110 protein-coding genes and 1 tRNA gene (2 of these 111 cut by a window edge) are annotated in these 110714 nt (G+C 65.0%); 57 read left to right on the forward strand and 54 right to left on the reverse strand.

Annotation, left to right across the window (positions count from 1 at the left end; translation table 11 throughout):
• From ruvX to IC762_RS20860, 4 genes are all read left to right on the forward strand, one after another.
• Positions 1-358: the 3' portion of a Holliday junction resolvase RuvX gene (gene ruvX, locus IC762_RS20845; protein ID WP_195784121.1), read on the forward strand. 125 nt of this gene lie to the left of the window's left edge; 358 of the gene's 483 nt are visible here — the last part of the coding sequence; its start codon lies off the left edge, out of view; its stop codon occupies positions 356-358.
• Between the two features lie 2 nt (positions 359-360).
• A complete protein-coding gene (locus IC762_RS20850) occupies positions 361-1290 on the forward strand; it encodes an AEC family transporter (RefSeq protein ID WP_195784122.1) in 930 nt (309 codons plus the stop codon).
• 226 nt (positions 1291-1516) lie between these two features.
• The gene (locus tag IC762_RS20855) at positions 1517-1735 is read left to right on the forward strand and encodes a hypothetical protein (RefSeq protein WP_195784123.1); all 219 of its coding nucleotides are present in this window, start codon (positions 1517-1519) and stop codon (positions 1733-1735) included.
• An 8-nt stretch (positions 1736-1743) separates the two neighbouring features.
• The gene (locus tag IC762_RS20860) at positions 1744-2034 is read left to right on the forward strand and encodes a hypothetical protein (RefSeq protein ID WP_195784124.1); all 291 of its coding nucleotides are present in this window, start codon (positions 1744-1746) and stop codon (positions 2032-2034) included.
• Between the two features lie 115 nt (positions 2035-2149).
• On the opposite strand, the gene IC762_RS20865 is transcribed toward IC762_RS20860, so the two are convergent.
• From IC762_RS20865 to IC762_RS20880, 4 genes are all read right to left on the reverse strand, one after another.
• Positions 2150-2923 (reverse strand): CPBP family intramembrane glutamic endopeptidase, encoded by a 774-nt coding sequence (locus tag IC762_RS20865; protein WP_195784125.1) that lies wholly within the window; start codon positions 2921-2923, stop codon positions 2150-2152.
• A 93-nt stretch (positions 2924-3016) separates the two neighbouring features.
• Positions 3017-3478, reverse strand: coding sequence for a hypothetical protein (locus IC762_RS20870; RefSeq protein WP_195784126.1), 462 nt, complete (start codon positions 3476-3478; stop codon positions 3017-3019).
• 27 nt (positions 3479-3505) lie between these two features.
• Positions 3506-3919, reverse strand: a complete 414-nt coding sequence (locus IC762_RS20875; protein WP_195784127.1) for a hypothetical protein — start codon at positions 3917-3919, stop codon at positions 3506-3508.
• 129 nt (positions 3920-4048) lie between these two features.
• Positions 4049-4795 (reverse strand): M15 family metallopeptidase, encoded by a 747-nt coding sequence (locus tag IC762_RS20880; protein ID WP_195784128.1) that lies wholly within the window; start codon positions 4793-4795, stop codon positions 4049-4051.
• A 141-nt stretch (positions 4796-4936) separates the two neighbouring features.
• On the opposite strand from IC762_RS20880, the gene IC762_RS20885 reads away from it, so the two are divergent.
• The 3 genes from IC762_RS20885 (at position 4937) to plsY (ending at position 8016) form a co-directional block, all read left to right on the forward strand.
• Entirely contained in the window at positions 4937-5890 is a 954-nt protein-coding gene (locus IC762_RS20885; protein ID WP_195784129.1) for an aspartate carbamoyltransferase catalytic subunit, read from the forward strand.
• A gap of 4 nt (positions 5891-5894) precedes the next feature.
• Positions 5895-7196: a dihydroorotase gene (locus IC762_RS20890; RefSeq protein ID WP_195784130.1), complete on the forward strand. Its 1302-nt coding sequence runs from the start codon at positions 5895-5897 to the stop codon at positions 7194-7196.
• A 223-nt stretch (positions 7197-7419) separates the two neighbouring features.
• On the forward strand, positions 7420-8016 hold the full coding sequence (gene plsY / locus IC762_RS20895) for a glycerol-3-phosphate 1-O-acyltransferase PlsY (protein ID WP_195784131.1): 597 nt from the start codon (positions 7420-7422) through the stop codon (positions 8014-8016).
• A 117-nt stretch (positions 8017-8133) separates the two neighbouring features.
• On the opposite strand, the gene IC762_RS20900 is transcribed toward plsY, so the two are convergent.
• A complete protein-coding gene (locus IC762_RS20900; protein ID WP_195784132.1) occupies positions 8134-9372 on the reverse strand; it encodes an amidase in 1239 nt (412 codons plus the stop codon).
• A gap of 102 nt (positions 9373-9474) precedes the next feature.
• On the opposite strand from IC762_RS20900, the gene dprA reads away from it, so the two are divergent.
• Entirely contained in the window at positions 9475-10590 is a 1116-nt protein-coding gene (gene dprA / locus IC762_RS20905) for a DNA-processing protein DprA (protein ID WP_195784133.1), read from the forward strand.
• Positions 10591-10761: 171 nt separating this feature from the next.
• On the opposite strand, the gene IC762_RS20910 is transcribed toward dprA, so the two are convergent.
• The gene (locus tag IC762_RS20910) at positions 10762-11166 is read right to left on the reverse strand and encodes a winged helix-turn-helix transcriptional regulator (protein ID WP_195784134.1); all 405 of its coding nucleotides are present in this window, start codon (positions 11164-11166) and stop codon (positions 10762-10764) included.
• A 99-nt stretch (positions 11167-11265) separates the two neighbouring features.
• Between IC762_RS20910 and IC762_RS20915 the strand changes: the two genes are divergently transcribed.
• A complete protein-coding gene (locus IC762_RS20915; protein ID WP_195784135.1) occupies positions 11266-11874 on the forward strand; it encodes an FMN-dependent NADH-azoreductase in 609 nt (202 codons plus the stop codon).
• A gap of 63 nt (positions 11875-11937) precedes the next feature.
• Here the strand turns inward: IC762_RS20915 and IC762_RS20920 are convergent, their stop codons facing one another.
• Positions 11938-12111: a hypothetical protein gene (locus IC762_RS20920; RefSeq protein ID WP_195784136.1), complete on the reverse strand. Its 174-nt coding sequence runs from the start codon at positions 12109-12111 to the stop codon at positions 11938-11940.
• A 183-nt stretch (positions 12112-12294) separates the two neighbouring features.
• Positions 12295-13068, reverse strand: coding sequence for an SDR family NAD(P)-dependent oxidoreductase (locus tag IC762_RS20925; protein WP_195784137.1), 774 nt, complete (start codon positions 13066-13068; stop codon positions 12295-12297).
• A 109-nt stretch (positions 13069-13177) separates the two neighbouring features.
• On the opposite strand from IC762_RS20925, the gene IC762_RS20930 reads away from it, so the two are divergent.
• The gene (locus IC762_RS20930) at positions 13178-13648 is read left to right on the forward strand and encodes a winged helix-turn-helix transcriptional regulator (RefSeq protein ID WP_195784138.1); all 471 of its coding nucleotides are present in this window, start codon (positions 13178-13180) and stop codon (positions 13646-13648) included.
• Between the two features lie 109 nt (positions 13649-13757).
• On the opposite strand, the gene IC762_RS20935 is transcribed toward IC762_RS20930, so the two are convergent.
• Positions 13758-13934: a hypothetical protein gene (locus IC762_RS20935; protein ID WP_195790435.1), complete on the reverse strand. Its 177-nt coding sequence runs from the start codon at positions 13932-13934 to the stop codon at positions 13758-13760.
• 289 nt (positions 13935-14223) lie between these two features.
• On the opposite strand from IC762_RS20935, the gene topA reads away from it, so the two are divergent.
• The 7 genes from topA (at position 14224) to IC762_RS20970 (ending at position 22986) form a co-directional block, all read left to right on the forward strand.
• Positions 14224-16980: a type I DNA topoisomerase gene (gene topA / locus IC762_RS20940; RefSeq protein WP_195784139.1), complete on the forward strand. Its 2757-nt coding sequence runs from the start codon at positions 14224-14226 to the stop codon at positions 16978-16980.
• Complete coding sequence (rnr, locus tag IC762_RS20945) at positions 16981-19302, forward strand: ribonuclease R (protein ID WP_195784140.1); 2322 nt, start codon at positions 16981-16983, stop codon at positions 19300-19302.
• Positions 19290-19730: a DUF983 domain-containing protein gene (locus IC762_RS20950; RefSeq protein WP_195784141.1), complete on the forward strand. Its 441-nt coding sequence runs from the start codon at positions 19290-19292 to the stop codon at positions 19728-19730. Before rnr ends, IC762_RS20950 begins: the two co-directional genes overlap by 13 nt.
• 36 nt (positions 19731-19766) lie before the next feature.
• On the forward strand, positions 19767-20507 hold the full coding sequence (locus tag IC762_RS20955) for an NUDIX hydrolase (protein ID WP_195784142.1): 741 nt from the start codon (positions 19767-19769) through the stop codon (positions 20505-20507).
• Between the two features lie 219 nt (positions 20508-20726).
• Positions 20727-22052: an LLM class flavin-dependent oxidoreductase gene (locus IC762_RS20960; protein WP_195784143.1), complete on the forward strand. Its 1326-nt coding sequence runs from the start codon at positions 20727-20729 to the stop codon at positions 22050-22052.
• 127 nt (positions 22053-22179) lie between these two features.
• Positions 22180-22347 (forward strand): 50S ribosomal protein L33, encoded by a 168-nt coding sequence (rpmG, locus tag IC762_RS20965; RefSeq protein WP_018271988.1) that lies wholly within the window; start codon positions 22180-22182, stop codon positions 22345-22347.
• A 108-nt stretch (positions 22348-22455) separates the two neighbouring features.
• Positions 22456-22986: a hypothetical protein gene (locus tag IC762_RS20970; protein ID WP_195784144.1), complete on the forward strand. Its 531-nt coding sequence runs from the start codon at positions 22456-22458 to the stop codon at positions 22984-22986.
• Here IC762_RS20970 and IC762_RS35315 read toward each other — a convergent pair.
• The 3 genes from IC762_RS35315 to IC762_RS20985 form a co-directional block, all read right to left on the reverse strand.
• Positions 22983-23228 (reverse strand): hypothetical protein, encoded by a 246-nt coding sequence (locus IC762_RS35315; protein WP_246801765.1) that lies wholly within the window; start codon positions 23226-23228, stop codon positions 22983-22985. The two genes, IC762_RS20970 and IC762_RS35315, sit on opposite strands and share 4 nt — an antisense overlap.
• An 81-nt stretch (positions 23229-23309) precedes the next feature.
• A complete protein-coding gene (locus tag IC762_RS20980) occupies positions 23310-24707 on the reverse strand; it encodes an ammonium transporter (RefSeq protein ID WP_195784145.1) in 1398 nt (465 codons plus the stop codon).
• Between the two features lie 474 nt (positions 24708-25181).
• Positions 25182-26414 (reverse strand): MFS transporter, encoded by a 1233-nt coding sequence (locus IC762_RS20985; RefSeq protein ID WP_195784146.1) that lies wholly within the window; start codon positions 26412-26414, stop codon positions 25182-25184.
• A gap of 133 nt (positions 26415-26547) precedes the next feature.
• Between IC762_RS20985 and IC762_RS20990 the strand changes: the two genes are divergently transcribed.
• Positions 26548-27150 carry a TetR/AcrR family transcriptional regulator gene (locus IC762_RS20990; protein WP_195784147.1) on the forward strand — a complete coding sequence of 201 codons (603 nt, stop codon included), beginning with the start codon at positions 26548-26550 and terminating at the stop codon, positions 27148-27150.
• 133 nt (positions 27151-27283) lie between these two features.
• A complete protein-coding gene (locus tag IC762_RS20995; RefSeq protein ID WP_246801127.1) occupies positions 27284-28492 on the forward strand; it encodes a serine hydrolase domain-containing protein in 1209 nt (402 codons plus the stop codon).
• 143 nt (positions 28493-28635) lie between these two features.
• Here IC762_RS20995 and IC762_RS21000 read toward each other — a convergent pair whose 3' ends face one another.
• Both IC762_RS21000 and IC762_RS21005 read right to left on the reverse strand, forming a co-directional pair.
• A complete protein-coding gene (locus IC762_RS21000; RefSeq protein ID WP_195784148.1) occupies positions 28636-30009 on the reverse strand; it encodes a PleD family two-component system response regulator in 1374 nt (457 codons plus the stop codon).
• Positions 30010-30024: 15 nt separating this feature from the next.
• On the reverse strand, positions 30025-30390 hold the full coding sequence (locus IC762_RS21005) for a response regulator (RefSeq protein ID WP_195790219.1): 366 nt from the start codon (positions 30388-30390) through the stop codon (positions 30025-30027).
• A 230-nt stretch (positions 30391-30620) separates the two neighbouring features.
• On the opposite strand from IC762_RS21005, the gene IC762_RS21010 reads away from it, so the two are divergent.
• Both IC762_RS21010 and IC762_RS21015 read left to right on the forward strand, forming a co-directional pair.
• Entirely contained in the window at positions 30621-30920 is a 300-nt protein-coding gene (locus tag IC762_RS21010) for a DUF3572 domain-containing protein (RefSeq protein WP_195784149.1), read from the forward strand.
• Positions 30899-32230, forward strand: coding sequence for a DNA polymerase IV (locus IC762_RS21015; protein ID WP_195784150.1), 1332 nt, complete (start codon positions 30899-30901; stop codon positions 32228-32230). The genes IC762_RS21010 and IC762_RS21015 overlap by 22 nt, the downstream gene beginning before the upstream one ends.
• 97 nt (positions 32231-32327) lie before the next feature.
• Here IC762_RS21015 and IC762_RS21020 read toward each other — a convergent pair whose 3' ends face one another.
• Both IC762_RS21020 and IC762_RS21025 read right to left on the reverse strand, forming a co-directional pair.
• Positions 32328-32729, reverse strand: a complete 402-nt coding sequence (locus IC762_RS21020; protein ID WP_195784151.1) for a RidA family protein — start codon at positions 32727-32729, stop codon at positions 32328-32330.
• A gap of 160 nt (positions 32730-32889) precedes the next feature.
• A complete protein-coding gene (locus IC762_RS21025) occupies positions 32890-33756 on the reverse strand; it encodes a cell envelope integrity EipB family protein (protein ID WP_195784152.1) in 867 nt (288 codons plus the stop codon).
• A 243-nt stretch (positions 33757-33999) separates the two neighbouring features.
• On the opposite strand from IC762_RS21025, the gene IC762_RS21030 reads away from it, so the two are divergent.
• From IC762_RS21030 to IC762_RS21045, 4 genes are all read left to right on the forward strand, one after another.
• A complete protein-coding gene (locus IC762_RS21030; protein WP_195784153.1) occupies positions 34000-34467 on the forward strand; it encodes a RidA family protein in 468 nt (155 codons plus the stop codon).
• 3 nt (positions 34468-34470) lie between these two features.
• A complete protein-coding gene (locus IC762_RS21035; RefSeq protein ID WP_195784154.1) occupies positions 34471-35223 on the forward strand; it encodes a glycerophosphodiester phosphodiesterase family protein in 753 nt (250 codons plus the stop codon).
• 130 nt (positions 35224-35353) lie between these two features.
• The gene (locus IC762_RS21040) at positions 35354-36589 is read left to right on the forward strand and encodes a GNAT family N-acetyltransferase (protein WP_195784155.1); all 1236 of its coding nucleotides are present in this window, start codon (positions 35354-35356) and stop codon (positions 36587-36589) included.
• A gap of 53 nt (positions 36590-36642) precedes the next feature.
• Positions 36643-37065, forward strand: a complete 423-nt coding sequence (locus IC762_RS21045) for an HIT domain-containing protein (protein ID WP_195784156.1) — start codon at positions 36643-36645, stop codon at positions 37063-37065.
• A 122-nt stretch (positions 37066-37187) separates the two neighbouring features.
• On the opposite strand, the gene tsaA is transcribed toward IC762_RS21045, so the two are convergent.
• The 5 genes from tsaA to IC762_RS21070 form a co-directional block, all read right to left on the reverse strand.
• Complete coding sequence (gene tsaA, locus IC762_RS21050) at positions 37188-37679, reverse strand: tRNA (N6-threonylcarbamoyladenosine(37)-N6)-methyltransferase TrmO (protein WP_195784157.1); 492 nt, start codon at positions 37677-37679, stop codon at positions 37188-37190.
• 3 nt (positions 37680-37682) lie between these two features.
• On the reverse strand, positions 37683-38657 hold the full coding sequence (locus IC762_RS21055; protein WP_195784158.1) for a Bug family tripartite tricarboxylate transporter substrate binding protein: 975 nt from the start codon (positions 38655-38657) through the stop codon (positions 37683-37685).
• A 60-nt stretch (positions 38658-38717) separates the two neighbouring features.
• Positions 38718-39062, reverse strand: a complete 345-nt coding sequence (locus IC762_RS21060; protein WP_195784159.1) for an AzlD domain-containing protein — start codon at positions 39060-39062, stop codon at positions 38718-38720.
• Positions 39059-39811, reverse strand: a complete 753-nt coding sequence (locus IC762_RS21065) for an AzlC family ABC transporter permease (RefSeq protein WP_195784160.1) — start codon at positions 39809-39811, stop codon at positions 39059-39061. Before IC762_RS21065 ends, IC762_RS21060 begins: the two co-directional genes overlap by 4 nt.
• Positions 39812-40007: 196 nt before the next feature.
• Positions 40008-41066: a transglycosylase SLT domain-containing protein gene (locus IC762_RS21070; RefSeq protein ID WP_433995842.1), complete on the reverse strand. Its 1059-nt coding sequence runs from the start codon at positions 41064-41066 to the stop codon at positions 40008-40010.
• A 91-nt stretch (positions 41067-41157) separates the two neighbouring features.
• On the opposite strand from IC762_RS21070, the gene IC762_RS21075 reads away from it, so the two are divergent.
• The gene (locus tag IC762_RS21075; RefSeq protein WP_195784161.1) at positions 41158-42087 is read left to right on the forward strand and encodes a glycine/sarcosine/betaine reductase selenoprotein B family protein; all 930 of its coding nucleotides are present in this window, start codon (positions 41158-41160) and stop codon (positions 42085-42087) included.
• A gap of 164 nt (positions 42088-42251) precedes the next feature.
• On the opposite strand, the gene IC762_RS21080 is transcribed toward IC762_RS21075, so the two are convergent.
• Positions 42252-43250 carry a bile acid:sodium symporter family protein gene (locus IC762_RS21080; RefSeq protein ID WP_210338468.1) on the reverse strand — a complete coding sequence of 333 codons (999 nt, stop codon included), beginning with the start codon at positions 43248-43250 and terminating at the stop codon, positions 42252-42254.
• Positions 43251-43368: 118 nt separating this feature from the next.
• Between IC762_RS21080 and IC762_RS21085 the strand changes: the two genes are divergently transcribed.
• Positions 43369-44220: a LysR family transcriptional regulator gene (locus tag IC762_RS21085; protein WP_195784163.1), complete on the forward strand. Its 852-nt coding sequence runs from the start codon at positions 43369-43371 to the stop codon at positions 44218-44220.
• Positions 44221-44375: 155 nt separating this feature from the next.
• On the opposite strand, the gene IC762_RS21090 is transcribed toward IC762_RS21085, so the two are convergent.
• The gene (locus IC762_RS21090) at positions 44376-45428 is read right to left on the reverse strand and encodes a phenylacetaldoxime dehydratase family protein (protein WP_195784164.1); all 1053 of its coding nucleotides are present in this window, start codon (positions 45426-45428) and stop codon (positions 44376-44378) included.
• Positions 45429-45452: 24 nt separating this feature from the next.
• Entirely contained in the window at positions 45453-46463 is a 1011-nt protein-coding gene (locus IC762_RS21095; protein ID WP_195784165.1) for a carbon-nitrogen hydrolase family protein, read from the reverse strand.
• Positions 46464-46668: 205 nt separating this feature from the next.
• On the opposite strand from IC762_RS21095, the gene IC762_RS21100 reads away from it, so the two are divergent.
• From IC762_RS21100 to IC762_RS21110, 3 genes are all read left to right on the forward strand, one after another.
• Positions 46669-47625 carry a helix-turn-helix domain-containing protein gene (locus IC762_RS21100; protein WP_195784166.1) on the forward strand — a complete coding sequence of 319 codons (957 nt, stop codon included), beginning with the start codon at positions 46669-46671 and terminating at the stop codon, positions 47623-47625.
• A gap of 141 nt (positions 47626-47766) precedes the next feature.
• Positions 47767-48120, forward strand: coding sequence for a PilZ domain-containing protein (locus IC762_RS21105; RefSeq protein WP_195784167.1), 354 nt, complete (start codon positions 47767-47769; stop codon positions 48118-48120).
• A gap of 124 nt (positions 48121-48244) precedes the next feature.
• Positions 48245-49666, forward strand: coding sequence for an MFS transporter (locus tag IC762_RS21110; RefSeq protein ID WP_195784168.1), 1422 nt, complete (start codon positions 48245-48247; stop codon positions 49664-49666).
• Positions 49667-50098: 432 nt separating this feature from the next.
• Here the strand turns inward: IC762_RS21110 and IC762_RS21115 are convergent, their stop codons facing one another.
• Positions 50099-51154, reverse strand: coding sequence for a serine protease (locus tag IC762_RS21115; protein ID WP_195784169.1), 1056 nt, complete (start codon positions 51152-51154; stop codon positions 50099-50101).
• Between the two features lie 113 nt (positions 51155-51267).
• Between IC762_RS21115 and IC762_RS21120 the strand changes: the two genes are divergently transcribed.
• Genes IC762_RS21120 through IC762_RS21130 form a run of 3 tightly spaced genes read left to right on the forward strand, consistent with a single transcriptional unit; the run spans position 51268 to position 54199 of the window.
• Positions 51268-51984, forward strand: coding sequence for a hypothetical protein (locus IC762_RS21120; RefSeq protein WP_195784170.1), 717 nt, complete (start codon positions 51268-51270; stop codon positions 51982-51984).
• 24 nt (positions 51985-52008) lie between these two features.
• The gene (locus tag IC762_RS21125; RefSeq protein WP_195784171.1) at positions 52009-52962 is read left to right on the forward strand and encodes a hypothetical protein; all 954 of its coding nucleotides are present in this window, start codon (positions 52009-52011) and stop codon (positions 52960-52962) included.
• Positions 52963-52993: 31 nt separating this feature from the next.
• Positions 52994-54199, forward strand: a complete 1206-nt coding sequence (locus tag IC762_RS21130; protein ID WP_195784172.1) for a peptidoglycan-binding domain-containing protein — start codon at positions 52994-52996, stop codon at positions 54197-54199.
• 180 nt (positions 54200-54379) lie between these two features.
• On the opposite strand, the gene clpA is transcribed toward IC762_RS21130, so the two are convergent.
• Positions 54380-56782, reverse strand: a complete 2403-nt coding sequence (clpA, locus tag IC762_RS21135; RefSeq protein ID WP_195784173.1) for an ATP-dependent Clp protease ATP-binding subunit ClpA — start codon at positions 56780-56782, stop codon at positions 54380-54382.
• A 282-nt stretch (positions 56783-57064) separates the two neighbouring features.
• The gene (gene clpS, locus IC762_RS21140) at positions 57065-57397 is read right to left on the reverse strand and encodes an ATP-dependent Clp protease adapter ClpS (RefSeq protein WP_195790221.1); all 333 of its coding nucleotides are present in this window, start codon (positions 57395-57397) and stop codon (positions 57065-57067) included.
• Positions 57398-57876: 479 nt separating this feature from the next.
• Between clpS and IC762_RS21145 the strand changes: the two genes are divergently transcribed.
• Positions 57877-59304: a TadE/TadG family type IV pilus assembly protein gene (locus IC762_RS21145; RefSeq protein ID WP_195784174.1), complete on the forward strand. Its 1428-nt coding sequence runs from the start codon at positions 57877-57879 to the stop codon at positions 59302-59304.
• A gap of 90 nt (positions 59305-59394) precedes the next feature.
• Here the strand turns inward: IC762_RS21145 and IC762_RS21150 are convergent, their stop codons facing one another.
• A complete protein-coding gene (locus IC762_RS21150) occupies positions 59395-59739 on the reverse strand; it encodes a phasin family protein (protein ID WP_195784175.1) in 345 nt (114 codons plus the stop codon).
• 421 nt (positions 59740-60160) lie between these two features.
• On the opposite strand from IC762_RS21150, the gene IC762_RS21155 reads away from it, so the two are divergent.
• Complete coding sequence (locus IC762_RS21155) at positions 60161-61924, forward strand: serine hydrolase (RefSeq protein ID WP_195784176.1); 1764 nt, start codon at positions 60161-60163, stop codon at positions 61922-61924.
• A gap of 260 nt (positions 61925-62184) precedes the next feature.
• Here the strand turns inward: IC762_RS21155 and IC762_RS21160 are convergent, their stop codons facing one another.
• The 4 genes from IC762_RS21160 to IC762_RS21175 form a co-directional block, all read right to left on the reverse strand.
• On the reverse strand, positions 62185-62910 hold the full coding sequence (locus IC762_RS21160; RefSeq protein WP_195784177.1) for a DnaJ domain-containing protein: 726 nt from the start codon (positions 62908-62910) through the stop codon (positions 62185-62187).
• A 43-nt stretch (positions 62911-62953) separates the two neighbouring features.
• Positions 62954-63697, reverse strand: a complete 744-nt coding sequence (locus tag IC762_RS21165) for a VWA domain-containing protein (RefSeq protein ID WP_195784178.1) — start codon at positions 63695-63697, stop codon at positions 62954-62956.
• 91 nt (positions 63698-63788) lie between these two features.
• A complete protein-coding gene (locus IC762_RS21170; RefSeq protein WP_246801129.1) occupies positions 63789-64739 on the reverse strand; it encodes an alpha/beta hydrolase family protein in 951 nt (316 codons plus the stop codon).
• Positions 64740-65056: 317 nt separating this feature from the next.
• On the reverse strand, positions 65057-65833 hold the full coding sequence (locus tag IC762_RS21175; RefSeq protein WP_195790223.1) for a helix-turn-helix transcriptional regulator: 777 nt from the start codon (positions 65831-65833) through the stop codon (positions 65057-65059).
• Between the two features lie 109 nt (positions 65834-65942).
• Here IC762_RS21175 and IC762_RS21180 point away from each other — a divergent pair, with 109 nt between their 5' ends.
• Entirely contained in the window at positions 65943-67022 is a 1080-nt protein-coding gene (locus tag IC762_RS21180) for a zinc-binding dehydrogenase (protein ID WP_195784179.1), read from the forward strand.
• Positions 67023-67061: 39 nt separating this feature from the next.
• Here the strand turns inward: IC762_RS21180 and IC762_RS21185 are convergent, their stop codons facing one another.
• Positions 67062-67235: a DUF3606 domain-containing protein gene (locus IC762_RS21185; protein ID WP_195784180.1), complete on the reverse strand. Its 174-nt coding sequence runs from the start codon at positions 67233-67235 to the stop codon at positions 67062-67064.
• A gap of 363 nt (positions 67236-67598) precedes the next feature.
• Between IC762_RS21185 and IC762_RS21190 the strand changes: the two genes are divergently transcribed.
• Positions 67599-68387: an alpha/beta fold hydrolase gene (locus IC762_RS21190; protein ID WP_195784181.1), complete on the forward strand. Its 789-nt coding sequence runs from the start codon at positions 67599-67601 to the stop codon at positions 68385-68387.
• Between the two features lie 40 nt (positions 68388-68427).
• Positions 68428-69498 carry a PAS domain-containing sensor histidine kinase gene (locus tag IC762_RS21195; RefSeq protein WP_195790224.1) on the forward strand — a complete coding sequence of 357 codons (1071 nt, stop codon included), beginning with the start codon at positions 68428-68430 and terminating at the stop codon, positions 69496-69498.
• A 63-nt stretch (positions 69499-69561) separates the two neighbouring features.
• Here the strand turns inward: IC762_RS21195 and IC762_RS21200 are convergent, their stop codons facing one another.
• The gene (locus IC762_RS21200; RefSeq protein WP_246801132.1) at positions 69562-70680 is read right to left on the reverse strand and encodes an AraC family transcriptional regulator; all 1119 of its coding nucleotides are present in this window, start codon (positions 70678-70680) and stop codon (positions 69562-69564) included.
• Positions 70681-70979: 299 nt separating this feature from the next.
• Between IC762_RS21200 and IC762_RS21205 the strand changes: the two genes are divergently transcribed.
• The 4 genes from IC762_RS21205 (at position 70980) to IC762_RS21220 (ending at position 72635) form a co-directional block, all read left to right on the forward strand.
• On the forward strand, positions 70980-71297 hold the full coding sequence (locus tag IC762_RS21205; RefSeq protein WP_195784182.1) for an ArsR/SmtB family transcription factor: 318 nt from the start codon (positions 70980-70982) through the stop codon (positions 71295-71297).
• Positions 71294-71779 (forward strand): SRPBCC family protein, encoded by a 486-nt coding sequence (locus tag IC762_RS21210; RefSeq protein WP_195784183.1) that lies wholly within the window; start codon positions 71294-71296, stop codon positions 71777-71779. The genes IC762_RS21205 and IC762_RS21210 overlap by 4 nt, the downstream gene beginning before the upstream one ends.
• A 46-nt stretch (positions 71780-71825) precedes the next feature.
• Entirely contained in the window at positions 71826-72239 is a 414-nt protein-coding gene (locus IC762_RS21215; RefSeq protein ID WP_195784184.1) for an MAPEG family protein, read from the forward strand.
• Between the two features lie 258 nt (positions 72240-72497).
• Positions 72498-72635 carry a hypothetical protein gene (locus IC762_RS21220; protein WP_195784185.1) on the forward strand — a complete coding sequence of 46 codons (138 nt, stop codon included), beginning with the start codon at positions 72498-72500 and terminating at the stop codon, positions 72633-72635.
• A gap of 131 nt (positions 72636-72766) precedes the next feature.
• Here IC762_RS21220 and IC762_RS21225 read toward each other — a convergent pair whose 3' ends face one another.
• Entirely contained in the window at positions 72767-73198 is a 432-nt protein-coding gene (locus IC762_RS21225) for a hypothetical protein (RefSeq protein WP_195784186.1), read from the reverse strand.
• Positions 73199-73218: 20 nt separating this feature from the next.
• On the reverse strand, positions 73219-74136 hold the full coding sequence (locus tag IC762_RS21230) for a division plane positioning ATPase MipZ (RefSeq protein WP_195784187.1): 918 nt from the start codon (positions 74134-74136) through the stop codon (positions 73219-73221).
• Positions 74137-74401: 265 nt separating this feature from the next.
• Here IC762_RS21230 and panC point away from each other — a divergent pair, with 265 nt between their 5' ends.
• On the forward strand, positions 74402-75253 hold the full coding sequence (panC, locus tag IC762_RS21235; RefSeq protein WP_195784188.1) for a pantoate--beta-alanine ligase: 852 nt from the start codon (positions 74402-74404) through the stop codon (positions 75251-75253).
• Positions 75254-75311: 58 nt separating this feature from the next.
• A complete protein-coding gene (locus IC762_RS21240) occupies positions 75312-76067 on the forward strand; it encodes a hypothetical protein (RefSeq protein WP_195784189.1) in 756 nt (251 codons plus the stop codon).
• Position 76068: 1 nt separating this feature from the next.
• On the opposite strand, the gene IC762_RS21245 is transcribed toward IC762_RS21240, so the two are convergent.
• The 5 genes from IC762_RS21245 to IC762_RS21265 all read right to left on the reverse strand — a co-directional run bounded on the left by IC762_RS21245 (position 76069) and on the right by IC762_RS21265 (position 79328).
• Complete coding sequence (locus tag IC762_RS21245; RefSeq protein ID WP_195784190.1) at positions 76069-76509, reverse strand: DUF1489 family protein; 441 nt, start codon at positions 76507-76509, stop codon at positions 76069-76071.
• Positions 76510-76618: 109 nt separating this feature from the next.
• Positions 76619-77566 carry a hypothetical protein gene (locus IC762_RS21250; protein ID WP_195784191.1) on the reverse strand — a complete coding sequence of 316 codons (948 nt, stop codon included), beginning with the start codon at positions 77564-77566 and terminating at the stop codon, positions 76619-76621.
• A gap of 200 nt (positions 77567-77766) precedes the next feature.
• Positions 77767-77970 carry a hypothetical protein gene (locus IC762_RS21255; protein ID WP_195784192.1) on the reverse strand — a complete coding sequence of 68 codons (204 nt, stop codon included), beginning with the start codon at positions 77968-77970 and terminating at the stop codon, positions 77767-77769.
• Positions 77971-78193: 223 nt separating this feature from the next.
• Positions 78194-78562 (reverse strand): YidB family protein, encoded by a 369-nt coding sequence (locus IC762_RS21260; protein WP_210338385.1) that lies wholly within the window; start codon positions 78560-78562, stop codon positions 78194-78196.
• 112 nt (positions 78563-78674) lie between these two features.
• Positions 78675-79328 (reverse strand): glutathione S-transferase family protein, encoded by a 654-nt coding sequence (locus tag IC762_RS21265; protein ID WP_195784193.1) that lies wholly within the window; start codon positions 79326-79328, stop codon positions 78675-78677.
• 120 nt (positions 79329-79448) lie between these two features.
• On the opposite strand from IC762_RS21265, the gene IC762_RS21270 reads away from it, so the two are divergent.
• Positions 79449-80126, forward strand: coding sequence for a DUF599 domain-containing protein (locus IC762_RS21270; RefSeq protein WP_195784194.1), 678 nt, complete (start codon positions 79449-79451; stop codon positions 80124-80126).
• Positions 80127-80150: 24 nt separating this feature from the next.
• Here the strand turns inward: IC762_RS21270 and IC762_RS21275 are convergent, their stop codons facing one another.
• From IC762_RS21275 to IC762_RS21285, 3 genes are all read right to left on the reverse strand, one after another.
• Complete coding sequence (locus tag IC762_RS21275) at positions 80151-81083, reverse strand: hypothetical protein (protein WP_195784195.1); 933 nt, start codon at positions 81081-81083, stop codon at positions 80151-80153.
• A 62-nt stretch (positions 81084-81145) separates the two neighbouring features.
• A complete protein-coding gene (locus IC762_RS21280; RefSeq protein WP_195784196.1) occupies positions 81146-81964 on the reverse strand; it encodes an aldo/keto reductase in 819 nt (272 codons plus the stop codon).
• Positions 81965-82023: 59 nt separating this feature from the next.
• Complete coding sequence (locus IC762_RS21285) at positions 82024-82929, reverse strand: AraC family transcriptional regulator (RefSeq protein ID WP_195784197.1); 906 nt, start codon at positions 82927-82929, stop codon at positions 82024-82026.
• A gap of 98 nt (positions 82930-83027) precedes the next feature.
• On the opposite strand from IC762_RS21285, the gene IC762_RS21290 reads away from it, so the two are divergent.
• Both IC762_RS21290 and IC762_RS21295 read left to right on the forward strand, forming a co-directional pair.
• Positions 83028-83783: an SDR family oxidoreductase gene (locus IC762_RS21290; protein ID WP_195784198.1), complete on the forward strand. Its 756-nt coding sequence runs from the start codon at positions 83028-83030 to the stop codon at positions 83781-83783.
• Positions 83784-83797: 14 nt separating this feature from the next.
• Positions 83798-84556: an SDR family NAD(P)-dependent oxidoreductase gene (locus IC762_RS21295; protein WP_195784199.1), complete on the forward strand. Its 759-nt coding sequence runs from the start codon at positions 83798-83800 to the stop codon at positions 84554-84556.
• A gap of 7 nt (positions 84557-84563) precedes the next feature.
• Here the strand turns inward: IC762_RS21295 and IC762_RS21300 are convergent, their stop codons facing one another.
• The 4 genes from IC762_RS21300 to mgtE all read right to left on the reverse strand — a co-directional run bounded on the left by IC762_RS21300 (position 84564) and on the right by mgtE (position 90192).
• Positions 84564-85895, reverse strand: coding sequence for a cytochrome-c peroxidase (locus IC762_RS21300; protein WP_195784200.1), 1332 nt, complete (start codon positions 85893-85895; stop codon positions 84564-84566).
• Between the two features lie 15 nt (positions 85896-85910).
• Positions 85911-87614, reverse strand: a complete 1704-nt coding sequence (locus IC762_RS21305) for a phospholipase C (RefSeq protein WP_195784201.1) — start codon at positions 87612-87614, stop codon at positions 85911-85913.
• 711 nt (positions 87615-88325) lie between these two features.
• A complete protein-coding gene (locus tag IC762_RS21310; protein WP_195784202.1) occupies positions 88326-88631 on the reverse strand; it encodes a helix-turn-helix domain-containing protein in 306 nt (101 codons plus the stop codon).
• Between the two features lie 139 nt (positions 88632-88770).
• Positions 88771-90192 (reverse strand): magnesium transporter, encoded by a 1422-nt coding sequence (gene mgtE, locus IC762_RS21315; protein WP_195784203.1) that lies wholly within the window; start codon positions 90190-90192, stop codon positions 88771-88773.
• 84 nt (positions 90193-90276) lie between these two features.
• Between mgtE and IC762_RS21320 the strand changes: the two genes are divergently transcribed.
• From IC762_RS21320 to IC762_RS21355, 8 genes are all read left to right on the forward strand, one after another.
• A complete protein-coding gene (locus IC762_RS21320) occupies positions 90277-91092 on the forward strand; it encodes a polysaccharide deacetylase family protein (RefSeq protein WP_195784204.1) in 816 nt (271 codons plus the stop codon).
• 171 nt (positions 91093-91263) lie between these two features.
• On the forward strand, positions 91264-92544 hold the full coding sequence (locus IC762_RS21325; RefSeq protein ID WP_246801134.1) for a polysaccharide deacetylase family protein: 1281 nt from the start codon (positions 91264-91266) through the stop codon (positions 92542-92544).
• A gap of 163 nt (positions 92545-92707) precedes the next feature.
• Positions 92708-96499: a DUF4132 domain-containing protein gene (locus IC762_RS21330; protein WP_195784206.1), complete on the forward strand. Its 3792-nt coding sequence runs from the start codon at positions 92708-92710 to the stop codon at positions 96497-96499.
• Positions 96499-97602: an ATP-binding protein gene (locus tag IC762_RS21335; RefSeq protein WP_195784207.1), complete on the forward strand. Its 1104-nt coding sequence runs from the start codon at positions 96499-96501 to the stop codon at positions 97600-97602. Before IC762_RS21330 ends, IC762_RS21335 begins: the two co-directional genes overlap by 1 nt.
• A 10-nt stretch (positions 97603-97612) precedes the next feature.
• Positions 97613-100030 carry a DUF5682 family protein gene (locus IC762_RS21340; protein ID WP_195784208.1) on the forward strand — a complete coding sequence of 806 codons (2418 nt, stop codon included), beginning with the start codon at positions 97613-97615 and terminating at the stop codon, positions 100028-100030.
• Positions 100027-101184, forward strand: coding sequence for a VWA domain-containing protein (locus IC762_RS21345; protein WP_195784209.1), 1158 nt, complete (start codon positions 100027-100029; stop codon positions 101182-101184). Before IC762_RS21340 ends, IC762_RS21345 begins: the two co-directional genes overlap by 4 nt.
• Before the next feature lie 11 nt (positions 101185-101195).
• Positions 101196-103268, forward strand: a complete 2073-nt coding sequence (locus IC762_RS21350; protein ID WP_195784210.1) for an SWIM zinc finger family protein — start codon at positions 101196-101198, stop codon at positions 103266-103268.
• Between the two features lie 390 nt (positions 103269-103658).
• Positions 103659-104672, forward strand: coding sequence for a hypothetical protein (locus tag IC762_RS21355; protein WP_195784211.1), 1014 nt, complete (start codon positions 103659-103661; stop codon positions 104670-104672).
• Positions 104673-104735: 63 nt separating this feature from the next.
• On the opposite strand, the gene IC762_RS21360 is transcribed toward IC762_RS21355, so the two are convergent.
• From IC762_RS21360 to IC762_RS21370, 3 genes are all read right to left on the reverse strand, one after another.
• Positions 104736-106172 carry a hypothetical protein gene (locus tag IC762_RS21360; protein WP_195784212.1) on the reverse strand — a complete coding sequence of 479 codons (1437 nt, stop codon included), beginning with the start codon at positions 106170-106172 and terminating at the stop codon, positions 104736-104738.
• A 170-nt stretch (positions 106173-106342) separates the two neighbouring features.
• A tRNA-Leu gene (locus IC762_RS21365) sits at positions 106343-106427 on the reverse strand.
• 96 nt (positions 106428-106523) lie between these two features.
• Positions 106524-106766: a FliM/FliN family flagellar motor switch protein gene (locus IC762_RS21370; RefSeq protein ID WP_066505938.1), complete on the reverse strand. Its 243-nt coding sequence runs from the start codon at positions 106764-106766 to the stop codon at positions 106524-106526.
• A 60-nt stretch (positions 106767-106826) separates the two neighbouring features.
• On the opposite strand from IC762_RS21370, the gene lipB reads away from it, so the two are divergent.
• Complete coding sequence (lipB, locus tag IC762_RS21375; protein ID WP_195784213.1) at positions 106827-107555, forward strand: lipoyl(octanoyl) transferase LipB; 729 nt, start codon at positions 106827-106829, stop codon at positions 107553-107555.
• Positions 107556-107622: 67 nt separating this feature from the next.
• Here the strand turns inward: lipB and IC762_RS21380 are convergent, their stop codons facing one another.
• The gene (locus tag IC762_RS21380) at positions 107623-108048 is read right to left on the reverse strand and encodes a tautomerase family protein (protein ID WP_195784214.1); all 426 of its coding nucleotides are present in this window, start codon (positions 108046-108048) and stop codon (positions 107623-107625) included.
• A gap of 116 nt (positions 108049-108164) precedes the next feature.
• Between IC762_RS21380 and IC762_RS21385 the strand changes: the two genes are divergently transcribed.
• Positions 108165-109019: a LysR family transcriptional regulator gene (locus IC762_RS21385; protein ID WP_195784215.1), complete on the forward strand. Its 855-nt coding sequence runs from the start codon at positions 108165-108167 to the stop codon at positions 109017-109019.
• A gap of 7 nt (positions 109020-109026) precedes the next feature.
• Here IC762_RS21385 and IC762_RS21390 read toward each other — a convergent pair whose 3' ends face one another.
• A complete protein-coding gene (locus IC762_RS21390) occupies positions 109027-109452 on the reverse strand; it encodes a hypothetical protein (protein WP_195784216.1) in 426 nt (141 codons plus the stop codon).
• 10 nt (positions 109453-109462) lie between these two features.
• Positions 109463-110714: the 3' portion of a TIGR01777 family oxidoreductase gene (locus tag IC762_RS21395; RefSeq protein ID WP_195784217.1), read on the reverse strand. The gene runs 185 nt beyond the window's last position; 1252 of the gene's 1437 nt are visible here — the last part of the coding sequence; its start codon lies off the right edge, out of view — the gene reads right to left on this strand; its stop codon occupies positions 109463-109465.

Below are 110714 nucleotides of genomic sequence, written 5' to 3' on the forward strand. Positions count from 1 at the left end.
CGCGACCGGCGTCGAGACCGTCAAGCGCAAGGCCTTCAAGGCCGATGCGGCGCGGCTGCTTGCGATCGGCGCCGAGCGCAACGCCGTGGGCTTCGTGCTCGGCCTTCCCATCAACATGGACGGCAGCGAAGGGCCCCGCGCGCAATCGACCCGCGCCTTCGCCCGCAATCTCGCCGGCCTCACCGCGCTTGCGATTGCGCTGTGGGACGAGCGGCTCTCGACCGCGGCGGTGGAGCGCGAGCTGATCGGGATGGATGTCAGCCGCGCCAGGCGCGCCGAGGTGATCGACGAGCACGCCGCGATCTTCATCCTGCAGGGCGCGCTGGACCGGCTGGCCAAGCTCTCCGGAGACCGCTGAGCATGGCCGTGGTGATCGCGGCGCTGCTGCCGGTGTTTCTGTTGATCGTGCTCGGCGTCATCCTGCGGCGCACGCTGATGCGGCTCGACACCCAATGGCACGGGCTCGAGCAGCTCACCTACTATGTGCTGTTCCCCGTCCTCCTGGTGCAGACGCTGGTGAAGGCGGACCTGACCAGCGTGCCGATCGCGGGCGTCGGCGGCGCGCTGCTGCTCGCGGCGCTGGCGATGTCCCTGCTCTGCCTCGCGCTCCGCCCGACGCTCGCACGCGCCGGCGTCGACGGCCCGGCCTTCACCTCGATCTTCCAGGGCGCGACCCGCTGGCAGACCTATGTCGCGCTGTCGGTGTCGGGCAATCTCTATGGCAAGGCCGGGCTCGCGCTCGCCTCGGTGGCGATGGTCGCGATCATCCCGATGGTCAACGTGTTCAGCGTCGCCGTGCTGGCGCATTACGCGTCGAAAGAGAAGCGGTCGCCGGGCGCGATCGCGATGACGGTGGTGAAGAACCCGTTGATCTGGGCCTGTGGCATCGGCCTCGCCATCAACCTCGCCCACCTGCCGCTGCCAAAACTCTGGCACGACGTCGCCGATGCGCTCGGCGGCTCGTCACTGGCGATCGGCCTGCTGGTAACCGGCGCCGGCCTGCGTCTGAAGGGCATGTTCCGCCCGAGCCTCGCCGCCAGCGTCGCGCTGGTCCTGAAGCTGGTCGTGATGCCGGTGCTCACGGTTGCGCTCGCGGTGTGGTTCGGCGTCACCGGCGCCAATCTCGCGATCGTCACCGCCTGCGCGGCGGTGCCGACCTCCCCGTCGGCCTATGTGCTGGCCCGCCAAATGGGCGGCGACGCCCCGCTGCTCGCCCAGATCATCACGCTGCAGACGATCCTGGCCGCGATCACGATGCCGATCGCGATTGCGGCGGCCGCAAGCTACTGATTTTTCAGACGAAAAATAATTTTAACTTCCCGTTAAGCGCCTTTTTATTTGCCGCGGCTAGGCTACGGGCCTCGGTTGACCGTACCCCGATCGAACTAACCTCGGTGCGTTGCGACGGTTGACGGCGCCTCCTAGGAACTAGGTTGGTGCGTTGCTGGAATTTGGAAACCCGCTCACTTTGCGCGGGCGGATGCAGGGTTGATGCCGGCGAAGACAGGAGGTCGAGGTGTCGGGCCAGGATGCGAAATACTCGGATCTAGTGGAAATCGCCAAACGCAACGGCGACTTCAGCAAGCATTACGGAAAGTTCTGGGGCGGCTTGCTCCTCCTGTCAGTGGTCAACGCGGCAGCAGGTCGTCGACCCTTTCTGTGGGGCGGGCTGATTAGCCTCGGGACGGTGGCCGGCAGTATCCTTCTAAAATATGGTGGTCCTCTCATGAAATGAGCAGGCTGATGAAAACATTGAAGGTTGTTCTTGGGGCAATAGCTATTGTAGGCGCCTTACTATCGAGTTGGTGGTGGGTGCGGGCTGCTAGTGCTAAGGTGCTTGGCAAAGGCCAAGCTGGCGTGGGCTGGGGCGGAACGCCGGTAAACGTCGAGAACGAGAAGGGCGAGATCCTGGATTTCCTAGAGACGTTTAAACACCAATCCAGATACAACTCTCGGGCGGCTCTTGCGGCAGCAGTCAGCGCGCTAGCCGCAGGCGTCTTATTTCTTCTGAATATGCCCCGTCTTCCTAGCTGACTAGGATCACTAACCCCGTCATTGCGAGCGAAGCGAAGCAATCCGAGCATCCGTATGTGCGGAACGATGGATTGCTTCGTCGCTTCGCTTCTCGCAATGCCGGCTGAATAACTCGTTACGAACTCGTCAACCACCACGTCTGCACCGTCGCCGCCAGATTGTTCATCCCGTGCAGCAGGATGGTGAGCCAGGTCGAGCCGGTGCGGTAGCGCAGATAGCCGAACAGCAATCCGATCGACAGCACCTCGCCAAGGAAGAACCAGTCGTATTGCAGATGCATCATGGTCCAGACCACCGACGACAGCACGATCGCGCCGTAGGGACCGAGGAACGACTCCGACCATCCGCGATACAGCCAGCCGCGCGCGAACAGCTCCTCCCACAGCGGCGCCGCGCCGGCAAACGCGATCACCAGCAGCCACAGTGCGCCGTCGGCCTGCGCCGATTTCAGCACGTCGCCCATGAAGCCGGGCACCACCTCGCGACCGACTGCGCGCGAGATCGCGTCCCAGACCACGACCAGCACGGCGAGCGCGACGACGCCGATGACGACGTTTTTCCACGATGTGCCGTGCAGCCCGAGATAGTCGGCGAACAGCGTTCGGGTCGGGCGGATCGCGACCCACAGCGCCAGCAGCACCATCGGCAGGCCGGCCAGCACCGAGAGCGAGATGGTGAGGCCGTCGCCGACCACATGGACGATGCCGTCCACCGACAGCGGCCCGCCCTGCAGCAGCACGCAATAGATGATGGCCGCGAGCTGGCCGAGGAACATCGCGCCGAAAATCACGAGGCCCCACAGCGCGGTGCCCCAGAATTTCCAGACCCGCGGCGGACGCGGCGGCGGTTCGAGGGCGGTCGGCGGCAGGTCGGAATTGAGAGCGTCCATCAGGGGGCCTTCATGGCAGCGCCCGCGCAAGCCGCGCGCGCCGGAATCGGGAGATCATAAGCCTCTCGACCTGCGGCGGGCAGCGAAAAATTGCTAGATGCTTCCATGCTTTGGCGCATGACGGCCAAGCCGGATGTCGACCCAGTCATTGGCGCGCGTCCGGTTCGCATCCTTGCGCGAGGCCTGGACCGGAAAAATGTCGCCCGCATGCAGCTGTCGGCCATCGGGGTAAGCCGCCATCTGAAGGCTCGACTCGTGCGTCGCCCCATCCACTGGCGAGATGTAGGCGAAGCGGACCTCGATCTTGTGCTTGACGTCGGCGCTCTGCCACTTCGGATGCATGCGCGAAGCAAGCACGGCGAACTCGCAAGACATGAGATCGGAGCTCCAGGTTTTGCCCGATTCAGCACCGTCGGGCTTTTCCAGGTAGCACTGCTCCTTGACCTGGCTGATGCGCGCGTCGATCGGCCGGAAATTCACCCGCTTGTCGAACTCGTTGTAGATATGGATGCCGGCAAGGCCGGCGCAAATCACTCCGAAGAAGACGAGGCGCATGCGTGCTGCTCCCGATGCGCGCCCAGATCAGGTCCAGCGCGTCTTGTCCGGCTTGGTCTTGGAGGCGAGGATCGCCAGCACGTCGCCGGGGTGCAGCGGCTTGCCGTTCGGGAAGGCTGCCGCCTGCAGGCTCGACGCATGCGAAACCCCATCCACCGGAGAGACGTAGGCAACCTGCACTTCGATCTTGTGCCTGACGTCATAGCCCTGCCACTTCGGATGCTCGCGGCTCAGTCGCTGGGCGACGTCGCAAGGCAACAGGTCGGAGGTGTAGGTGGTCTTGGTGATGGCCCCGCGCTCGACCTTCTCCAGGAAGCATCGCTCGCTGACGGCACTGACGCGCGCATCGACGCGCTGATAGTTCACCTTCTTGTCGTACTGGTCGTATGCGACCATGCCGGCAATGCCGACCGCGACGATTACGAGGGCTCCAAGACGCATCCGCGTTCTCCCGTGCTGCCTGCATATCAAGCGGCCGGCAATTAAGGAGTGTTGAACGCGCCCTCGCCCGCTTGCGCGACGGCAAGCTTTGTCTTGCGAAAATGCCTCGGATTTGAGGGAAATCCCGCGCTATCGCCGCCGCGTGATTGGAACGTCGTAGGCCGCACCGCCCGCGCCCGGCAGCGAGAAGTGCCACCATTCCTTGGCGTAGTTGACAAAACCCTGCCCGGCCATCGCGGCAACCAGCCTGCTCCGCCAGCGCCGCTGCGCCGGCGTGGTCGAAGGGGCCGCCGTGTGGGCTTTCACGTCGGAGCAATCATAACCGGTACCCATGTCGACGCTGCCCTCGGGCGCACGCGCGGCCGCCGGCGCAGTGCAGTCGGCGTAATCCTTCGCAGGATCGAATGTGCCGGCGTTGTCGGCAGTCTGATCGACCAGCGTCAGGTCAACGGCCGCGCCGGTGGAATGGCCGGAATGGGTCGCGATATAGCCGAGGCGGAACAAATCGGCCTTGGCGAAAGCGGGATTGTAGCGATGTTCGGCCGCGGTTTCCTTGCCGTTCTGCGACCATGCCACCATGTCGGCGACCGCGCGCGCCGGCCGGTAGCAATCGAACATCTTCAGCGACAGCTTTTGCCGCGCCAGCTCCCGCTGCACCGCCTTCAGCCGCAGCCCGACCTCCCGCTTGACCACGCATTCCGCGGCGCCATAGCCCGCGATCGGCCGGCCCATGAAATTGTTCGAACTGGCGTAGCGGATGTCCTGGATGATGGTCGGGTCGATGTCGCGGAGCAGCACGAAACCGTCCGGCAGGGCCTGCGCAAGGACCGGCGAAACCCACGCCGCGACGGCGGCTACGCGTATGACAGTCTTCACGGGTTGCCCCTGGTTTATCGTGATGTCCGGTTGTACCGGCCATGTGGTGGAACGGTCGATCACATCTTACTCGGGGAAAACTCCGACAACCCCTCTTCGCGCTTGCCCCTTCGGCCATCCGCGCCTATAGCCATGGCTTTAATGACCCCATCATTGAAATCGACTTTCGTCCTTGGTCACCGGCATCTGCTGGGCATCGAGGGCCTTTCCGCTGACGACATCACGGGCCTGCTCGACCTCTCCGAGGAGTATGTCGAGCTCAACCGCCAGGTCGACAAGAAACGCGCCTCGTTGCGCGGCCGCACCCAGGTCAATTTGTTCTTCGAGGCCTCGACGCGGACCCAGTCCTCGTTCGAGATCGCCGGAAAACGGCTCGGCGCCGACGTCATGAACATGTCGGTGTCATCGATGTCGACCCGCAAGGGCGAGACGCTGATGGACACCGCGGTGACATTGAACGCCATGCACCCGGATATCCTGGTGGTGCGCCATCACGCCTCCGGCGCGGTGGAACTGCTGGCGCGCAAGGTTGACGGTTCCGTGATCAATGCCGGCGACGGCGCCCACGAGCATCCGACCCAGGCGCTGCTCGACGCGTTGACCATCCGCCGCAACAAGGGCCGCATCGAGGGCCTGGTGATCGCGATCTGCGGCGACGTGCTGCATTCGCGCGTGGCACGCTCCAACATCCTCCTGCTCAACACCATGGGCGCCCGCGTCCGCGTGGTGGCGCCCTCCACGCTGTTGCCGGCAGGCATCGAGCGGATGGGCGTCGAGGTCGCGCGCGACATGCGCGAGGGATTGAATGGCGCCGACATCGTGATGATGCTGCGCCTGCAGCGCGAGCGCATGAACGGCTCGTTCGTGCCGTCGTCGGCCGAATATTTCCACTATTTCGGGCTCGACAAGAAGAAGCTCGGCTACGCCAAGCCGGACGCGCTGGTGATGCATCCGGGACCGATGAATCGCGGCGTCGAGATCGACACCTTTGTGGCTGACGGCGCGCAGTCGCTGATCCGTGAACAGGTTGAAATGGGAGTGGCGGTACGCATGGCGGTGCTCGAAGCGCTCGCCCGCAACCTGCCGAACGCGTGACGCCATGCTGACTGACCGCAGACCCATCCTGCTCGCCAACGCCCGTGTCATCGATCCCTCGCGCGATTTCGACGGTCCCGGTGATGTTCTCATTGCCGATGGCGTGATCCGCGACGCCAAGCGCGGCATCGGCGCCGCCGGCGTCCCCGAAGGCACCGACGTCGTCAATTGCGCCGGCAAGATCGTCGCCCCCGGCCTGATCGACATGCGCGCCTTTGTCGGCGAGCCCGGCGCCAGCCACCGCGAGACCTTCGCCTCCGCGAGCCAGGCCGCGGCCGCCGGCGGCATCACCACCATCATCTGCCAACCCGACACCTCGCCGGTCATCGACAACTCGGCGACCGTCGACTTCGTGCTGCGCCGCGCCCGCGACACCGCGATCGTCAACATCCATCCGATGGCCGCGCTGACCAAGGGCATGCAGGGTCACGAGATGACCGAGCTCGGCCTGCTCAAGGCCGCAGGTGCCGTCGCCTTCACCGACGGCGACAAGAGCGTCACCAACGCGCAGGTGATGCGCCGCGCGCTGACCTACGCCCGCGATTTCGACGCGCTGATCGTGCATCACACCGAGGACCCGAATCTGGTCGGCGAAGGCGTGATGAACGACGGCGAGTTCGCGACCCGGCTCGGCCTGATGGGGATTCCGACCGCGGCCGAGTCGATCATGCTCGAGCGCGACCTGCGGCTCGCGGCGCTGACTGGCGGCCGCTACCACGCGGCCTCGCTGACCTCGATCGAGTCGCTCGAGATCCTCAAGCGCGCCCGCGATGGCGGCCTCGACGTTTCGGCCTCGGTCTCGATCAACCATGTCACCCTGAACGAGAACGACATCGGCCCCTACCGCACCTTCCTGAAGCTGGCGCCGCCGCTGCGCACCGAGGACGACCGCAAGGCGCTGGTCGCTGCCCTCGCCTCGGGCCTGATCGACGTTGTGATGAGCGATCACAATCCGCAGGACGTCGAGGTCAAGCGGCTGCCGTTCGCGGAAGCCGCGAGCGGCGCGGTCGGCCTGCAGACCATGCTGCCGGCGGCGCTGCGGCTGATCCACAATGCCGAGCTGGATTTCAAGACGCTGATCCGGGCGATGTCGACCCGGCCGGCGGAGCTCCTGGGGCTACCGGGCGGCACGCTGCGCGCAGGCTCCCCGGCCGACGTGGTCGTGATCGACGCCGACACGCCCTGGGTGCTCGATCGCGACGAGCTGAAATCGTTGTGCAAGAACACCCCGTTCGACGACGCCCGATTCTCCGGCCGCGTGGTCCGGACCATCGTCGGCGGACGAACGGTGTATGAGCACGTTTAAAACGGACCGGAACCCTAGCGCCCGGAAAGCTGAGAAATCGCTTCCATCATCGTGCCGACGACGCCGGCCACGAGATAAAGGCCAAGGAAAATCCGCTCCAGCCGCTTGCGCACCGAAGGCATGATAAGTTCTCCTCTTTACCTGGCCCCATGGTGCCGATTTATGGTTAATGTTCAGTTGACGGAAGTGCCCGGAAAGGGCGAGCCAGGGAGGAGTGACCGCGATGTCCGGTGACGCATTGCTGCCCACCGCCTTTCTTATCGGCTATCTCTGCGGCTCGATCCCGTTCGGCATGATCCTGACCCGGCTTGCCGGCACCCAGGACCTGCGCACGATCGGCTCCGGCAATATCGGCGCCACCAACGTGCTACGGACCGGTCGCAAGGGCCTCGCCGCGGCGACGCTGCTCGGCGACATGCTGAAGGGCACGGTTGCCGTCATCATCGCGGGCACGCTCGGCGGCCCAAACGCCGCGATGCTCGCAGCGCTCGGCGCCTTCCTCGGCCACCTCTTCCCGGTCTGGCTGAAATTTCGCGGCGGCAAGGGCGTTGCGACCTATATCGGCGTGCTGCTCGGCCTGTTCTGGCCGGCCGCGCTGATCTTCGCGGTGATCTGGCTCGGCACCGCCTACACCACCCGCTACTCGTCGCTGTCGGCGCTGATCGCCGCCTTCGTGACGCCACTGTTCCTGTGGTTCTTCGGCCACAACGCGCTGGCATCCTTGTTCGCCGTGCTGACCATCCTGCTGTTCTACATGCACCGCGAGAACATCAAGCGCCTGCAGGCCGGCACCGAAGGCAAGATCGGCGAGAAGAAGTAACTCCTCTCGTCATTCCGGGGCGCGACGAAGTCGCGAGCCCGGAATCCATTGAGCAGCATCACGCGTGGCAAAATGGATTCCGGGCTCTCGCTTCGCGAGCCCCGGAATGACGGTGGATCACTTTGCCAGCGCCGCCTCGACAAAGCTCGCCGCCGCCAATGCCCGCGCATCGGCGCCGAACGGTGCGACCACGGTCACGCCGACCGGCAATCCGCCGTCCGCGACCAGCGTCGGCACGTTGACGCAGGGCACGCCCATCAGCGTCCACAGCCGGTTGTAGCGGGGATCGCCGGTCGACGCCAAGCCCTTGGGCGCGGCGCCGGGTGCCGACAGCGTCAGCAGCACATCGACCTCGTCGAACACAGCAGCGAGCGCCAGCCGCGCGCGGGCGGCGACGTCGTTGGCCGCATCGTAATCGGCCGGTGTCATACCCCTGCTCTCGTCGAGCCTGCCGCGCAACAGCGGCGGCATCGCCTCGTAATTCTCGCGGTACTCCCAGGCGAACGACCGATGCGCGTCGAAATCCTGGATCACGGGATGGATCCGCCAGGCCTCTGCGACGATCTCGGGCATCGCAAGCTCGCGCACCGAAGCACCCGCCTGTCCCGCCGCACGTGCCGCCTTTTGCAAGGCTCCCGCGCCCGCCGGCTCCGGCGCGCCGGCAAAATCCTGCGTCACCACGCCGATGCGCGGCGCGGCGACATTGGCGGGCAACAGCAGCTCCGGCCGGTTGGTCATCGCCGCCAGCCCGGCGGCGACATCGCGCACGCCGGCCGCGAACAGCCCGACGGTATCGAGCGACCAGGAAAAGCATTTCACGCCGACGGTCGGCAGCAGCCGATAGCTCGGCTTGATCGCGGCAACGCCGCAGAACGAGGCCGGCCGGATCACCGAGCCGCCGGTCTGCGTGCCCAGCGCCAGCGGGATCATCCCGGCCCCGACCGCCGCCGCCGAGCCCGAGGACGAGCCGCCGGGCGTATGCGCAGAATTGTGCGGATTGAGGGTCGCGGTCGGATCGTTCGCGGCAAAGGCCGTCGTCGTGGTCTTGCCGACAATGGTGGCACCGGCCAGCTTCAACGCCATCACGACCGGCGCGTCGGCGCGCGGGCGATGGCCGCGGTAGATCTGCGAGCCCATCTCGGTCGGGAAGTCGGCGGTGTCGATGATGTCCTTGATGCCGACGGTGATGCCGCGCAATGGCCCGTCCGTCTGCGCGCGGGCACGCGCGTCGCGGCAGACGAAGGCGCCGACCCGCGGTTCATGCGCCGCGATCGCCTCCTGCGACTGCGCGATCGCGGCATCCGGCGAAAGTGAACCCTTTGCGATGCGCTGTTGAAGGTCGACCAGAGAGATCATTGGCGGCATCCTGTTCTTGTTGGCCGTTTGTAGCGCGTCAGGCGCGACGATGCCAATCATCCGGTTGATTGCAATCTCCGGTTGGGCGAAGCTGCCGTCCGCATGCATGACCGGACGCAAAACACGACGCACCTCACCGACGCCGAGCGGCTCAACCGCCTGCGGCTGATCCGCTCCGACAATGTCGGTCCGCGTACCTTTGCATCGCTGCTGCGCCATTTCGGCAGCGCTGCGGCGGCGCTGGAGCGGCTGCCCGATCTCGCGCGCCGCGGCGGCGCCTCGGCGTCGGGACGGATCTGTAGCGCGGCGGAAGCGGCCGCGGAGCTCGCGGCCTGCGAGAGGAGCGGCGTCAGCCTGGTCGCGCCCGAAGAGGCGCATTATCCATCGCGGCTCGCCACCATCGACGATGCGCCGCCGCTGCTCGGCATCCGCGGCGCGCGCGACGCATTGGCGCGGCCGATGATCGCGATCGTCGGCTCGCGCAACGCTTCCGGCGCCGGATTGAAGTTTGCGGGCCAGCTTGCGCGGGATCTCGGCGACGCCGGCTTCGTCGTGATCTCCGGCCTCGCCCGCGGCATCGACGGCGCGGCGCATCGCGCGAGCCTCGCCGGCGGCACGGTCGCGGTGCTCGCCGGCGGCCATGACAAGATCTATCCGCCGGAGCATGCGGATCTGCTCGCCGCGCTGCTCGATCAGGGCGCGGCGATCTCGGAGATGCCGCTCGGCCATGTGCCGCGGGCGCGCGACTTTCCCCGCCGCAATCGGCTGATCTCGGGCGCCTCGCTTGGCGTCGTGATCGTCGAGGCTGCGCAGCGCTCGGGCTCGCTGATCACGGCGCGAATGGCCGGCGAACAGGGCCGCGAGGTGTTCGCGGTGCCGGGCTCGCCGATCGATCCGCGCGCCGCCGGCACCAACGATCTGATCAAGCAGGGCGCGACCCTGGTCACCGAGGCCGCCGACATCATCAGCGCCGTCACCCCGATCATGGAGCGGCCGCTCATGCTTCCGTTGCGCGAAGACGACGAGCCGCTGGATTTCTCCACCGGCGCGCCCGGCCGCAACAGGGTGATCGATCTGCTCGGACCGAGCCCGATCAGCATCGACGACCTGATCCGGATGTCGGATCTGTCGCCGGCCGTGGTCCGCGCCGTGCTGCTCGAGCTCGAGCTCGCCGGCCGATTGGAGCGCCACGGCGGCGGCCTGGTGTCGATGATCTAGCTTTGCACAGAGTTAAGAGCGCAGCTATTTCCCCGTCATTGCGAGGAGCGATAGCGACGAAGCAATCCATGTCTCCTCTTGCTGCGATATGGATTGCTTCGCGGAGCCTGTCATCGGGCGCGCGTTCGCGCGACCCGTTGGCTCGCAATGACGGGATAGAGCGACGGCAAATCACTCGCTCCGCGCGTCAAACCGCGTGCGCGCGCCCTCGATCTCCGGCAAATGCCCGAACGCCCACTCGCCGAGCGCCTGTACCGGCTTGGCGAGGCCGCGGCCGAGATCGGTCAGCTCGTAGTCGACCCGTGGCGGAATTGTCGGATAGATCGTGCGCGTGACGAGGCCGTCGCGCTCCAGCCCGCGCAGGGTGAGCGTCAGCATCCGCTGTGAGATGCCGTTGATCGTGCGCTTCAATTCGTTGAAACGGCGCGGCCCGTCGATCAGGTTCATGATCACGAACACGCTCCATTTGTCGCCGACCCGCGCCAGCACCGAAGCCACCGCCTTGCAATCACTGTGCTCGGGGCTGGGCTTTGGCCGCGGCGGCAGGCAAGGCACACGGATGTTCTCAGGTCTCATGGCTGTGCTCGGGTTTCAAAAATGTGCGTTCTTGCGGAGATTTAGGACGGTCACTCATATAGCGCCAGTTACAAACCTATACCAAAGGTGACCCCTGCCATGAAACTTTTGCACATCGATTCCTCGGTCCTCGGCCCCCACTCCGTCAGCCGCCAGGTCTCCGCCGCCGCGGTCGAGCGGCTGCGCCAGGCCAATCCAGGCCTCGCCGTGAGCTATCGCGACCTGTCCCAGACCCCGCTCGGCCACCTCTCCGGCCTGCACCTTGCCGCCAACCAGGGCGCGGCACCGGATCCGTCGGTGCGTGATGACGTTGTCGCCGGCCAGGCCGTGCTGGAGGAGTTCCTCGCCGCCGACACCGTCGTGATCGGTGCGCCGATGTACAATTTCACGATTCCGAGCCAGCTCAAGGCCTGGATCGACCGCATCCTGGTGGCTGGAAAAACCTTCAAATACGGCGCCGGTGGCGTCGAGGGACTGGCCGGCAGCAAGCGCGTCATCATCGCGATCTCGCGCGGCGGCTACTACGGCGCCGACACGCCGATGGCCGCGCTCGAGCATCTCGAGACCTATCTGCGTGGGGTGTTCGGCTTCATCGGCGTCAAGAACCTGGAATTCATCTCCGCCGACGGCATCCAGGTCGGCCCGGAGCATCGCGAGAAGGCGGTTGCGGGCGCGTTGCAGGCCGCCGGCAGCCTGAACGCCGCCTGACGCTGTGAAAGCACCACCTGCCGCGGCCGTGACTTCGGCAGGTGCCTGCTCAGCGCCAAGAGCTCAGAACCAGGCACCTTGAACGCCGAAAATGACGGCGACGAGGGAAATCAACAGGCCAATGCCGGAAAACAGCGCGACGGTGACGAGTTGCGAGGTCTCCGAATTCTCGGATGCCTTCTCAGACGCCTTGGCGACGGGAACTGAAGTCGAAATGCGAGCGGCTGCTTTCGGCATGACGTCACTCCAAATGATTCCGTGTGAAAAATCCCCGCCCTAAGGAGGAGTCCGGCGACTACGACGAAGGTTCAATGCGTCGCCGTCGTTCGATCACGCTAGTGCAAAAAAAGTTTGGCCGGCGTGATCCGCATCACACCGGCCGATTTTTCTCAAATTGGAGCTAGAACTTTTTTCGAGGTCTCAGCCGCGATAGATCGGGGCGCCCGCAGGCGAGGCCGTCGCGCCGCCATCGATGAACAGTTCCTGCCCCTGCACATGCGCGGCATCGTCGGAGGCGAGGAACAGCACCGTCTTCGAGATGTGATCGGGTTCACCGATGCGGCCGAGCGGCGTGGTCTTGCCGATCCGCGCCTCGAACGCCTTCTCGGCCTCGGGCGTTGCGATCGCCGCGCCCCAGATCGGCGTGCGCACGGCGCCCGGCGCCACCACGTTGACGCGGATATTGCGCGGCGACAGTTCCGAGGCCATCACCCGCGCCATCGCGCGCACGCCGGCCTTGCTCGCCGCATAGGCCGAATAGCCGGGGTTGCCGAGCACCGAGATCACAGAACCGTTGAGGATGATCGATGCGCCGTCGTTGAGATAAGGCGACGCCGCCTGCACCGTGAAGAAGACGCCGGTGAGATTGGTGCGGATCACGCTCTCGAACGCCGCAAGCGTGGTGCCGCCGACCGGCGTCTGGCCGGGAATGCCGGCATTGGCGAACAGGATATCGTAGTTGCCGAATCTTTCCGCGCCCTGCTTCACCGCGGCCTCCAGCGCCGCGACGTCGTTGGCATCGGCCGCCACGGCAAAGCCGTTCGGCCCGAGTTCCTTGGCCGCCGCCGCAAGCCGCTCCTTGTTGCGGCCGGTGATCACGACCTTGGCGCCCTCGGCCACGAACAGCTTTGCCGTCGCAAGCCCGATGCCGCTATTGCCGCCGGTGATCAACGCGACCTTGTTTGCCAGTCTCATGTCCGCCTCCAATTTGGTTGCATTATTAAACTTCATTGCCTAGCTAGAGCATCTGGTTTAATATTGCAACTACACAAGACTGTGATGGCCTTATTCGTGGAGAGCGCCTGTGAAACGAACCAGCCTTGCGGATGACGGCTGCCCGGTTGCGCGCGCGCTCGACGTGTTCGGCGACTGGTGGTCGCTCCTGATCATCCGCGACGCCAGCCTCGGGCGGCGCCGCTTCGGCGAATTCCAGGCGAGCCTCGGGCTCGCCAGAAACATCCTCGCCAGCCGGCTGCGCACGCTGGTCGAGCGCGGCATCCTGAAGACCGCGCCCGCCTCCGACGGCAGCGCCTACCAGGAATATCTGCTGACGCCGAAGGGCCGCGGCATTTTCCCGATCATGGTCGCGCTGCGGCAATGGAGCGAGGAATTCGACGAGCATCCCGACGAGATCGACACCGTCATGGTCGACCGCGAGAAAGGCAAACCGGTGAGGAAGCTCGTGCTGTACTCCCAGGACGGCCGCGTGCTCAATGCCGCCGACACCACGCTGAAGCCGCGACCGGTGCGGAAGCCGCGGCGCGTGGTGGCGTAGCATTCTCCCCTCGTCATTCCGGGCTCGCGCTACGCGCGCCCCTTGGCGCGAGCCCGGAATGACGGAGGGGCCAGGACGACGCGGATGGAAGCGCCGTGCGTGCAACTCCTCAAGACAGCTTCCGCCGGGTGCGGGCGCGGATCTGCTCGTCGGCTTCCAGTCGCGCCATCGCAAGCAGATGGTCGAGAACCTCGAACTGGTGCCGCTGGGCGAGTTTGGCGAGTTCGGTCACGGCGGCTGCGATCAGGATCAGGACGTCGTCCGGACCGCCCTCCCGAGTTGCCACGTCACCTGCCGATTGCCGCCGGCCGGATGCCTTGCGCTTCCGGCCGCCCCCTGTCCTGCTCAAAAGGCCGAATCCATGCCCACCCAGGATCAAGCGATACGCCCTTTTCGGCCACAACTCTAGGGCGCATTTTTCAACTGTAGGGATAGGAACTCGTCATCGGGAACCGGCCTTTCAAGTTCAGGCGATTTGACAGGGGCCGCCCCAACACCCATGTTCGCCCCGAAAGAGCGGATCCCGAGTCTCGTGGAATCCAGCTTCAAGTTTTCCCGTAAGCTATTGGAATGACATGAATATCGTCATTGTGGAGTCGCCTGCCAAGGCCAAGACGATCAACAAATATCTGGGGTCCTCCTACGAGGTCCTGGCGTCGTTCGGCCATGTCCGCGACCTCCCGGCCAAGAACGGATCGGTCGATCCGGACGCCAATTTCCAGATGATCTGGGAAGTTGACGCCAAGGCCGCCGGCCGTCTCAACGACATCGCGAAGGCGCTCAAAGGTGCCGACCGCCTGATTCTCGCAACCGACCCTGATCGCGAGGGCGAAGCGATCTCCTGGCACGTGCTGGAAGTGATGAAGGAGAAGCGCGCGCTGAAGGATCAGAAGGTCGAGCGCGTCGTGTTCAACGCCATCACCAAGCAGGCGGTCACCGACGCCATGAAGGCGCCGCGCCAGATCGACGGCGCGCTGGTCGATGCCTATATGGCGCGCCGTGCGCTGGACTATCTGGTCGGCTTCACCCTCTCCCCGGTGCTGTGGCGCAAGCTGCCCGGGGCGCGCTCGGCCGGCCGCGTGCAGTCGGTCGCGTTGCGGCTGGTCTGCGACCGCGAGCTCGAGATCGAGAAGTTCGTCCCCCGCGAATACTGGTCGCTGGTCGCGACGCTCTTGACGCCGCGCGGCGAGGCGTTCGAGGCGCGTCTGGTCGGCGCCGACGGCAAGAAGATCCAGCGGCTCGACATCGGCTCCGGTGCGGAAGCCGAGGATCTCAAAAAGGCGATCGAGGCCGCGCTGTTCAAGGTCGCGACCGTCGAAGCCAAGCCGGCGCGGCGCAATCCGCAGGCGCCCTTCACCACCTCGACCCTGCAGCAGGAAGCCAGCCGCAAGCTCGGCTTCGCGCCGGCGCACACCATGCGCATCGCGCAGCGGCTCTATGAAGGCATCGACATCGGCGGCGAGACCACCGGCCTCATCACCTATATGCGAACCGACGGCGTGCAGATCGATCCGTCCGCCATCACCCAGGCGCGCAAGGTGATCGGCGAGGATTACGGCAACGCCTATGTGCCCGACGCCCCGCGCCAGTACCAGGCCAAGGCCAAGAACGCCCAGGAAGCGCACGAAGCGATCCGCCCGACCGATCTGTCGCGCCGGCCGGCCTCGATCGGCCGCAGGCTCGATGCCGACCAGGCGAGACTCTATGAATTGATCTGGAAGCGCACCATCGCGAGCCAGATGGAATCCGCCGAACTCGAGCGCACCACCGTCGACATCGAGGCCAAGGCCGGCTCCCGCGTGCTGGAGCTGCGCGCCACCGGTCAGGTCATCAAGTTCGACGGTTTCCTCGCACTCTATCAAGAGAGCCGTGACGACGAGGAGGACGAGGATTCACGCCGCCTGCCCGCGATGAGCGAAGGCGAAGCCGTGAAGCGCCAGAGCCTCGCCGTCACCCAGCACTTCACCGAGCCGCCGCCGCGCTTCTCGGAAGCCTCGCTGGTGAAGCGGATGGAAGAGCTCGGCATCGGCCGGCCCTCGACTTACGCTTCGATCCTGCAAGTGCTGAAGGACCGCGGCTACGTCAAGCTGGAGAAGAAGCGGCTGCACGGCGAGGACAAGGGCCGCGTCGTGGTCGCGTTCCTGGAAAATTTCTTCGCGCGCTACGTCGAATACGACTTCACCGCCGATCTCGAGGAGCAGCTCGACCGCATCTCCAACAACGAGGTGGCCTGGCAGCAGGTGCTGCAGGATTTCTGGCGCGGCTTCATCGGCGCGGTCAACGACATCAAGGACCTCCGCGTTGCCGAAGTGCTCGACGCGCTCGACGAGATGCTCGGCCCGCACATCTATCCGCCGCGCGCGGATGGCGGCGATGTCAGGCAATGTCCGACCTGCGGCACCGGCCGGCTCAATTTGAAGGCCGGCAAGTTCGGCGCCTTCGTCGGTTGCTCGAACTATCCGGAATGCCGCTACACCCGCCAGCTTGCCGCCGACAGCGCCGAGAGCGCCGACCGCATCCTCGGCACCGATCCCGACACCGGGTTGGATGTCGCCGTGAAGATCGGCCGGTTCGGCCCGTATATCCAGCGTGGCGAGCAGAAGGACTACGAGGAAGGCGAGAAGCCGAAGCGCACGGGTATCCCCAAGGGCATCTCGCCTGGCGACGTCGACCTCGAAATCGCGCTGAAGCTGCTGTCGCTGCCGCGCGAGGTCGGCAAACATCCGGAAACCGGACAGCCAATCATCGCCGACAATGGCCGGTTCGGGCCTTACGTGAAGCACGAGAAGACCTATGCCAGCCTCGAGGCCGGCGACGAGGTCTTCACCATCGGGCTCAATCGCGCTGTGACGCTGATCGCGGAGAAGGTCGCGAAGGGGCCGAGCGGACGCCGTTTCGGCGCCGATCCGGGCAAGCCGCTCGGCGATCATCCCTCGCTCGGCGCGGTCGCGCTGAAGAACGGCCGCTACGGCGCCTATGTCACCGCTGGCGGCGTCAACGCCACGATCCCGAGCGACAAGACGCCCGACGAGGTCACGCTGGCCGAGGCGATCGCCCTGATCGACGAGCGCGCCGCCAAGGGCGGCGGCAAGACCAAGGGCAAGAAGGCCAAGGCGGCGAAGCCGGCCAAGGAAACAAAGGCTGCGAAGGCCGATGGTGAGGCCAAGCCCGCCAAGAAGACGGCGGCCAAGAAGGCCGCGGCGAAACCAAAATCCGAGGCGACCACCAAGGCGCGCGCGCCGGTCGCATCGAACTCGAACACTTCAGCCGCGAAGCCCGCGGCGACAACCAAAGCGCCGGCAAAAAAGAGTGCCGGCAAGGCAAGAGGATAAGTGAAACCAAAACACGACCATGGCTTTCCGGCAAAGGACGCCATCGTCGCCTTCATTCGCGCCAATCCCGGCAAGGTCGGGACCCGCGAAATCGCCCGGGCGTTCGGCCTGAAGAACGCCGACCGCGTCGAGCTGAAGCGGATGCTCCGCGAGCTCGCCGAGGACGGAACGGTCGCCAAGCGCGGCCGCAAGATGCACGAGCCGGCGGCGCTGCCGCCGACCGTGCTCGCCGACATCACCGGGCGCGACAGCGACGGCGAATTGATCGCCACCCCCGCCGAGTGGGACTCCGAAGAGAACGGCTCCGCCCCGAAAATCCGTATCGAGATTCCACGGCGGCCGAAGCCCGGCACCGCGGCCGGCGTCGGCGACCGCGCGCTGCTGCGGGTCGAAGTCACCAACGAGCGCGACGGCACGCCCTATAGCGGCCGCGTCATCAAGGTGATCGACCATGCGCGAAGCCGCATTCTCGGCATCTTCCGCCGCAATCCCGATGGCAGCGGACGGCTGATCCCGGTCGACAAGAAGCAGGCCGGTCGCGAGCTCAATATCGCCAAGGCCGACGACGGCGGCGCCGAGGATGGCGACCTCATCAGCGTCGATCTGGTCCGCACCCGCGGCTTCGGCCTCAACTCCGGCCGCGTCAAGGAACGGCTCGGCTCGATCGCGAGCGAGAAGGCGATCAGCTTGATCGCGATCAACGCCCATGACATTCCGCAGGTGTTCTCGCCTGCCGCGGTGCACGAGTCCGAAGAGGCAAAGCCCGCGACCTTGCAGGGCCGCGAGGACTGGCGCGACGTGCCGCTCGTCACCATCGATCCGCCCGACGCCAAGGATCATGACGACGCCGTGCATGCCGAGGTCGACCCCGACCCGAACAACAAGGGCGGCTATATCGTCCATGTCGCGATTGCCGACGTCGCCTTCTATGTGCGGCCGGGCTCGGCGCTCGACCGCGACGCGCTCCAGCGCGGCAACTCGGTCTACTTCCCCGACCGCGTCGTGCCGATGCTGCCGGAGCGCATCTCCAACAATCTCTGTTCGCTGGTGCCTGGCGAGCCGCGCGGCGCGCTTGCGGTGCGGATGGTGATCGGCGCCGACGGCCGCAAGCGCTCGCACACCTTCCATCGCGTGCTGATGCGCTCGGCGGCCAAGTTGAACTACGCGCAGGCGCAGGCTGCGATCGACGGGAGGCCCGACGACACCACCGGCCCCCTGCTCGATCCGATCCTCAAGCCGCTGTGGACCGCCTACGAACTCGTCAGGCTTGCGCGCAACGAGCGCGATCCGCTCGATCTCGATCTGCCCGAACGCAAGATCCTGCTCAAGGCGGACGGCACCGTCGACCGCGTGATCGTGCCGCAACGGCTCGATGCGCACCGGCTGATCGAGGAGTTCATGATCCTCGCCAACGTCGCGGCGGCCGAGATGCTGGAGAAGAAGAACCTCCCGCTGATCTATCGCGTCCATGACGAGCCGAGCCAGGAGAAGGTCCACAATCTCCAGGAATTTCTGAAGACGCTCGATTTGCCCTTCACCAAGCAGGGCGCGCTCCGGCCGACCCAGTTCAACCGCGTGCTGGCGCAGGTCTCGGGCGAGGACTACGAGCCGCTGGTCAACGAGGTGGTGCTGCGCTCGCAGGCACAGGCTGAATATTCGGCCGAGAATTACGGCCATTTCGGCCTGAACCTGCGCCGCTATGCGCATTTCACGTCACCGATTCGCCGCTATGCCGATTTGATCGTGCATCGCGCGCTGATCCGCGCGCTGGCCCTAGGCGACGGCGCGCTGCCGCCGGACGAGACGGTGGAGACACTGGCCGAGATCGCAGCGCAGATCTCCGTCACGGAACGGCGCGCCATGAAGGCGGAGCGCGAGACCGCCGACCGGCTGATCGCCCATTTCCTCGCCGACAAGGTCGGCGCCTCGTTCCAGGGCCGCATTTCCGGCGTGACGCGCGCCGGATTGTTCGTGAAGCTCGACGACACCGGCGCCGACGGCTTGATCCCGATCCGCACCATCGGCAGCGAATATTTCAACTATGACGAGACGCGCCACGCGCTGATCGGCTCACGCAGCGGAACGATGTACCGGCTCGGCGACGTCGTCGACGTCCGCCTGGTCGAGGCTGCCCCGATAGCCGGCGCGTTGCGCTTTGAGCTATTATCCGCCGGCCAGGCAGTTCCGCGCGGCAGAAAACGCGAGGGCGTGCGCGCCGAGCGTCGCGCCAGCGCGCATAAGCCGGGGCGCAGCAAGCCGCGCAAGCCGGCCAAGCCCAAGAAGTCGGGCAAATCGAAGCGAGGCAAGTCATGGAAGGGATGACACCGCCGACCGTCGTGTGGACCCGCGACGCCTCCGCGCCCGAGAAGCGCGACGTGTGGACCGCGATGAAGCGCGGCTTCTTCGGCCGCTGTCCGCGCTGCGGCCAGGGCAGGCTGTTCCGCGCCTTCCTCAAATGCGACGGCCGCTGCCCGGTGTGCGATCTCGATTTCTCGCCGCATCGCGCCGACGATCTGCCCGCCTATCTCGTCATCGTCATCGTCGGTCATATCGTGGTACCGACCGCGCTGATCGTCGAGACCGATTATTCGCCGCCGGTGTGGCTGCAACTCGCGATCTATTTGCCGCTTACGCTGGTGGCTTCGCTTGCCCTGCTGCAGCCGGTGAAAGGCGCCGTGATCGGGCTGCAATGGGCATTGCGTATGGGCGGCTTTGACGAAAATGCCCCTAGCGACGACCCGTCCCTCTAGCTAAACCGCACGACAAGAAACGCCGAAAGGGATGAAATGACTGAGACCGCCGCTCCCGTCCACCAGGGGGAAAAAGAACCCGATCATCATCCGTACTTCCGGCCGAAGGATGCGGCGACGCTGATCCTGATCGACCGCTCCGGTGCGAAGCCGAAAGTGCTGGTCGGCAAACGCCACGACAAGGTGGTGTTCATGCCGGGCAAATACGTCTTCCCCGGCGGCCGCGTCGACAAGGCCGACAACCGCGTGCCCGTGGCGGCTCCGATCACCGCCGAGCTCGAGGCCAATCTGCTGAAGGGCAGCCCGAAAATCACGCCCGGCCGCGCGCGTGCGCTCGCCAATGCCGCGATCCGCGAGGCCTGCGAGGAGACCGGCCTGTGCCTTGGCCGCAAGGTCGAGAAGACGGCAAAACTCGAAGGTCCCTGGAAGCCGTTCAGCGACGCAGGACTGCTGCCCGATCCGTCCGGCCTGTTCCTGATCGCGCGCGCGATCACCCCGCCCGGCCGCGTCCGCCGTTTCGACACCCGCTTCTTCACCGCCGATGCCTCGAGCATCGCGCATCGCATCGAAGGTGTGGTGCATGCCGACGCCGAGCTGGTCGAGTTGGTGTGGGTCGAGATCGGCTCCGAGCCGCTCGCCGATGCGCATGCCATGACCAAGAACGTGCTTGCCGAGCTCGACCGCCGCCTCGCCACCGGCCCACTCCGGCATGATGCGGCCGTGCCGTTCTTCCATTTCTACGGCGGCAAGATGCAGAAGGATGTGCTGGGGGCGTGATCTGTCCCCTCGTCATTCCGGGGCGCGACGCAGTCGCGAGCCCGGAATCCATTCCTCCACAGACAATGCGGCCCGATGGATTCCGGGCTCGCGCCAAGAGGCGCGCCCCGGAATGACGGCGTTGAGAAGACCCGCAAAAACAAAATAATCTTCCCGATGGCGCGCGCGGCGCCGCCTCCCTATCTCTCCGGCTAACGACCTCAACGACGGAACGGGGCAATGGCGAAGCGTCAACTCAAGCTCGGCGCGTTCATGCGGCCGATCAGCATCCATACCGGCGCCTGGCGCTATCCCGGGGCCTGGCCCGACGCCAACTTCAATTTCGACCACATCAAGACGCTGATCAGGAAGCTCGAGGCCGGCAAGTTCGACGCCTTCTTCATGGCCGACCATCTGGCCGTGCTCAACATGCCGATCAATGCGCTGAAGCGCAGCCACACCGTGACCTCGTTCGAGCCGTTCACGCTGCTCTCGGCGCTGGCGGCGGTCACCGAGCGGATCGGCCTGATCGCGACCGGCTCGACCACGTTCGACGAGCCCTATCACGTCGCCCGCCGCTTCGCCTCGCTCGACCACATCTCCGGCGGCCGCGCCGGCTGGAATATCGTCACCACGTCCAACCCGGACGCGGCGCTGAATTTCGGCCTTGACGACCACATGGAGCACGCCGAGCGCTACAAGCGCGCCCGCGAATTCTACGACGTCGTCACCGGCCTCTGGGATTCCTTCGCCGACGATGCCTTCGTGCGCGACGTCGAGTCCGGGCTGTTCGTCGATCCCGAGAAAATGCATGTGCTCGACCACAAGGGCCAATATCTCTCGGTGCGCGGTCCGCTGAACATCGCCCGGCCGGTGCAGGGCTGGCCGCTGATCGTACAGGCCGGCGCGTCCGACGACGGCAGGCAGCTTGCGGCCGAGACCGCGGAGGCCGTATTCACCGGCGGCGGCAGCCTCGCGGATGGGCAGAAGCTCTATGCCGACATCAAGGGCCGCATGGAGACAGTCGGGCGCGATCCCGAGCACCTGAAGATCCTGCCCGGCGCCTTCGTGGTGGTCGGCGACAGCGTCGAGGAAGCAAAGGAGAAGCGTGCGCTGCTCGACAGCCGCGTGCACTACGACAGCGCGATCGCCTCGCTGTCGGTGATCCTGGGCACCGATGCGTCGGGCTTCGATCCCGACGGACCGTTGCCGCCGATCCCCGAGACCAATGCCAGCAAGAGCGGCCGGCAGCGCCTCGTCGACGTCGCCGCGCGCGACAAGCTCACGGTGCGCCAGCTCGCCCAGCGCGTCGGCGGCTACGGCGGGCTGGCTTTCGTCGGCACGCCCCAGACCATCGCCGACCAGATGGAGGAATGGCTGACCGGGCGCGGCAGCGACGGCTTCAACATCATGTTCCCCTATCTGCCGCAGGGGCTGTTCGACTTCGTCGACAAGGTGGTGCCGGAACTGCAGAAGCGCGGGATCTTCCGGACCGAATATGAGGGACGGACGCTGCGCGAGAATTTGGGCCTGCCGCGGCCGAAAAACCGGTTCTTCGAGGCCTAATCGGCAGGAATCGCGCGAGTTTCGCCCCGGAAATCCTTGACTTCCGGCCGTTTGTGGCTAGTTTCCCGGCCAAACGCGGGCCGATTTGGCCGGCTCCCGAACTCCCCCGATTTTCGAGGTTTTGCACATGGCCAAAGCGGTCACCATCAAGGTCAAGCTCGTGTCGACGGCCGACACCGGTTTCTACTACGTTGCCAAGAAGAATTCGCGCACCATGACCGACAAGCTGGTCAAGAAGAAGTACGACCCGGTCGCGCGCAAGCACGTCGAGTTCAAGGAAGCCAAGATCAAGTAAGATCGGCTGCTTCCAGTGTTCGAACGGGGCCCTCGCGGCCCCGTTTTTGCTTTGTGGTCAGGCGTCATCCCTCATGCTTCCCGGACAGCCGCCGGGCGCAGGGCTCTCATGATCGCTCCGCTGCAGGAAGGAAACGCCGGCGGTTACTCGGTCGCCTACAAGCGCGAGGACGTCTACTTTCCGGTCTACATCACGGCCGCCCTCGCCGCGATTTTCGTCACGGCCGCGTGGATCACCGGCGCGCTCTACTGGCTGGCGCTCGCGGCGGCAGCGGCCGGCTTCACCTATTACAACATTCCGTTGCTGGAAGCCGGACGCCCGACCATCGGTGCCAATCAATACGGCGTCTTCATTCAGGCCTTCGGGCTGATCCGCTGGCGCGCGGTCGAGCGCATCGATCTCGCCGAGATCGCCGAGCGCGCCATGACCGTGCACGAGCTCCAGATCGCGCTCAATGCGCCACTCGCCAGCGCGCTGGTCGCCGACTGGCGCAAGCGACCGGCCTATCGCGCGCTGATGCGCCTGCCCTGGCGCATGGACCATCGCGGCGTGGTGCGGATCAGATTGGACCCGTTCGACCACGCGCCCGACGAGATCCATCGGACTTTTCTCAGAATGTGGCGCTACTACCGAAGCTAGCTACCGCCCACCGGCCGAGCCCGCCATGTCCCGCCGGCGCGATGCGAGCGCTCGGACGATGCAGGCATCACATCCGCCCGCCGGGTGTCGGCGACCTCCCGACCTGCGCCTTTGCCGCCGCCGAACGCTTCATCGCGCAGACCGGCATCGGCAATCTGCGCCTCGGGATGACGCGTGATGGTCATGAAGCAAACGAAACTAAAGAACAGCGACCACGCTGTGTTCCAATAGAACCAGTTCATGGGATCACCTCGAACAGCCTTTGCTCCGCAGGGCTGGCGGCGACCGCCGGCCCTGCGCAATGCCGCCCCAGTCCTACCGCCCTATTGCACGACCTCGCCGTGCAGCGCGAGGTCGAGCCCCTCGCGCTCGATCTCCTGTGTCACGCGAAGACCGACGAAGAGATTGATCACGAACAGGATGATCAGGCTCACCACTGCATCGTAAATGAAGACGGTGGCGACACCGATGCACTGGTTGATGAACTGGCCGGGATTTCCCTCCAGCGCGCCCGCCGTTCCGCCGTACTGCTCGACCGCGAACACGCCGGTGAGCAGCGCGCCGACGATGCCGCCGAGGGCATGGACGCCGAAGCAGTCCAGCGCGTCATCGTAGCTGAACATGCGCTTCAGGCCGGTGCATCCCCAGTAGCAGGCAATGCCAGCGGCGATGCCGATGGCGAAGGCGCCGACCGGCCCCACGAATCCGGAAGCCGGCGTGATCGCCACGAGGCCGGCAACGGCGCCCGAGCAGATGCCGACCACCGTCGGCTTGCCCTTGAGTGCCCATTCCACCAGCATCCAGGTAAAGCCGGCGACGGCCGTGGCGATCTGCGTCACCAGCATGGCCATGCCCGCCTGCATCCCCGCCGTGACCGCGGAGCCGGCGTTGAAGCCGAACCAGCCGACCCAGAGCAGCGAGGCGCCGATGAAGGTCAGCACCATGTTGTGCGCCGGCCCGGTCTCGACGCGCTTGCCGAGCATGATGGCGCACATCAGACCGGCGACGCCGGCATTGATATGCACGACGGTGCCGCCCGCGAAATCGAGAACCTTGACATACGCGGCGTCGTTGCCGGCCGAGAAGATGCCGTCAGGCCCCCACACCCAGTGCGCGATCGGCGCATAGACGAGGATCGCCCACAGGCCGATGAACCACAGCATCGCCGAGAACTTCATGCGCTCGGCGAACGCACCGGCAATCAGCGCCGGCGTGATGATGGCGAACGTCATCTGGAAGCAGATGTAGACGGACTCGGGGATCGTCGCGGCAAGCGGATTGGGATTGCCGATCCCGCCCTTGCCGATGTCGCTCAGGATGTCCTTGAGGAACATGCGGTCGAGGCCGCCGATGAACGGCGTGCCGGCACGGAATGCCAGGCTGTAGGTCACCACGGCGAACAGGATCGTGACCAGGCAGGTCACGGCAAAGCTCGTCATCACGGTGTCGCCGACATTCTTCTTGCGCACCATGCCGCCGTAGAACAGGCCGAGGCCCGGAACCGTCATCATCAAGACCAGCGCGACGGATGTGAGCATCCACGCGGTGTCGCCGGAATTGGGGGTGCACTTCTCGAGGATCTTGCCGCCGCAGGCCGGCGGCGCCGCCGCGTCCTCGGCCAGCGCAAGGTCGCTGAACACCAGGTAGAGAACCGCTATTCCCAACAGAGCAATTGCCAGTCGCACGAGCCTTTGGCGCGTGTATGTCATTGACTGCATCATCGTCCTCCCGTCGCAAGAAATCTCCGTGTTGGAATCGTGCTGGATCCATCCGCGCGCCAACGCGCGCCGCCGGCGAAGCGCCAACGCCATTGCGTGCCGGTCTGGAATTTCGGGTGATGTGCCGTGCTGCCTGATGTCAGACGCAACAAGCACGGGCTCGTCGGCGCCACGCGACCGTCGGGCTGGGGCGGCTGAAGATTGGCGGCGACCAGCCTCATGATTGGCCAGCCCTTCCAATGGGGTTCCCCACATCGGAAACCTCAGCAACGGGTTTCCAACTCTATTTCTTGGCCAAATCGATACAAGATTCGTGCCGCCGGCGACGGCAGCACAAGCCATTGGACATATTCGCGTTTCAATCCGAAACGGAGCAATGCCGCGATCCACTGCCGGTTCTTGCAGCAGAAACTGATCGGAAAATGGGCATCACCCGGCGACTGCCGGTTTGCTTTGCAGCCTCGATGCGGCTTGGCGCTACGCGGCCTTGAGCAGCGGCGGTTGCGACGGCCGGATCAGCGCGAACGCGACCTGGATGATGCCGCCGGCAAGGCCGAGCGCAACGCCGATCCGCCAGGCCATGGTGTAGGAGCCGAGCTGATCGTAGATCAGCCCGCCGCCATAGGCGCCGAGGAAGCTGCCGAGCTGGTGGCTCATGAAGGCAAGGCCCTGGATCATCGCCTGCCAGCGCAGCCCGAACATCTCGGCGACCGCGCCCGCAACCAAGGGACCTACGCCCATCCAGAGGAAGCCCATGATGGCGCCGAACAAGAGCGTCGAGGCCGGCGTCGCCGGCAGCATGAAGTACCAGGCCAGTGCCAGCGAGCGGAAGATGTAGATCGCACCGAGCAGCGCGAGCTTGTTCCAGCGCTGGCCGGCCCAGCCGAAGAACAGCGAGCCCAGCACGTTGAAGCCGCCGATCATGCCGAGCGTCTGGGCGCTCAGCATCGGATCGAGGCCGCAGATCGCCAGATACGACGGCAGATGCGTGGTGAGGAACACGAGCTGCATGCCGCAGACCATGTAGGCGCAGGTCATCACCACGAAGGACGCATTGCCGAACGCGGTCTTCGCCGCCGTCATGGCCGTGGCGTTGCCGATGTCGTCGCCCGCGGGCTTCGGCAGCGGAATCTTGTCGACGCGCCCGGCAAACAACGCGGCCGGGATCATGAAGACCGACAGGATTACAAAGCCGGCCAGCCCGACGCGCCAGCCGAATCCTTCATTGAGCATCTGACCGAGCGGCGCCGACAGCAGCGCACCAAGCGAGCCCGCGGCGGAGACGATGCCGAGCACGGTCGAGCGGACCGTCTCCGGCACCGCGCGCGCCGCAACCGACATCGCGATCGCATTGGCGGTGCAGGCGAGCGAGAAGCCGATCAACACACCGGCGCCGAGCATGAGCCTGATGAGCCCGTGCGCGGTCGTCATCAGCACGAGGCCGGCGATATAGGCCAACGCCCCCAGCACCATGATCGGACGGAAGCCGTAACGCACCGTCATTGCGCCGGCCATAGGCTGCAGAAAGCCCCAGGCGAGGTTTTGCACCGCGAGTGCCAGCGTGAAATGGGACACCGAGATTCCGATGTCGTGCGTCAGCGGCTGCAGGAAGATGCCGAGGCTCTGCCGCAGACCCATGCTCAGCGTGAGCATGACCGAGGCGCCGATCAGGATCGGAAGCGTGGGACGCAGGATCTGCAACAGGCGCATTGTTTTTGTTCTCCCGTCCGGGCACGGCACGATAGCCGCAGGCTGCGATTCCCGCTTGTTTTGGTTACACAGACCTGTGTAATTAGTCTATACAGAGGCTCTGCTGTCAAGCGACAAGGATCACGGCCGGCGCATGGCTTCCCCGCCTCCCAAACAGACCATGAAAGAGCGGATCCTCGAGACCGCCGACAAACTGTTCTACCTGCAGGGCATTCGCGCCATCGGCGTCGACACCATCGCGGCCGAAATCGGCATCAGCAAGCGCACGCTCTACAACCACTTCCCGTCGAAGGATGCGCTGATCGCAGCCTATCTGCAGCGCCGCTTCGTGCAGCCCCGCCCCTCCGACAAGCCACCGGCCGAACAGATCCTTGCGACCTTCGATGCGCTGGAGCGGCGCTTTGCGGCGGAGGACTTTCGCGGCTGCCCGTTCGTCAACGCCGTAGCCGAGCTCGGACCGGAGGACGAGGACCGCAGCGTGAGAGACATCGCAATCGCCTTCAAGGAAAGCCGCCGCGTCTGGTTTTGCGATCTCTTGCGCCAGCTTGGCGTCACCGACCCGGAGGGACTAGCGACCCAGCTCGTGCTGCTGGTCGACGGCTCGATCGCGCAGGACCTGGTGCGCGACGACCCGACGATGGCGCGCGCGGCCAGGGAGGCCGCCCGGGTGCTGCTGGCCAATGCCGGCGTGAAGGTCGGCAAATCCGCTTCCACTGGCAAGAAGCCCACAAGCTGAATACGGTTGCGCCTTCCCGTCGCGTTTGGTTGTTAGCGTTGACGGCGCATGACGGCATCCGCAACTGGATATTCCGTCAGGCGACATTGCCGATGCTCGCGCAACCAGCGCCCGGCACAACAGGGGAGCGACCATGGAAGACCTGAAGGTGACCGCCACCGGCTACGATTTCGCGCCGGCGCGCGCGGCCATGCAGCGCTACGTCGACGACAATCTGTTGTCCGGCATCTCCTGGACGGTGCTGGTGGGACGCGACATCGCCGAGGTCGGCTGCGTCGGCTGCGCCGACAAGGAAGCGCAAACGCCGCTGCGCACCGACCACATCTTCCGCGTCTTCTCCAACACCAAGCTGATCACCTCCTGCGCCGCGCTCTTGCTGTTCGAGGAAGGCCGCTTCAAGCTCGACGATCCCATCGAGACCTACATCCCGCAGCTCGGCAATCGCAAGGTGCTACGGCCGGGCGCGACGTCGATCGACGACACCGAGCCGGCGCAGCGATCGATCACCGTTCGCCATCTGCTGAGCCACAGCGCGGGTCTGAGCTACGGCCTGTTCGATCCGGGCACGCCGATCTTCAAGGCCTATGGCGAGCGCAAGATCCTCAATCCGATGACGCCGCTGTCCGACATGATCGACGGTCTGGCGGACCTGCCGCTGGTGTTCCATCCCGGCACGTCGTTCGAATATTCGGTCGCGATCGACGTGGTCGCCCGCCTGGTCGAGGTGATCAGCGGCCAGCCGTTCGACAGATTCATCAAGGCGCGGATCCTCGATCCGCTCGGCATGGTCGACACCGGCTTCTATGTGCCGGAGAAGGATCAGAGCCGTCTCGTCGCCTATTACGCCGGCGCTGATTTGATGGAGCCGATGAAGCCGGGACTGACCCGCACCGACAATTCGCCCTACCCCGGCGCCTATCTGCGCCCGGTGCCGCGCTTCAATGGCGGCGGCGGTCTCGTCTCCACCATGCCCGACATGGTCGCGCTGATCCGCAGCCTGCTGCCGGGCGGGCCGACGCTGCTCAAGCAGGAGACCATCGCGCAGGCGATGACCAACCAACTCGCGCCGGGCAAATGGCTTCGCTTTGCGATGATGGGCGAGCAGCCCGGCAAGGGCTACGGTCTCACCGGCGGATTGATCCTCGATCCCACCGCGCCGATCGATCACCCCGACGCCGCGGGCGAGCTCTACTGGGGCGGCGTCGCCGGCACGCAATGGTGGATTTCGCCGAAGACCGGCACAGCCGGCGTGATGATGGCGCAGCGACAGATGGCGTTCATCCACCCGTTCGTGTTCGAGTTCAAGCGGATGGCGTATGAGGCGGTGAAGCTCGGAAGGTAGCCACCGCTGTCGTCACCCGCGTTCTCAGGTGTCATACCCCGCGCATGCGGGGTATCCAGTACGCCGAGGCCTCTCGTTGAAACACCACGGCCTCTGGAATACTGGGTCACCCGCCTTCGCGGGTGACGACAAGAGCGACGATCTTAGGCCGCCGCCGAAACCACGCGGTTGCGGCCGTCGTGCTTGGCGCGATAGAGCGCCGTGTCGGCGCGCTTCAGCACGTCGCCGACCGGTTCGCCCTTGCGCTCCAGTGTGGTGAGGCCGATCGAGATCGTGACCTCGATCCGCTTGGTCCCCTTCTCGACCGAGAACGGCTCGCCGGCGATCGAGCGCCGCAGCCGCTCGGCGACCATGCCGGCGACGTGGAGATCGGTCTCCGGCATCACGACCACGAACTCCTCGCCGCCGTAGCGGCAGGCGAGATCGATGCCGCGGATCGATTTGCGGATGCGGACGGCGAATTCGCGCAGCACGTCGTCGCCGGCATCGTGGCCGTAGGTGTCGTTGATCGACTTGAAATAGTCGATGTCGAGGATCATTAGCGCCAACGGCTTGCCGCGGCTTGAAGCCTGCTCCGCGAGTGTGCCGAGATGGCTCTCCATGTAGCGGCGGTTATGCAGGCCGGTGAGCGCGTCCGTGATCGCCATCTCGATCGAGTTCTGCACATTGTCGCGCAGATGATCGGTGTAACGGCGGCGGCGGATCTGGGTGCGGGCGCGCGCCAGCAGCTCATTCTTGTCGATCGGGCGCAGCAGATAATCGTTGACGCCGATCTCGAGCCCGCGCATCAGCCGCGCATTGTTGTCGGCATCCGAGATCGCGAGGATCGGCACCTGGCGCGTGCGCTCCAGCGAGCGCGCCTGGCTGCATAGCCGCAGCCCGTCGAAATTGTCGAGGCTGAGCGAGACGATCAGCAGGTCGTAATTGCCCTCGGCGGCGTGGAACAGCGCCTCCGACGGATTGGTCTCGACGTCCACGTGGTGCTCGCTGGCCAGGATCGGCGCCAGCTTCTCGTAGGACGACGGACGGTCGTCGACCAGCAGGATGCGGCCGCCCATGCCCTTGTCGGCGATCGCGCTGCGCTCGGGCGCCTGCATGCCGATCTCGAGCGAGGTGATGGCGCGCATGCGCAACTCGTCGGTCATCATCTTCAGCCGCGTCAGCGAGCGCACGCGCGCGATCAGCACGACGTCGGAGACCGGCTTGGTGAGGAAATCATCGGCGCCGGCCTCGAGCCCGCGCACGCGATCGGAGGGACTGTCGAGCGCCGTGACGATCACCACCGGAATGAAATGCGTCGCCGGATTCGACTTCAACCGGCGGCAGACCTCGAAACCATCCATGTCCGGCATCATGACGTCGAGCAGGATGATGTCGCATTCCGCGCGCGTGCAGATCTCCAGCGCCTCGGTGCCGTTGGATGCGGTCAGCACGTCGAAATATTCGGCCGACAGGCGGGCTTCCAGCAGCTTGACGTTCGCCGGAACATCATCGACGACGAGGATACGCGCGGACATTGAACCAGTACTCCCCTATCCGATAAAGCGTCGGACAGTCTCAATGAATTTCCCGACCGAGATCGGCTTGGACAAATAGGCCTCGCAGCCGCCCTCGCGGATGCGCTCTTCGTCGCCCTTCATCGCGAAGGCCGTGACGGCGACCACCGGAATTGCGCGCAGATCGGGATCGTCCTTGATCCAGCGCGTGACCTCGAGGCCGGACACCTGCGGCAATTGGATATCCATCAGGATCAAATCGGGGCGCATTTTGCGGACGAGATCGAGCGCCTCGAAACCATTGCTGGTGCCAGAGGTCTGATAGCCATGCGCTTCCAACAGATCGCGAAAGAGCTTCATATTGAGCTCGTTGTCCTCCACGATCAGGACGGTTTTGGCCATCCCGTCCCTCCCAAATCCAGGAAACAAGCCCGGCTGCGGCACCTCGCGCACCGCGCCCGGGACGCGTCGAAAATGTGAATTCAAACTAGCGCCAGAATCGCTCTAACCCGTTAACCCGTAACTCCAACTTCCGCAGTGTGGTTTCCGTTTGCTTGTGTAGGCGCGGAAGACTCGGGCATGATGGGCCTCTCATTAGAGACCATAAGTTAACGGAAAGGCAAACCGGCGCGGTGAAAAAGCCTGTTCACAACCCCCGGGAAGTCGCTGAAATCGTTGCGATTCAGGCGCTGGGCTTCATCGCCGGCGATCCTGAGCGGCTGGGCCTGTTCCTGGCCGAAACCGGAATCGGTCCAGAGACGCTGCGGAACGCGGCGTCGAATCCTCAATTTCTTGCGAGCGTGCTCGATTTCGTGATGCGCGACGATGCGACCGTGAAGGCGTTCGCGAGCGCATCGGAACTGCACCCGACCAACATCGCCGCCGCACATCAGGCGCTCAACGATCCCAGATGGGAGCGCGACGTGCCGTGACCTCAGCCGCGGCAGCATCTCGCGGTCCCCTCGGTTTCTGCCGAGACTGCCTTGGCGATTCCCTCGGCGATCTCGACATCAAGGCAAAGCGATGCAGCCATTGCGGCTCGCCGCGGCTGGTGCGTCACCGCGCCCTGCCCACGCTGGCGCTGGCGCATATCGATTGCGATGCGTTCTATGCCACCGTCGAGAAGCGCGACAACCCTGAGATCGCCGACCGGCCCGTGATCATCGGCGGCGGCAAGCGCGGCGTGGTGTCGGCCGCCTGCTACATTGCCCGCACCTATGGCGTCCGCTCGGCAATGCCGATGTTCAAGGCGCTGGAACTCTGCCCCGACGCGGCCGTGATTCCGCCGGACATGGCGAAATATGTCCGGGTCGGGCGCGAGGTGCGCCGCGCCATGCAGGCGTTGACGCCGCTGGTCGAGCCGCTCTCGATCGACGAAGCCTTCCTCGATCTCTCCGGCACCCAGCGCGTGCACGGCATGATCCCTGCGAAAGTGCTGGCGAAGTTCGCGCGCGACGTCGAGCGCGACGTCGGGATCACGGTGTCGGTCGGGCTCTCCGTCAACAAGTTCCTGGCCAAGATCGCCTCCGATCTCGACAAGCCGCGCGGCTTTGCCGCGCTCGACCAGGAGGAGGCCCGCGAAATGCTCGCGGAGAAGCCGGTCGGCTTCATCTATGGCGTCGGGCCGGCGACGCAGGAGAAGCTGGTGCAGCGCGGCTTCCGCATCATCGCCGACCTCCAGCGCGCCGACGAGACCGAGCTGATGAAACAGTTCGGCGGCGAAGGCCGACGGTTGTGGCGACTCGCGCGCGGCATCGACGATCGCAGCGTCGTGGCCGATCGTGGCGCCAAGACGATCTCGAGCGAGACCACCTTCGAGACCGACATCCGCGACTTCGCGACGCTGGAGCGGATCTTGTGGCGGCTGTGCGAGAAGACCTCGGCACGGCTGAAGACCGGCGAGCTCTCCGGTTGCACCATCACGCTGAAGCTGAAGACCGCCGACTTCCGCCAGCGCACCCGCTCGCAATCGATCCAGACCCCAACCCAGCTTGCGGCAAAGATCTTCGCAGTGACGCGCGAGATGCTGTCCAAGGAGATAGACGGCACTGCCTTCCGCCTGATGGGCGCCGGTGTCAGCGCGCTGCGGGCGGGATCGCAGGCGAACGATTCCGACATGCTCGACCGCCGCTCCGCCCACGCCGAGCGCGCGATCGACAATCTGCGCAAGAAGTTCGGCAATGCCGCCGTGATCCGGGGCATTGCCTATGACGGGCCGGAGAAGAGCGCGGAGGAGGACTAACTCTCCTTCGTCATGGCCGGGCTTGACCCGGCCATCCATCTAAAGAGGACTCTCTCAAACGAGATGGATGCGCGGGTCAAGCCCGCAAGCGAAGATCTCAATCCGCCACCGCCACCGCCTCGATCTCGATCAGCCATTCCGGAGCCGCGAGCGCGGAGACGCCGACCAGCGTCGAGGCCGGCGGCTCCATGCCCTCGAAGAATACCGAGCGCGCCTTGCCGATGATGGGACGGAGCTCCGGCTTGTAGCCGACCACGAAGGTCGTGATCTTGACGATGTTGGCGTAAGTGGCGCCGGCGGATTTCAGCGCCAGGCCGAGATTGTGCATCACCTGCGTGGTCTGCGCGGCGAGGTCGCCGGGACCGACCACCCGTCCCTCCTCGTCGACCGACACTTGCCCCGAAATGTAGATCGTGCGCGCGCCGGAGGCGACGACGACGTGGGAATAGGCCGGATTGTGGTGCAGGCCGCTGGGGCGGAGATGTTGGTTCTTGCTCATGGATGTGCCTCCCTGGCAGGTGTGTTTGGGGGAAGCGTATCCGGCCGCGGCGCGCTCGACCAGAGAGGACGTCATTCCGGGATGGTGCGTAGCACCAGACCCGGAATCTCGAGATTCCGGGTTCGATGCTTTGCATCGCCCCGGAATGACGACTACGTCGTCACTTACACGGCTTGGCATCCTTGACGTCGAACTTGTCCATCGCGCCCGAGATCACGAAATCGTTGTAATCGAGCACCAGCGCGCGGGAGACGCCGTTCTCATAAAGCTCGAACGACATCGCATAGACCGGCGTCTGCTCGCCGTCCTTGGCCTTGGCGTCGCGGTCGTAATAGCTGACGGTCACCGGCCAGCGCGTCATCGATTTCATCACGTCGTTGGCGGTCGACGGGTCGGGCGAGGACGGCGCGGTGTCGCCGGGGATGGGACGGCCGATCACCGAGAGCGTGCTGTAGACCTTCTCGCCATTGTCGGAGCCGTCATAGACGGTCAATTCCAGCACCGACTTGCCTTCCTTGGCGGCGGCGATGATGTGCTGGATCTGCTCGGTGGGGAATACGATGTTGCCGTCGAGATCGAAGGACTTCTTCACCGGCTGGGTCAGCTTCACGGAGATGTGGTCGCCGACCCGCTCGGCGACGCCATCGACCGGTGCGGTCTCACTGTCGTTCATCCGGGTGTCGATCTTGAAGCGGTAGCTCTTGCCGGCGGCGTCCTCCCAGGACGACGAGCGCAGATCCGACAGCGTGACCTTGCCCTCGCCGCTGTCGAGCTCCGACACCTGGCGGAATTCGGAGGTGTAGCCCTCGCAGGAATTGCCCGAGAAATTGTACAGGATGCGCCCGCGCGCATCGCTGATGGCATTGCTGCCGCGCGACTTCACGAGGCTGAGATCGTAGAGCGCCTGATGCGCCAGGAACGGCCCGCCCGCGGCCAACGCCGCCGGCGCGTGGGCCAGTCCCAGTCCTGCGGCAACGGCCATCGCCTGGACCAGGGCACGCGACGGAGTCCGGAACGGCGGGATCATGGTTTTTCCTCGAGGGGACGATTCGTCACAATAGTGGCGGCCCTATTGCGCCGCAACTGGGGCAGTTTCACAAAAACGGTACGGACACAAATGGAAATGCCGGGTTTTTCGGCAGCTTTCCGCGCCTTGTCACACGGGCTATTCGCCAGCGGCCTCGCTTGCAACCAGCCCCGCGATGCGCGAAACAATCGCGGCCTGACCGCGTTTTCAGGCGTCGTGCAAAACCAACCGGGGATCAAACAAATGGCGGGTACTGTCGAGCAAAAGCTGGCGTCACAGGGCATCACATTGCCCGAGCCGGCCTCCCCGGTCGCAAACTATGTGCCGTTCGTCCGCACCGGCAACCTGCTGTTCGTGTCCGGCCAGGTCTGCTACGGCGCCGACGGCAAGCTGGTCGCCAAGGGCAAATGCGGCGCCGGCGTCAGCATCGAGCAAGGCGCAGCCGCGGCGCAGGCTTGCGCGATCAACGTGCTGGCGCAGATCAAGGCCGCGCTCGGCGACCTCGACAAGGTGGTGCGCGTGGTCCGGCTTGGCGGCTTCATCAATTCCGCGCCCGACTTCCTCGACGGACCGAAGGTCATGAACGGCGCCTCCGACCTGATGGTCGCGGCCTTCGGCGACAAGGGCCGCCACGCCCGCACCACGGTCGGCGTCGCCTCGCTGCCGGCGGACGCCGCGGTGGAAGTGGAAGGCGTGTTCGAAGTCGCCTGACCGATGCGCGCCCCGGATTGGCTGACGAAGCGGCCGGTAGCCCATCGCGGCCTGCATGATGCCGCCCGCGGCATCATCGAGAACATGCCGGCTGCGGCCAACGCTGCGATCGCGGGCAATTTCGCCATCGAATGCGATATCCAGCTCACTGCCGACGGCGAGGCGATGGTGCATCACGACGATGCGCTCGGCCGCCTCACCGAGGGCTCCGGCGCGCTGCTGACCAAGACCGCGGCCGAGTTGAAGGCGGTGCAGTTCAAGGGCACGCCCGAGCGGATGATGACGCTCGGCGACCTCTGCACGCTGGTCGCCGGCCGCGTGCCGCTGGTCGTCGAGGTGAAGAGCCACTTTGACGGCGATCGCAAGCTGGCGCAGCGGATGGCGGAGGTATTCGCCTCCTATTCCGGTCCGGTGGTCGGCATGTCGTTTGATCCCGACCAGGTGCTGGCGCTGCGCGAGATCATGCCAAAGCTGCCGCGCGGCATCACCGCCCAGCGCAGCTATGACGACAGCTCCTGGACCAAGCTGACGCCGGCGCAGCGCGACGGCATGCTTCACTTGCGGCACGGCTTCCGCACCGAGCCGCATTTCGTCGCCTTCTGGGTCAACCAGCTCCCGGCGCCGGCGCCCTGGATTGCGCGCCGCATCTTCGGCTGCCCGCTGCTGGCCTGGACCGTGCGGACGGCGGAACAGCGCGAGCGCGCCGCGCGCTACGCCGATCAGATGATTTTCGAGGGGTTTGTTCCGGGAACCTGACATGTCCCTTGCAGCCTTGAAGTCGTCGCTGCGACGCACGATCTTGGCAGGGGCAAGTCGCGTTGCTAGCCATATGCCATGGCTGATCAAGCGCATGGTCCGGAAAAGTAAGAGCCCGCCGCATTTCTCGATGGCATCTTCCGAAATCACCCTCGAAGCCGTCCCTGATATCAGCGACATCCCCGCCGCTGAGTGGGATGCGTGCGCCAATCCGACACCGGATCCGGACAGCCTGGAGAACCTCGACACGCTCGCAGGTGACTGCCAGGCGATCTCAAAGCCCGCCTATAACCCGTTCGTTTCGCATGCGTTTTTCGCTGCTGCCGAGGCCTCCAACTCGGCCTGCGCGCGAACCGGTTGGGGTCCGCGGCATCTGGTGGCAAAACTCGACGGCAAGATCGTCGGCGTGGTGCCCTGCTATCTGAAATCGCACTCGCAGGGCGAATACGTGTTCGACCGCGGCTGGGCCGAGGCCTATCACCGCGCCGGCGGCAGCTATTACCCGAAGCTTCAGGTCTCCGTGCCGTTCACGCCCGCGACCGGCCCGCGGCTCCTGATCCGGGACGGCGTCGACCGCGAGGTGATCGGCTCGGCACTGGCGCGCGGCCTGCGCGCGCTCTGCAACGCCACCGAGGCCTCCTCCGTGCACGTGACCTTTGCCCGCGAGGACGAGGCGAAGTTCCTGGGTGCACACGGCTTCCTGCAGCGCACCGATCAGCAGTTCCACTGGCACAATGACGGCTACAAGACCTTCGACGATTTCCTGGCCTCGCTGAACTCCCGCCACCGCAAGGCGATCAAGCGCGAGCGCCGCGAGGCAGTGGCCGCCGGCATCACCATCCACCATTTGACCGGCGCTGATATCACCGAGGACGCCTGGGACGCCTTCTTCGAGTTTTACATGGAGACCGGCTCGCGCAAATGGGGCCGGCCGTATCTGACCCGAAAATTCTTCTCGCTGATCGGCGAGAGCATGAGCCGGGACGTGCTGCTGGTGATGGCCAAGCGCGACGGACGCTGGATTGCGGGCGCGATCAACTTCATCGGCTCGGATACGCTGTTCGGCCGCAACTGGGGTGCGGTCGAGCACCACCCGTTCCTGCATTTCGAGGTCTGCTATTACCAGGCGATCGATTTCGCGATCCAGCGTGGCCTCAAGGTCGTCGAGGCCGGCGCGCAGGGTGAGCACAAGCTGGCACGCGGCTACCTGCCGCAGACCACCCACTCGGCGCACTTCATCGCCGATCCCGGGCTGCGCCGCGCGATCGACGATTATTTGAAGCGCGAGCGCGCCTATGTCGAGGAGGCCGGCCGCGAGCTCACCGAGGCCGGCCCGTTCCGCAAAACGCACGAGGACGACGCTTGACGTCTGGCTCGCGACCGCGACATTAACGCTCAGAAGCTTGAGGAGCCGCCGCCATGCCCGCTTACGACCCGCAAAATCCCTTCGCGAAGATCCTGCGCGGCGAATTCCCGAGCTACAAGGTCTACGAAGACGACCACGTATTGGCGTTCCTCGACATCATGCCGCGCTCGCCCGGCCACACGCTTGTCATCCCGAAGGCCCCTGCCCGCAACATCCTCGACATCACCCCCGACGACTACGCCCACGTCGCGCGCGCCGCCCACAAGATCGCCGCCGCAGCGATGAAGGCGTTCGAAGCCGACGGCATCACCGTGCAGCAGTTCAACGAACCCGCCGGCGGCCAGGTCGTATTCCATCTCCACATGCACGTGATGCCGCGCAAGGACGGCGTCGCGCTGCTGCCGCCTGCGAGCCAAAAGGAAGACGGCAAGGTGCTGGAGGCGAATGCCGCGAAGCTGATCGCGGCGCTCAAGTAACCTCCCCTCGTCATTCCGGGGCTCGCGCAGCGAGAGCCCGGAATCCATTCATCCACTCGTAACGCGGCCCGATGGATTCCGGGCTCGTCGCTGCGCGACGCCCCGGAATGACGACGGAGGAATTACTCCGTCTCGAAATCCCCGGCCTGCGGCGGGGCCAATGGCGTGAACTCACAGCGGTCCGGCTTGACGTCGATCAGCGGCGTCTCGTCGAGGCAATCGAGGCCGCGCACCAGAATGACGTTGCCCTCGACCCCGACCAGCTTGACGATCGAGGTGCCGATCGGATTGGGACGCACTGGTGTACGCAGCGAAAACACGCCGCGGGTCTTGCCGTTGTTCTTCGGGCTTTGCAGCACGATGTCGCGGCGCGACTGGTGCAGCCAGTACAGCACTTCGAGATTGCCGTAGAAATCGACCCCCTTGATCGCGGCAATCCACGGCTCGAAGATCTCGAGCCGGCACACCGGGCCGTCATGCCGCCCCTGCCGCGGCGTCTCCAGCCGCGAGGTCCAGGGCGTGCGGATCCGGCCGATGAAGACAAGGCCCGCATCGCGCGCTGCCGGCATATCGACGGCGACCTCGCCCTCGCGCAATTCCATTTCACGTACCATGTCTCAATCCAGCGATATGTTCAGTGTCTTGACCACGCCCGCCCATCGCGCGCGATCGGTCTCCACAAACTTGTCGATCTCGGCCTGGCTCTTCGGGCGCAGCGGCGGGAAGCCGATCTTCACCAGCGAAGCGCGAAACGTCTCGTCATTCAAGGCCCGGTCGAGGCTCGCCTTGATCTTGCCGGCGATCTCGTCGGGCACCTTCGATGGCGCAGCGATACCATACCAGACGCTGACCGCGTAGTCGGGATAACCGCTCTCGGCGATCGTCGGCAGATCGGGCAGATCGGGGATTCGCTCCTTTGAGCTGACGCCGAGCGCGCGCAGCATGCCGGACTTGACCGGCGGCAGCGCGGTGCCGAGCGTGTCGAACATCAGCTGGATGTTGCCGGACAACAGGTCGGTCAGCGCGGGACCGGCGCCCTTGTAGGGCACATGGGTCATCTCGACGCCGGCCATCTGCTTGAACATCTCGCCGGCGAGATGAACCGTGCCGCCGGTGCCGGCCGATCCGAAATTGAGCTTGCCGGGATTCTTCCTGGCGTAGGCGACGAACTCCGCGATCGTCTTCGCGGGCACCGACGGATTCACCTCCATGATCATCGGCGCGTCGGTGACGATCGCCAGCACGCGAAGATCGCTCGGCTGATACGGCAGCTTCTTGTAGAGCAGCGGGTTGAGCACGAAGATCGAGGCGGCCGTCACGAACAGCGTGTAGCCGTCGGGATCGGAGCGCGCCACAGCCTCGGCGCCGATCGCGCCCTGCGCGCCGGCCTTGTTCTCGACCACCACCACCTGTTTGAGATCGCGCCCGAGATATTCGCCGACGATACGGCCGAGCACATCGGTCGGTCCGCCCGCGGCATAGGGCACGACGAGCTTGATCGGACGCGTCGGATAATCGGCGCCCCGTGCGGGCAGCGCCGCAAGGATGGCGGCGAACGCGAGAATGAATGCCGATGATGCGCGCCGCCTCATGCCGTTTCTCCCATTGTTGTTCTTGGGCAGCGAGAGTAGCGGAATACGCGCGAGCCGCAATCAGCCGAGCCAATATTTGCCGGTGAGCATGACGATTTCGCCTGCGATCACGCCGGCGAAGATCGATCGTTGGGTCAGCATGAAGACCACAAAGCCCGCGGCGACGGCGCCGTAGCGCAGAAAGTCCGGGATGCTCGCCAGCGCGCCCGGCGGCTGCACCACGATCTGGGCGATGATGCCGGCGAGGATCGCGGTCGCGACCGCCCTCACCCACACCAACAACTCCGAGCTCTCGTCGATGCCGCCGCCGAACCAGAGGCCGAGCATGCGCCAGACCTGGTTGGGCAGAACGCCTGCGATGAACAGCGTGACGAGCGCATGCCAATCGCCGATGAAGCCATTCATGCGCGTGCCCTCACCGTGCCGGCTCTCACGCGGTGGACACCATAAGCGATGGTTCCGGCGGCGACGCCGCTGACCAGGATATCGACGCCGCTGTTGAGCATTGCCGCCAGCGGGAACAGCAAGAGCCCGAGCACCAGCGCCACGACGTCGGCGAGCTCGCGACAATTGCGCGCGGTGGAGAACAGGAAGGCGAGCGGCGTCAGCATCAGCATGCCGGCGGCCAACAGCGGCGAGAGATTGGCGGCGAGCGTATAGCCGATCGTGTTGGCGATCAGACAGACCGTGACCAGCCCGCAGCCAAGCCCGTGCACGAAAGCGATCCGCCTGTTGCGCGGCACCTGCGGCAGGAAGCGGAAGCATTCGACCCATAGCGTGACCGCGGTGAGATGCGCGACCAAAATGAGCTGCCGCCGTTTGGTCTGCTCGGTGCGCATCATCGGCAGCACCGACACCACCATCGGAAACAGCCGGATGGCGCTCACGGTCACCGCGATTGCCGATTGCAGCACCGTGGCGCCGGAGCCAAGCGTCGTGATCACGATGATCTGTGCCGGCCCCGCCCAGACGAACGCCGTGCTCGCCAGGGTCCAGAGCAGCGAGAAGCCGGAATCATGCGCGAGCGCGCCGATGCCGAGATAGGTCGCAAACAGCACCAGCGTCAGCACGGTCGCCCCGATCGACCGCGCGCCCCACAGGAAGGCGCGGAACGAAGTCTGCCATTGCGGAGAATCGAGCGGAGGAAGTGCCACGGGGAACCGAATGGTTTCGCAATGATGGCGGCTTAGAGGGCGCGGAACGCGTGGTCAAGCAAGCGCAGGGACAAGGCCGGTATGCGACGGTCTCACTCCAACCGTCATTGCGAGCGAAGCGAAGCAATCCACGCCTCCACGTATGCGGATCGATAGATTGCTTCGTCGCTTCGCTCCTCGCAATGACGTGGAGACGTCACGCCCGGTTCTTCAGCACGAAGCAGGCGCCGCCGGCCTTGCGGATGCGGCCGCAGAGCGCGTCGGCTTCGGGGCGCGTGTCGGCGCCGATGCGCACCTGGTAGAAGGTGGCCGCACCGCGGCTGCGCAGGCGCGAGCCGAGCAGGCTCGGGTCCTGGTCGCCGATCACGGCGGAGAGCCGCTTCATCGCGCGGGCATACATCGCGAGCGCCTTGTCGCGCGAGAAGCCGGCGGCGAGCTGCACGCCCCAGACCTTGGCGGCGGACAATGTGATGTGCTGTTCGAGCCCGGCGACGAACGGATTCGGCGCACGCCGCAACAGCGCCATCAGCTCGCGGCAGCTCCTGGTCGATCCGCGCTCCGGCATCTTGCCATTGCGGCCAGCAGCGGCCCAGTCGTCGACGCTGGAGCCGGTGATGGCCGAAACGTAGTTGCGCGTCTCGATCGGCATGTAGCCGGCGCCGCCGAGCCAGTCCTGGATCCGGCGCGGGCCGGCATTATAGGCTGCTGCCGCAAGGCCGAGATTGCCGAATTGATTGCGCAGCTCGCTGAGATATTCGGCGGATTTCGGCAGCGCCTGCACCGGATTGAAGGGATCGAGCAGCCCGCGCTCGTTGGCCGTGCCCGGCATGAACTGCGCGATGCCCTGCGCGCGCTGGCCGTTGCGGGTGACGGGGCCGACCGCATCGGGCTGGAAACGGCTCTCCTGCCAGATCACGCGGGCGAAGAATTCGAGCGGCAGGTCGTTGGCCCGCGCCGCGGATTCGATCATCAGGCACATCGCCTCGCGGGCGTCGGTCTCGCGCGCGTCGTCCGCAGGCTTGTCGGGGGTCGCGGCCTTCTCCGCCGCTTGTGGCGGCGTCTGCTCGGCAGGCGCTGCGGGCTTATCCGCTTGCGGCGCCACGGGTGTCTCGGCAGGCTTTTCCGCGGGAGGCGTCGCGGGCTGCTCTGCGGCCGGCGGCGCTGATGCGGCCGGCGCCGTGTCGTCCGCGCGCGCCCCCCATGGCGACGACAGGATCGCAAGCATGCTCAGTCCGGCAACCAGGGCTGTTCGCATCGCAAGTCTGTTCCCGCGCGGCGCGGCTTGACACCGCAAATCTCTCGTCTAGCTATGACGGACAATGATGAAGCGCAAAAGGGAGCGCAACATGGCCGCACCATCGGACGATCAGCTCGGTTTCGCCCCCGACGACGACGTCGCAATCGGCTACATGAAGCGGACCCGCGATTACTACGCGGCGATCGGCTACACCACCCCTTACCGCTGGGCGCATTACACCACGGCCCCGTTCCAGCCGCTGACCAAGCCGCTCAACCAGTCGCGCGTGACCATCATCACGACCGCGGCGCCGTTCGATCCCGCCAAGGGCGACCAGGACCCTGGGGCGAAATACAATGGCGGCGCCAAGTTCTACGCGGTCTATGACGGCGATACGTCGGCGCCGCATGATTTGCGGATTTCCCATATCGCCTACGACCGCACCCACACCTCGGCCACCGACAGCAACACCTGGTTCCCACTGGCGCAGTTCAAGCGCCTCGCCACTGAGGGCCGCATCGGCGAGGTCGCCCCGCGCTTCTTCGGCGCCCCGACCAACCGCAGCCACCGCGCCACCATCGAGACCGATGCGCCGGAGATCCTCAGGCGTTGCCGCGCCGACGGCGTCGATGCCGCGGTGCTGGTGCCGAACTGCCCGGTGTGCCACCAGACCGTCAGCCTGGTGGCGCGGCATCTCGAAGAAAACGGCATCCCGACCCTGGTGATGGGCTGCGCCAAGGACATCGTCGAGCACGCCGCGGTGCCGCGCTTTTTGTTCTCGGATTTCCCGCTCGGCAATTCCGCCGGCAAGCCGCATGATGTCGCCTCGCAGGCGTTCACGCTGGAACTTGCATTGCGCGTGCTGGAGACCGCGCCTGGTCCGCAGACCACCGTGCAGTCACCGCTGCGCTGGAGCGAGGATTCCTCCTGGAAGCGCGACTACAGCAATGCCGACGCTCTGAGCGCGGACGAACTGGCGCGCCTGCGCCGCGAGTTCGACGCGCAGAAGGAGATCGCGAAGGGCCTTCGCGTCGCGTAGTGGACCATCGCTTACCAGGCTAACGGTGTCGTCCCCCGGCCTGTGCGCAATTGCGCACATGGACCGGGGGACCCAGTATTCCAGAGACGGTTGTAAGCTACGGAGAAGCCGCGGCGTACTGGGTCCCCCGGTCGAGCCGGGGGACGACAGTGGAGAGGCTTCTCTCAACGGGCCTTCACTAATACCGGAACTGCGCTCTGTGAGTATTCTTCCGTTGCCTCCGCATAGTGGCGCGCCAGCGCCGCGCAGGTCATCAGCTGTATCTGGTGGAACAGCATCAGCGGCAGCACGATCAGCCCGACCGATTGACCGGCGAGCAGCACGCTCGCCATCGGCAACCCGCTCGCGAGGCTTTTCTTCGAGCCGCAGAACATGATGGCGATGCGGTCGGCGCGGGAGAAGCCGAGCAGCTGACTGCCGAAATTGGTGATCAGCAGCACGATCACCAGCAGCAACGCGTCGATGCCGAGCACGATCGCGAGTTGCGTGGCATTCACCTGATGCCAGATGCCGTGGCTGACGCCGTCGCTGAAGGCGGTGTAGACGATCAGCAGGATCGAGCCGCGGTCGACCAGGCCGAGCAGCCCGTTGTGCCGGGCGACCCAGCGGCCGATCAACGGCCGCGACAATTGTCCCGCCACGAACGGCAGCAACAGCTGCACCACGATGTCGAGCGCAGCGTGGCCTGAGACGGTGCCATGGCGCGACAGCAATAGGCCGGCCAGCAGCGGCGTCATGACGATGCCGAGCAGATTGGAAGCCGTCGCCGAGCACAGCGCCGCCGAGACGTTGCCGCGCGCGATCGAGGTGAAGGCGATCGAGGACTGCACGGTCGACGGCGAGATGCAGATCAGGATCACGCCCGCCCACAATGCCGGCGTCAGCAGATGCGGCGCCAGTGTGTGCGCGGCAACGCCGAGCAGCGGGAACAGGACGAAGGTTGCGAGGAAAATGACGAGATGCAGGCGCCAGTGCCGGGCGCCGACCAGCGCCTCCGAGGTCGACAGCCTGGCACCATGGAGAAAGAACAGCAGCGCGATCGCCGCATCGGTGGCGTAGCTGCCGATCACGGTGCCCTGCCCGTGCAGCGGCAGCAGAGTGGCAAGCCCGACCATGCCGACAATGGCGAGGATGTAGGGATCGACGGGGACAAATGATCGCAGGCGGTTCAGGGTCATGACGGCTTCCTTTCCTCCCGAAAAGGTGCGCCCGGCCGCGCCAATTGTGAACCGCGCTTACTGATGTTACTGTGATTGCGTTATGTAATAACAGGCGGCTTCCATGCTCGACCCGACCCAGCTCGAAACCTTCCTGACGGTGGCCCAGACGGAGAACTTCACCGAGGCCGGCCGCCGCCTCGGGCTGAAGCAATCGACGGTGAGCCAGCACATCCGCAAGCTCGAAGCGGCCGCCGGCCGGCGCCTGTTCGTGCGCGACACCCATTCGGTCACGCTGACCGCCGATGGTGACGCGATGACCGGCTTCGCGCGCGCCGTGCTCGACGCCAATGCGCGCGCCCGCGACTACTTTGCGGGATCGCAGGTGCGCGGAAAAATCCGCTTCGGCGCCGCCGAGGACTTTGCCAATTCGCGGCTGCCGGATCTGCTGCGCGATTTCGTCCGCCGCCACCCGCAGGTCGACCTCGAGCTGACGATCGGCCTGAGCGCCGGCCTCTATCAGCAGCTCGACGCCGGCGAGCTCGACCTCGTGCTGGGCAAGCGCCGCACTGGCGACACGCTGGGCCAACTGGTCTGGCAGGACCGCCTGGTGTGGACCGGCGCGCCAGGCATGCGGCTCGATCCGGATCAACCGCTGCCGCTGATCCTCTATTCGGCCCCGAGCGTCAGCCGCAGCGTGGTGCTGGAGGAGATGGAGCGGTTCGGACGGCCCTTTCGCATCGTCTGCTCCAGCGGCAGCCTTTACGGGCTGCGTGCCGCAGCACTGGCCGGCCTCGGCATCACCCCACAGGCGCAGGGCCTGATCCCCGATGGCCTCGCGGAGATGCCGCCCTCAGGCCTGCCGCCGCTCGGCAATGTCGAGTTCGTGGTCCGCACCGCGCGCCGGACGAGACGCGGCCCGGCCGCCGAATTGGCGCAAGCGATCACGGCGCATGGGGGCAGGTTGCGGCCGTAAGAAACGATAGCCCCTGGGCGAACAGAGATTTCGGATTATTGGAATAATCCCACTGAGTTGCCCGACGTGTCAAGTGCCGTATCGAAAGCCGTATCGAAAGCCGGCAGCCGGCGGCCCCTTTGCATGGGGTTGTTTTTCGATATTTTGGCAGCCCGTCAGGTCGACTGCCCCGCCGCGACCTTGACCGCATTCAACATCCCCGTCTGCTCGTGACAGCCGAGATACTCGAAGAACTGCTCGTCCGCCGCGGCAACCGTGACCTCGTGATACAGCCGAAGCTTGGCATTGGGGCCGAGCGTGGAGAGATACTTCATCGCCGCGCCAAAGATCCGGACGTGGGTCGGGTGAGACTCCGACCAGCGCTCCAGGGCGGCGAGGCTCTTCCACCAGCTCTGGCCGTAAGACTTTTCGGTGGGCCTGCCCTCGGCATCGAGCATGCGCATGTAGCGGTTGGCATAGCAGCCGATCGGCATGCCGTCGTCGCGCAGGAAATCCATGCCCTCGCGCAGCACCGGCTCGACGTCGTCGAGATACATCCTGCGCTCGGACGCCTCGGTGTCGCTCCAGTCCTGGCCGGAGCGGATCAGGCAGAGATTGTCGTACGCGACGACGCGGATGCGATCGCCGTCCCTGACGACGCGCGGCTCGCCGCCCGGCGCCATCGCATCGGTCTGCGACAGCGGAATCCGGTCGCGCATGCCGCCCCAGTAGGCGTGTTCCTGCACCTCGGCGCTCATGCCGTCGGCGAGCACCGCAACGCCCTCGGGGCGGTCGAGCGAGGAGAACAGCGTCTCGTAGCGTTCGACGTGCGGCCGCAGCACCTCGATGAAGCGGCCGATGCCGTCCGCAGCAACGCCACCGGTCCAGGCCTCGCGCGCCGCGTCGAACCAGGCGTCGAAACGCGCGGCATCGTCCCAATAAGCGACCGAGACCACATTGCTGAAACCGGCCTGATCGACATAGTGCGCGCGGTCCCAATGGCTCGGACCGCTCTCCGCGGCAAAGCGCGTCGCGATCTGGGCCAGCGCGTCCGCCACTGCGGCCGTCGGCTCGCCGCGATATTGCACGCCGAAATAGGCCATGATCACGCGTGCGACCGCAGGCTTGTGGCGCGCGACAAAGGACGGATACGGCGGCGTGTAATCGTCCGGCACCCGCTTATGGCGGGAGCGTGCCGTCTGCAGATGTGATGGGATCGCTGACTCCATGGCCCTTGCCTCCGTCTGGTTTCGTCAGCTCGCCGCCGCGTCGACGTCCTCGAAATTGTCGAGCGGCAACGCAAAATGCTCGACGCGCTTCGACGGCTTCTTGTTCAGTAGCAGCCGCGTCACGTCGGGCCGCGAATAATGCCCGGCCGGATCGGCGGCGTTCTTGGCAACCCCGATCGCGCCGAGATCGATATCGGCGATCAGCAGGCCTTCCTGATCGGGCGGCAGCTTCTCGGCGATCGAACTGCCGTCGGGTCCATAAATCGCGGCGTGCCCGCCGCCGACATGCAGCAGCGCGTGCTTGTCGTCGCGGTCGCAGAGCTCGTCCACCATCGCCTGCGAGACGGTGGCGCACGGCGCCAGCACGAAACAGGAGCCTTCCACTGCGTAGACGCGCGAGGCCGCGTTGTTGACCTCCCAGCCCAGCGCCGGCGCGAACGGATCGTACAGCGAGAAGCTCGGCCAGGCCGCGACATGGACCTGCTCGTTCTGGGCGTACATCGCGTATTTCGACAGCGGCTGCAGGTGCTCCCAGCAGCACAGCGCACCGAGCCGGCCGATGCCCTTGAGGTCATGCACCGCAAGGTCGCTGCCGTCGCCCTCGCCATAGACGGTACGCTCGGCATGGGTCGGCCGCAGCTTGCGCCGTTTTGCGATGGTCTCGCCGTCGGGACCGACAAGCCATTGCGCGAGATAGAGGCTGCCGCCGTCACGCTCGGACAGGCCGAATACCGCGGTCAGGCCGGCCTTCTTCACCGCCAACCTGAGACGTTCGGCTTCCGGGCTGTCGTAGCTCAGCGAATTGTCGAAATAGCGCTGCACGAAGCCGCGGCCGATCGCCCAGGCCGGCGAGTCCAGCCAGATGTACCAGGGATAGCCGGGAATGAACGCCTCGGGGAACGCGATCAGCTTCGCCCCCTTGGTCGCCGCCTCCTCGATCAACGCGATCGACTTGTCGATGGACGCATCGAGGTCGAGGAAGGCCGGCGCCGCCTGCACCACCGCCACGCGATATTTCGGATGCTCGATACCCATGATGTTCCTCCTGGCAGCCCCATAAAGCCTGCCGGTTCGCCCTTGATCGCGGCTGCCGGCCTCTGACATCATGCTGCCCCGGAACCGGGTGCACCGTTCGACCCGGACGGAACGAAAATTCGACCGCCGGCGGACCCCGCATTCGTCCTCGGTACGGACCTTGCTTTTGAGTGGCCAGTGTTTCCACGCGTGAAGGGAGGAAATCATGCCGGCGCTGTTCACCACCGACGATGCCCCCACGCATCGGCGCCTCGCGCTCTGGCAGGACATCGTCTGCGATGTCTTCGTACAGCTCGACTGCAAGTCCGAGCTCGGCTCAGCCTTCCACGGCGCCATCACCAGCGCGTCGCTGGGCCCGGTCAAATGTTCGACCGTGTCGTCGGGCCAGCAGCGGGTGCTGCGAACGCCGTCGCGGATCGCGCGCGCCAGCGAGGATTTCATCCTGGTCGCGCTCGGCAGGCGCGGCGCCGGCGCCGTGCTGCAGGACGGCCGCGAGACCGTGATCCAGCCCGGCGAGTTCGCCTTCTACGACACCACCCGGCCCTATGAGCTGCGCTTCAACGACGACTTCACGCAGACCATTTTCCAGGTGCCGCGCGCCATGCTGCACCGGCGCTTCGCCGGCACCCATGGCCTCACCGCGACGACGTTCACGGCCGCGAGCCCGGTGCAGCGGCTGGCCGGCCAGTTCATCGCCGGGCTTTGCGATGTCGCCGGCAGGCTCGATCCCGATGATGCGATCCGGCTCTCCGACCAGGCCGCCGACCTGATCGCGATGGCGATGAGCGAGCGGCTCGGCGGCGCCGCGCTGCCGGCCTCGACCCACCGCTCCGCGCTGTTGTATCGGCTGAAGGCGCATGTGCTGGCGCATCTCGCCGAAGCCGACCTCGGGCTTGCCGAGACCGCCGCGGCGCTCGGCATCTCGCCGCGCTATGTCAACAGCCTGTTCGCCGACGAGGGCACCTCGTTCCAGCGCTTCGTGCTGGCCGAGCGGCTGGAGCGCTGCAAGCGCGACCTCGCGGCCTCCGCGCACAGCCATCGTCACATCAGCGAGATCGCCTTTGCCTGGGGCTTTAACGATCTCTCGCATTTCGGCCGCGTGTTCCGCGAGCATTACGGCCTGTCCCCGCGCGACTGGCGGCACAGCCGGCTGCCGAACTGACCTCGCAACGCAAAAACTGACGCGGAATCCGAAGCTTCGCAACTAAGAACAATTTACGTTAACTGCAAACGGAGCCCCCGGCGGCCTTCTCATCGCGCGAAGGGACGGTACAGTCCTGCCGTTTCATAGGGAGGATTTGCGATGCAGGACCGGCGCCAGGGCGTACGTGACAAGGTGCTCTTTGGCGGCGTTGCCGAGGTCAACGAGCGCGGCTCGACGATGGATTGCGTCGTCCGCAACATCAGCGACAGCGGCGCCTGCGTGGAGTTCGACGCCTCCGCGCCCGTGCCCAATGAGATGAAGCTCACCGTCGCGCGCCGAGGCCGTTCGTACCTCGCGCGGCTGATCTGGCGCCAGGCCAACAAGGTCGGGCTCGCCTTCCGCATCATGACCTCGGATACCCCGGTCAGCGATCTCGACGAGCGGCTGCGCCGCAGCGAGATCAAGAAGCGCCAGCTGCAGCGCCGGATCAAGGAATTGCTCGGCGAAGGCTGAACCTGCGCGCCCTCACGGCCGCCCAATTTAACGGCCTGCTGCTCCGTTTCGGGGGTTGCCAAGGGCGGGCTAATCCATCATGCGGTGGAGCAGCCCACGCTGGAACGGAGAGCCACCTCACTTCATGTCGTCCGCAACGACCGAGCATGCCGACGGCCTGCCGCAGCCGCAACGCAATTGGGCCATTCTCACCATCGCGCTCGGCCTCCTGATGGCCGTCATCGACGGCTCGATCGCCAACGTCGCGCTGCCGACCATCGCGAAGGACCTTAACGCAAGCCCGGCCTTCTCGATCTGGATCGTCAACGGCTATCAGCTGGCGATCACGATCTCGCTGTTGCCGCTGGCCTCGCTCGGCGAAATCATCGGCTATCGCCGCGTCTACCTGGCAGGGCTGTTGCTGTTCACGCTGGCCTCGCTGTTGTGCGCGCTGTCGCACACGCTGCCGCTGCTGACGATCGCCCGCGTGATGCAGGGATTTGGCGCGGCCGGCATCCTGAGCGTCAACACCGCACTGGTGCGCTTCATCTATCCGAACGACCAGCTCGGCCGCGGCATCGGCGTCAATGCGCTGGTGGTCGCGATCTCGGCCGCGGTCGGCCCCACCGTCGCCTCGGTCATCCTGGCGGTCGGCTCATGGCCGTATCTGTTCGCCATCAACATCCCGCTCGGCGTGGCGACGCTCGCGCTCGGCTGGCACTATCTGCCCCATACCAAGCCGGCCGTTCATGCCTTCGACTGGCAGAGCGCGGGCTTGAGCGCTGTTGCGTTCGGATTCGGCATCAGCGCGATCGACAGCGCCGGTCACGGCGAAGCGCTGTATCTGTGCGCGCTCGAATTCGCGATCGCGGCGGCGGCATCGCACCTGCTGGTGCGGCGGCAGACCCACCTTCCCTCGCCGCTGCTTCCGGTCGACCTGTTGCGGATTCCGATCTTCGCGCTGTCGATCGGCACGTCGATCGCCTCGTTCTGCGGCCAGATGCTGGCCTTCGTGGCGATGCCGTTCTATCTCGAAAACCATTTCGGATATTCGGCGGTACAGATCGGCCTCCTGATCACGCCGTGGCCGATCGCGGTCGCTTTCGCGGCGCCGCTGGCCGGCAGATTGGCCGAGCGCTATCCGGCCGGCTTGCTGGGCGGCATCGGGCTTGCGATCTTTGCGGCGGGCTTGGCCGCGCTGGCGCTGATGCCGGCCAGCGCCACGCCGTTCGACGTGATCTGGCGGATGGCGCTCGCCGGCGCCGGCTTCGGCCTGTTCCAGACGCCCAACAACCGCACCATGATCGCCGCCGCCCCGCGCGAGCGCTCGGGCGGCGCCAGCGGCATGCTGGGGACCGCGCGCCTGCTCGGCCAGACGCTGGGCGCAGCGCTGGTGGCGCTGCTGCTGGCGCGCTCTCCGGCCGACGGCACCAGGATCTCGCTGATGGTCGGCGTCGGCTTCGCCGCGATCGGCGCCGCGCTCAGCATGCTCAGGCTATCATCGACCGGTAGCCGGGGCGCCGAGCAGGTGCGGGTCCATGAGAGCCAGCGGCTCAAGGGCGAGTGAAGCGCGCGCTCCCGGGGCATCCTGGACAGCTTCACCACGGTTGGCGCGTCACGTCAAACCGGTAGCTGCGCTATTCCGGCGTCGTCCCGCCGCCCGAGTTGGAGTCGATCGTCTAACCTTCTCGGCGGGCGAAGCAAAGCATTGACCCCGTCTAGTTCTACGATCGCTGCATAATGCTTGGTGAAACCAAGCCCGGGATTGTTGATGTCACTGCTGTTGATCATGATCCAGCCCTTGATTGCTGGCACGGTCGATAAGATTTACAGCGTTTTCGCTGCGATGATTCCCAGCGCGTCTTCCTTGTTTCCACTTGGGAACGAGGCGTATGCATCACTCGCTTACTCTCGTTCGGGGGATGCCCAGAACGGCCTGCCGGGGTTCCGCCAAGAGGAAGGTAGATTGTCTAGGTTCGAAACCGCGCGCGAGCTCAGCCTACTTTCCAACATTTGCCACCGGGCCAATGCCCGTCGCGCTCTTGAGCCAACCAGCATAAGACGTCACCCGCGTATAGACGCCGTACTTGAGGCGCAGCGCACAACCTCGACCCCAGCTTACTACTCCTATCAAGGTGGGTACGCCGGAGACTTTTGCCATCAGCGGTCCACCGCTATCGCCTTGGCAAGCATCAACGCCTCCTTCCCTGTAACCTGCACAAAGCATACCTATCTTTACGTCTCCGTTGTAGGCGTCTCGATTGCAAGTATCATTATCAACCACGGGGACGTCAGCTTTCAGTAGGCGGTCTGTCATAGCCCCGTATGCGACTACAGCCCCCCATCCAGAAACTGTCGCATTTGAATTCGGGGGAATGTCGAGGGTCGGCAGCGGCAGCTTGATGCTTTCGCCGAGCTTCACGGCTCTCGTGAGCTTAAGCACTGCGATATCATTTTCGTAAGTGTCTGCGTTAAACGCTGGGTGAACAGTGATCTGGGTTACGCCGACGCGATCGCCCTCCCCCTGATAGCGAGGAAACGTCGATCCGGAAACAATGTCGACCAGCTTCGGGTCAGCGATACCCGCCATACAATGCGCGGCTGTCACCACCCACTGATAGCCAACAAGGCTGCCCCCGCAAAATGGCGATCGAATGTAGTCGGGCGTTCCGCCAGCGATCAAGATTACCTGCCAAGGGAAATCTCCAATGTTCGCCGGTACGCCACCCGCGATACGAGGGTCGAACTCGTCAATAGTTCTTTGTTGAGCGTGTTCAAGCGGGGTCCCCTGCCTGACATCAGTCGGCGTTAGCTTGTTGGGATCGGCTGGCGGGGTTGGTTGGGTCGGACCGTTACCAACCCTCGGCCCGTCCTGAACGGTGATCTTGGTCGACGATCCAGACTGCTCGATCATCTTCTTCACGTCGTTCGGTGAAACCGTCGGCACGCGCGGCGTGAACTGTCTGATCACCTGTGAGAATGGATCAGCGGATGCTATTTGTGCTGTAAAGGCCACCGCCAAGGCCGGCAGGATGTTGCGAAATGGAAGTGACATTTCTGCCCCCTAATTTTGTGCGCAATACCAAAATCTACGAAAGCCTGTTTCAATCTTGACGGGAATGTTACCGACTACTAACGTGACTGTCAAAGTCGGGCAGGGATAGTCGCATGAGATTACTCTTTTGCGGATTGGGTATCGCGTTGGGTGGCTGTACTGCCCTCATGGGCGTTCCGCCTGACATCGAATACCAAGTAGTGGTTACTGCTGTTATCGATCAGTGCGACCGAGCACCAGGCTCGTACGCGTCGCCGCAAACGGCTATGGAAATCGGGTTCACGAAGGTTCAGGCTTTGTGTGAAAACTTCTTTGTTGAGGCCACGCGTATCCAGCAAAATGTTGTGGCAACCGATCGGGGGCTCGATGCCGGACTCTTAGCGGCTACCGCAATCATTAATCCGACCGTCTCGGCGGCAGCCGCAGCAAAAGCATTGGCAATAACAACCGCCGGCGTGGTGCTAACGAAGACCGTTATAGACCAATATTCTTCTCTCTACGCATTCAACAACTACCTGTACAAGGTGCGCAGCCATACGGTAAGCGCCATGGAAGATTACATGGCGAAGGCTAGGCAAAGTCCTCCTGCAAATTATTGCCTCGCCTACACTTATGTGCAGAAGCTCGCCATGCTCTGCTCACTGGCGGCTTTAAAGGCGACTTTGGATGAACAAGTAGCCCTTCCGTCGCAAAATACGACCAATCCTGCTGGCGGGGGGGCGCCAAATGCGCCAGCAAAAGGTAGGTCATTTCGGTCTTTCCGCGCAGGAAATCCGTCGTCGGGTGGTCCGCCATCTATTAGCTACTCAGTTAAGCCCGCAGACAACTGAGGCTGCCTTACATTGGGAGGCAACATGCCCGTCAGTCGCCGACAATTCATTTCCAGCTCCTGCGCAGCCGCAGCTTTTTCTCCGACGTTCTGGCGCCCTGCTTCGGCGCGGATGTCATTTGAAGACCGCTTCCTTTCCATAATGCAATTAGCTGAACGGCTCCAATTGCTGGAGCCCAGATCTGCCCGTGCGGCTGGTAACCATAGGACGACTGATCTAGCAACAGTGGTGCTCAATGGATTAGAGGCCGGAACGTCGACACCCGAGATACGCTCGCTCGTTCGGCAAGCGGGGAGTTTGCTGAGTGCCCTCAATCGGGCCTCCAGGGAGGTGAAGGCCCTCTCGGAGGGAAGGCGAGCATACGACTTCCAAATTCTCAAAGGAGATTATCGAGATAAGTTCAAGAATTGCGCGCTTCGACCCGAGCACAAATCGGAGATAGACGGCGCTTGTTCGTTCATTTTGTCTCCACGCGCGAAACGAAGGTATGCGGACGTCGCCGATGACCGTAAGAACGTAAGAAAAGTACCGTGGTATCTGATAGCAGCGATACATTTCAGAGAGGCGAGCTCGAATTTCCTCGGACATCTGCATAACGGTGATCGATTGGATCGTCTGACCACTGATGTTCCGCGGGGTAGACCAAAACAGCGACCTTGGCCGCCGTCTCCTTGGGATCCTGTCGCGGCGTGGAAGATCAGCGCTCTCGATGCGCTGCCCGACCTGCCAGTGGTGACGAGCTGGACGGTCGAACAAACTTTGTGGGGCTTCGAACGATACAACGGGATGGGTTGCCGCGATAGGGGCATCCCTTCCCCGTACCTCTGGAGTTATTCGCAGTATTATCAAGCAGGCGGCTACTCTTCGGACGGCAATTACAGTTCCACCTGGGTATCGAAACAAGCGGGCCTGGGGCTTCTCATCAAGGCACTAAGTGAACGCACCGACGAAGTGAAACTGACATACGAGCCCGTGTAAACTTAGTCTTATCAAATTTTCAGGTGGATCGATGTTTGAGGGCGTGTTCTCACGGCGGAATGTTCTCACGGGCGCTGGTTCGGTCCTATTGTCTTCGTGGCGTCGTGACGTTGCAGCACAACAAGACGAGCTTTCTGACGAGCAGGTCGCCGAAATCCTTCTCGATGAAGGCACAGATCCAGAGAAAAAAGTTGGAAGAGAAACTCTCGGCAATTTTTGGTTTCAATCACCTGAAGGACAGCGGCCGTCCCCCAACTGGCCAACCGATAACATATCTTATGATTACCAGCACACAGCGTCATACGCTGATGAGCCATTTGTCTTGAATCACTCTGGGCTCGAATGTCTGATTCAACGGTGTGGCTTTGAACGAAATGCTTCTCTGCCGAGAATGATCGTCGGGCTCCGAGGCTGTGCGTTGGCAGATGGCTCCGATTTCTCGGATTGGCTGAAGGAAGGTCATCTGACTCCCTTGCGCCCCGACCATACTGCCCAAAAGTGTGTATTTGTGGTCTGGGACTTTGAAGGTGGTCGCTTAATAATATTTCGCGGCTCAACGGTTCCAAATGTAGACCTCATGTTGAAGTACAACGAAGGAAAGCTTGCATGCAACATGATGCCTTCCGGCCTTCACGGCTATCGAATTGGAGCACATAAGGGGCTTCGTATGCCTGGAGCATTTCGTCAGCAAGACCCGCTCTGGGTAATCCGAAGCAAGAAAAATCTAACTTATGAGGCGAGTGATAAGGACGACCTCTGGGATGATTTGGAAGGGCAGCTCCCGTTCGACGATATCCATTGGACCTTCTTCAGCGCCGCTCGGAAGCGACCTCCCTTTTTCTCTTCTGCTGGCTGCCAAACCGTCAGTGCATGGGAAGAATTCAGACAGGCCGCCGGTCTGAAGGATCCTCCGCAAGTCCTGAATTCCAGAGGAGCCACGCCCGAAGACGGGAGAGAGTTCCAATACGTTCTGTTGACCGGGAAGGATGCTCAGCTTGCGTCAAAGGCCGGAATCGAGCTTCCGCCGACAATACGCTTCGGGTCCTCAGGTGCTGCTGTTACGAAACTGCAAAGTGCCCTTGCTGCCGCGAATGTAGGTTACCATCGAGCTGCCCCGGGGAAATTTGACCGAACCACGATGGGAGCCTTCCTAAAGTGGCAGCGAGCAAAGCAATCGGCGGCGACAGGCATTGTTACGTCAGCTGACGCTCAACTAATGGGATTCCAACTCACCTAACTGCCGAGGTAGTATAATCGATCACACGCGAAAGGGCGACGCGCTGGATCGCTCCCAATTGGAAGAGCGAACCCACGACAACGACAGCGGTTTGGAGCGCGCGTCCTCTGATCGCCAGCTCCCACGGCAAACAAAAAGGCCGGCTGTCGAGCCGGCCTCTTCGTTTGATCGTTCGTAGCCTCAGGCCTTGACCAGCGGCCCGCGCGACGGCGGCGCCTTGGTGCCGCCGCCTCCGCCGCCACCGGACTTCGGCGGCTTGCGCTTGCGGGCCGGCAGCTTCTCGGGCTTCGGCGTGACCGGACCTTCGACGAACTCGAAGCCGATCTTGTCCTTGGCCGTCTCCTCGTCCTTGACGAGAACGACGCGGACGTGGCCGCCGCCCTTGAGCTGGCCGAACAGCACCTCGTCGGCCAGCGGCTTCTTGATGTGCTCCTGGATGATGCGCGCCATCGGACGCGCGCCCATCTGCTCGTCATAGCCGTGCTCGATCAGCCAGGCCTTGGCGGGCTCGGACAGTTCGATCGTGACGTCGCGGTCGGCGAGCTGCGCCTCGAGCTGAAGCACGAACTTCTCGACCACCATGCCGATCACATCGGCATTGAGGTGCGCGAACGAGACGATCGCATCAAGGCGGTTGCGGAATTCCGGCGCGAACTGCCGGTTGATCGCCTCGTGGTCGTCGCCTTCCCGCTTCGAGCGGGTGAAGCCGAACGCCTGCCGCGCCAGATCGGCGGCGCCGGCATTGGTGGTCATGATCAGGATCACGTTGCGGAAGTTGACCTGCTTGCCGTTGTGGTCGGTGAGCCGGCCGTGATCCATGATCTGCAGCAGCACGTTGTAGAGATCCGGATGCGCCTTCTCGATCTCGTCGAGCAGCACCACGCAATGCGGATGCTGGTCCACGCCATCGGTGAGCAGGCCGCCCTGATCAAAGCCGACATAGCCGGGAGGCGCGCCGATCAGGCGCGACACCGTGTGCCGCTCCATGTATTCGGACATGTCGAAGCGCAGCAGCTCGACGCCGAGCGAGGCCGCGAGCTGCTTGGCCACCTCGGTCTTGCCGACGCCGGTCGGACCCGAGAACAGGTAGCAGCCGATCGGCTTCTCCGGCTCGCGCAGACCGGCCCGCGCCAGCTTGATCGAGGCCGACAGCGATTCGATCGCCTTGTCCTGGCCGAACACCGAGCGCTTCAGGGTCTGCTCAAGATGCTTGAGCACCTCGGCATCGTCCTTCGACACGCTCTTGGGCGGGATCCGCGCCATGGTCGCGATCGTGGTCTCGATCTCCTTGATGCCGATCGTCTTCTTGCGCTTGTTCTCGGCGACCAGCATCTGCGCCGCGCCGGACTCGTCGATCACGTCGATCGCCTTGTCGGGCAGCTTGCGGTCGTGGATGTAACGCGAGGAGAGCTGCACCGCGGCCTCGATCGCCTCGTTGGTGTATTTCAGGCGATGGTAATCCTCGAAGTACGGCTTGAGGCCCTTGAGGATCGCGATCGCGTCCTCCACCGTCGGCTCATTGACGTCGATCTTCTGGAACCGCCGCACCAGCGCGCGGTCCTTCTCGAAGTGCTGGCGATACTCCTTGTAGGTCGTCGAACCCATGCAGCGGATGGTGCCCGACGCCAGCGCCGGCTTCAGCAGGTTCGAGGCGTCCATCGCGCCGCCCGAGGTGGCGCCAGCACCGATCACGGTGTGGATCTCGTCGATGAACAGGATGGCGTTCGGATGCGCCTCCAGCTCCTTCAGGACCTGCTTCAGCCGCTCCTCGAAATCACCACGGTAGCGCGTGCCCGCGAGCAGCGTGCCCATGTCGAGCGAGAACACGGTCGCAGCCGACAGCACCTCCGGCACGTCGCTGTCGACGATGCGCTTGGCGAGGCCTTCGGCGATCGCGGTCTTGCCGACGCCGGCTTCGCCGACGAACAGCGGATTGTTCTTCTGGCGACGGCACAGCACCTGGATCGCGCGGTTGATCTCGGCATTGCGGCCGATCACCGGATCGATCTTGCCGTCACGCGCCTTCTTGTTGAGGTTGACGCAATAGGTCTCGAGCGCCTCGCCCTTCTTCTTGGCGTCCTCGTTGCCCTTGGTCTCGGTCTCCTCGTCGACACCGCGCACCGGCCGCGCCTCGGAGACGCCGGGCCGCTTGGCGATGCCATGGCTGATGTAGTTGACGGCGTCGTAGCGCGTCATGTCCTGCTCCTGCAGGAAATACGCGGCGTGGCTCTCGCGCTCGGCGAAGATCGCGATCAGCACATTGGCGCCGGTGACTTCCTCGCGGCCGGACGACTGCACATGGATCACCGCGCGCTGGATCACGCGCTGGAACCCTGCGGTCGGCTTGGCATCGTCGGCGCCGTCGGTCACCAGGTTTTCGAATTCGGTCTCGAGATAGTTGACGAGGCTGGTCCTGAGCTTGTCGAGGTCGACGCTGCAGGCCCGCATCACCGCCGCCGCATCCGAGTCATCGATCAGCGACAGCAAGAGGTGTTCGAGCGTCGCGTATTGATGGTGACGCTCGTTCGCGATCGCCAATGCACGATGCAGGGATTGTTCAAGGCTTTGGGAAAAAGTTGGCATTCGCGTCCTCTCGGGCCCCCGGTCATCATGATCGCCATTACCGGGTCAGGCAATAACAACCTTCGTGATCCCCTTTGATATAGTTACGCCGGATCGTGGCGAAAGACCGGTCCCGCCGCAGTTGTTTTTCCTCTAAATTCCGGCCGCCGCGGTGCCATGCGACCGTCTCCCGCGATGATCCCGGGAACGTTACGCACGTCGGTCACAAACGCGCGCTCCGTCACAAATATCGATGCAAGACCCGTTCCGCTCGGCCAGCGGCGGATCAATCGTTTCGGCGAACTATTTCTTTTCCATCACGCATTGCAGCGGATGCTGATGCTTGCGCGCGAAATCCATCACCTGCGTCACCTTGGTCTCGGCGATCTCGTAGGTGAACACGCCGCACTCACCGATGCCGTGATGGTGGACATGCAGCATGATCTTGGTCGCGGCCTCGGCATCCTTCTGGAAGAACCGCTCCAGCACGTGAACGACGAACTCCATCGGCGTGTAGTCGTCGTTGAGGATCAGCACGCGATACAGGTTCGGACGTTTGGTCTTCGGCTTGACCTTGGTGATGACCGAAGTCGACGGGCCTCCCGGCCCTCCGCTACGGTTGTCGTCGTTGCTCAGCTTTGGAGCAGATGCCGCTGACGACGGAACGGCTATGGGTCTGGATCGCAACATGGGCTCAAACGTTCGAATTCCCGTGGAACACCGGAGAGCAATGATTCCGCGAATCAGCCTCAGCTCCATCGCGGAACTTGCAGCAATGCTTTCCAGATTGCCGCTCCGGTCCCCCGACCCAGCGGCTGGGTCGGCCAACCGAATATGGGGCCATCGGCCGGCCGCCGCAAGCGCAGACGCCCGCTGCGCATCCGGCGCCCGGGCCGCGAGAATCCCGAGGCGGCAATCGGTGCAAGGTTAATCATTTCTGGCTGATTTGACAAAGGAGCAGGCCATCCGGTTTAGCCGACATTGAGGATAACCTCGGCTTTTGCCTCGCTTTTCATCCCGTGCAGGGCCCCTGCCCGGGTTTCGGCAGCCGGATTCACCCTCTGTTTAGCGGCTCGCGTCGATATGGCGTACCACCCCATTTCGACGAGAGCGCCATGCTTGGTTCAGCCATTTTCAATCGCCTGCGCCGCACTGCCCGCCGGTTTTCCGCGGCGAAGGACGGCAATATCGCGGTGATCTTCGCCGTCGCGGCCGTCCCGCTGATCAGCTTCATGGGCGTCGCGATCGACTATTCCCGCGCCAACAGCGCCCGCTCGTCGATGCAGGCAGCGCTGGATTCGACCGCGCTGATGGTTGCCAAGGACCTCACCATGGGCACCATCACCACCGCCGACATCAACACCAAGGCGCAGGCCTACTTCGCCGCGCTCTACACCAACCCCGATGCCAAATCGGTTTCGGTCACCGCCACCTACACCGCGGCCAGCGGCTCCAACGCCGCGACCATCCTGGTCAACGGCTCCGGCACCGTGACCACCGACTTCCTGAAGATTGCGGGCTATCCGAGCGTCAATTTCAACACCAGCTCGACCTCGACCTGGGGCATCAACCGGATGCGGGTCGCGATGGCGCTCGACAACACCGGATCGATGGCCGACAACGGCAAGATCGCGGCGCTTCGAACCGCAGCCTCGAACCTGGTCGATCAGCTCAGCGGGCTCGCCAAGAATCCCGGCGACGTCTACATCTCGGTCACGCCCTTCGCCAAGGACGTCAACGTCGGCTCCAGCAATTACCAGGCAACGTGGATCGACTGGACCGATTGGAATGCGGCGAACGGATCATGCAGCAGCGGCAGCTGGTACTACACCAGCCAGTCATCCTGCACGGCGGCCGGCAACACCTGGACGCACAACAACCACAACACCTGGACCGGCTGCGTGACCGACCGCACCCAGCCCTACGACACCCAGAGCACCGCGCCCGTCATCACCAATGTCGCGACGCTGTTCCCTGCCGAGGAGTACAACGAGAATAACGAACTGTACTGCAAGCCGGGCAACAATCCTCCGCTGCAGCAGGTCATGCCGCTGAGCTACGACTGGACCGGCATCAAGACCATGATCAACGCGATGCAGCCGACCGGCGGCACCAACCAGCCGATCGGGCTCGCCTGGGCGTGGCAGTCGCTGCAATCGACCGCGCCGCTGAACGCGCCGGCCGAAGACACCAACTATACCTACACCAGGGCAATCATCCTGCTGTCCGACGGTCTCAACACCGAGGACCGCTGGCCGGCCTACGGCAACGGCAACACCCAGTATGGCGGCCAGATCGACGCCCGCCAGAAGATCCTGTGCGACAACATCAAGGCCGTGATCGATCCCAAGACCGGCAGCCCGGCCTACACGATCTACACCATCCAGGTGAACACCGGCTCGCCCGGCGATCCCACCTCGAGCGTGCTGCAATACTGCGCGAGCACCAAGGACAAGTTCTTCCTGGTCACCTCGGCCAACCAGGTCGTGTCGGTGTTCAACACCATCGGCACCCAGCTCACCAAGCTGCGCGTCTCCAAGTAAGGCGCTACGCGTAAGGCGCCAAGTCGCGCGCACGAAAAAAGCCCGGCCAATCGGCCGGGCTTTTGATTCTTGCAGAGTGCGTAGCGGCGATCAGTGCGAGGTGGTCGCCGGCGCGAACTTCGCGACCAGGCCCTCGTAGGGCTTGAAGGTCTGCTTGGCGCAGTCGCCGTAGAGGCCGGCGATCTTCTGCGTCTCGGCAACGAAGGTCTCGTAGGCGGCGCGCAGGTACTCGTTCTGCACCTCGAGCGCCTTGTCCAGCGACTTCACGCCCGACAGCTTCTCGACATACGACTTGGTGTCCTCGAACGACTTCTTGGCGTAGTCGCCGTAGGCGGCCGCGATCGCCTGCACACCGCTCTGCAGGTTGCTGGCGGAGGCCTGGACCGATTCCAGATGGTCCTTGCCGTAGTTCTGAATGTCTTCAACTTTGATCATGGAGGAGTTCCTTTTCCCAGACTTGAAAAAACGCATTCCCATTGCCGGGAAGCTCCCGGCCCCCTGACGCGATAAGAATACCGCATCGCACAATAGAGTCAACAAATATTGTGCATCGCACAATTCTCTGGCCCGAATCCGGGGCCTTTGCCATAAACCCCGGGGGACTACGCAACGGTTGCTTAATCTTTTGGAAACTCGGGCCGCCTAACCTGATTCCCGGACTTTTGTTCGCCTTCCGACAGGCAGCCTGAAAGCTGTTTGTGAACAACACCTTAGCTAGAAGAGCGACCTGCACGGCCATAACGGCCGTCGGCGCAAGCCGAAATCGGTTTGTTGCGCAGGCAAGGATCGAGGTCCGTCGGGCACAATTTCGCCTCACGGGCCAGTGATCTAGATAGAAATTGGGACGGGGAAGTAGATGCTTCGTACAACCTTGGCTTCCTCGCGGGCGTTGCGAGTTGGCGTTCTCGGACTCGTCACCCTCTCGACGGCGATCCTGATCAGTGACAGCGCCGAGGCGCGCCGTTACCGGCACCGTCACTATGTGCGCCATCATCACAGCGAGGAGTCGCGCGAAAGCGACAGCCCGAAATTCGCGTCGATCATCGTCGACGGCAATTCCGGCGCGGTGCTGACCGCCACCAGCCCCGACGGCCTGCGCCACCCGGCCTCGCTGACCAAGATGATGACGCTCTATTTGCTGTTCGAGCGTCTCGATGCCGGCAAGATCAGGCTCGACACCGAGATGCCGGTCTCCGAGCACGCCGCCGATCAGGACCCGACCAAGCTCAATTTGCGTGCCGGCCAGACCATCAGGGTCGAAGACGCCATCAAGGGCCTCATCACCCGGTCTGCCAATGACGCTGCCGTGGTGATCGCCGAAGCGATCGGCGGCAGCGAAGACGACTTCGCGCGGATGATGACCCGCAAGGCCCACGCGCTCGGCATGAGCCGGACGGTCTATCGCAACGCCAACGGTCTGCCGAACGACGAGCAGGTGACGACGGCGCGCGATCAGTCGATCCTCGGCCGCGCGCTGCAGGATCGCTTCCCGCGCTATTATCGCTACTTCTCGACCACCGCATTCAATTTCCGCGGCCACACCATCACCGGTCACAATCACCTGCTCGGCAGCGTCGAGGGCGTGGACGGCATCAAGACCGGCTACACCCGTTCCTCCGGCTTCAACCTCGTGACCTCGATGCACCGCGGCAACCGCTTCCTGATCGGCGTGGTGCTGGGCGGCCGCAGCGGCGGCTCGCGCGACGCGATCATGCGCAATCTGCTGGCCGAGAACCTCGAGAAGGCCGCGACCACCCGCACCGCCGCCGCGATCACCGAGCGCAACCCAGCGGAAGCGAATGTCGAGGTCGCCGACGATGACGATGCGCCGCGCGGCAGCCAGGCCATGGCCGCCGTCGAGCCGCCACCGGCTCCGATGCCGATCGCGCGCCCGGCCAAGCCCTCGCTGATGGCAGCTGTCGCCGCCGCGCTTCCGGCGCCACCGGCCAAGGTAGAGCCGCAAGCCAAGCCCGAGCCGGCGCCGCTGACCTCGGGTGTGATCCAGACCCAGGCGATTGCCGCGATCCCGGGCTCGGCCGAGCCGATGAAGCCGGTGAAGGTGAAGACGGTGCAGGTCCGCGCCGGCCAGATCAAGCTTGCCGCCGCAGGTCCGGCACAGTCGGCACCCCCGGTCACCAACGCGATCCCGCCGCGCGGCGAAGTGGCTGAAACCTCCAATGCGATGATGGCGCGCGCTGCCGAGACCTCGCGGCCCGAGATGCCGCCGCAGCCGGCGAATTTCGGCACTGGCAACGGCGTCCTCGGCGTGCTGCCGGCCTCGGCGATGCAAACCCCGGCGGCGGCGCAGGCCGTCGCCTCGATCGAACCGGCCCGCAGCCAGGGCGCGACCAGGTCGATGGCGGCAGTCGCCCACACCGGCTGGATCATCCAGGTCGGCGCGCTGGAATCCGAAGGCGAAGCCAAGCAGCGCATCGATCTCGCGCGCAGCTCGGCCCGCGGCCTGCTCAGCAAGGCCGATCCGTTCACCGAGACGGTCGTTTCCAGGGACAAGCGCACGCTGTATCGCGCCCGCTTCGCCGGCCTCGAGCGCGATCAGGCCGAGCAGGTCTGCCGGACGCTGAAGCGCGCCGACATCTCCTGCATCACCGTCCGTAACTGATCCACGGCAACAATCGAGTTCAAAAGGGCCGGCGCCTCAAGCGCCGGCCCTTTTGTTTTACATCGAAAGTCGAACACATCGCGTCCGGCGAAAACCTCTCGTCAAGATTTTACGGTTAAGTTTTCACGAAAGGCGCGCTGACCAACGGCACGACTACAACAGCGAGATCGCGATGCGGGATTTGCATCACGGTCTGCAGGGGCATCGATCAGAGACGGACGCAAGCTCTCGGCTGAGTGGCGTAGGTAGCGTTGCCGGAGTTAGAGATGCGTGCGAAACAGAGTATCCTTGGCCTCGTTGACACGGGCCGCGAGATACGTCGACCCCCCCTGGTCGGGATGGAGTTTCTTCATCAGGGTGCGGTGGGCTCGGGTGACGTCCTCACGCGACGCCCCCGGCTGCAGGCCAAGGATCTGATAGGCCTCCTCCTCAGTCATTTTTCCGGTCGCCGTCGCCCGGCGCTGCCCCCCTGCCCGGTTGCCCTGCGCGTCCTGACGCCAGGCGGGAAACCGGCGGTCCAGATAGCTTTCAAGTAAGGCGACGCTCTCGGCGTCGAAGCTCGGCACCATCGCGAGCAGCTGCGCCAGATCGAACTCGTCGAGCATGTGGCCGGCCTGCGGTCCGTCGACGATCCGGCCCTTGAGCACGCCGCTGCTGTGGTCGAGGCTCATATCGAGATAGTGCGAGCGCACCCGCGAGCTCTGTCCCGCCGTTCGCTGCGCGCCGCCACCGAACAGGCCGCCGAAATTCGGCAGGCCCGTCGTCCCGAACGGCGACCAGCCGAGCAGTCCGGCGCCGAAGATGCCGAGCGGAATCGCGACCGCGAGCTCGCCCCTGATGCCGGTGAAGGCTGCGACCGCCAGCGCCAGCACCCCGCCCACGATCTTGATCGCGCGCGCCAGCACGGCCGGATTGGCCGCACGAAACATCTGCAGCGCGGAGTAAAGGACGACAACGGCGATGACGCCGGCAATCAGGGTTGGCATCGGCGGAATATAGAGCGTTTTCGCACGAAGTGGATACCGGCGTCTATTTCATCTGGCCGATCAGCTTGGCCGCGCCGCTGGTCGATTTGGCGAGCTGCAGCAGCGCATCGCGGCCGCCGGCGGCATAGGCTGCCGCAGCGCGCAGCAATTCCCTGAGCTGGCCGGCTGCGCCGGGATCGAACCTGCACCAGGCGCCGCCGGTCAGCCGCGCGATCTCGCGAAACGCCTGCTCGGCCGCGGCGTCCTCGCCCTCCTGGAACATGAAGACGGGCACCTTGAGCAGGCCCAGCTCTCCGGCCTTCGCGCACAGCTCGTCGACATGCTCCTCCATGGCGTCGCCGACGAAGACCAGCGCACGCACGCCGGCCGCGACCGCCTCGCGGCGCGTCTCGGCCAGCACCTTGCCGATCTGCGTGTTGCCGCCGCGGCAATCGATCTTGCTCATCAGTTTCGCGAGCTGGCCGCTGTCGGAAATCCAGCCGCTCGCGCGGCACTCGTCGAAGCCGCGATAATAGACCAGGCGGATGTCGAGGCTGCCGAGCGCCGCCGCCTCGCGGAACATGTCCGCCTGCAGCGTGCAGGCCAGATCCCAGGTCGGTTGCCGGCTCATGGTGGCGTCGAGCGCGAACACCAGCCGGCCGCGCGCGCCGGCGCGATGCGGCGACATCGCGTGGGCCTGTGCGACAAAGGCCGCGATGTCGTCGGCAGTCGAGGTCCGAGCCTCCGGCAGGGCGCCGGGTTTGCGCACCTCGGATCCGGATTTGGGTTTGGTTGGCTCGCCGACCATCGCTTCGCGCCTTCTCAAGCGAGATCTATGTGGGCCGGCAGATCGGATTGGTCAATGCAGGGCGCCGCGTGCAACGCGGCGGCGACCGAGGTCAGTTGGTGGCCTCGGACGGATCCTTCTCGGTCTTCTTCAGCGGCAGCACCGCCTTCTTGACCTTCTCGACCAGCGTCTGCGGCTTGTCGGCCTTCTCGACCGGCACGTAGAGCGACACCGGGCCCGGCTCCAGGATCTTCGGCGGCGCATTCCGCGTGTCGACCGGCGCGACGTCGCTGTCGGTGTCGGCGAGGAATTTGTCGAGCATGGCCTCGATCGAGGTCTTGGCCTGATCCGGGCCGGTGTCGCGCATGTCGTTGTGCTGGAAATTGGTGTTCACGACGGTGATGCCGGCCTTCTCGCACTCGTCGGCATCCGGCACGACGCCGGGATCGGGCTTGAACTGCGAGTCATGCGAACGGAACGACAGAATCTTGAACTTGCCGTCGGTCATGAACGGCACGCGCAGATTGTCGAGCGTCACCACCTTCTTGATCTCGTCCGGATACTGCTTGGCGAAATACATCGCGATGTCGCCGCCATTGGAATGGCCGACCATGGTCAGCTTGCTGTAGTCCGCGTTGGGCTGGACCTTCTTCATCTGCTCGACGGCGAATTTGATGTTGGTGATGCCGCGCTGATACTGCGGCAGCCGGCCGACATAGAGCTCGCCGACCTTAGTCACCATCGGGCCGTCCTGCGGCAGATCGTTCTGGATGCTGATTGCCAGATAGCCGCGCGCGGCGAACACGTTCGCGAGGAAGGAATATTCGGTGAATTTCACGGTATTACCGTGATTGAGGATCGCCACCGGCAGCGTGATCATGCCGGCGTTGGCCTGCATTTCCTTGTCGAAGCGCACGGCGACGTCGACCGCGACCGGCCGCTCGTCGCGGGTCGGATCCTTGAACATGATGGTTTCATGACGGATCGCCCACTTACTCGCGGTGAAGTAGGCCGCTGTGACCACCACGGACAGCGAAAGCAGAACGGCAATTCCACGCTTCATGACGTCCTCAAGGCGCCCGCCTCTTGGGGCTATTTTTACCGGAGGCTCTGCGGCCTCCTTTCTAAGATATATGTCACAGTGCCGTGACAGGAAGTCCAAATGTTGGGGTTTCGACGCCCTAACGTTGTGCGGTGCACCTATCCTTTGTGCACTTGCACAGGCGACCCGCGACGGCTCGTACCATCTCCACCCTAAGACGTGCGCTCCAAAGGTTCCGTTCGAGCCTTGCGTAGGAGTTTAGGGAAAACCGGATCGCGGCAGCTTTGTTCCGGCTTTTTGGCCGCGATGTGGCCGAAAGCCCCGGAAAACCACGGAACTCAGGTGATTTCGGTGTAAATAATCAGCTTCAACCCCGGATCGTCGTTGGCCTGGAAGCTGGCGTGCTCGAAGCTGAGCCGACCGCGCTTGGGGTGGCTCAGCACCTTTCGGCCGGCAACGCTGGTCCCGATGTCATGGGTCCCCCACCATTCCTCGAATTCCGGGCAGCCGGCGCGGAGCCGCGCCAACAGGTCGAGGAAGGCGGGATCGCCGGCCCAGAGGTCGTGGGTACGGCGGAATTGCGCCACCATCCGGCGCGCCTCCTTGGCCCAGCCGGCGCCAAACAGCCGGCGAGTCGCGGGATTGGTGAGCACGTGAACCAGCGTGTTGCGCTCGCCCTCCGGCAGCCGGCCGAAGGCGAAGATCTCCTCGGCGGCGGCATTCCAGGCCAGCACGTCCCAGCGCCGCCCCGTGACGTAAGCCGGCTGGTTGAGGCTCTCGACCGCACGGCGGATCGCAGGCGGCACGGTCTCGGGCACGAACGGCTTGCGGTCGCTGTCCTTCGCGAGCGCCCGCAGATGCGCGTGCTCGGCCTTGCCGAGCCGCAGCGCCCGCGCCAGCGCGTCGATCGTGGTGGTTGACGGGCTGACCGAGCGGCCCTGCTCGAGCCGGATGTACCAGTCGACCCCGATGCCGGCGAGCTCGGCGACCTCCTCGCGGCGCAGGCCGGGCGTGCGGCGCCGCCGTCCCACGGGAACGCCGACGAGCTTCGGCGTCAGCTTCTGCCGCCGCGAGCGCAGGAAGTCACCAAGCTCGCTCTGCCGGGACGTGGCCATCACCAAGAGACTCCTGAGGGGGTCCAATAATCCTAGGATAATACCAGGTCTTGTTGGCGGCTACCAGCCTGCGATCATGCCCGGACCTAAACCTCAAGGATCGGTTCGGATGAAAGCAGCAGTCTTGAAATCATTTGGTTCGGCGCTGGCCATCGAGGAGATCGCCGCGCCGGTCATCGGCACCGGCGAGGTCATCGTCGACGTGGTCGCAACGCGCGTGCTGTCCTATGCCAACGAGGTCTTCAGCGGCGCGCGCAACTATCTGCTCGAGCTGCCCGCCGTTCCCGGCCCCGGCGGTGTCGGGCGGGTGCGCGCAATCGGGCCCGACGCGACGCATCTCGCGGTCGGCGATTGGGTCTATTGCGATCCGACCTTTCGCGCGCGCGACGACAGCATCTCGCCCGACATCACGCTGCAGGGCTGGAGCGCGCGCGGCGAAGGCGGCCTCAAGCTGCAGCGATATTTCCGCCACGGCTCGTTTGCCGAGCAGACGCTGCTGCCGACCGAGAACGTCAAGCGGATCGGCAGCATCGACGCGGCCGATGCGCCGCGATGGTGCGCGCTCGGCACCTGCCTCGTGCCCTATGGCGGCTTCCTGGCGGCGCGGCTGCAGCCGGGCGAGACCGTGCTGGTCTCCGGCGCGACCGGCAATTTCGGCAGCGCCGCGGTTGCCGTCGCGCTCGCGATGGGCGCCGCTTGCGTGATCGCGCCCGGCCGTAACGAGAAGGTGCTGGCGGATCTGGTCCGCCGCTTTGGGCCGCGCGTGCGCACCGTGCGGCTCAGCGGCAACGAAGCCGACGATCGTGAGCGCATGCGGCGCACTGCGCCCGGCCCGATCGACTGCGTCATCGACCTGATGCCGCCGGAGGTCTCGACCACGACGGTGCGCGCCGCCATCATGACGGTGCGCCCCTACGGTCGTGTCGTGCTGATGGGCGGCGTCGGCATGCTGGGCGGACCGGGGCTCGACCTGCCCTATCCCTGGATCATGCGCGAATGCGTCAGCATTCACGGCGTCTGGATGTATCCGCCGGAGGCGACCTTCGGCCTCGTCAACCTCGCCCGCGCCGGCCTGTTGCCACTCGATCAGTTCGAGCTGGCGACGTTCGACCTCGACCACGCCAACGAGGCCGTCACCCACGCCGCCGCCAATAGCGGACCGTTCAAGATGACGGTGCTGACGCCATAGACGTCGGCTCCCTGGGCGACGTGAAAGTCGCCTCGCGGCCTATGCTTTCGTGCATTCCTTGGCAATTGCCGAGATGGAATTGCCCGATTTGCGAACGACGCTGGTGAGCTGCTCATTCGATAGTTTGAGACGTCGGCGCAGAACCTTGACCTGCACCTTGTCGCTCAAATCCAGCGCGTTGCGGAAATAGGCGGGCTTGCGCTTGCTGATCATGTTGCACTCGCGGTGAGGAGCCAGGGTTCGAACGTGGCCGGCAGGCGCTACAACGCCCTGGTCGCGATGGTGACGGGTCCCGCTCCTCGCGCAGATTTTGTCGCCGCAAACGAAACATGCTGGATCGGCCAACGTTCCAATCGCACTTGAAATTCCGCCTGGCTGCAAAATGGGAGCTGCCGGCCTCCGGTTCGAGAGCAGATACCGCTACCGAACGGGATGCGATTGCGGACTGCCGACGCTCTGACTGGTGGCGTCGAACGCGATCCGGCCCCTTCCGGAACCTTCGGCTTTTTGACGATTTGAGTCGTCCGAACCAAAGGTGTTACGGTCGACGGGCGCAGGCGAGTTGGGACAAACTGAATGGACGTGATCGAGCGAAACAATGTCCGGGTTCATGGCTCGGGCGACAGGGCGATGATGTTCGCCCATGGTTTCGGCTGCGATCAGAACATGTGGCGGTTCGTGGCTCCGGCGTTCGAGGACGACTACCGGACCGTCCTGTTCGACCAGGTCGGGGCCGGCGGATCTGATCTCCTGTCCTACGACAAGGCAAAATATTCGACGCTCGGCGGCTACGCCGACGATGTCGTCGAAATCGGCCGCAAACTCGGATTGCAGGATGCGGTCTTCGTCGGCCATTCGGTCAGCGCGATGATCGGTGCGCTGGCGGTGCCGAAGGCGCCCGGCATGTTCGGCAAGCTCGTGATGATCGGGCCGTCAGCCAGGTACATCGACGACGGCGACTATGTCGGCGGCTTCGGCGCCAGCCAGATCGAGGAGCTTCTGCAGTTTCTGGAAGCCAATCACATGGGCTGGTCTGCGCAGATGGCGCCGGCGATCATGGGCAACGCGGATCGCCCCGAGCTCGGCGAAGAACTGACCAACAGCTTCTGCCGGACCGATCCTGCGATCGCCAAGGCCTTTGCCCGTGTCACCTTCATGTCCGACAACCGCGCGGACCTGCCGGGCGTCGACGTTCCGACGCTCATTCTCCAGTGCAGCGAGGACGTCATCGCGCCACAGGCGGCAGGCGAGTTCGTCCACGGCAGCATTCCCAAGAGCCGCTTCGTCGTTCTCGAGGCCACCGGCCATTGCCCGAACCTCAGCGCGCCCGACGAGGTGATTGCGGCCATGCGAACCTTCGTCTGACCCGCCGGTGTCCGACTCCCGGATCGATGATTTCGAGGATATGTTCGAGAACGCGCCCTGCGGCTACGTGGTGCTGCTGACGAACGGACGCGTCGAGCGTGTCAATCGAACCATGCTCGGTTGGACCGGACATACGGCCGATCAGATGGTCGGCAATCGGTTCAGCGACTTCCTCAACATCGCCGGACGCATCTTCTACGAAACCCACATCGCGCCGCTGCTGCGGATGCAGGGCTACTTCAACGAGTTCGCCGTTGACGTCGTCGGTGCGGACGGCAAGCCGGTGCAGATGATCGCCAACGCCCACGAGGGACGGGACGCAGCGGGGAAGCCGCTGTTCGTGCGTCTGGCGTTGATCAAGGCCACGGACCGGCGGCGCTACGAAAACCAGCTGCTTCAGGCGCGCGACGAGGCGACCGTCAGCCTCGCGGACGAACGGGCGACTTCCAAGCTGCGGGAGCAGTTTATCGCGGTGCTCGGCCACGACCTGCGCAACCCTCTCGCCTCGATCAGTGCCGGCGCCCGCATTCTCGGACGGGACGCCAAGACCGACAGGGAGCATCAAGTCGTGGCGATGCTCCAAAGCACCGTCGTACGCATGGCCGGCCTGATCGACAACGTCCTCGATTTCGCGCGCGGTCGGTTGGGAGGCGGCATTACCCTCAACCGCGATGCCAGAGCGCCGCTGGAGCCGGTGCTGCACCAGGTCATCGACGAGCTACGCTTGTCGTCCCCCGGGCGGGACATCATCGAACTTTATGCCATCGACGCCCCGGTGAATTGCGACAGGTCTCGCATCGGACAATTGGTCTCGAACCTCGTCGGCAACGCCGTGACGCACGGCGCGTCCAACCAGCCGATACGCGTTCAGGCAGCGACGGACGCAGGATCGTTCAGACTGACTGTTACCAATGGCGGCGATCCGATCCCCCAAGACGCGATGGCCAAACTCTTCGAGCCGTTCTTCCGGGGAGAAGTTCGCGCCAGCCGCCAGGGGCTTGGCCTGGGCCTGCACATAGCCTCGCAAATCGCGAAAGCCCACGACGGCGCGCTTACCGTCAGCTCGACCGCAAACGAAACGTGCTTCAGCTTCGTCATGCCGCTTCGGTAAGTCGGAACTGAGATCTTCCAGCCGCATGCGCGATCACAGGCTGGATCTGGACCTCGCTGATCGTCAATCAATTCGGTCGTCATCTCCCTTTCCCGGTTGGGACGCGTGGCCGGCCAGCGCAAGGCGGCGGAATTCGGTGGGCGTCACGTCGGTGGCCGCCTTGAAGGCCCGATTGAACGGGCCGAGCGACTGGAAGCCGGCATCCATGGCGATGGTCAGCACCGGCACCTGCTTTTGCCCGGGATCGGCCAGGGCCGCCTTGGCTTCATCGATCCGGTAGTGATTGAGGAAGGCATTGAAGTTGCGGTACCCGAGCCCCTCATTGATCAGCTGCCGCAGCCGGTAGTCCTGAACGCCCAGTTCGGCGGACAGCGCGCCGATGGTCAGTCCTTCACGCCGATAGGCGCGCTCCACGGTCATCAACCGCTGCAACCGGCGCAACAAGTCGGGATCGATCGCGGACGGCTTGTCCTGCCGCTCGGGCGGCGCAGCGTCGATATCTCCCTGGAGACCGCCGGTCGTTGGGAGAAGGCCGGATCGTGGTTGCGTTCTCGCTGCCTGAAGCAGGCTCCATGCACTGAGGCTCAACAGCAGCCACACCGCGAACGCATTGGCGATACTCCAAATGGAGGAATCGGAAACCGAGGCGGGCAAAAGCTTGTGGAGAAAGGCAGCAATGCTATAGGCCGATGCGCCGAGCAGGACGACGGCGCGCAACCGCCGCCGTCCGGCCACCAGGTCCGCCCGCCACGTCGCGAGCGTCTGTGCCGCAGCCAGGACAGTGAGGCCAAGATAGACAAACGACAGCGGTCGATCGAGACCGCCCCTGAGCCCCGCGCGTGTCGGCCAGACGTCAAACAATTGCGTGCCGGCAACGGCGACCAGCAAGGTGCCGTGCCAGGGCCGCAGCATGAAATCGTCATCGAAGGTCGCGCGCGCCCAGAGCCAGAACACGACCGCCCCGCCGCTGGACAAGGCCAGCACGATCAGGGCCCAATATGGCCATGGCCGCGGAAATCCCGGCGCCTCGGAGATCGCCGAGGCCGCGACACTGATGAGCAGCGCGGCACTCAGGCGCGCCGCCGTGTCACGGCGGTCGCGCAGCAGCACGCCTGCGATCAGCAACGACAACGCGACGGCGGCGCCGCGAAACCCCAGATCGATCGCCGCGCTGCTACTCACGATCGGGACGCTCCATCCGACAAATATGAAGCTTCGGGCTTACAGGGCAAGGCTTATAGGGCAAGGCTTACAGGGGAAGACTTCAGCGCATCAAGGGCCGCCCTACACGGCCGCGATTTCCAGTCTCTGTGGGATCGCCGAAACATGCGCCCAACTGCCGACGATCTCGTGAACTTGGCCATTCGGCGATGTTTGACCTTACCATTAGCCCATGCTAATCATTAGCTATGACTAATTATAATTTCACAAACCGGTCTGGCGACCGAGCGGCAGGACCCGCCGGCATGGCTGCCTGAGTGATGGCTAAAGACAATGTGCAACTAGCTGCCCTGGGCGATCCTACCCGCAGGCGGATATTCGAGCTGGTGGGGGCGCGGCCTCGCACCGTCGTCGAGATCACGCGAGAACTGACGGTCTCTCAATCGGCCGTCTCACAGCATCTCAAGGTGCTGCGTGAATCTCGCCTGGTTCGTGCCGAGCCGAAGGGTGCGAGCAACGTTTATCACATCGATCCGGCAGGGCTTGGCCAGATGCGCGCCTGGCTCGACCGGTTCTGGAGCAGCACACTGGCAGCCTACAAAGTGGCGGTCGAAAAACCACGCGAGGGAGAGCAATGAACACACGTGTATCGCCTGCGCCGATCAAACAGTCCATCGTGGTCGAGGCGCCCATCGAGCGCGCATTCAAGGTCTTCACCGAAGACTTCGGCAGCTTCAAGCCGCGCGAGCACAATCTGCTTGCCGTCCCGATCGCGGAGACCGTGTTCGAGGCTCGGGTGGGCGGGCACATCTATGATCGGGGTATCGACGGCAGCGAATGCCGCTGGGCGCGCGTGCTGGCCTTTGAGCCGCCCCATCGGCTGCTCCTAAGCTGGGACATCAGCCCGCGCTGGCAAATCGAGACCAATCCCGACAAGACCAGTGAATGGGAGGTGCGGTTCATCGCCGAGACGCCAAGCCGGACTCGGTTGGAGCTGGAGCACCGCCACCTCGAACGGCATGGCGAGGGCTGGGAAGCCGAACGCGCAGCCGTCGAGAGCGATCAGGGCTGGCCGCTCTATCTCCGGCGGTTTGCCGAACTCATCGCCCGCGAGGCCTGACGCTCGCTTGTCCGTTGCGCCGTGATGATCAATTGCCGAGGCTAGTATGGCTGCTTACTCGTTTAGCATCGTAGGAGTGCTCATCCTCTGCCTCCTGTCGATCGTGCTCGCGGTTCATTCGGGATCGTCCAAAGGCAGGGCGGGAGCACTCTCCGGACCTGTCCTGCCGGCGGATGACGACAACCTGCTCTACCGCATCGATCGCGTTCATATGAACACGGTCGAAGCGCTAACACCTTTCGTCGTCCCGGCTCTACTGGCGATGATGGTGGGGGTACGGCCGATCACGCTTGCCGCGCTCGTATGGATCTACGTCGCGATCCGCCTGATCCACGTTGCGGTCTACCTGCGCGGCGGCAACGCTGCCAAAGGCGGCAGCGTCAGAACAATTCTCTATGTTGCAGGGGCACTCGTCACCGTCGTTCTCATTGCGACGACCACTGTGGCTGCCATCGGCTAAGTCATCTCGGTCATCCCGGGGGGCTCGCACGCAAGTCACCTTCCAGGATTGCCCGGTCCTGCAATCGCAACGCGCGCGCGACCCGTGATTCTGCGGATGTCACAATTCCCCGGCACCAGGAAGAAAGTTCCCGGTGCTTTGTCGAGCTACGTCCTCTTAACCATCTAAATCGCTGACGTCGTTGGAATTGGGGCCTGGTACGCAAGTTGCTCAACCGACCGATGCGGATTGTGCCGCTGTATTCGGAAAGAGCATTTCATGAACGACAATATCGAAATCAATTCCCGCCTGCGTTGGCTCGAAGATCTGCTGATCGAACTCGCGTCATTTCTCGCCTTGGGCACGTTTTTGACGACGGTCGCATTATGGGCGTCCATCGCGACCCAGCGCGTATGACGTCGGTGATGGGCGGCGCCGACGTTGCGGCGCCCGCCTCGCATTGCCGACTCGAGATTGCGCGATTACGACTGCGGTGACGGTGCACCCAATTGACGTCAGTCAGATGCACCGTCACCGCAATTCCCGGGCTATCGGCTGCAGTGGCGGATGAACGTGACGTTCCTTGCGTACAGATACGTGTAAGGGTCCACCTGGTCGAGCGCGTGGTGCTTCATCACCCAGTCGCGTACCTCGGGCGCATAGGCCGACATCATCAACTGGGTCTGGCCGGGGTAGATGCTGCGGTCGCTGTGATGTGCGGCGTGAAACATGAAGTAGCCACTCGGGGTGATGCAGATCTTGTTGAGCGGAACGGTCCCCAGCACCGTCGTGCAAGCCGACTTGCAGCGACCGTCGATCACCACGCGATCATACTCCGCATTGACCTGCGTGTACTTGTAAATGTGCGCGCCGACGTTGCCGCCGGGATCGTGAAGATAAAACACCTTCTCGGCATAGGCGGCGCTGGCCGTGACCAGCGTGAAGACCGCGATGCTGACCACGGTGAGTATCCGGTGCATGGCATTCCCCCTCGTCAATCCTACAGGATGTCGTGAAGCTCCAGCGGCTTGTCGACCTGGCTGAACCATTCGGCGCGGTTGGCGGCGCGGCGGCGGCCGCGCTCGTCGAGCGGCAGCTTGAGCTGGCGCAACAGGTTCATCACCTCCTCGCGTGCGGTGACATGGCCCATGCTCGGGCGGGTGCCGAGCGTCAGTTCGTCGATGTCGTCGAGCGCGGTCAGCCCGCGCGGAAAGAACTCGCGATAGACCACGCGTTCCGCGAAACCATCGACCGAGCGGAACCCGAGCCGCAGCGACAATTGCTTGAGCCCGTCGGCGACGAGCTGCTTGTTGCGCGAGCCGAGCATCGACAGCCGGTTGCGGACCACGATCCAGTCGGTCGAGGAGCCGTCGAGCTGGCGTCGCTTGCGCCTGGTGTCACGCACCATCTCCGCGTAATGGCTCTCGCCGGTCACCGCATAGGTGGCGGGATCGACGGTGCCGAGCACGTCGAAATCGAGGAAGCTGTCGTTGATCGGCGTCACCAGCGTATCGGCCATCGAGTGCGCCAGCCGCATCAAATAGCTGTCGGAGCCCGGCGTATCGATGACGATGAAATCAAACTCGCGCTCCACCCGGCTCACCGCTTCCATGAACTGCTGGAACTCGGCGTTCTCATTGTCCTCGATCTGCATCGTCTCGCCGTATTTGATGCAGGTGTGGACGGGGAGTTCGAGGTCGAGCCCCGAGCGCCGCGCCCAGGCCCGGCGGTTGTCGATGTAGCGGGTGAAGCTTTGCTGGCGGCAGTCGAGATCGATGCTGGCGACGCGCTGCCCGGCCTTCAACAGCGCAACGGCGACATGCAGGGCGGTGGTCGATTTTCCCGAACCGCCCTTCTCGTTCCCGAGCACGACGACGTGCGCGGAGCCGGATTGACCCTGACTGGCCTGCACTAACATCACTCGACCCCCGGCAATATCTTCAAATCGGGCACGGCTGCGGTCAAGTGAAATGCATCACTGCACGTCGAAATCAATTGCTGCCGCCCTTAATGATGAATCGATCACATGAAACTGCCGCAACGACGGGCAGCGCACGCCCCCATGCTGTGGCGACACCGGTTTGCCGGCATCGCTTCGCTGTTGGTAAACTGCGTCCGCCTGCCCACATCCCCCATTCGGGCGATGCCCCCACACACGATCAAGACCAAGAGACCGAGAGCCAATGCCGAGCAATCCCACAGTCGTCCGCACCGTCCCTGCCCTGCGTCGGGCCCTCGATGCGCTTCGCGCCCGGAAAGCGACCGTCGCGCTGGTCCCAACCATGGGGGCCCTGCATGACGGCCATGTGTCGCTGGTTCGCCAGGCCAGGCGGCGCGCCAAGCGCGTCGTGGTCTCGATCTTCGTCAATCCGACGCAGTTCGCGCCGACCGAGGATTTTGGCTCCTATCCGCGCACCTGGAAGGAGGACATCGCCAAGCTCGCCGCCGAAGATGTCGACCTGGTCTGGCACCCCGAGGTGAAGGCGATGTACCCGAATGGCTTCGCGACGCGGATCGTACCGGAAGGACCGGCCACCGCCGGGCTCGAGGATCGCTTCCGGCCGCATTTCTTCGGCGGCGTCGCGACCGTGGTCGGCAAGCTGTTCACCCAAGTCCGGCCCGACGTCGCGATCTTCGGCGAGAAGGATTTTCAGCAGCTCCGTGTCGTGACCCAGATGGCCGCGGACCTCGACCTCGGCGTCAAGGTGATCGGCTCCAAGACGGTGCGGGAGCGCGATGGGCTCGCGATGTCCTCGCGCAACGTCTATCTCTCGCCCGACGAGCGGCGCACGGCGCCTGTGCTGCACCAGGCGATGAAGGACGTGGCCGCGCGCCTGCGCGCCGGCGAGGCCGCTGGAACCGCGGTGGCCGCCGGCGCCGCCGCGATCTCGGCGGCCGGCTTCGTGCTCGACTATCTCGAGGTCCGCCATGCCGCGACCTTGGCGCCGATCGGCTCGCTGAAGGAGGGCCCGATGCGGATGCTGGTGGCGGCCAGGCTCGGCGCGACGCGGCTGATCGACAACATCGCGGTCTAGGTCCTCTTGCACCGGCCGCTCCGCGCGAGGATGATCACGCCTTTCAAAAGGCAATCAGATGACCCGATTTTTCAGGCAAAGCATTGTCCTTGGTATCGCACTGTTGGCCGCCGGCGCGGCACAGGCCCAAAACCAGGGCCGGCCGCCGATCGGCGGCTTCGGCTCACCGAACGGCGCGATGATCTTCTATGTCGCGCACGGCGCGGCGGACGCCTGCGGCCCCGGCTGTTCGGACTGGATCGCGGCCGAAGGCGCGGTGCAATGGGACAGCTACAAGCGGCTGCTGGCGATCCTCGACCGGCAGAACGGCCACAAGCTCCCGGTTGTGATCAACATCAAGGGCCAATCCAACCTCAACGTCGCCACCAGCATGGGCCGCATCCTGCGCGACCGCGGCATCGATGCGAGCGTCGGCGCGACCGAGGTCGACGCCTGCAACGACAAGTCAGAGGCCGACTGCTTTGCGCTCAAGCGGCCCGGCGGCCCACTCGATGCCAAGGAGAAGGCCGCCGACATCATCTGCGATTTCGCCTGCGTGCTGATGCTCTCGGGCGGCGTGCATCGCAGCCTGCCGCCGGGCAGCCGCGTGGTGCTGACCGGCATGACGATCCAGAACCGGCTCGCGCCCAACGTCTCGGCCGAGCAGCGCGAGAGCCTCACCTCGATCTTCACCGACCAGTTCCGGCGCTATCTCGGCGACATGGGCATCGACCACGAAATGCTCGATGTCGCCGTCAAGAACGCCGGCGGCGGCCGCTATGTCGAGGTCCCGGCGTCGCAATGGGAGCGGCTGCACATCGTGACGCCGCGCTGACCTACAGCAGGCCCAGATCGCGCAATTCCCGGCGCATCGGTTCAGGCATCGAGGCCACGCTGGCTGCGCTCGATCTGGTGAGGTCAGCGGGCGCCGAATCCGCGGTCAGATAACGCCAGCCCTGGAACGGCCGCATCGGTCGCGGCGAGACCGCGATCACCTTAGGCTGCATCACGAGGCGGCAGCGGCCGATGCCGTCCTTGTCGCGGAACGGCTCGATGGCGACGATCTTCTCGCGCGCGGCGATCTCGCCCTTGATCACCCAATACAGCGAGCCGCCGGCGAGCAGCTCCTCCTCGCGCTTGGGCGTCATTCGGGTGATATGGACGTGACGGAGTGGCAGGCCCTTTTTCTTCGCGGTCGCCATCCGTTCGGCAACCCAGCCCTTGAGGTCCTTGACGGACTCGCAACCGACGGCAAGCTTGATGAGATGGAGCGGCATGCGCCGGATTTAGCGGCCGGCGTGCGCTTTGGAAAGGGAGCGATATCCACGGGCGGTGGATATCGGGATCAGCGCTCACAACCGCGCGATGGCTGTTTACACGGACACGCTATTGGTCGTCGGTGCCAGCAGCGGGCGCGCTGGCGGCAGGCGGCGCAGCCGGCGGCGGCGCGATCTGCACCGGACGCTTGGCCGGCGGACGCTTGGCGGCCGCAACCGTCGGCGCGGGTGCACGCGCGGCCGGCGCCGGCGGCGGCGCGGCACCGGCCTGCGGTCTGGCCGGCTCAGGCGACATGATGCTCACCGGCGGCGTCGAATTCGCGCTCGGGAACTCGGCATTGGTCGGCCGGCCCGTCGGCATCGACGGCGGCAGCGCCGCGACCAGGCCCGCGGCGGCCGACGGCTGGGCGGCAGGCGCATTCCAGGCCGTCGCGTAGCGGGTGATCAGGTTCTCATAGGTCCGGTCGTTCATGTTGGCGATCACCTGATGGTTGTCGCCAAGCGAGCGGAACGCGGGGCACGCCGTCGGCGTGCAATGGTCGCGCGCCATCAGGACGTAGGCCATCAGGCCGTAGCGATCATGCTCGATGGCGCGGCGCAGCGACTGCAGCTCGGTGGTCGGATTGCGCTCGGCGGCCGCGATATCGCCGACAGCGGTCAGGCGCGAGATCTGGTTGGCCGCATAGCTCACCGCCGCCGCGGTGGAATCGGCCGAGCCGAACAGCACCTTCTCGCAGGCATTGAGCACGGCCTCGCCGGCCAGATCGTCGACGCAGGCGAGCGCCGGCAGCACCTGGTCGGTGGCCTGCGCGGTGCGCGTCTCGCTGGGCGCCGTCTGCCCGGCCGGTGTGAAGCCGCGGATCGTCGCCGCGACCGCAACTGCGATGGACAGCAGCGTGATGACCGTCAGCGCGCCGTTGGCGACGGATTTTTCCGCGCGCAGCAGCGTGACCAGCACGACGATGCCAAAGAACCCCGCCGCGGCCAGCGTCAGCCACATCGGAAAGGTCGGCGAGCGCCAGATCTGATCCAGCGAAGAAGTCCAAGCCCAGTTCATGCGCGATGTCCCTCAACGCAAGCGTAAGCACAATCGGCGGTGGGCGAATGCCGCCATCCGGCATCCAACCATCAGCACGCCACCGCAAGCGCAATGGGTCGTCCGCGAACAGGGCCTTTTGACGGCGGCGCGATTGCCGGCAGCGGGATTGTCGGCGCCGGGATCGGAACCGCCCGGCCGCCGGCTGCGCGCCGATTCCGTCAGGACAGCACGAGCTGGCTCTCCTTGGCTACCCGTTCGAACGCTTCGGTCGTGCTCTTGATGCGGTACTGACAGTCATCGCCATCGGTCGGCAGCAGGCGGACCACCTGGTAGGTGCCGCTGGCGGCGGGACGCGCCACGTTGCTCGCCGTGAAATAGACCGTCTCTCCAACGGAGTACTTATGCTTCAACGCCCTCTCCATTTTTTCAGAGATCGCCGGCGGAGCCCACATTGTCCCCGTGTGCTGGCCGGCGTTTTGAGAACCCTGCGGCAAGCTAGCACATCGCCACGTCCAAAATCCAGCAGGATCGGGACATGGCGGCGTGCAGTTTTTGCAGGTTTTTCAGGGCGATAAGCGTTAATCTGGGGGCCGGGCAGCAATCGCCGGCCACACCGGGCGCGGGAACAGGTTCCCGGCGGTTCGCTCAGGCCGTGTGCGGCAGCTTGCCGTCCGGACTCGCATTGTCGACCGCGGTCGGGAGCTGCTGGGCGAGCACCTGCGAAAGCTGGTCGATCGGAATATTGTACCGTGCCGCCAGCTGCTTGACCGTGTCGCTGCCGAGCACCTCCTGCAGCTGCTGGGCCGTGATCGGCAGGTTCTGGCCGTTGCCGAGCCAGGATTTGACCTGCGTGCCGAAGCCGGCCTGCTCGAGCTTGGCGACGATCGCCGACAAGCCGCCCTGCCCGCCATTGCCGAGCACTTCGCCCAGCACCGCGGGAAGCACCGCCGCGCCGAGCTGGCCGAGCATCCCCTTCAGCTCAGGCGAGTTTTCCAAGGAGTCGAGAATGCCCATGATCGAACCTTCCATTGCCATTGCAAAGACTGGTTCCGGATTCAGACGCCTTTGCCGGCTTGGCGTCAAGCCGCCATCTTTGTGAGGCCCGTCACAATTCGGAAGCGAAAGCTCAGACGTGCTCGAATCGGTCGATCAGCAGCGCCTCGGCGAGGCCATCGCGGGTCCACTGCTGGAACGCCGGCAGCGCCAGCATCGCATCGTAATAGTGCCGCGCCGCGCCCTCGACCGAGATCGCATAGGTGCGGAAGCGATGCACCACCGGCGCATACATCGCGTCCGCCCCGGAGAAGGCGCCGAACAGGAACGGCCCCTGCTTGCCGTAGCGGGCGTGGCAATCGGCCCAGATCTCCTGGACCCGCGCGACATTGGCCCGCGCATCGTCCGACAGCGCCACCGCGCGGATCGGCCGGTGCAGGTTCATGCCGCATTCGTTGCGCAGCGCCACGAAGCCGGAATGCATCTCCGCCGAGATCGCGCGGGCGTGGGCGCGCGCGGCGCGATCGGCCGGCCACAGTTTTGCGTCGGGGAATCGTTCGGCGAGATATTCGATGATCGCAAGCGAATCCCACACCGTGACGTCGCCGTCGATCAAGGTCGGCACCTTGCCGGCCTTGCTGAAGGACAGGATGCGGTCCTTGTCGGCCTGATCGGTGTACAGCGGAATGAAGATCTCCTCGAACGGGATCTCGTTGGCGCGCAGCGCGAGCCACGGCCGCATCGACCATGACGAATAGTTCTTGTTGCCGATCACGAGCTTGAGCATGGCGGAGAATCCTGTTGCGGGACGCATTTTGCCATAGTGCATTGCACGCGTTCAACCTGTAGATCAAACCGGATGCCGCGCCGCGCGGACGCGCGACCGCGCATGCTCTGGGGACGCAACATGACGGGCTACTGGGTCGACATCACGGCAGTCAGCTTCTTCGTCATCGAATGGTCGGTCTACGCCATCACGCTGGAGCGCACGGCTTACGGGCGCGACAGCCTGTCGGCGCGCATGCACGCCTATCGCGAGACCTGGGTGCGCAACCTGCTCAACCGCGAGGCGCGGATGGTCGACATGCAGATCATGGCCTCCTTGCAGAACGGCACCGCGTTCTTCGCCTCCACCAGCCTGATCGCGATCGGCGGCGCGCTGGCGCTGCTGCGCGCCACCAGCGACGCGCAGAGCGTGCTCGGCGCGTTGCCGATCAATCTCAGCCCCTCGCCGGCGCTGTGGGAGATCAAGTGCCTGGGGCTGATCCTGATCTTCATCTACACCTTCTTCAAATTCGCCTGGGCCTATCGCCTGTTCAACTACGTCGCGATCCTGTTCGGCGCGATGCCGCCGGCGCCCCAGCGCGACACGCCGGAAGCAGAAGCCCATGTGATCCGCACCACGCGGCTGTTCGAGAGCGCCGGCCAGCATTTCAACCGCGGCCAGCGCGCGTTCTTCTTCGCGCTCGGCTATCTCGGCTGGTTCGTCAGCCCCTGGCTGCTGTTCATCACGACCGCCGCAGTCGTGATCGTGATCTGGCGCCGGCAATTTGCCTCCAACGCCTGGCAGGCGATGGGGAGTTAGCGGAAGCGAAGGAATGACGAAGGCCTATGACGCGAAATCCCTTGGCGTGAAATCGAGGTCGAGCACTTTCCACTCGCCGTAGCGATCCTTCGGCAGCATCGCGTAAGGCTGACAAGCCTTCAGCGCACTGGTCGCGCTCTGGATCAACAGTGGACCTTTCTCCGACGCGGTCGCCTCGATCAGTTGCGGCGGGGCCGCGAGCTTGCCGTCCGGCGTCATCAGCACCCGTAGCTTGACCCTGACATCGTCGTCGCTCTTCACCGCGTTCGGAAGCTTCAGGCAGGTCTTCAGATGGCGACGGAATTCGCCGACCACGCTGGAGCCGACCTTGGCCTCCTCGATCGCCGGCGCATCGAAATTGTCGGGGCCCCCCGCGTCGGCGGAATGCGGCGCGGCCGGCGACGTCACTGAGAGATCGGGCGGCAGGCCCAGCATGACATTGTACTTGACCGTAAGATCGGGTTGCGGCGCCGCGTAGGCCGGCGGCGGTGCGGCCTGCGGTGACGGCTGCGGGGCCTGTGACGGCGGCTGCGGAACGGCCGGCGGCGGTGCAGCGGCGGCGGCTTGCTGCGGAGCAGGACTGGGCTTTGGCGCCGGCGGCGTCGCCTGCTTCTGCTCGGGCTGCGGCGTCGGCTGCTTCTGCGGTGGCTGGGGCGACGGCTGCGGCGCAGCGGCCTGCGCAGGCGGCTCGGACTTGGCCGAAGACTTCGGCTGTTCCTTGGCCTGCTCCACCGGCTTGTCCAGCGACGGCAATTGAAACTCCGGCGTCGGCGACGGGCTCGGCGCCGGGGTGACCTCGGCGGCGGCCTCCTCCTGCGGGGTCACCACCTCGACCGGTATCGTGTCAGCGGCGACGGGATCGAGCTGGCGGACCTCCGAATAGACGAAAATCAGCGCAAGCAGCGACAGGTGCACCAGCACCGACGCCAAGATATCCGCGTTTGGCCGGAACTTCATCCCACTCGATCAAATCGTGATGTCTCCCCGAGACCTACAATAGCGGTCCGGGGCGGTCGGCCTCAATCCCATTTCGGCGCGAAGCCGAAATTGGTCAGCCGGCCACCCGGGCTGCCCATCGCGCTGATTTCGCGCATATCCGCCTCGGACAGCTCGAAATCGAAGATGTCGATGTTCTCCTGCAGCCGCTCCAGCTTCGAGGTGCGCGGGATCGCGGACACATTCTGCTGCACCAGCCAGCGCAGGCAGACTTGCGCGGCGGTCTTGCGATAGCGGTCGCCGATCCGCGCCAGCGCGCGGTCATTCCTGATCCGCCCCTTGGCGATCGGACTGTAGGCGACCAGCGCCATGCCATGGCACGCGCAGGCCTCCATCACCTTGGCCTGGTCGAGATAGGGATGGTACTCGACCTGGTCGCAGGCGAGCGGCTCAGGGCACGCCGCCACCGCCTCCTCGATCAGCGCCACGGTGAAATTCGAGACGCCGATATGGCGCGCCAGCCCGGCCTGCCTGACCTTCGCCAGCGCGCCGAGCGTCTCTGCGAGCGGCACCTGCGGATTGGGCCAGTGCAGCAGCAACAAATCGACCTCGGTCAACCGCAGCCGCGCCAGGCTCTCCTTGGCCGAACGCTCGAGGTCGTTCGGCTTGAAATGCGTGGTCCAGACTTTCGTCGTCACGAACACATCGTCACGCTTGACGCCGGAAGCGCGCAGCCCGTCGCCGACCTCGCGCTCGTTCTCGTAGATCTGCGCGGTGTCGATGTGGCGATAACCGAGCCGCAGCGCCTGCTCGACGATGCGCGCGCAGGCCCGTCCGCGCAATTCCCAGGTGCCGAGCCCGATCGCGGGGATTTTGGCACCGTTGCCTTCGATCATGTTCATCCGGACATTATGCGCGCCGCAGCCGACGCTGCCAACTCACGCCGGCGTGCAGAGCGGCTTCACGACGGCTTCTGCTCCCGCGCATATTGCGTCGGCGGCCGTCCGACATGGCGGGTGAAAGCGACGCTGAACGTGCTCGCGGAGCCGTAGCCGACGCGTTCCGCGATCTCGGCGACGCCCGCCTCGGACCGCCGCAGCAGGTTCTTGGCCAGCGCCATGCGCCAAGCCAACAGATATTCCATCGGCGCAACCCCGACCGCGCGCCTGAAGCGCTCGAAGAAAGCCGAGCGCGACAGCGTCGCCTCCTTCGCAAGCTGCGCCACGGTCCATTGCCGGGTCGGCGTCTCGTGCATCTTGCGGATCGCGATCGCAAGGCGTTCATCGGCAAGCGCACGCGCAAGGCCTGGAGACGCCGCCGTGCCCGCCGCGGAGCGCAGCGCTTCGATCAGCAGCACCTCGATCAGACGGGCCAGGATGACCTCGCGCGCCGGCCGCCTTTCGAGGAATTCGTCGCGCACGAACTGCACGAGCGTGGCGAGCCGCGGTTCGCCAGGGACATGCACGAGTTGCGGAAGCAGCGAGACCAGCAAGCCGGCGTCGGGAGAGCCGAAGCTACAATGGCCCCCCAGCATCCGCAGGTCGATCGGACCGTCCTGATCGCCGATCCTGAACTCCCCGGTCGTAAGCGCGACCGGCAACGTATCGGGCGCCTGCTCCGAGCGCGGCGCGAGGCTCGACATCGCAACGTCGTAGGCCGCAGGGATCAGGACGAAGTCGCCCGCGCGAAGCGTCATCGGCTCGTGCCCGTCGACCACGAGGCGGCAGCCTCCCTCGAGCACCACGCAATAGAACGGCTGTCCGGCATCCGAGCGGCGGACTTGCCACGGACCGGCGCCGACGATGGCCTTGGCGAACCGGACGCTGGGCTGCAGCAGCGTGACCACCTCGGCAAGCGGATCGACCAAAACCGGACTCCTGCAAACGAATCTTGGACTTCCAAATATAGAACGTCCAGCCGCGGCCGCCTAGCTTCTCGGGATCGTAAACAACCACCAAGATCCCAATGAACACCATCCTGATCACCGGATGCTCGTCCGGCTTCGGACTTGAGACCGCCAAATACTTCCTCGAACGCGACTGGAACGTTGTCGCCACGATGCGCAATCCGCGCGAGGACGTGCTGCCGCACTCCCAGCAACTGCGTGTGCTGCCGCTCGACGTCAATGATCCCGAGAGCATCGGTCGCGCCGTCGCGGCTGCCGGGCCGCTCGACGCCCTCGTCAACAATGCGGGCTTCGGCGCGGCCTCGCCATTCGAGGCCATGCCGATGGCGACGATCCGCGAGGTCTTCGAGACCAACGCCTTCGGCACCATGGCCGTGACACAGGCGGTGCTGCCGCAGTTCAGGGCGCGCAGGGCCGGCGTCGTCGTCAACGTCACGTCGAGCGTGACGATCAAATCGATCCCGCTGATCGCCGCCTACACCGCGAGCAAGGCGGCGGTGAACGCCTTCACCGAGTCGATGGCGCTTGAGCTCGCGCAGTTCGGCGTGCGCGCGCGGCTGGTGCTGCCGGGCCGTTCACCGTCGACCCGTTTCGCCGACAACGCGCGTGCCCGCATGCAGGGCCTCGACCATGCGGCCTATGCGGAGCTCGTGAAAGGCGTGTTTGCGAGCTTCGGCGAATCGGGACCGGTCACGCATGCACAGGACGTGGCCGAAGCGGTGTGGCGCGCGGTGACCGATCCGTCGAGCCCGATGCGCATCCCCGCAGGCGCCGACGCCATCGAATGGGCCAGAGACTTGGCCAAGGCCCGCTGATCGGAGAGCCCAACATGCAAGTCAAGCAAGTCGCCCTGGTCACCGGGGCCAACCAGGGGATCGGTCTTCAGATCGCAAAGGATCTTGCTGCCCATGGCTTCGCCGTTCTGGTCGGCTCGCGCAACTTCGCGCGCGGGGTGACCGCGGCGGGCGAGATCGGACCGGATGCCCACGCCCTCCAACTCGACGTCACCGACCAGGCCTCGATATCGGCCGCGGCCGGACGCGTTGGCCGCGAATTTGGCCGCCTCGACGTGCTGATCCAGAACGCCGCGATTTCGAACACGACGAAGCGGCCGGATCAGTCGGTCGCAGAGTACGCAGCGACGACCCGTCCGAGCAACGTGTCGCTCGACGAGGTTCGCGCGGTGTGGGAGACCAACGTGTTCGGCGTCCTCGCCGTCTACCAGGCGATGCTGCCGCTGCTGCGCAAGACGCCCGGCGCACGCATCGTCAATGTATCGAGCGGCGCCGGCTCGCTGACCATGAATGCGGACCCGGCCTCCAGCCACCGCGCGATCTTCGGTCCGGTCTATCCTGCCTCGAAGACTGCGCTCAACGCCATGACGCTTGCGATGGCGATCGAACTGGAATCGACCGGGATCAAGGTCAACGCCGTCTCGCCGGGCTTCACCAGGACGAACCTCAACGGCTATGCAGGCATCGAGAGCGTCGAGGACGGCGCGCGCGAGGCGGTGCGCGTCGCGCTGCTCGGCCCTGACGGTCCGACCGGCACCTTCACGCACGCCAAGTTAGGGACGCTGCCATGGTGACGTCAGCTCAACGCTCCACCTGATAGCCATCGGTCAGCGTCTTCAGGAAGGCGATGATGTCGGCTTCGTCCTGCGGCGTCATCGCCGGCACCTCGCCGAGGTGACGCTCGAACGGGGGATCGCTGACGTCGACATTGCCGTGATATTTTTCCGGCAGGTCGTCGTACTTCAGGACCTTGCCGTCAGCCGAGCGCGGAAACACCTTCTCCGGATTCGTGTCGCGGAAATTGTAGAAATCGAGCACCTGTTCGAGCGTGCTGAAGGCGCCGTTGTGGAAGAAGGCGCGGCGGGTCGCGGTGTTGCGCAAGGTGGGCGTCAGGAACATGCCGCAATATTGCGTCTGCTCTGCAATGTCGGTGCGCTGCGGGCCGCAGACGCCGAGATCGAAATGGTTCGGATCGCCATTGCCCGTGAGCGCTGCATTGCGCGGCGCGCCGAGCGCCTCGTATTGATGGTCGGTGAACAACGGCGGCAGGCCGTCGCGGGTCGGCGCCGAGGTGTGGCAGCCGGCGCAATTGGCCTTCTCGGGATCGTTGAACGATTGCAGGCCGCGCAGCTCGGTCTCGCTCAGGCGCGCTTTGCCCTCCAGCCAGTAGTCATATTTGCTGCTGTAGGGATGGAAGCTCTCCTCTTCCACCTGATAGCGCGCCACCGCGAACATCGCTTCCGCGACCAGCAGGCGCTTGTTGCTGAAGATGCCGACCCCGAACAGCTCGACAAAGCGCGGCGCATAGGGTGCACGGTGCAGCTTGTCCGCGACGACTTCGAGGCTGCCGCCATCCATCTCGTTCGGGTCGAGCAGCGGAAAGAGCGCCTGGTCCTGCAGCGTGTCGGCGCGCCCGTCCCAGAACAGGCCGCCCTGCGGCACGATGTTGGCGGCGGAGGCGGCGGTGCCGGTCGCGACCTTCTTCGCCCGCGCGCTCTGCTGGCCGATCGCCGCCATCTGCGCGAGGTCGACGACGTTGTCGTCCTCGTCCTTCTCGGGCCCGATGCTGAAGTTCGGCTGGCGCTCCAGATAGCTCAGCGACGGAACGGCACGTGCGCCTTGCCGCTTGAGCGAGGCGCCGCCGAGCATGACCGGTCCGTCATTGGTCGGGCCGTAAGCGTGATCCGGGCTGTGGCAGGACGCACATGACAGTTCGCCGGATGACGAAAGCGAGGCGTCGTAAAAAATCAGCTTGCCGAGTTGCGCCATGGAGGACAACGGGGCAACCGGCGGACGCCTGAGTTGCACCGGGCTGGGATTTACGCCCGAAAGCCCCTGCGTCTCGACTGCTGCGACGGCGCCGGCCATGCAAAGCAGGCCGGCGCCGAGGAGCCACAAAGTGCGGCCGTTCATTTCGCGTCCGGGATCCTAGTGATGATGGTGATCATCCGGCGGGCTGACGATGACCGTGCCCGCGGTCGGATCGAGGAACAGCGTATCCTGCTGACGGTCGTGATCGTGGCCGTGATCGAAGTCGAACATATCGGCAATCGATTCGACCTTCTCGTCGAACGAACCGCCACCGAGGCGCTGGCCGTGCAGCCAGTTGTCCTCGATGAAGCGCACCACGGAGGCCTGCGAAATCCTGACGTGGCTGACAAAGTTCTTCTTGGCGAACGGCGAGACCACGATGAAGGGCACGCGGGTGCCTGGACCGCAGCGGCCGTTCACCGGCTTGCCGCCCAGGCCATTGGGCTGCGGCTGCTTGGCGGCACCGAGGCCGCACTTGCCGGGACCGTTGACCTGATCGGCGGTCGAATCATACGACGCGGTGGTCGGTACGGCGTAGGCGTGGTCGTACCAGCCGTCGGAGTCGTCATAGGTGATGATGACGGCGGTCTCACGCCATTCCGGCTGCTTCATCAGGAAGTTGATCAACTCGACAGTGCCCACCTGCTCGTCGAGCGGATCGGAATTGCCGGCATGCGCATCCTGGAAGGCGGGCATCTTGATGTAGGAGACGGCCGGAAGATGGCCGGCTTTGACCGCGGCGTAGAAATCTTCGAGGTCGTAGTCGTGGTTGGCCGGATCGACCGTCTTGCCATTGGCGACGTAGGTATGACCGATCGCATCGACCGAACTCGGACGTGCGTGGGTCGGGTTGGCGGTCGACTTGTAGTACTGGAACCAGGCGTGGTGCGGAATGTAGTCCACGATCGTGCCGGCGACGTTGCTCGAGAACGTGCTGCGTGCGCAGCCGGAGGTGCCGTTGGTGTTCTTGAGGGTAAGATCGAAGCCGCCCATGAAGCCGCCCCAGCTGATCTGTTCGGCGTTGAGCAGGTCGCCGATGTTCTTGCCGGTCATCAGCATCGTGCTGGTCGTGCTCGAGCACTGGTCGTAGGCCGGATCGGTGTCGCCGATCAGCGACAAGCCGCCCTGGCCGTCGGCGATCGACGACGAGGTGCCGATGATGTTCTGCACGCCATTGTTCTGGCCCGAGACCACCTCGATCGCGCCTGGCGTCGACGGCCCGTAGGTGTCGGTATAGTGATTGTCGTTCATGGCGAAGTTCTGGGCGTAATTCCAGAATGCGGTGACGGTGTTGCCGTCGAAATAGCCCATCACCTGGCCGTTGGTGCCGAACGCGCCGACGCCGCCGGCAGTGCCGCGGCCGGTGAATTCCGGAAACAGGTCGGCCTTGCCGTTGTCATAGGCCTGCTGCTCGGGCGTGTAGGCGTGGTTCTGCGACTTGGTGTTGGCCTGCGTGCGATCGAGGCGGAACGGATTGGTCGCGCCGGTGCCGTTGGCCGGGTTGAGGTTCGGATTGTTCGTCAACAGATTGGCGTTGGCGAGGTTGTTGACCTGCGGCGTATGCGGCTTGGCCTTGAAGGGAATCGAGCCCGACGGATTGCCGGCGTTCGGATAGGTCGCGAAATAGTGGTCGAACGAGCGGTTCTCGTTGAAGATGACGACTAGATGCTTGATCGGCGTCGCGGTGTGGATGTCGTGCGGATGACGATGATCCCGGTCGTGATCGTGATCACGATCCCAGCCGTCCTGCGCGGCAGCGCCGTATGCGACCGCAGCAACGGCCAGACAGATTCCGACCGTCGAAAGAAATTTGGCTTTCACCAGAGTGCCCCCTGCTTTTGCAGATTTATGACGTGAACCTGCGGCAGATTAGACACGTCCGGTAACAGCGCTGTGTCGGTTTTATGCTGTTGATGACAACTGTGAAAAAATCGCGCGCACTTCTCGCATCAGTTGCAGCATGCGCGTGGATGCGCGGATCAATCCGCATGCCCACGCGATTGCGCATATCCGTCAGAATCTCAATCAGCGATTTGCATGACCGCGCAATCCCTGCAGTGAAAAAACATTTTGGTTTACGCGAAATAAGGTTACCCTTCGCGTCCGATCGAGGGCACTGCGCATCGTCAAGAGTGTCGCAGCGAGATGCGGTGGACTGCGTCGCGAGAGTGCGAAAGCATGACCCTCGATGCTGCAACACACTCAATGTCGTCCCTGCGAAAGCAGGGACCCATAACCACGAATGCCGATTGTTGCACGGCGCTGGAACGACGAGTCTTTTTCACAGACATCCGCCGCGGAGTATGGGTCCCTGCTTTCGCAGGGACGACAGCTGTGTCTGTGGCGTATTGTCTTTCCAACGTCGTCCCGGCGAAAGCCAGGACCCATTACCCCAAAAGTCGGTTGTGGAGCGGCGCTGGGGCCACGATCTCGCTACACCATCATATTCGGTGATTATGGGTCCTGGCTTTCGCCAGGACGACACCGTTGATGTTGCGCTCGTGCGCGACGCGAGCGAACGCGCCGACCGTCTCACGCCGGCGCCGTCTCGCTCGACAGCGCCGCGAACACCGTCTCCGGCGAATGCGCGATCACGGCGAGCAGCGCGCGGGCGGGTCCGCGCGGGGCGCGCTTGCCCTGCTCCCAGTTGCGGATGGTCTCGACGGGCACGCCGAGCTTGGCGGCGAATTCGAGCTGGGTCAGTTGGGCGCGGCGGCGCAGGTCGCGCACCGCCGGCTGCGTGGCTGGCGATGACGCAGGCTGCGGCACGAGCGGGATTTCCCTGCCGTCGCAGAGTTCGACGATCCGTCCGTCCGCCTTGAGCCGCAAGCGCCGCATGATGGCCCCCTCGATGGCGCGCCCTGGAAATGGCGGCATCATCCATCAAGCGCGTTAAGGCGCGATTAACGATAAAGCAGCCCTTGTCTGATCCGTTTTCTTCACGCGAACCGGTGCCCCTTCGCTCGAAAACGCTTTGTTACTTGAGCCCGAACCACAACGTCGCGATGCCGAGGAACGAGAAGAAGCCCACCACGTCGGTCACGGTGGTGACGAAGGTGCCGGAGGCAACCGCGGGGTCGGCGCGCACCCGCTCCAGCACCATCGGAATCAAAATGCCGCCGAGCGCGCCGGCGATCAGGTTGCAGATCATCGCAAGCCCGATCACCAGCCCTAGGCCAGGGATCTTGAACCAGGCCACCGCAGCGATGCCGGTGATGACGGCGAAGGCCAGACCGTTGACCAGCCCGACCGTGGTTTCGCGCAACACCACGCGGAATGCGTTGGCCGAGCCGAGCTCGCGGGTGGCGAGCGCGCGCACCGCGACCGTCATGGTCTGGGTCGCGGCATTACCGCCCTGGCTCGCCACGATCGGCGCCAGCACCGCGAGCGCCACCATCTGCTCGAGCTGGCCCTCGAACAGGCCGAGCACCGAGGAGGCCAGGAACGCGGTGGCGAGATTGACCAGGAGCCAGTTGAAGCGGCCGCGGGCGATGGTCCAGACCGTGTCGGAAAGCTCTTCGGGATGGGTGACGCCGCCGAGCGCCTTGAGATCCTCGTCGGCCTCCTCCTCGATGACGTCGACCACGTCGTCGATGGTGATGACGCCGACAAGTCTGTCGGTGGTGTCGACCACGGGGGCTGCGACCAGATTGTACTTGCCGAACATCCGCGCGACCTGCTCCTGGTCCTCCAGCGCAGAGACGCGGCGGCGGTCCTCGTCGACCAGGTCCGTGATCGGCACCGGACGGCGGGCGCGCAACAACACGTCGAGCGGAACTGCGCCGAGCCAATGCCTGTCAGCGTCGACCACATAGATCTCGTAGAAGCGATCAGGCAGGTCGGGCGTGTCGCGCATGTAGTCGATCACACGGCCGACCGTCCAATCCGGGGCGACGGCGATGAATTCGGTCTGCATCCGCCGGCCGGCGGAATTTTCCGGATACAGCAGGCTGCGCTCGATGTCCTCGCGCTCGGACGGCGGCAGCTTTTCCAGGATCTCTTCCTGGTCTTCCTCGTCGAGGCTCTCGAGCAGCTCGACGGCGTCGTCACTTTCCAGCTCGCGGACGCCTTCGGCGACCGTCTCGGGCTCGAGTTCCTCAAGGATCTCCTCGCGGACGGTCTCGTCGACCTCGTTCAGCGCGGAAAAGTCGAAATCGGCGCCGGTGATCTCGACCAGGGTGACGCGGTCATCGGGCGCCAGCGCCGCGATCAGGTCGCCGAGGTCGGCCTCGTGCAGTTCCGCGACCACCTCGCACAGCAGCGGCCGGTCGGCGGCGTGGATCGCCTCGGTGATCCCTTCGACGAATTCGGGGCGAAGCTCGCCCTCCTCGTCCCGCATCGCCGCGGGGTCGAGCGGAGCGGCCCGTGTGGGATCGGCAACGTCGATATCCTCGGCCATGCCGCGTCTCAAAGGTTTGACAGGAGTGGGAAATGGGGTCTGAGTAGTGCGGACCGGATTACCTAATCGGTGGGGCGCAACGCAATGAGAAATATGTCGAGCGGACCACGAACGATCCTGAACGCCGCTGCGATCGTCCTCGCGCTCGCAGCCACCGCGCCGATCGCCTTGGCGCGCGCCGCCGACTGCCCGCGCAAGGATGCGCTCGGCACCGCGCGCGTGCTCGAGGTCGACCCCGCGACCTATCCGCGCGTCGGGCTGAAGAGCTTTCCACAGACCTTGCCGCTACAGGACAAGGAGGTCATCCTGACCTTCGACGACGGCCCGACGCCCGGTCTCACCGACAAGGTGCTGACGGCGCTCGCGACCGAATGCGTCAAGGCCACCTTCTTCATGGTCGGCCGCAATGCCACCGAACATCCCGACATGGTGCGCAAGGTTGCGCGCCTCGGCCACACCATCGGCTACCACAGCTGGGACCATCCCCATCTCAACAAGCTGCCGCCCGATGAGGCCGAAGCCAATATCAACCGCGGCATCGCGGCAGTCGACAAGGCCCTGCACGGAACCGACAGCACGACGCCGACCACACCGTTCTTCCGCTTCCCCTATTTCGAGTCGACGCCCGAACTGCTGGACCGCTTCCAAAAGCGCGGTATCGCGGTGTTCGGGGCGGATTTCTGGGCCAGCGACTGGGTCAAGATGACGCCTGAGGAGGAACTGAAACTGCTCACGGGGCGGTTAGAGGCCGCCCGCAAGGGAATTATCCTGCTGCACGACCCGCAGCAGCGAACGGATGACATGCTGCCGGCGTTTTTGCGGTATCTGCATGACCACGATTATCACGTGGTCCACATCGTGCCGGCGCAGGCCAAAACTGTGTCGGACCGGACACATTGAACCCGCCGTCGCGCCGTGATTACAAAGTGTTAACGCGGCGTTCATGGCGCGGTCGGTAGGGACTAATCAGTGCGATTGGAAGGCGGCCGAGGTTTTGTGATGGCGAGCGTCCGGGTGGGCATCGGTAGGCGATCGCGGGCCGCGATCGGCGCGGCGCTGCTGGGCTGCTTGATGGCGCCGCAGACAACGCTTGCCGCGAATTGCCCGGGCAATCCGGACGCCATCGGCACCTCGCGCACGCTGGTGGTCGATCCCACGGAACATCCGCGGATCGGCACCATGCAATATCCGCAGACGCTGCCGCTCGCCGATCACGAGGTGGTGCTGACCTTCGACGACGGGCCGCTGCCGAAATACTCCAACCAGGTGCTGGCCATCCTCGCCAGCCAGTGCGTCAAGGCGACCTTCTTCGAGATCGGCATTCAGGCCAACTCCAATCCGGAAGGCGTGCGCAAGCTGATCGCCGCCGGACATACCGTCGGCACGCATAGCCAGCACCATCCGCTGACCATGAACAAGATGTCGCTGGACAAGGTCAAGCAGGAGGTCGATGGCGGCATCGCCTCGGTGCTGGCTGCGCTGAACGGCGACAAGAGCAAGCTGGCGCCGTTCTTCCGCATCCCCGGCTTGATGCGCGCCGAGATCCCCGAACAATATCTGGCCTCGCAGGGCATCCAGGTCTGGAGCGCCGACTTCCCGGCGGACGACTGGCGCCACATCTCGCCGCAGCGGGTCTATGATCTCGCGATCCAGCGCATCGAGGCCAAGCACAAGGGCATCCTGCTGCTGCACGACATTCAGCCGCGCACCGTGGCGGCGCTGCCGCACATCCTCAACACGCTGAAGGCGCGTGGCTACCGCATCGTCCATGTCGTGCCGGCGACCGCGGACCTGCCGGCAACGCCGACCGAGCCGCAGCAATGGTATCTCCATCCGCCGTCGGAGACGGTGGCGATCACGCGCTGGCCGAAGATTCCCAATTTCGTCTTCACCGCGACGCAGACGCTGCCGGCCCCGGTGTTGTCGGACATGGACTGGCGCGATGCCGACGTGCTCGATCACACGCAGCGCGCGCGTCTTGCCCTGCCCTGCCCGACGCAGTGGCCGCAGCCACTGCCCGCGCAGGCCGCAACCGTTGCGAGCTTGCCTATCCCGGGACCGGAAGTGTTTCGACTTCGCGACGCGCTGGACCTGACGCTGCTCGCGGCGCGATCACGGGTCGCGCAATCCGTCGCTGCGCGGCCGAGCGCGCAGGCGTTCTCGGCACGTCAGGCCAGACGCCCGAAGCAGGCCGCGCATCAGCCTGCCGGTCCGGTCCGCGGCAAGCGGCCGGGCGCGGCCCAGCACGCCGCGCAGCCCAAGGCGAGCGACGACCCGGTCCGTCTCGCCAATTTGAAGAAGCGAGGCCCACGCGCCGAAGCCGCGGCGGTCGCCAAACGCGTGCCGGATTGATTCGTCACGATCTTGGCGATGCAAGCGGGATCGATCGACAATTCGTCCAGCGGTAATCTGCAGACGCTAGAATGATCCGATTAATCCTGCCGAACCGCGAACGCATCCCTCCCGGCACGACACTAACAGCCGCCTTCCGATTCATGCTCCCCGGAACCCATGCATGTTTGATTTTCTCAAATCGGTCATCGGCATCGGCAAACCCGCAGGAACGCCCGCAGCCGAGGCGGACAAGGCGACGGCCAGGGATATCGTGACCGACCTCAAGCGGCTGGAGACGATCAGCCCCGACCTCGCGCAGCGCGCCATCGCCTACGTCCTGGCCGGCGAGAACGGTTCCGTGCTGCTTCAGATCGAGCAGCAGGCCAGCGCGGTGCAGGCAGCCCTCAGCCATTACCGCCATGCGAATACCGCAGCGGCTGCCCAAGCTGTGGTACAGGCCGCGATCAAGGCTCGCAACGATGTGATGGCGCGTGAGCACGGTTCCGAGGCGACATGGATACGTCGTTATCTCGAGGTGCTCACGCTGCCTCACAAGGATTCACGCTGGGGCGTCTTCTCGCATCAGGGGCCGAGCCCATTGTGGTTCCGCGGCCTGTTCGCCCGCGGCGAGCTCGGCCTCAATGCGACGCTCGCAACCAATCTCAGCACGGCACTGAGCTGGCGCGATCCGGACGACAGCGCCACCGTGTTCGCGCTCGACCTGCTGGTGCTCGAGAAGTCCAACCAATATTACTTCCGCGGTCACGACGTCGGATCGAAGTTCGATTTCAAGGGCGGCCTGCCTGCGGAGAAGCAGGCGGTGATGGATGCATTCGGCAAGTATGACCGCCCGGCCCAGGCCACCCTCATCCACGTCCTGAAGCAGTTCGACCTGGTCCGGGACGAGTATTTCCAGTTCATCTATCAGCAGTATCTCTCGTCGACCAGCAAGGCGGTGCGCGAGGCGGCGCAAAACGCCCTGCTCGCCGCTCCGCCGGAGACGCTGGCGGCGAGCGCCACGCAGACCCTGGCCGACGGCAATCCGACGGCGCGTGCGCAAGCCGCGCAGCTGCTGCCGCTCGTGATGGGCGAACAGGCGCGGCCGCTGTTGGAAACCCATCTTGCCAAGGAAACCTCCAAGACGGTCCGCAAGGTGATCGAGCTCGGCCTCGGATCGGCAGTGGTCCGCGATGACGCGCCGGTCGCAGCGCGCACATTGAGCGGCGACGGCGCTGACGGCTACCTCGCCGCTGATGGCACCGAGGTCCTTGCGCCACCGCCCGCGGCGGTGCCGGGACCGACGCCGCTGCCCGACAGCGTCAACGCCGGATATCGCGCCCTGCTCGACAAGGCGCACGCGCAATGGATGAAGAATTACGAGAACCAAAGGCAGCGCTACGAGCAGGCCACGGCGGACCAGAAGAAGTCCTGGTGGAAGGCAGGCCCGCCCGCGCCGCCCAAGCCAATTGATCACGCCGTCGCCGACCGCTACTGCGCGCTGCTGGCTTCCGACGGTGCGATCGATGAGGCCGGGGTCACCAACATCGGGAACATCTCGCCGTTCGCGCCCTATAACAGGGACGCCGCGGCCGAGCCGCCGTTCAACAACCCCGAGCTTACGCTGTGGCACCTCTGCCGCGCGCGCACGATCCTCGCGAGCTCGAGCAAGAACCACAATTGGCTGATCGCAAACCTGATGAACGGACATGGAGCGATCCATGGCGCCATCCACGCACGGCTGACCAACGGCTGCGATCTGCGCACGCTGGCAGCCCTGATACAGCCGGGCCTGGAAGCCAAGACACTGGCGATCCAGGCGCTGAACGGCAGCATTTCCGAAGACCTGTCGGCGGACGCGGTCTGGCCCTATCTCGCCGTCCATTTCGACGTGCTCGACCAAGCGCTCGGGCAAGCGGCCGCAACGGACTTCCGCGAACCGCCGATCTTGAATGGGTTGAACCTGCTTCGCCAGTTCCCAAAGCTGCCCGCGCGCTTTTTCAACACGGTGCTGATCCACGCGCTGTCATCCAAGAAGTCCCTCAACAAGCCGGCGCGCGCGCTGTTGCTCGACATCGATGGAATCGAGCAGCGCCTGGTCGCCTTCCTCTCGGACAGCAAGCAGGACGTCCGCTCCGGCGTCGCCGAGATGCTGGGCGCGATCGGTGCCGAGAGCGCGATCGAGCCGCTGAAGAAAGCACTCGGCAAGGAGAAGTCCGAGCTGGTGCGGGCAGCCATCCTCGGCGCCTTGCGCCGGCTCAAGGTCGACATCTCCAGTTATGTCTCGCCGGATATCCTGGTCAAGGAAGCCGCCGCCGGCCTGAAGGGCAAGAAGGTCAAGGATATCTCTTGGTTTCCGCTCGACAGCCTGCCGGCGCTGAGCTGGGCGAATGGCGGCGCGGTGTCGGCAGACGTTCCGCGCTGGTGGATCGCCCTTGCCGGCAAGCTTGCGCAGCCGGGTGGCAATACCCTGTTCTCGCTCTGGCTCGACCAGTTGACGCCCGAGAGCGCCGAGGCGCTGGGGCGTCACATCCTCGGCAGCTTCCTGCGCTACGACGCCACGCACTGCTCCGAGGACGAAGCCAACGCCTACGCCAAGGCGGGCGCACAGAAGCGCTATGAGACCTATCAGGATTACGCCAAGCGCTGGAACAACGAGTTCTACCGTTCCTATACCTATGAGAAGGCCTTCGCAGATCTCCGTGCCGAACGGTTGTCGATCTATCTCAACAATGCCCATGCCGACCGCGGCATCCTCGGCCTCGCGACACATGCCGAAGGCACCTTCGCGGTCCAGATGGTGCGGACCTATATGCGCGATCACTACACGCGGGTCGCGCAGGTCAAGGCGCTCACGGACTATCTGAGCGGCAATCCGGCGCCGGCGGCGCTGCAAATGCTGCTCTCGATCGCACGCCGCCACCGCACCAATTCGGTGCAGGTGCTGGCGCAAGCGCTGGTCGAACGCATCGCCGACGAACGCGGCTGGACCACCGACGAACTGGCCGACCGCACCATTCCAACCGCAGGACTCGACGAGCGCGGCATGCTCGACCTCGAGATCGGCAGCCGCCTCTACCAGGCCAAGCTCGATGCAGAAGACGTGCTGACGCTCTACAATCCCGACGGCAAGGTGGTGAAGGCCCTGCCCCAGGTCAGCGACGGCCCTGACAAAGAGAGTGCATCGGAAGCCAAGAAGACGCTGTCGAACGCCAAGAAGGAATTGAAGCAGGTCCATGAATTCCAGGCCAAGCGGCTGTATGAGGCGCTTTGCGTGGGCCGGCGCTGGCAATCCGCCGAGTGGAAGCGCTTCCTGCTCGAGCATCCGATCGCCGGACGGCTGGTGCAGCGCCTGATCTGGCTCGGCCTCGATGCGCAAGGCGAATTGGTTGCATCGTTCCGGCCGCTCGAGGATCTGTCCCTGACCGACAGCGGCGACAACGCCGTCGACATCGACTCTTTCGCCGGCGTCCAACTGGCGCACCGCTCCCTGTTGACCGCCGAGCAAAGCGAAGCCTGGAAACAGCATCTGGCGGATTACAAGATCGAGGCGCTGTTCAACCAGCTCGACCGTCCGGTGCTGGCGAGCGCGACCGGAAACGCGATCGAGGATCGCGCCGGCCATGTCATCGAGGCGTTCAAGCTGCGCAGTGCCGCGCAGAAGCTCGGCTATGAGCGCGCGCAGGCCGAGGATGGCGGCTGGTTCACGCAATACATCAAGCCGTTCGGCGGCATCGCGATCAACGCCGTGATCGAATTCACGGGCTCGCCGCTACCCGAGGAGAATCGCGCGGTCGCGTTGCTCGCAGCGAAATTCGTGCGGGCACGCAAGGGCAATCGGTCCGGCTACGGTACGCAGCTTCCGCTCGGCGAGGTGCCGCCGGTGCTGCTGAGCGAAGTCTGGAACGACCTGCATCAGATTGCAGCGAGCGGCAGCGGATTTGCCGAGGACTGGCGCAACAAGGTGGCCTGGTGATGGAACAACGAAACGTCTTGCAGCAGCGCCCGAACGCGGAAACCCGCTTCGCCGACGAGCTCGCGGCGCTGCAGGCGGCCGACCAGGGCCGGCGGCCGCCAGGATGGGCGCTCTCCGCACGCGCGGTGCGCAGCTTCATTCTCGGCGACGGCAAGCTTTCAGTCCGCCGCAAGTTCTATGGCGATGACGCGCTGGTCGAACGTGCGCTGGTCGCGCTGATGAGCGAGCAAGGCCTGATGCTGGTGGGCGAGCCCGGCACCGCCAAATCGATGCTGTCGGAATTGCTGGCGGCCGCGATCAGCGGCTCCTCGATGCTCGTGGTGCAGGGATCGACCGGCGTCACCGAGGACCATGTCCGCTACGGCTGGAACTATGCGCTGCTGATCGCGGAAGGGCCGACGCCGCGTGCGCTGGTCCCCTCCCCGGTGATGGAAGCGATGCGGCTCGGTCGCATCGTCCGCGTCGAAGAGCTGACGCGATGCCCGCCCGAGATCCAGGATGTCCTGATCTCCGTACTGTCGGAAAAGGTGATGGCCGTGCCCGAGCTCGGCGAGGCTGCCAGCGTCTATGCCGCACCGGGCTTCTCGGTGATCGGCACCGCCAACCTCCGCGACCGCGGCGTGCACGAGATGTCGAGCGCGCTCAAGCGCCGCTTCAATTTCGAGACCGTGCTACCGCTGAGCGATCCGGCGCTGGAAATGGAGCTGATCCGCCAGGAAGTCGACAAGCGGCTCGGCCAGGCCGACATCAAGGTCAACTTCCCCGAAGAGGTCACCGACCTCCTGGTCACCACCTTCCAGGATCTCCGCCGCGGCCAGACCAAAGACAAGGTGCCGCTGTCGAAGCCCTCGGCGGTGATGTCGACCGCGGAAGCCGTGAATATCGCGCACGCCGCCGCGCTGGAGGCAGCGTTCCTCGGCAATGGCGACGTCGGCGGCGCCCATATCGGGCGGCAGCTACAGGGCGTGATCGTCAAGGACAATGCCGACGACGTGAAGAAGGTCCGCGCCTATGTCGACCACATCGTCAAGGAGCGCGCCCGCCGCAGCAAGGTGTGGTCGGATTTCCTCGGCGCGGTGAAGGCGACGAAGGATGAGAGTTGAGGCGCACGCCATGAGCGCGCTCGATCCGGCCACGACCGCCATCCGGCTGTTCGACGCCGAACGCGATCTGCATTTCTTTCCGATCCGTCATCACTCGCCGGCTTGTGCCCTGCATCTGCGCGAGGCGCTGCGCGCGATCCGGCCTGCCGCGGTCCTGATCGAAGGTCCGGTCGATTTCGAGCCGCTGATCGCCGAGCTGCTGGCGCCGGGCGTCGTGCCCCCGGTCGCCATGGTGGCGCTTCCGGACAGCGCTGATAAAGGCCGCGGCGGCACCACCTATTATCCGATCTGCCGCCACTCGCCGGAATTCGTCGCGATCCAGGCGGCGTGCGAGCTCGGCGCCACCGTCCGCTTCATCGACCTGCCGTCACGGCATCCGTCGATGCTGTCCGATCGCCGCGACCGGCCGGATCAGCCGCTGCTGCCGATGCGAGAGTCCATGTTCGATCGCGGCGCCTATGTGGAGGCGATGTGCGCGCGGGCCGGCTTTCGCGATGGCCTCGCTCTGTGGGATGGCCTGTTCGAGGCGCGCGCCCGTGGCGGCGACTGGCGCAGCTTCTTCGCCAGCGTCGGCGCCTATTGTGCGGCGTTGCGCGCGGCGTCCGATCCGGATGAATTGCGCAGCGACGGCACGCTGGCGCGCGAAGTCATGATGCGCGCCTGCATCCAGGAGGCGATTGCCGCGCGCTCCGGCCCGATCGCCGTCGTGACCGGCGGCTTCCACACCCCCGCCTTGATCGATGCGCAATCCGAGGCGGCGCGCCCGGCCGGCGCCTCCACCCGTTCGAATGCCTGGCTGATCCGATACGACTTCCGCGCGCTCGACCGCCTCAATGGCTACGGCGCCGGGCTGCCGCTGCCCGGGTTCTACGAGCGGATGTGGGAACGGCTCACGGCGACGCAGGACGACGCGACGGGCTCGCTGACCGAGGAGATCCTGGTCAGCTTCCGCGCGCATTTGATCGCAACGGAGCCCGCGCTGGCGTTCTCGTTCCCCACATTGCGCTCGATGGTCGAGGCGGCCAGGCGGCTCGCCGAGTTGCGCGGACTGTCCGACCCCGGACGCACTGAATTGTTCGACGCGCTGCAGACGTCGGCGATCAAGGAGGAGATCGAGGTCGGTGCGCATCCGCTGCTTACAGCCTTCAGGACGTTCCTGCAGGGTGATCGATTGGGTGACCTCCCGCCGGGCAGCCGGCTGCCGCCGCTGATCGAACGCGCGCGGGCCGAGGCAAGATCGCTCGGCCTGTCGCTCGAGGATGCCGTGCCGAAGACGCGCGAGCTCGATATCTACCGCAAGCCGCGCCACGGCCAGACCAGCCGGTTCCTGCATGCGATGCGGCTGGTCGCGCCGCCCTTCGCCGAGCGCGCCAGGGGCCCCGACCGGGTGCATGGCTTTCGCGCCGACGCGTTGATGGAGATCTGGAGCTATGCCTGGTCGCCCGCGGTCGAGGCCTCGCTGATCGAGCGGGCGGCCGATGGCGAAACCGTCCGCGATGTTGCCGCCATGATCCTGATCCGGCGTCTTGCCGATCTCGAGACGGAAGGTCAGCGCAACAATTCCGAGGCGGCGTTCAATCTGCTGAGCATCGCCTTCGATGCCGGGATCGGCAGCGCCGCCGACGCGCTGGTCACCGCCGTCAGCGCCGCTGTTGGTGCGGACACCAACCTGCGGCGCCTGAGCAATGCGCTGGTGATCGGCCAGGCCTTGAACAGTCGGGCCACGGCGATGCAGTCCGACGCCGCGTTGCGGGCGTTCGGCGACCTGCTGCCGCCCCTGCTCGATCGGCTGGCGCGGCGCATCGCCGAGCTCCTGCCCGACCTCGCCGCCGTCAACGCCGACAATGTCGGCGAAGCCATCGGCAGTCTTGCCGCGTTGGCCGAGGCGATGGCCGATCCCGATCCGCCATTTCCGACCGCGCCGCTGCGCGATGCGCTGCAAGGATTGATGGCCGCCCGGCTCGATCCGCAATTGAACGGCGCCGTGATCGCGCTGGCCGCACTGATCGGGCTGGTCGATGAGCCCGAAGCCGGACGACGCCTGTCGGCCGCGCTCGCCGGCGCCTTCGAGCGCCCGGGCGAAGCCATCCGCACGCTTTCGGGCGTGATGGCACTGGCGCCGCAGCTGTTCGTCAACGACAGCAGCGTCATCGAAGCCATCGATCATTTGTTCGGTGCCGTCGACGACGAGGGCTTTCTCGCATTGCTGCCGCAGTTGCGCATGGCCTTTGCCGAATTGAGCCCGCAGGAGACCGACCGTGTCGCGGCAATCGTCGCTGCGGCACATGGCGCCAGCGAAGACGATCTCGCCATGCTGCAGGATGTCCCGGACGCGCGGGTGCTGTCGGATCATCTGGCGCTCAGCGAAAGGCTGCGCAGCCAATGGCAGCAGGACGGCCTTATGGCATGGCTGGAGCCCCCGTCATGACGTCTGCAAATCCCTCAAAATTATCGGCAGAACAGACGCAACGTCTGCTGCGCTGGCGCATGGCGTTGGGGCGCTACGCCGATAATCGGCTCGGCAGCTCCGGCCTGTCGGGCGAAGATCTGCGCCGGGATCAACTGCTCGAACGCATCTATGCCGAGCGCGGCCGGCAGCGTGGCCTGCGCCTCGGCAATAACCGCAAGGGCTCGCTCGATCCGAGCCAGATCACCGTTCCCGATTGGCTGACCGACAGCCGCAAGCTGTTTCCAGCCTCGGTATTCGAGACCATTCAGGGCCACGCGCTGAACGATCTCGGCCTCGCCGGCCTGTTCGCAGATCCGGCGGCGCTGCAAAAGCTCGAACCCAATCTCGACCTGATGAAGGTGCTGCTCGCCTTCAAGGGCAAAGCGGACAAGAACCTGGTCGAGGCGATCCGCAGGGTCGTCGATGTCGTGGTCGAGGAGTTGAAGCGGAAGTTGAAGGCCGAGATGGAACGCGCACTGTCCGGCCGGCGCGACCGCTTTCGCCGCGGCAAGCTCCGATCGGCGGCCAATCTCGATCTGCGCCGCACCATCCGCGACAATCTCCGGCATTTCAGCCCCGAGCACAAAGCCATCATCGCCGAGCGGCTGCACTTCGTCTCCCGGCAGAAGCGGCGCATGCCGTGGACGATCATCCTGTGCGTCGACCAGAGCGGGTCGATGCTGAACTCGCTGATCCATGCCACCGTGATGGCCTCGATCCTCGCCGGGCTCCCGGCGGTCGATGTGCGCTTCGTTGCCTTCGATACCTCGATCGTCGACATGTCGGACAAGCTCGCCGATCCGGTCGACCTCCTGCTGTCGGTGCAGCTCGGCGGCGGCACCGACATCGCGCGCGCCATGACTTATTGCGAGAAGCTCGTCGTCAACCCGAGCCGCACCGTGATCGCACTGATCAGCGATTTCGAGGAAGGCGGCTCGCTCGCCGAGCTGCTGCGCTGTGTCCGGCGGCTGGCGGAAGCCCGCACCAGGCTGATCGGCCTTGCCGCGCTCGACACCAATGGCACGGCGGTGTTCAACCGCTCGGCCGCCGAGAAACTGGCCGGCCTCGGCATGCACATCGCGGCGATGACGCCCGACCGCTTTGCCGAATGGCTGGTCGGCATCATGGATTGAGGCCCGCAATCATGTCCGACCTCGTCCCGCTCTATGCCCAGATCGACGAAGCCACGCTGGAAGCGATGGCATCGAAGGGCATCGTGCGCCGCGGCCGCACCGACGCGACCAATGTGCAGTTCGATTCGATCGGCGCTGAGGAGATCGTCGGCCGCATCGAAGGGGCGACGGTCCGGCTCGACGGCAAGGGCCTTGCGAAGGCGCGCTGCACCTGCCCGGCCGCGACCGTCTGCCGGCACAAGATCGCGGTGGTCTTTGCGCTGCGAGCCCAGGCCGGTGCGCAACCAGCCGCACCGGTGGTCGAGATCGACTGGCCGGCCCGTCTTGCAAGCTTCGACCGGAAGACCCTGCAGGGCGCCGTCGGCAAGACCGCGCTGCGCGAGGCGATTAGACTGTTCGCGCTCGCCGAGGCCGTAACGGTCGAGGCCGGCGTAGCCTCGCTCAAGGTCGTGCTGCGATCGAGCACGGAGGAGATCGAAGTCGCGATCCCCGGCCAGGGCGAGTTCGGATCGATCGCCTCGAGCCTGCCGGAGCGACGCCGGCCCGCGGGCCACGCCGCCGCCCTGCTCGCCGCCCGCCGCCATTTCGGCCACGAGACCATTGGGATCGACGATGCGGAAGCTGCCGCCGAGCCGAAGGAGTTCGCGGTCGACGCCGCGCTGCTGGCCGCGATGCGCGATGCGGTCTGCCGCGCCTATGCGCAAGGGTTTGCGGTGCCGTCGCGCGCGCTCGAGGAGCGGCTGATGCTGCTCGCGGTGTCGAGCCGCGCCGAGGCGATGCCGCGGCTCTCCGCGAGCCTCCGCCGCATCGCCGAGGGACTGGAGGAACGCCGCGCGCGCAACGTCAATCACGACGCGGTCGAGCTGTTGCGCGAGATCGCCTTCGCCCACGCCCTGCTGCATGCGGTGTCGCAGAGCAAGGATGACGCGCGGCTGCGCAAGCTCGCCGGCACCGTGCGCGCCGAATACGAGCCGATCGGCGATGTCGAGCTGACCGGATTGGGCGCCGTGATGTTCGAGACCATCACCGGCGCAGTCGGCGTCACCAGCCATTTCGTCGAACCGGCGACCGGGCGCCGCTTCACCGCCACGCTGGCGCGCGCCTCGACCCACGACACCCGCTTCGACCCGCGCGAGGCGCACCGCTCCCAGGCAGTCTGGGGCCAGACGCTGGCGCGGCTGTCGTCATCGACGTTCCGCCTGGCCGGCGCGCAGGCCTCCGCCGCCGGCCGGCTCTCGCTGTCGCAGACGAGCCGCGCCGACCAGGTGCAGCAGTTCAAGCCCGCCCGCGATCCGATCGCCGCCTGGGCGCAGGATCGCAATGGCCCGCTCGCCGATCTCGCGCATCTGTCCTGGCCGATGCTTGCCGATCATCTCACGCGCTGCTTCGCGCCGGCGCTCGATGCGCCGCCGCGCGCGGCGCAGCCGGTCGTGCTGCTGCCGAGCCGGGTCGCGCCGGTGGCATTCGACGACCTGACCCAGCGCCTGCGCTGGCCGTTGATGGACGCCAGCGGCGCGTGGATCTCGCTGTCGCTCGACCATGACGACGAGGGCCGTGGCCTCGGCGCCCACCGGATCGCCGCGCTCGAAGCCGCACTCGGCGACGGCGCCAACAAGCGGCCGTTCGCCATCGTTGCGGTCGCACGGCCCGAAGGCGGCAAGATGGTGCTGGAGCCGATGGCGCTGTGGGGCGACACCCAGACGCTGCTCGATTTTCCCGAGCGAAGCCCTGGACAGGCCGGCGACGTGGTCTCCCGCATCATGGCCGGCCTGCGCCGGAAGGTGGCCCAGTTCGCGCCGCCTCCGCCGTCCGACCTCACCGTGCGCCAGACCTCGCAACTGCTGCAGCGCGGCGTCGATGCGTTGATCGGATTCGCTGAAGCCGGCCTTCACGCCTCCGCCCGGGAACGGCTGCTCGCGCCGCTGGCCAAGACCTATCAGCTGGCCTCATTGGCGCCGCTCGCCCTGTTGCTGTCGCGGACGACGGCGAGCCGCGGCGGCGATACCTCCTCCGCGGCGCTCGCCACCGCCCAGGGCCTGTTCACGCTGCAAAGCTTCACCAGCCGCTTGCAGGTCTGGACCTGATCCGCTTCACGCCGACCTGAAGGCGACGCATGTACCGGGCGTGTTGGCGCGGGGCGCTGCTCCTGACCGACGGGCGCTGCAGCTCCACTTCGCACGCAGTTGACGGAGATGATCGACGACGATCATGACTTGCTTGGACATACTACCTAAGATAGGACCCTTGCATTCAATTCAACACGATTGCATCCTGACATCGACATTACCAACCCCTGGTGACACGAGCGTCATCACGAGACGGCAAACGAGTTGCTCCGCGGACTGGGGGCGGTGTGGATTGGAGCGCTGCCAAACAATTGCTGCGAAGCCGACTGGCCATTTTCGGGTCCAAACGGCTGCCCCCATGGAACCGCAAATCATATCGCCGTCGGCAAGGCGGCAAAGAGAGGACTTTTGAACGAACGTGTTCTCACCAGTCGCACCTTGCCAATTGCTCATGGCGATTTGCGCTTCTGCGTGATCGGCGCTTCGAGCTTTCTGGGCGCGGCCGTCGATGCGCTGCTACAGGCCGGTATAGCGGTCGTCGCGATAGCAAGCCAATCCGCGCCGGACCAACCGGACGGTGCAATCGAAACCCTGTTGGCCACTCATGGCCTGCACGAATCCCTTGCCAGCATCATCAGCAGACTTCGTCTTCCGTTCATCGACGCGTCTCGTCCAAACGACGGCGAAACCATCGCAGCCATCAAGCAGACGACGGCGAACGCCATCTTTTCGGTCTCGGCCCCGATCATCAGGGCAAACTTCATCGAGGCCTTCGATGGCCTCGTCTTCAATATCCACGGCTCGAAGCGCTATCGCGGCCGGGCCGGACTGAGCTGGTTGATCCTGAACGACGATCGCCTGTGCGAGGATTCCTGGGTGCTTCACTGGATCGACGCGGGCATCGATACCGGCGCGGCGATCGTCGAGCAGCCTTTTACATGGTCGAAGATCGCCTACCCGATCGACATCATGTCGGCACAGCAGTCCAGCATCCGCCTGCTGATCGCCGGCTTCAGCGCTGCGATCGCAACCGATTCCGTGGTCAGCTGGCCGCAGCCCCACGGCCGGCCGTATTTCCCGGCGCTGAAAACCGAACTCGACGGCAAGATCGATTGGAGCTGGAATGCAAGCGAGATCGAACGCTGCGTTCGCGCATTCGGTTGGCCCTATCTCGGCGCGAAAACCGTCCTGGTGTCACCCGATCGCCAGACCCGGCGCGAAATCCATCTCGCGCGTGTCAGAATCGGCACATCCCGAAATCTGCATCCGCTCGCACACGGCGTAGTTCTCGCGCATGGCAAGAATGGGGTGACCGAGATCGCGTGCAGGGATGGCAGCGTGCTCGTCGACACGGTTCGCGACGGCGCGGGGGAACGGCCGGCCAACGAGGTGATTCGCCTTGGCTGCCGGCTGACCGCCTGACCGCCTCTACGCGTTCGTGGCCGTCATCGAGGCAGCGCGACGCGACATCGCCACGCAGCGGAATTAGCCCGCCTGTTTCACGAAACGCGGCAGGTGTCGATTGAACGATTGCACAAGCGACTGCACCGCCTTTCGATGCTCCTCGTCGCCAGGATCGAAGTCCTTCCAGGTGAAGTAGTCTCCGGCCGTACCGGCCGCCACCAGCTTTCTGACGATCTGCCGACGCGTTGCGTCCAAATCCGCGGGCGGTTGCCATGCCTCGATCCGCCCGACGACATCGTCGATCTCGCGGAAGCTGCGGACATGCAGGTAATGCTCCTCGTCAGCGTAGTAAGGCTCCGTGACGACAGAGCAAAGTCCGGCGAGTGCGGCCTGGTATCCCGTCGTACCCGTGAGCGTAACGCTGACGGCGCATCGCTCGAGAAGGTAGTTGGCAGTGACGCCATAGGGCACGCAAGTCACCGCGGAAAGCTTCGACAGCCGCGCGAACAGCCCGCGTTGCCGGAAGCCGAACTGCAGGGGATGATCCTTGATGAAGATATGATAGCCGGCACGACCGAGAACTTCGCAATACCGGACGATAGCGTCGTCGTACGCCAGCATGTCCGGCGCTTTCAGCCAATAGTCCAGCGAGGCCTCCGGATACAGCTGAAGCCCGCAAAATACCCGGCGATCTTTCGGAACGCTCTCCAGCCTCGCCTGCCAGTCTTTTCTCAGAAGACCGAGCACCGCGACATCTGCCGGCCTGACTTTGTGCTTGAGGCGCTTCAAGGCGTCGATGTAGTGGACATTGAGCGGATCACGCTTGAGGTGGCGCCATGCATTGAAGAATGCGCCGCGCACAGTGTAGAGGGCAAACACCCTCCAAAACCTCCCGGCGGAAAATCTCTTCGCCTCCCTGACATAGACCGGCGCGAAATCTTTGCTGCACAGGATATTGACTGCTTCGTCCAATTCCGCCCGAGATGGATCCCGAAGCGGAATAGGCTGCCCGCGCCGTTGAAAGATGACCTGCCCCGGAATAGGCGACGCGGTCATCTCGAGGAAAGCAATGCCGCGCGCCGCTGCGACGCGCGCCGTGACGTCCAATACGTAGCGATCGATGGTGTAAGTCACGATCAGTCTGGGATCGAGAGCGTCGAAGGCGCTCTCGACCGCCTGCGTCATCCCGCCGATCATCTTCAGCGCGAGATCGCGTTCGAGGCTGCGAAGCGAGCGGCACCGCATGATGATGTCGTTGCATCCGGCCTCGCCGAAGCGCGCCACGGCGACCGCGGCGGCGTCGCCCTTCTTCATGAATCGATAGAAATCCTCGACCAGCGACAGGTCTCCGACGCCGCGCAGGTCGCTCAGCACGGTAACATCAGCAAAATCGATCTGCGACGCCAGATACGTCCACCATGGCGTCGTGCTGTGAATCGTGAAGAAGACGATGCGCGGCCTCAACGAATGACCGTGGTCAATCGCTTGCCGACCGCCAGGAACGGACTGCTGGGTCATTTGATCCATCGTGCAATCATATCCTCGGCGACTGAGCCCGGTTCAAATATCGCCCGCCAGCGAAATCCTGTTGGGCCCCGATCCAGTCCGGAACCAGTCGCAGGCGCGGGGCGACGCGGCTGTTTGTGCAGCCTGACTGAAATCTCATACAGTTCAACGGATTATACCTTTGGTGCGCTCGGAGGGACTCGAACCCCCACGGTGTTACCCACTGCCACCTCAAGGCAGCGCGTCTACCAATTCCGCCACGAGCGCTGGGATGCCGGATGGAACCCAAAGGGCGCCGCCGGATCGACGGGGCCATGTAACAAATCACGGATGCAGGGACAAGGCGGTAAGTGAGCGAATTAGCTACCTGACATCGGGAGATTTCGGCAGCATCTGCTTGACTTCGACCGCGATTCGGTTGCGGTCGACCAGCACGACGCCGCTGGCCACCGGGAGGTTGTTGGCGAGGATCTTGACCTCGTCCGCCTCGGTGGCGTCCAGTTCGATGATGGCGCCGCGGGACAGCCGCATCACCTGGTGAATGGGCATTGTGGTCGTGCCGAGGACCACCATGAGATCTACGCTGACTTTATCGAGGGTGGCCACTTCTGCACTGCCGTACGGGAACTAAATGATGGGTTCACCTGACCACGTTAGGGTTAGCCGATGGTTAACGACCGCCAAAGCCTTGATTTGACGACCTTTGCGCTGCCGGCGGGCGGCGGGAACGTCGAATGGCGGATCGCGGACCAGCCGGTGCCCTACCCCGATTCCCTCGCTGCCATGGACGCCAGGGTGGCGGCGATCGCCGCAGGCACCGCGCCGGAGATGGTCTGGCTGTTGGAGCACCCGCCGCTCTATACCTCCGGCACCAGCGGCAAGGCCGATGACCTGTTGAACCCGCGCTTTCCGACCTTCGAGAGCGGCCGCGGCGGCCAGGTCACCTATCACGGCCCCGGCCAGCGGGTCGCCTATGTGATGCTCGACCTGAAGCGGCGCCGGCCGGACGTGCGCGCCTATGTCGCCTCGCTGGAGGAATGGATCATCCGCACGCTCGCGGCCTTCAACGTCCGCGGCGAGCGCCGCGAGGACCGCGTTGGGGTCTGGGTTCGCCGCCCGGACAAGGGCGCGAGCCACGAGGACAAGATCGCCGCGATCGGCGTGCGGCTGCGGCGCTGGGTCTCGTTCCACGGCATTGCCATCAATGTCGAACCCGACCTCTCGCACTTCAACGCGATCGTGCCCTGCGGCGTGGTCGATCCGCGCTACGGCGTCACCTCGCTGGTCGATCTCGGGCTGCCGGTGACGATGGCCGATGTCGACATCGCGCTCCGGCAGGCGTTTGCCGAGGTGTTCGGTGACACCGCGGCGCGCCTGCCGGAAGCGACGATCTAGATTCTTGTTTTGACGCGTTTTCTTCACGCGAACCGGTATCCACTTCGCTCGAAAACGCTCTTGGGGTTCACGCCGCCTTCTGCGGCGCGACCTCGAGCTTGCCGGCGATGTAGCGGCGCTCCTGGGTCAGGCCGCCGAAGCCGTAGGCATCGCCTTTGACCTCGTCGACATGGGCGTAACTCTCATTGTGCAGCGGGCCGAGCAGCTCGCCCATGCGCTGGAACAGCGCGGCGAGATAGGCCGCCTTCTCGTCCTTGGTGTTGGTGCCCTCGGTGATGTGGATGTCGAGCCAGTAGCTCGCCAGCCTCTGCTCGGCGAGCGATTTGCCGCCGGCAAACCAGTCGGCGGCATCGGCCGGCTTCACGATGATGGCGGTGACCTTGGGATCCTTGTGCAGGATCTTTGCGGTGAGCTCCGAAACCGCGGCGGCGATGTCGGACTTCAGCGACGACGACTGGCGTGAGGTCGCGTAGGTGATGGTGATGAGGGGCATGATCGGTCTCCTTGGATTTATCGGTGCGGGTGAACCGCATGCCCCTTAGCTAGACCTTCCCCTACCATCTTGGTATCTTATCTATATCGATACCAATGATAATATTTCTTGATCATATGACCACACTCGACATCGATACCATCAAGGCCTTCCTGCTCGTCGCCGAACTGCAAGGCTTCACCCGCGCCGCCGAAGCGCTCGGCACCACGCAGGCCGCCGTCAGCATGAAGTTGCAGCGGCTGGAGACCGTGCTCGGCAAGCGGCTGGTCGAGCGCTCGCCGCGCGCGGTGCGGCTGACCGCCGACGGCGCGGCTTTCCTGCACAATGCCCGCGCGCTGATCGCGGCGCATGACCGCGCGCTGTCGGGCGAGCGGCCTGCGCGGCAGCGGCTCACGCTCGGCATCAGCGACCACGCCGCAGGCCCAGAACTGGTGCCGCTGCTGGAGCGGCTGCACGCGATGGCCTCGCAGCTTGCGCTCGCGGTCACAATAGGATTCTCGCGCGCCATGCTCGACGCCTATGATTCCGGCGAGCTCGACGCCGTGATCGTGCGCCAGGAAGGCAGCCGGCGCGGCGGCGAGAAGCTCACTGAAGACCAGTTCGGCTGGTTCGCGGCCAAACGCTTCGTCTGGCCGCGCGGCGACGCGCTGCCGCTGGCAACGCTGGCGCCACCGTGCGGCGTGCGCGCCTTGGCGGTGCGCGCGCTCGAGAAAGCCGGCATCGCGTGGACGGAAAACTTCGTTGGCGGCGGCGTCACCGCCGTGGTCGCCGCCGCACTCGCCGGGCTGGCTGTGGCGCCCCTCGCCCGCCGTATCGCGCCGCCGGGCCTGATCGATATCGGACCGGCGCACAAGCTGCCGCGGCTCGGTGCGTCGAAAGTGATGCTGCATTCCAAGGTCAGCGAGCCTGCCAAGCTTGCCGCGCTGCGGACGCTGGCGGCGACGTTCCGCAGCATCGCCGCGGCGCCATAGCGCAAGCTCACATCGAGTGCGCGGCTGCTGCGAGCTCGCGCATCACAAATCGATAGGTCAGACCGGCGACCAATCCGGCCACAATGAACAGGCTGACGACGCCAGATGTCCATATCACCGGAGACGGCACCAGCACGGTGATGCTCAACGCGCCGATCGCCGCACCGGCCAAGGCGAAGAAAGCCGCCGAGCGTATCTGGAATTCCTCGCTCAGCCAGATCGCGACGGCTGCAGGAAGGGCGGTCAGCAAACACGTCAGAACGAAGATCAGGGCGGAGGCCAGTGCACCCCCGACGATGCCGCCCAGCAACCGCATGACATCGCCACCGGAAGTGAACATCAGCAAGGTCTGACCAACGGAGGAGATCGCGGCCGTTGCGGCGCCACAGCCCGCAAGCCAGCTTCCAAATGCGCGGGAACAGGTGCTGGACATCTCATCCTCCCTACAAGATTGCCTCGAATGCGCTGCGCAGGGTTTCGTGCCGGAACACAAAACCGTTGCTCAGCGCCTTGTTCGGCAGCACACGCTGGCCGCCGAGCAGCAGCTCGTTGGCAAAATCGCCGCCGACCGCGCGCAGCAGCGTGGCGGGCACGCGAACGATCGCGGGCCGGTGCAGTCGGCGCCCCAATTCCTCGGTGAACTTGGTGTTGGTGACCGGGATCGGCGCGGTCGCGTTGATCGGGCCTGCGAGCTCCCGCCTGGCGATCACATGCGCGATCAGGCGCACGAGGTCATCGCGCTCGATCCATGACATCCACTGCTTGCCGGAGCCGAGCGGCCCGCCGAGGCCGAACTCGAACGGCGTCAGCATCCGCGTGATGAAGCCGCCATCGGTGCCGACCACGAGACCGATCCGCAAATAAGCAATGCGCACGCCGTGATCGGCAGCGGGGCGCGCCGCATTCTCCCAGGCCTCGCACAGCTCATGGCTGAAGCAGGCATGGGATTTTGCCGACTCCGTCAGCACCTGGTCCTGCCAGAGCCCGTACCAGCCGATCGCGGAGCCGTTGACCAGCACCGACGGCTTGCGCTCCAGCCGTGCGATCAGCCTGACCACCTCGGCCGTCATGTCGAGCCGCGAGGCCACGATCTTGCGGCGTTTGGCTTCGGTCCACAGGCCGTTGCCGATCGGCTCGCCCGCGAGGTTGACGATCGCGTCGATCTTCGCGTCGGCCGGCAACTGGTCGAGGCTGGTGATCAACGTGACCGGCGGTGGCAGCATGTCGGCCTTCGCCGGGTTGCGGACCAGCGCGATCACCTGATGGTCTGATGCCGTGAGGCCTGCGATCAGGCGGCTGCCGATGAAGCCGGTCGCGCCGGTGACGAGCACGGTCTGCCGCGGCGGCAGCTTCTCGACCAGGCTTGCTGCCGGCACGCCGGTCATCCGCCCGAGCCGCCTCGCCGCGGCAAAGTCGCGCACGCCGAACAGCGCGGCACCGAATGCCGCCGCGGTTGCGAACATGCTGAGGAAGCCCGCAGAGGCCGGCACGATGCCCGTCCGCAGCATCGCCCAGTCGATCAGGGCCGGCACCAGCAGAACGAGGATCGCACCATAGTTGATCGCGAGCAGGGTGTGGTTGATGCGCTCGCTCGGCGGCAGCTTGCGGCTCAGATCCTCCTCGACGAAGTCCATCAGCGTGATGACGACCTCGACGACCAGCACGACCATGACGGCGATCGCGAAGATGCCGTGC

Origin of the sequence: Bradyrhizobium genosp. L (assembly GCF_015624485.1) — a bacterium.
Lineage (GTDB): Bacteria > Pseudomonadota > Alphaproteobacteria > Rhizobiales > Xanthobacteraceae > Bradyrhizobium.

What these genes read in the sequence shown, in the direction of transcription:
- IC762_RS20850 (WP_195784122.1), top strand. Translation starts at nt 361, where the DNA reads ATGGCCGTGGTGATCGCGGCGCTGCTGCCGGTGTTTCTGTTGATCGTG.
- IC762_RS20860 (WP_195784124.1), top strand. Translation starts at nt 1,744, where the DNA reads ATGAAAACATTGAAGGTTGTTCTTGGGGCAATAGCTATTGTAGGCGCC.
- IC762_RS20865 (WP_195784125.1), bottom strand. Translation starts at nt 2,923, where the DNA reads ATGGACGCTCTCAATTCCGACCTGCCGCCGACCGCCCTCGAACCGCCG.
- IC762_RS20870 (WP_195784126.1), bottom strand. Translation starts at nt 3,478, where the DNA reads ATGCGCCTCGTCTTCTTCGGAGTGATTTGCGCCGGCCTTGCCGGCATC.
- IC762_RS20875 (WP_195784127.1), bottom strand. Translation starts at nt 3,919, where the DNA reads ATGCGTCTTGGAGCCCTCGTAATCGTCGCGGTCGGCATTGCCGGCATG.
- IC762_RS20885 (WP_195784129.1), top strand. Translation starts at nt 4,937, where the DNA reads ATGACCCCATCATTGAAATCGACTTTCGTCCTTGGTCACCGGCATCTG.
- IC762_RS20890 (WP_195784130.1), top strand. Translation starts at nt 5,895, where the DNA reads ATGCTGACTGACCGCAGACCCATCCTGCTCGCCAACGCCCGTGTCATC.
- plsY (WP_195784131.1), top strand. Translation starts at nt 7,420, where the DNA reads ATGTCCGGTGACGCATTGCTGCCCACCGCCTTTCTTATCGGCTATCTC.
- IC762_RS20900 (WP_195784132.1), bottom strand. Translation starts at nt 9,372, where the DNA reads ATGATCTCTCTGGTCGACCTTCAACAGCGCATCGCAAAGGGTTCACTT.
- dprA (WP_195784133.1), top strand. Translation starts at nt 9,475, where the DNA reads ATGCATGACCGGACGCAAAACACGACGCACCTCACCGACGCCGAGCGG.
- IC762_RS20910 (WP_195784134.1), bottom strand. Translation starts at nt 11,166, where the DNA reads ATGAGACCTGAGAACATCCGTGTGCCTTGCCTGCCGCCGCGGCCAAAG.
- IC762_RS20915 (WP_195784135.1), top strand. Translation starts at nt 11,266, where the DNA reads ATGAAACTTTTGCACATCGATTCCTCGGTCCTCGGCCCCCACTCCGTC.
- IC762_RS20920 (WP_195784136.1), bottom strand. Translation starts at nt 12,111, where the DNA reads ATGCCGAAAGCAGCCGCTCGCATTTCGACTTCAGTTCCCGTCGCCAAG.
- IC762_RS20925 (WP_195784137.1), bottom strand. Translation starts at nt 13,068, where the DNA reads ATGAGACTGGCAAACAAGGTCGCGTTGATCACCGGCGGCAATAGCGGC.
- topA (WP_195784139.1), top strand. Translation starts at nt 14,224, where the DNA reads ATGAATATCGTCATTGTGGAGTCGCCTGCCAAGGCCAAGACGATCAAC.
- IC762_RS20950 (WP_195784141.1), top strand. Translation starts at nt 19,290, where the DNA reads ATGGAAGGGATGACACCGCCGACCGTCGTGTGGACCCGCGACGCCTCC.
- IC762_RS20955 (WP_195784142.1), top strand. Translation starts at nt 19,767, where the DNA reads ATGACTGAGACCGCCGCTCCCGTCCACCAGGGGGAAAAAGAACCCGAT.
- IC762_RS20960 (WP_195784143.1), top strand. Translation starts at nt 20,727, where the DNA reads ATGGCGAAGCGTCAACTCAAGCTCGGCGCGTTCATGCGGCCGATCAGC.
- rpmG (WP_018271988.1), top strand. Translation starts at nt 22,180, where the DNA reads ATGGCCAAAGCGGTCACCATCAAGGTCAAGCTCGTGTCGACGGCCGAC.
- IC762_RS20970 (WP_195784144.1), top strand. Translation starts at nt 22,456, where the DNA reads ATGATCGCTCCGCTGCAGGAAGGAAACGCCGGCGGTTACTCGGTCGCC.
- IC762_RS35315 (WP_246801765.1), bottom strand. Translation starts at nt 23,228, where the DNA reads ATGAACTGGTTCTATTGGAACACAGCGTGGTCGCTGTTCTTTAGTTTC.
- IC762_RS20980 (WP_195784145.1), bottom strand. Translation starts at nt 24,707, where the DNA reads ATGATGCAGTCAATGACATACACGCGCCAAAGGCTCGTGCGACTGGCA.
- IC762_RS20985 (WP_195784146.1), bottom strand. Translation starts at nt 26,414, where the DNA reads ATGCGCCTGTTGCAGATCCTGCGTCCCACGCTTCCGATCCTGATCGGC.
- IC762_RS20990 (WP_195784147.1), top strand. Translation starts at nt 26,548, where the DNA reads ATGGCTTCCCCGCCTCCCAAACAGACCATGAAAGAGCGGATCCTCGAG.
- IC762_RS20995 (WP_246801127.1), top strand. Translation starts at nt 27,284, where the DNA reads ATGGAAGACCTGAAGGTGACCGCCACCGGCTACGATTTCGCGCCGGCG.
- IC762_RS21000 (WP_195784148.1), bottom strand. Translation starts at nt 30,009, where the DNA reads ATGTCCGCGCGTATCCTCGTCGTCGATGATGTTCCGGCGAACGTCAAG.
- IC762_RS21005 (WP_195790219.1), bottom strand. Translation starts at nt 30,390, where the DNA reads ATGGCCAAAACCGTCCTGATCGTGGAGGACAACGAGCTCAATATGAAG.
- IC762_RS21015 (WP_195784150.1), top strand. Translation starts at nt 30,899, where the DNA reads ATGGGAGCGCGACGTGCCGTGACCTCAGCCGCGGCAGCATCTCGCGGT.
- IC762_RS21020 (WP_195784151.1), bottom strand. Translation starts at nt 32,729, where the DNA reads ATGAGCAAGAACCAACATCTCCGCCCCAGCGGCCTGCACCACAATCCG.
- IC762_RS21025 (WP_195784152.1), bottom strand. Translation starts at nt 33,756, where the DNA reads ATGATCCCGCCGTTCCGGACTCCGTCGCGTGCCCTGGTCCAGGCGATG.
- IC762_RS21030 (WP_195784153.1), top strand. Translation starts at nt 34,000, where the DNA reads ATGGCGGGTACTGTCGAGCAAAAGCTGGCGTCACAGGGCATCACATTG.
- IC762_RS21035 (WP_195784154.1), top strand. Translation starts at nt 34,471, where the DNA reads ATGCGCGCCCCGGATTGGCTGACGAAGCGGCCGGTAGCCCATCGCGGC.
- IC762_RS21040 (WP_195784155.1), top strand. Translation starts at nt 35,354, where the DNA reads ATGGCATCTTCCGAAATCACCCTCGAAGCCGTCCCTGATATCAGCGAC.
- IC762_RS21045 (WP_195784156.1), top strand. Translation starts at nt 36,643, where the DNA reads ATGCCCGCTTACGACCCGCAAAATCCCTTCGCGAAGATCCTGCGCGGC.
- tsaA (WP_195784157.1), bottom strand. Translation starts at nt 37,679, where the DNA reads ATGGTACGTGAAATGGAATTGCGCGAGGGCGAGGTCGCCGTCGATATG.
- IC762_RS21055 (WP_195784158.1), bottom strand. Translation starts at nt 38,657, where the DNA reads ATGAGGCGGCGCGCATCATCGGCATTCATTCTCGCGTTCGCCGCCATC.
- IC762_RS21060 (WP_195784159.1), bottom strand. Translation starts at nt 39,062, where the DNA reads ATGAATGGCTTCATCGGCGATTGGCATGCGCTCGTCACGCTGTTCATC.
- IC762_RS21070 (WP_433995842.1), bottom strand. Translation starts at nt 41,066, where the DNA reads ATGCGAACAGCCCTGGTTGCCGGACTGAGCATGCTTGCGATCCTGTCG.
- IC762_RS21075 (WP_195784161.1), top strand. Translation starts at nt 41,158, where the DNA reads ATGGCCGCACCATCGGACGATCAGCTCGGTTTCGCCCCCGACGACGAC.
- IC762_RS21085 (WP_195784163.1), top strand. Translation starts at nt 43,369, where the DNA reads ATGCTCGACCCGACCCAGCTCGAAACCTTCCTGACGGTGGCCCAGACG.
- IC762_RS21090 (WP_195784164.1), bottom strand. Translation starts at nt 45,428, where the DNA reads ATGGAGTCAGCGATCCCATCACATCTGCAGACGGCACGCTCCCGCCAT.
- IC762_RS21095 (WP_195784165.1), bottom strand. Translation starts at nt 46,463, where the DNA reads ATGGGTATCGAGCATCCGAAATATCGCGTGGCGGTGGTGCAGGCGGCG.
- IC762_RS21100 (WP_195784166.1), top strand. Translation starts at nt 46,669, where the DNA reads ATGCCGGCGCTGTTCACCACCGACGATGCCCCCACGCATCGGCGCCTC.
- IC762_RS21105 (WP_195784167.1), top strand. Translation starts at nt 47,767, where the DNA reads ATGCAGGACCGGCGCCAGGGCGTACGTGACAAGGTGCTCTTTGGCGGC.
- IC762_RS21110 (WP_195784168.1), top strand. Translation starts at nt 48,245, where the DNA reads ATGTCGTCCGCAACGACCGAGCATGCCGACGGCCTGCCGCAGCCGCAA.
- IC762_RS21115 (WP_195784169.1), bottom strand. Translation starts at nt 51,154, where the DNA reads ATGTCACTTCCATTTCGCAACATCCTGCCGGCCTTGGCGGTGGCCTTT.
- IC762_RS21120 (WP_195784170.1), top strand. Translation starts at nt 51,268, where the DNA reads ATGAGATTACTCTTTTGCGGATTGGGTATCGCGTTGGGTGGCTGTACT.
- IC762_RS21125 (WP_195784171.1), top strand. Translation starts at nt 52,009, where the DNA reads ATGCCCGTCAGTCGCCGACAATTCATTTCCAGCTCCTGCGCAGCCGCA.
- IC762_RS21130 (WP_195784172.1), top strand. Translation starts at nt 52,994, where the DNA reads ATGTTTGAGGGCGTGTTCTCACGGCGGAATGTTCTCACGGGCGCTGGT.
- clpA (WP_195784173.1), bottom strand. Translation starts at nt 56,782, where the DNA reads ATGCCAACTTTTTCCCAAAGCCTTGAACAATCCCTGCATCGTGCATTG.
- IC762_RS21145 (WP_195784174.1), top strand. Translation starts at nt 57,877, where the DNA reads ATGCTTGGTTCAGCCATTTTCAATCGCCTGCGCCGCACTGCCCGCCGG.
- IC762_RS21150 (WP_195784175.1), bottom strand. Translation starts at nt 59,739, where the DNA reads ATGATCAAAGTTGAAGACATTCAGAACTACGGCAAGGACCATCTGGAA.
- IC762_RS21155 (WP_195784176.1), top strand. Translation starts at nt 60,161, where the DNA reads ATGCTTCGTACAACCTTGGCTTCCTCGCGGGCGTTGCGAGTTGGCGTT.
- IC762_RS21160 (WP_195784177.1), bottom strand. Translation starts at nt 62,910, where the DNA reads ATGCCAACCCTGATTGCCGGCGTCATCGCCGTTGTCGTCCTTTACTCC.
- IC762_RS21165 (WP_195784178.1), bottom strand. Translation starts at nt 63,697, where the DNA reads ATGGTCGGCGAGCCAACCAAACCCAAATCCGGATCCGAGGTGCGCAAA.
- IC762_RS21170 (WP_246801129.1), bottom strand. Translation starts at nt 64,739, where the DNA reads ATGAAGCGTGGAATTGCCGTTCTGCTTTCGCTGTCCGTGGTGGTCACA.
- IC762_RS21175 (WP_195790223.1), bottom strand. Translation starts at nt 65,833, where the DNA reads ATGGCCACGTCCCGGCAGAGCGAGCTTGGTGACTTCCTGCGCTCGCGG.
- IC762_RS21180 (WP_195784179.1), top strand. Translation starts at nt 65,943, where the DNA reads ATGAAAGCAGCAGTCTTGAAATCATTTGGTTCGGCGCTGGCCATCGAG.
- IC762_RS21185 (WP_195784180.1), bottom strand. Translation starts at nt 67,235, where the DNA reads ATGATCAGCAAGCGCAAGCCCGCCTATTTCCGCAACGCGCTGGATTTG.
- IC762_RS21190 (WP_195784181.1), top strand. Translation starts at nt 67,599, where the DNA reads ATGGACGTGATCGAGCGAAACAATGTCCGGGTTCATGGCTCGGGCGAC.
- IC762_RS21195 (WP_195790224.1), top strand. Translation starts at nt 68,428, where the DNA reads ATGTTCGAGAACGCGCCCTGCGGCTACGTGGTGCTGCTGACGAACGGA.
- IC762_RS21205 (WP_195784182.1), top strand. Translation starts at nt 70,980, where the DNA reads ATGGCTAAAGACAATGTGCAACTAGCTGCCCTGGGCGATCCTACCCGC.
- IC762_RS21210 (WP_195784183.1), top strand. Translation starts at nt 71,294, where the DNA reads ATGAACACACGTGTATCGCCTGCGCCGATCAAACAGTCCATCGTGGTC.
- IC762_RS21215 (WP_195784184.1), top strand. Translation starts at nt 71,826, where the DNA reads ATGGCTGCTTACTCGTTTAGCATCGTAGGAGTGCTCATCCTCTGCCTC.
- IC762_RS21220 (WP_195784185.1), top strand. Translation starts at nt 72,498, where the DNA reads ATGAACGACAATATCGAAATCAATTCCCGCCTGCGTTGGCTCGAAGAT.
- IC762_RS21225 (WP_195784186.1), bottom strand. Translation starts at nt 73,198, where the DNA reads ATGCACCGGATACTCACCGTGGTCAGCATCGCGGTCTTCACGCTGGTC.
- IC762_RS21230 (WP_195784187.1), bottom strand. Translation starts at nt 74,136, where the DNA reads ATGTTAGTGCAGGCCAGTCAGGGTCAATCCGGCTCCGCGCACGTCGTC.
- panC (WP_195784188.1), top strand. Translation starts at nt 74,402, where the DNA reads ATGCCGAGCAATCCCACAGTCGTCCGCACCGTCCCTGCCCTGCGTCGG.
- IC762_RS21240 (WP_195784189.1), top strand. Translation starts at nt 75,312, where the DNA reads ATGACCCGATTTTTCAGGCAAAGCATTGTCCTTGGTATCGCACTGTTG.
- IC762_RS21245 (WP_195784190.1), bottom strand. Translation starts at nt 76,509, where the DNA reads ATGCCGCTCCATCTCATCAAGCTTGCCGTCGGTTGCGAGTCCGTCAAG.
- IC762_RS21250 (WP_195784191.1), bottom strand. Translation starts at nt 77,566, where the DNA reads ATGAACTGGGCTTGGACTTCTTCGCTGGATCAGATCTGGCGCTCGCCG.
- IC762_RS21255 (WP_195784192.1), bottom strand. Translation starts at nt 77,970, where the DNA reads ATGGAGAGGGCGTTGAAGCATAAGTACTCCGTTGGAGAGACGGTCTAT.
- IC762_RS21260 (WP_210338385.1), bottom strand. Translation starts at nt 78,562, where the DNA reads ATGGGCATTCTCGACTCCTTGGAAAACTCGCCTGAGCTGAAGGGGATG.
- IC762_RS21265 (WP_195784193.1), bottom strand. Translation starts at nt 79,328, where the DNA reads ATGCTCAAGCTCGTGATCGGCAACAAGAACTATTCGTCATGGTCGATG.
- IC762_RS21270 (WP_195784194.1), top strand. Translation starts at nt 79,449, where the DNA reads ATGACGGGCTACTGGGTCGACATCACGGCAGTCAGCTTCTTCGTCATC.
- IC762_RS21275 (WP_195784195.1), bottom strand. Translation starts at nt 81,083, where the DNA reads ATGAAGTTCCGGCCAAACGCGGATATCTTGGCGTCGGTGCTGGTGCAC.
- IC762_RS21280 (WP_195784196.1), bottom strand. Translation starts at nt 81,964, where the DNA reads ATGAACATGATCGAAGGCAACGGTGCCAAAATCCCCGCGATCGGGCTC.
- IC762_RS21290 (WP_195784198.1), top strand. Translation starts at nt 83,028, where the DNA reads ATGAACACCATCCTGATCACCGGATGCTCGTCCGGCTTCGGACTTGAG.
- IC762_RS21295 (WP_195784199.1), top strand. Translation starts at nt 83,798, where the DNA reads ATGCAAGTCAAGCAAGTCGCCCTGGTCACCGGGGCCAACCAGGGGATC.
- IC762_RS21300 (WP_195784200.1), bottom strand. Translation starts at nt 85,895, where the DNA reads ATGAACGGCCGCACTTTGTGGCTCCTCGGCGCCGGCCTGCTTTGCATG.
- IC762_RS21310 (WP_195784202.1), bottom strand. Translation starts at nt 88,631, where the DNA reads ATGCGGCGCTTGCGGCTCAAGGCGGACGGACGGATCGTCGAACTCTGC.
- mgtE (WP_195784203.1), bottom strand. Translation starts at nt 90,192, where the DNA reads ATGGCCGAGGATATCGACGTTGCCGATCCCACACGGGCCGCTCCGCTC.
- IC762_RS21320 (WP_195784204.1), top strand. Translation starts at nt 90,277, where the DNA reads ATGAGAAATATGTCGAGCGGACCACGAACGATCCTGAACGCCGCTGCG.
- IC762_RS21325 (WP_246801134.1), top strand. Translation starts at nt 91,264, where the DNA reads ATGGCGCCGCAGACAACGCTTGCCGCGAATTGCCCGGGCAATCCGGAC.
- IC762_RS21330 (WP_195784206.1), top strand. Translation starts at nt 92,708, where the DNA reads ATGTTTGATTTTCTCAAATCGGTCATCGGCATCGGCAAACCCGCAGGA.
- IC762_RS21335 (WP_195784207.1), top strand. Translation starts at nt 96,499, where the DNA reads ATGGAACAACGAAACGTCTTGCAGCAGCGCCCGAACGCGGAAACCCGC.
- IC762_RS21340 (WP_195784208.1), top strand. Translation starts at nt 97,613, where the DNA reads ATGAGCGCGCTCGATCCGGCCACGACCGCCATCCGGCTGTTCGACGCC.
- IC762_RS21345 (WP_195784209.1), top strand. Translation starts at nt 100,027, where the DNA reads ATGACGTCTGCAAATCCCTCAAAATTATCGGCAGAACAGACGCAACGT.
- IC762_RS21350 (WP_195784210.1), top strand. Translation starts at nt 101,196, where the DNA reads ATGTCCGACCTCGTCCCGCTCTATGCCCAGATCGACGAAGCCACGCTG.
- IC762_RS21360 (WP_195784212.1), bottom strand. Translation starts at nt 106,172, where the DNA reads ATGACCCAGCAGTCCGTTCCTGGCGGTCGGCAAGCGATTGACCACGGT.
- lipB (WP_195784213.1), top strand. Translation starts at nt 106,827, where the DNA reads ATGGTTAACGACCGCCAAAGCCTTGATTTGACGACCTTTGCGCTGCCG.
- IC762_RS21380 (WP_195784214.1), bottom strand. Translation starts at nt 108,048, where the DNA reads ATGCCCCTCATCACCATCACCTACGCGACCTCACGCCAGTCGTCGTCG.
- IC762_RS21385 (WP_195784215.1), top strand. Translation starts at nt 108,165, where the DNA reads ATGACCACACTCGACATCGATACCATCAAGGCCTTCCTGCTCGTCGCC.
- IC762_RS21390 (WP_195784216.1), bottom strand. Translation starts at nt 109,452, where the DNA reads ATGTCCAGCACCTGTTCCCGCGCATTTGGAAGCTGGCTTGCGGGCTGT.